Origin of the sequence: Williamsia sp. 1138 (assembly GCF_002095435.2) — a bacterium.
Lineage (GTDB): Bacteria > Actinomycetota > Actinomycetes > Mycobacteriales > Mycobacteriaceae > Williamsia.
The window spans coordinates 1-115,343 of record NZ_MJEJ02000052.1; the positions used below are offsets into that span (position 1 = coordinate 1).

89 protein-coding genes, 2 rRNA genes and 1 pseudogene (1 of these 92 running past the window's edge) are annotated in these 115,343 nt (G+C 63.3%); 52 read left to right on the plus strand and 40 right to left on the minus strand.

Annotated features, from left to right (window positions below; translation table 11 throughout):
* The 5 genes from BH683_RS23580 to BH683_RS23600 all read left to right on the plus strand — a co-directional run bounded on the left by BH683_RS23580 (nt 1) and on the right by BH683_RS23600 (nt 8,921).
* Nucleotides 1–3,140, plus strand: a 23S ribosomal RNA gene (locus BH683_RS23580).
* A 118-nt stretch (nt 3,141–3,258) separates the two neighbouring features.
* A 5S ribosomal RNA gene (gene rrf / locus BH683_RS23585) occupies nt 3,259–3,375 on the plus strand.
* A 161-nt stretch (nt 3,376–3,536) separates the two neighbouring features.
* Nucleotides 3,537–4,997 carry an MFS transporter gene (locus BH683_RS23590; RefSeq protein ID WP_084838736.1) on the plus strand — a complete coding sequence of 487 codons (1,461 nt, stop codon included), beginning with the start codon at nt 3,537–3,539 and terminating at the stop codon, nt 4,995–4,997.
* Nucleotides 4,998–5,074: 77 nt separating this feature from the next.
* Nucleotides 5,075–5,494 carry a hypothetical protein gene (locus BH683_RS23595; RefSeq protein WP_084838737.1) on the plus strand — a complete coding sequence of 140 codons (420 nt, stop codon included), beginning with the start codon at nt 5,075–5,077 and terminating at the stop codon, nt 5,492–5,494.
* Between the two features lie 67 nt (nt 5,495–5,561).
* On the plus strand, nt 5,562–8,921 hold the full coding sequence (locus BH683_RS23600; protein WP_084838738.1) for a DEAD/DEAH box helicase: 3,360 nt from the start codon (nt 5,562–5,564) through the stop codon (nt 8,919–8,921).
* Between the two features lie 9 nt (nt 8,922–8,930).
* Here BH683_RS23600 and BH683_RS23605 read toward each other — a convergent pair whose 3' ends face one another.
* Genes BH683_RS23605 through BH683_RS23625 form a run of 5 tightly spaced genes read right to left on the minus strand, consistent with a single transcriptional unit; the run spans nt 8,931 to nt 17,414 of the window.
* Nucleotides 8,931–9,674 carry a TetR/AcrR family transcriptional regulator gene (locus tag BH683_RS23605; protein ID WP_084838969.1) on the minus strand — a complete coding sequence of 248 codons (744 nt, stop codon included), beginning with the start codon at nt 9,672–9,674 and terminating at the stop codon, nt 8,931–8,933.
* A 19-nt stretch (nt 9,675–9,693) separates the two neighbouring features.
* The gene (locus tag BH683_RS23610; protein WP_084838739.1) at nt 9,694–11,265 is read right to left on the minus strand and encodes an FAD-dependent monooxygenase; all 1,572 of its coding nucleotides are present in this window, start codon (nt 11,263–11,265) and stop codon (nt 9,694–9,696) included.
* 16 nt (nt 11,266–11,281) lie between these two features.
* Complete coding sequence (locus tag BH683_RS23615) at nt 11,282–12,955, minus strand: AMP-binding protein (RefSeq protein WP_084838740.1); 1,674 nt, start codon at nt 12,953–12,955, stop codon at nt 11,282–11,284.
* Nucleotides 12,952–15,273 (minus strand): hydantoinase B/oxoprolinase family protein, encoded by a 2,322-nt coding sequence (locus BH683_RS23620; protein WP_084838741.1) that lies wholly within the window; start codon nt 15,271–15,273, stop codon nt 12,952–12,954. Before BH683_RS23620 ends, BH683_RS23615 begins: the two co-directional genes overlap by 4 nt.
* A 32-nt stretch (nt 15,274–15,305) precedes the next feature.
* Entirely contained in the window at nt 15,306–17,414 is a 2,109-nt protein-coding gene (locus BH683_RS23625; protein WP_084838970.1) for a hydantoinase/oxoprolinase family protein, read from the minus strand.
* 253 nt (nt 17,415–17,667) lie between these two features.
* Between BH683_RS23625 and BH683_RS23630 the strand changes: the two genes are divergently transcribed.
* Genes BH683_RS23630 through BH683_RS23645 form a run of 4 tightly spaced genes read left to right on the plus strand, consistent with a single transcriptional unit; the run spans nt 17,668 to nt 20,591 of the window.
* Entirely contained in the window at nt 17,668–18,423 is a 756-nt protein-coding gene (locus BH683_RS23630) for a maleate cis-trans isomerase (RefSeq protein ID WP_084838742.1), read from the plus strand.
* 25 nt (nt 18,424–18,448) lie between these two features.
* Nucleotides 18,449–19,108: a VOC family protein gene (locus tag BH683_RS23635; protein WP_084838743.1), complete on the plus strand. Its 660-nt coding sequence runs from the start codon at nt 18,449–18,451 to the stop codon at nt 19,106–19,108.
* Nucleotides 19,105–19,350, plus strand: a complete 246-nt coding sequence (locus BH683_RS23640) for a hypothetical protein (protein WP_084838744.1) — start codon at nt 19,105–19,107, stop codon at nt 19,348–19,350. Before BH683_RS23635 ends, BH683_RS23640 begins: the two co-directional genes overlap by 4 nt.
* Nucleotides 19,347–20,591 (plus strand): alpha/beta hydrolase, encoded by a 1,245-nt coding sequence (locus tag BH683_RS23645; RefSeq protein WP_084838745.1) that lies wholly within the window; start codon nt 19,347–19,349, stop codon nt 20,589–20,591. Before BH683_RS23640 ends, BH683_RS23645 begins: the two co-directional genes overlap by 4 nt.
* Before the next feature lie 103 nt (nt 20,592–20,694).
* Here BH683_RS23645 and BH683_RS23650 read toward each other — a convergent pair whose 3' ends face one another.
* Entirely contained in the window at nt 20,695–21,339 is a 645-nt protein-coding gene (locus BH683_RS23650; RefSeq protein ID WP_084838746.1) for a class I SAM-dependent methyltransferase, read from the minus strand.
* 109 nt (nt 21,340–21,448) lie between these two features.
* On the opposite strand from BH683_RS23650, the gene BH683_RS23655 reads away from it, so the two are divergent.
* Nucleotides 21,449–22,051: an XRE family transcriptional regulator gene (locus tag BH683_RS23655; protein WP_084838747.1), complete on the plus strand. Its 603-nt coding sequence runs from the start codon at nt 21,449–21,451 to the stop codon at nt 22,049–22,051.
* A 12-nt stretch (nt 22,052–22,063) separates the two neighbouring features.
* On the opposite strand, the gene BH683_RS23660 is transcribed toward BH683_RS23655, so the two are convergent.
* Together BH683_RS23660 and BH683_RS23665 are read right to left on the minus strand one after the other, a co-directional pair.
* Nucleotides 22,064–22,579 carry an SRPBCC family protein gene (locus BH683_RS23660; protein ID WP_084838748.1) on the minus strand — a complete coding sequence of 172 codons (516 nt, stop codon included), beginning with the start codon at nt 22,577–22,579 and terminating at the stop codon, nt 22,064–22,066.
* The gene (locus tag BH683_RS23665; protein WP_084838749.1) at nt 22,576–22,980 is read right to left on the minus strand and encodes a metalloregulator ArsR/SmtB family transcription factor; all 405 of its coding nucleotides are present in this window, start codon (nt 22,978–22,980) and stop codon (nt 22,576–22,578) included. Before BH683_RS23665 ends, BH683_RS23660 begins: the two co-directional genes overlap by 4 nt.
* Before the next feature lie 117 nt (nt 22,981–23,097).
* Here BH683_RS23665 and BH683_RS23670 point away from each other — a divergent pair, with 117 nt between their 5' ends.
* Complete coding sequence (locus tag BH683_RS23670; RefSeq protein WP_143696118.1) at nt 23,098–24,396, plus strand: hypothetical protein; 1,299 nt, start codon at nt 23,098–23,100, stop codon at nt 24,394–24,396.
* 651 nt (nt 24,397–25,047) lie between these two features.
* Here BH683_RS23670 and istA read toward each other — a convergent pair.
* A pseudogene (istA, locus tag BH683_RS23675) lies at nt 25,048–25,957 on the minus strand (IS21 family transposase); the annotation flags it as partial.
* Nucleotides 25,958–26,262: 305 nt separating this feature from the next.
* Here istA and BH683_RS23680 point away from each other — a divergent pair.
* Genes BH683_RS23680 through BH683_RS23690 form a run of 3 tightly spaced genes read left to right on the plus strand, consistent with a single transcriptional unit; the run spans nt 26,263 to nt 33,853 of the window.
* Nucleotides 26,263–29,358 carry a helicase-related protein gene (locus BH683_RS23680; protein WP_084838751.1) on the plus strand — a complete coding sequence of 1,032 codons (3,096 nt, stop codon included), beginning with the start codon at nt 26,263–26,265 and terminating at the stop codon, nt 29,356–29,358.
* Nucleotides 29,355–32,729, plus strand: a complete 3,375-nt coding sequence (locus tag BH683_RS23685) for a type ISP restriction/modification enzyme (protein ID WP_084838752.1) — start codon at nt 29,355–29,357, stop codon at nt 32,727–32,729. Before BH683_RS23680 ends, BH683_RS23685 begins: the two co-directional genes overlap by 4 nt.
* Nucleotides 32,726–33,853: a Swt1 family HEPN domain-containing protein gene (locus tag BH683_RS23690; protein WP_084838753.1), complete on the plus strand. Its 1,128-nt coding sequence runs from the start codon at nt 32,726–32,728 to the stop codon at nt 33,851–33,853. Before BH683_RS23685 ends, BH683_RS23690 begins: the two co-directional genes overlap by 4 nt.
* Nucleotides 33,854–34,255: 402 nt before the next feature.
* On the opposite strand, the gene BH683_RS23695 is transcribed toward BH683_RS23690, so the two are convergent.
* Both BH683_RS23695 and BH683_RS23700 read right to left on the minus strand, forming a co-directional pair.
* Nucleotides 34,256–35,182 (minus strand): hypothetical protein, encoded by a 927-nt coding sequence (locus tag BH683_RS23695; RefSeq protein WP_084838754.1) that lies wholly within the window; start codon nt 35,180–35,182, stop codon nt 34,256–34,258.
* 8 nt (nt 35,183–35,190) lie between these two features.
* Complete coding sequence (locus tag BH683_RS23700) at nt 35,191–36,048, minus strand: hypothetical protein (protein WP_084838755.1); 858 nt, start codon at nt 36,046–36,048, stop codon at nt 35,191–35,193.
* Nucleotides 36,049–36,454: 406 nt separating this feature from the next.
* On the opposite strand from BH683_RS23700, the gene BH683_RS23705 reads away from it, so the two are divergent.
* Both BH683_RS23705 and BH683_RS23710 read left to right on the plus strand, forming a co-directional pair.
* The gene (locus BH683_RS23705; protein WP_246833554.1) at nt 36,455–39,097 is read left to right on the plus strand and encodes a PD-(D/E)XK nuclease family protein; all 2,643 of its coding nucleotides are present in this window, start codon (nt 36,455–36,457) and stop codon (nt 39,095–39,097) included.
* A complete protein-coding gene (locus BH683_RS23710) occupies nt 39,097–42,336 on the plus strand; it encodes a UvrD-helicase domain-containing protein (protein WP_084838757.1) in 3,240 nt (1,079 codons plus the stop codon). The genes BH683_RS23705 and BH683_RS23710 overlap by 1 nt, the downstream gene beginning before the upstream one ends.
* Before the next feature lie 207 nt (nt 42,337–42,543).
* Here BH683_RS23710 and BH683_RS23715 read toward each other — a convergent pair whose 3' ends face one another.
* Entirely contained in the window at nt 42,544–44,427 is a 1,884-nt protein-coding gene (locus BH683_RS23715) for a DUF262 domain-containing protein (RefSeq protein ID WP_246833555.1), read from the minus strand.
* Between the two features lie 148 nt (nt 44,428–44,575).
* Nucleotides 44,576–47,650: a DUF3427 domain-containing protein gene (locus BH683_RS23720; RefSeq protein WP_084838759.1), complete on the minus strand. Its 3,075-nt coding sequence runs from the start codon at nt 47,648–47,650 to the stop codon at nt 44,576–44,578.
* A 119-nt stretch (nt 47,651–47,769) separates the two neighbouring features.
* On the opposite strand from BH683_RS23720, the gene BH683_RS23725 reads away from it, so the two are divergent.
* From BH683_RS23725 to BH683_RS23740, 3 genes are all read left to right on the plus strand, one after another.
* Nucleotides 47,770–50,220, plus strand: a complete 2,451-nt coding sequence (locus BH683_RS23725; RefSeq protein ID WP_084838760.1) for an AAA family ATPase — start codon at nt 47,770–47,772, stop codon at nt 50,218–50,220.
* A gap of 561 nt (nt 50,221–50,781) precedes the next feature.
* Nucleotides 50,782–51,240, plus strand: coding sequence for a hypothetical protein (locus BH683_RS23735; RefSeq protein ID WP_143696119.1), 459 nt, complete (start codon nt 50,782–50,784; stop codon nt 51,238–51,240).
* A gap of 125 nt (nt 51,241–51,365) precedes the next feature.
* Complete coding sequence (locus tag BH683_RS23740) at nt 51,366–52,844, plus strand: SIR2 family protein (RefSeq protein ID WP_143696120.1); 1,479 nt, start codon at nt 51,366–51,368, stop codon at nt 52,842–52,844.
* 39 nt (nt 52,845–52,883) lie between these two features.
* Here BH683_RS23740 and BH683_RS23745 read toward each other — a convergent pair whose 3' ends face one another.
* A complete protein-coding gene (locus tag BH683_RS23745; RefSeq protein ID WP_084838762.1) occupies nt 52,884–53,501 on the minus strand; it encodes a uracil-DNA glycosylase in 618 nt (205 codons plus the stop codon).
* A gap of 42 nt (nt 53,502–53,543) precedes the next feature.
* Nucleotides 53,544–54,848, minus strand: a complete 1,305-nt coding sequence (locus tag BH683_RS23750; RefSeq protein WP_084838763.1) for a hypothetical protein — start codon at nt 54,846–54,848, stop codon at nt 53,544–53,546.
* Nucleotides 54,849–55,076: 228 nt separating this feature from the next.
* On the opposite strand from BH683_RS23750, the gene BH683_RS23755 reads away from it, so the two are divergent.
* Entirely contained in the window at nt 55,077–55,667 is a 591-nt protein-coding gene (locus tag BH683_RS23755; protein ID WP_084838764.1) for a GIY-YIG nuclease family protein, read from the plus strand.
* 45 nt (nt 55,668–55,712) lie between these two features.
* Here BH683_RS23755 and BH683_RS23760 read toward each other — a convergent pair whose 3' ends face one another.
* Entirely contained in the window at nt 55,713–56,159 is a 447-nt protein-coding gene (locus tag BH683_RS23760; protein ID WP_084838973.1) for a PASTA domain-containing protein, read from the minus strand.
* Nucleotides 56,160–56,550: 391 nt separating this feature from the next.
* On the opposite strand from BH683_RS23760, the gene BH683_RS23765 reads away from it, so the two are divergent.
* Both BH683_RS23765 and BH683_RS23770 read left to right on the plus strand, forming a co-directional pair.
* Nucleotides 56,551–58,272 (plus strand): VWA domain-containing protein, encoded by a 1,722-nt coding sequence (locus tag BH683_RS23765; protein WP_143696121.1) that lies wholly within the window; start codon nt 56,551–56,553, stop codon nt 58,270–58,272.
* Between the two features lie 17 nt (nt 58,273–58,289).
* On the plus strand, nt 58,290–59,081 hold the full coding sequence (locus tag BH683_RS23770; RefSeq protein ID WP_084838766.1) for a hypothetical protein: 792 nt from the start codon (nt 58,290–58,292) through the stop codon (nt 59,079–59,081).
* 27 nt (nt 59,082–59,108) lie between these two features.
* Here the strand turns inward: BH683_RS23770 and BH683_RS23775 are convergent, their stop codons facing one another.
* Nucleotides 59,109–60,266 carry a hypothetical protein gene (locus tag BH683_RS23775; RefSeq protein ID WP_084838767.1) on the minus strand — a complete coding sequence of 386 codons (1,158 nt, stop codon included), beginning with the start codon at nt 60,264–60,266 and terminating at the stop codon, nt 59,109–59,111.
* Between the two features lie 220 nt (nt 60,267–60,486).
* Here BH683_RS23775 and BH683_RS23780 point away from each other — a divergent pair, with 220 nt between their 5' ends.
* From BH683_RS23780 to BH683_RS23795, 4 genes are all read left to right on the plus strand, one after another.
* Nucleotides 60,487–60,744: a LuxR C-terminal-related transcriptional regulator gene (locus tag BH683_RS23780; RefSeq protein ID WP_084838768.1), complete on the plus strand. Its 258-nt coding sequence runs from the start codon at nt 60,487–60,489 to the stop codon at nt 60,742–60,744.
* Nucleotides 60,734–61,612, plus strand: a complete 879-nt coding sequence (locus BH683_RS23785) for a hypothetical protein (RefSeq protein WP_168187109.1) — start codon at nt 60,734–60,736, stop codon at nt 61,610–61,612. The genes BH683_RS23780 and BH683_RS23785 overlap by 11 nt, the downstream gene beginning before the upstream one ends.
* Before the next feature lie 49 nt (nt 61,613–61,661).
* A complete protein-coding gene (locus BH683_RS28855) occupies nt 61,662–62,159 on the plus strand; it encodes a hypothetical protein (protein WP_094647714.1) in 498 nt (165 codons plus the stop codon).
* 88 nt (nt 62,160–62,247) lie between these two features.
* Complete coding sequence (locus tag BH683_RS23795; RefSeq protein WP_084838770.1) at nt 62,248–63,180, plus strand: hypothetical protein; 933 nt, start codon at nt 62,248–62,250, stop codon at nt 63,178–63,180.
* A 38-nt stretch (nt 63,181–63,218) separates the two neighbouring features.
* Here the strand turns inward: BH683_RS23795 and BH683_RS29090 are convergent, their stop codons facing one another.
* Nucleotides 63,219–65,342, minus strand: a complete 2,124-nt coding sequence (locus BH683_RS29090; RefSeq protein WP_084838771.1) for a DUF4190 domain-containing protein — start codon at nt 65,340–65,342, stop codon at nt 63,219–63,221.
* A gap of 379 nt (nt 65,343–65,721) precedes the next feature.
* Here BH683_RS29090 and BH683_RS23805 point away from each other — a divergent pair, with 379 nt between their 5' ends.
* The 4 genes from BH683_RS23805 (at nt 65,722) to BH683_RS23820 (ending at nt 68,994) form a co-directional block, all read left to right on the plus strand.
* Nucleotides 65,722–66,375, plus strand: a complete 654-nt coding sequence (locus tag BH683_RS23805) for a response regulator transcription factor (protein WP_084838772.1) — start codon at nt 65,722–65,724, stop codon at nt 66,373–66,375.
* Nucleotides 66,342–67,553 carry an ATP-binding protein gene (locus tag BH683_RS23810; RefSeq protein WP_084838773.1) on the plus strand — a complete coding sequence of 404 codons (1,212 nt, stop codon included), beginning with the start codon at nt 66,342–66,344 and terminating at the stop codon, nt 67,551–67,553. Before BH683_RS23805 ends, BH683_RS23810 begins: the two co-directional genes overlap by 34 nt.
* The gene (locus BH683_RS23815; protein WP_084838774.1) at nt 67,550–68,584 is read left to right on the plus strand and encodes a hypothetical protein; all 1,035 of its coding nucleotides are present in this window, start codon (nt 67,550–67,552) and stop codon (nt 68,582–68,584) included. The genes BH683_RS23810 and BH683_RS23815 overlap by 4 nt, the downstream gene beginning before the upstream one ends.
* A 155-nt stretch (nt 68,585–68,739) precedes the next feature.
* Nucleotides 68,740–68,994, plus strand: a complete 255-nt coding sequence (locus BH683_RS23820; RefSeq protein ID WP_084838775.1) for a LuxR C-terminal-related transcriptional regulator — start codon at nt 68,740–68,742, stop codon at nt 68,992–68,994.
* A gap of 87 nt (nt 68,995–69,081) precedes the next feature.
* On the opposite strand, the gene BH683_RS23825 is transcribed toward BH683_RS23820, so the two are convergent.
* A complete protein-coding gene (locus BH683_RS23825; RefSeq protein WP_168187110.1) occupies nt 69,082–69,888 on the minus strand; it encodes an AraC family transcriptional regulator in 807 nt (268 codons plus the stop codon).
* A gap of 121 nt (nt 69,889–70,009) precedes the next feature.
* Between BH683_RS23825 and BH683_RS23830 the strand changes: the two genes are divergently transcribed.
* On the plus strand, nt 70,010–71,044 hold the full coding sequence (locus BH683_RS23830; protein WP_084838777.1) for an ABC transporter substrate-binding protein: 1,035 nt from the start codon (nt 70,010–70,012) through the stop codon (nt 71,042–71,044).
* A 173-nt stretch (nt 71,045–71,217) separates the two neighbouring features.
* Here BH683_RS23830 and BH683_RS23835 read toward each other — a convergent pair whose 3' ends face one another.
* Nucleotides 71,218–72,342, minus strand: a complete 1,125-nt coding sequence (locus tag BH683_RS23835; protein WP_084838778.1) for a DUF1524 domain-containing protein — start codon at nt 72,340–72,342, stop codon at nt 71,218–71,220.
* 137 nt (nt 72,343–72,479) lie between these two features.
* Here BH683_RS23835 and BH683_RS23840 point away from each other — a divergent pair, with 137 nt between their 5' ends.
* Nucleotides 72,480–73,508, plus strand: a complete 1,029-nt coding sequence (locus BH683_RS23840; RefSeq protein ID WP_084838779.1) for a hypothetical protein — start codon at nt 72,480–72,482, stop codon at nt 73,506–73,508.
* Here BH683_RS23840 and BH683_RS23845 read toward each other — a convergent pair.
* Nucleotides 73,505–74,401 carry an ATP-binding protein gene (locus BH683_RS23845; RefSeq protein WP_246833556.1) on the minus strand — a complete coding sequence of 299 codons (897 nt, stop codon included), beginning with the start codon at nt 74,399–74,401 and terminating at the stop codon, nt 73,505–73,507. The genes BH683_RS23840 and BH683_RS23845 overlap by 4 nt on opposite strands.
* 125 nt (nt 74,402–74,526) lie before the next feature.
* On the opposite strand from BH683_RS23845, the gene BH683_RS23850 reads away from it, so the two are divergent.
* On the plus strand, nt 74,527–75,723 hold the full coding sequence (locus tag BH683_RS23850; RefSeq protein WP_084838780.1) for a DUF6745 domain-containing protein: 1,197 nt from the start codon (nt 74,527–74,529) through the stop codon (nt 75,721–75,723).
* Nucleotides 75,724–75,764: 41 nt separating this feature from the next.
* Complete coding sequence (locus BH683_RS23855; RefSeq protein WP_084838781.1) at nt 75,765–76,250, plus strand: hypothetical protein; 486 nt, start codon at nt 75,765–75,767, stop codon at nt 76,248–76,250.
* Nucleotides 76,251–76,409: 159 nt separating this feature from the next.
* Here the strand turns inward: BH683_RS23855 and BH683_RS23860 are convergent, their stop codons facing one another.
* From BH683_RS23860 to BH683_RS23870, 3 genes are all read right to left on the minus strand, one after another.
* Nucleotides 76,410–77,042, minus strand: a complete 633-nt coding sequence (locus BH683_RS23860; protein WP_246833557.1) for a PadR family transcriptional regulator — start codon at nt 77,040–77,042, stop codon at nt 76,410–76,412.
* A 137-nt stretch (nt 77,043–77,179) separates the two neighbouring features.
* Nucleotides 77,180–78,529, minus strand: a complete 1,350-nt coding sequence (locus tag BH683_RS23865; protein ID WP_246833558.1) for a serine hydrolase domain-containing protein — start codon at nt 78,527–78,529, stop codon at nt 77,180–77,182.
* 56 nt (nt 78,530–78,585) lie between these two features.
* Nucleotides 78,586–80,163, minus strand: a complete 1,578-nt coding sequence (locus tag BH683_RS23870) for a serine hydrolase (RefSeq protein WP_246833559.1) — start codon at nt 80,161–80,163, stop codon at nt 78,586–78,588.
* A 291-nt stretch (nt 80,164–80,454) separates the two neighbouring features.
* Here BH683_RS23870 and BH683_RS23875 point away from each other — a divergent pair, with 291 nt between their 5' ends.
* A complete protein-coding gene (locus BH683_RS23875) occupies nt 80,455–82,068 on the plus strand; it encodes a D-alanyl-D-alanine carboxypeptidase (RefSeq protein ID WP_084838785.1) in 1,614 nt (537 codons plus the stop codon).
* 105 nt (nt 82,069–82,173) lie between these two features.
* On the opposite strand, the gene BH683_RS23880 is transcribed toward BH683_RS23875, so the two are convergent.
* Both BH683_RS23880 and BH683_RS23885 read right to left on the minus strand, forming a co-directional pair.
* Nucleotides 82,174–82,566 carry a type II toxin-antitoxin system VapC family toxin gene (locus tag BH683_RS23880; RefSeq protein WP_246833560.1) on the minus strand — a complete coding sequence of 131 codons (393 nt, stop codon included), beginning with the start codon at nt 82,564–82,566 and terminating at the stop codon, nt 82,174–82,176.
* A complete protein-coding gene (locus BH683_RS23885) occupies nt 82,551–82,799 on the minus strand; it encodes a type II toxin-antitoxin system prevent-host-death family antitoxin (RefSeq protein WP_084838786.1) in 249 nt (82 codons plus the stop codon). Before BH683_RS23885 ends, BH683_RS23880 begins: the two co-directional genes overlap by 16 nt.
* A gap of 142 nt (nt 82,800–82,941) precedes the next feature.
* Here BH683_RS23885 and BH683_RS23890 point away from each other — a divergent pair, with 142 nt between their 5' ends.
* Both BH683_RS23890 and BH683_RS29180 read left to right on the plus strand, forming a co-directional pair.
* The gene (locus BH683_RS23890) at nt 82,942–83,601 is read left to right on the plus strand and encodes a hypothetical protein (RefSeq protein ID WP_084838787.1); all 660 of its coding nucleotides are present in this window, start codon (nt 82,942–82,944) and stop codon (nt 83,599–83,601) included.
* Between the two features lie 28 nt (nt 83,602–83,629).
* Complete coding sequence (locus BH683_RS29180; protein ID WP_084838788.1) at nt 83,630–85,402, plus strand: GMC family oxidoreductase N-terminal domain-containing protein; 1,773 nt, start codon at nt 83,630–83,632, stop codon at nt 85,400–85,402.
* Between the two features lie 9 nt (nt 85,403–85,411).
* Here the strand turns inward: BH683_RS29180 and BH683_RS23900 are convergent, their stop codons facing one another.
* Complete coding sequence (locus BH683_RS23900) at nt 85,412–86,365, minus strand: DUF808 domain-containing protein (RefSeq protein ID WP_084838789.1); 954 nt, start codon at nt 86,363–86,365, stop codon at nt 85,412–85,414.
* A 171-nt stretch (nt 86,366–86,536) separates the two neighbouring features.
* On the opposite strand from BH683_RS23900, the gene BH683_RS23905 reads away from it, so the two are divergent.
* Nucleotides 86,537–87,175 carry a TetR/AcrR family transcriptional regulator gene (locus BH683_RS23905; protein ID WP_246833561.1) on the plus strand — a complete coding sequence of 213 codons (639 nt, stop codon included), beginning with the start codon at nt 86,537–86,539 and terminating at the stop codon, nt 87,173–87,175.
* Here BH683_RS23905 and BH683_RS23910 read toward each other — a convergent pair.
* The 4 genes from BH683_RS23910 to BH683_RS23925 form a co-directional block, all read right to left on the minus strand.
* A complete protein-coding gene (locus BH683_RS23910) occupies nt 87,164–88,522 on the minus strand; it encodes an NAD(P)/FAD-dependent oxidoreductase (protein ID WP_084838790.1) in 1,359 nt (452 codons plus the stop codon). The two genes, BH683_RS23905 and BH683_RS23910, sit on opposite strands and share 12 nt — an antisense overlap.
* A gap of 56 nt (nt 88,523–88,578) precedes the next feature.
* On the minus strand, nt 88,579–90,033 hold the full coding sequence (locus BH683_RS23915) for an APC family permease (RefSeq protein ID WP_084838791.1): 1,455 nt from the start codon (nt 90,031–90,033) through the stop codon (nt 88,579–88,581).
* A 27-nt stretch (nt 90,034–90,060) separates the two neighbouring features.
* Nucleotides 90,061–91,515: an aldehyde dehydrogenase family protein gene (locus BH683_RS23920; RefSeq protein ID WP_084838792.1), complete on the minus strand. Its 1,455-nt coding sequence runs from the start codon at nt 91,513–91,515 to the stop codon at nt 90,061–90,063.
* Between the two features lie 173 nt (nt 91,516–91,688).
* Entirely contained in the window at nt 91,689–93,230 is a 1,542-nt protein-coding gene (locus BH683_RS23925; RefSeq protein WP_246833562.1) for a PAS domain-containing sensor histidine kinase, read from the minus strand.
* Nucleotides 93,231–93,385: 155 nt separating this feature from the next.
* Between BH683_RS23925 and BH683_RS23930 the strand changes: the two genes are divergently transcribed.
* From BH683_RS23930 to BH683_RS23940, 3 genes are read left to right on the plus strand one after another with little or no spacing between them, the layout of a single operon-like run.
* On the plus strand, nt 93,386–94,555 hold the full coding sequence (locus tag BH683_RS23930; RefSeq protein WP_168187111.1) for an acyl-CoA dehydrogenase family protein: 1,170 nt from the start codon (nt 93,386–93,388) through the stop codon (nt 94,553–94,555).
* Between the two features lie 42 nt (nt 94,556–94,597).
* On the plus strand, nt 94,598–94,960 hold the full coding sequence (locus tag BH683_RS23935; protein WP_084838795.1) for a hypothetical protein: 363 nt from the start codon (nt 94,598–94,600) through the stop codon (nt 94,958–94,960).
* Nucleotides 94,960–95,718, plus strand: coding sequence for an SDR family oxidoreductase (locus tag BH683_RS23940; RefSeq protein ID WP_084838796.1), 759 nt, complete (start codon nt 94,960–94,962; stop codon nt 95,716–95,718). Before BH683_RS23935 ends, BH683_RS23940 begins: the two co-directional genes overlap by 1 nt.
* Before the next feature lie 11 nt (nt 95,719–95,729).
* Here the strand turns inward: BH683_RS23940 and BH683_RS23945 are convergent, their stop codons facing one another.
* Both BH683_RS23945 and BH683_RS23950 read right to left on the minus strand, forming a co-directional pair.
* Nucleotides 95,730–96,386, minus strand: a complete 657-nt coding sequence (locus BH683_RS23945; RefSeq protein WP_084838797.1) for a response regulator — start codon at nt 96,384–96,386, stop codon at nt 95,730–95,732.
* A 68-nt stretch (nt 96,387–96,454) separates the two neighbouring features.
* Nucleotides 96,455–97,783 (minus strand): amidase, encoded by a 1,329-nt coding sequence (locus BH683_RS23950; protein WP_084838798.1) that lies wholly within the window; start codon nt 97,781–97,783, stop codon nt 96,455–96,457.
* 87 nt (nt 97,784–97,870) lie between these two features.
* Between BH683_RS23950 and BH683_RS23955 the strand changes: the two genes are divergently transcribed.
* Together BH683_RS23955 and BH683_RS23960 are read left to right on the plus strand one after the other, a co-directional pair.
* Nucleotides 97,871–99,061, plus strand: coding sequence for a flavin reductase family protein (locus BH683_RS23955; protein ID WP_084838799.1), 1,191 nt, complete (start codon nt 97,871–97,873; stop codon nt 99,059–99,061).
* Between the two features lie 8 nt (nt 99,062–99,069).
* Complete coding sequence (locus tag BH683_RS23960; RefSeq protein ID WP_094647732.1) at nt 99,070–99,621, plus strand: nuclear transport factor 2 family protein; 552 nt, start codon at nt 99,070–99,072, stop codon at nt 99,619–99,621.
* 44 nt (nt 99,622–99,665) lie between these two features.
* Here BH683_RS23960 and BH683_RS23965 read toward each other — a convergent pair whose 3' ends face one another.
* A complete protein-coding gene (locus BH683_RS23965; RefSeq protein WP_084838977.1) occupies nt 99,666–99,956 on the minus strand; it encodes a hypothetical protein in 291 nt (96 codons plus the stop codon).
* Nucleotides 99,957–100,277: 321 nt separating this feature from the next.
* Here BH683_RS23965 and BH683_RS23970 point away from each other — a divergent pair, with 321 nt between their 5' ends.
* From BH683_RS23970 to BH683_RS23980, 3 genes are read left to right on the plus strand one after another with little or no spacing between them, the layout of a single operon-like run.
* A complete protein-coding gene (locus BH683_RS23970; RefSeq protein ID WP_084838801.1) occupies nt 100,278–101,576 on the plus strand; it encodes an aromatic ring-hydroxylating dioxygenase subunit alpha in 1,299 nt (432 codons plus the stop codon).
* Nucleotides 101,569–102,153 (plus strand): aromatic-ring-hydroxylating dioxygenase subunit beta, encoded by a 585-nt coding sequence (locus BH683_RS23975; RefSeq protein WP_084838802.1) that lies wholly within the window; start codon nt 101,569–101,571, stop codon nt 102,151–102,153. Before BH683_RS23970 ends, BH683_RS23975 begins: the two co-directional genes overlap by 8 nt.
* Nucleotides 102,150–103,103, plus strand: coding sequence for a PDR/VanB family oxidoreductase (locus BH683_RS23980; protein WP_084838803.1), 954 nt, complete (start codon nt 102,150–102,152; stop codon nt 103,101–103,103). The genes BH683_RS23975 and BH683_RS23980 overlap by 4 nt, the downstream gene beginning before the upstream one ends.
* A 171-nt stretch (nt 103,104–103,274) precedes the next feature.
* On the opposite strand, the gene BH683_RS23985 is transcribed toward BH683_RS23980, so the two are convergent.
* The 5 genes from BH683_RS23985 to BH683_RS24005 form a co-directional block, all read right to left on the minus strand.
* Nucleotides 103,275–104,822, minus strand: coding sequence for a cation acetate symporter (locus BH683_RS23985; RefSeq protein WP_084838804.1), 1,548 nt, complete (start codon nt 104,820–104,822; stop codon nt 103,275–103,277).
* The gene (locus BH683_RS23990) at nt 104,819–105,115 is read right to left on the minus strand and encodes a DUF485 domain-containing protein (protein ID WP_084838805.1); all 297 of its coding nucleotides are present in this window, start codon (nt 105,113–105,115) and stop codon (nt 104,819–104,821) included. Before BH683_RS23990 ends, BH683_RS23985 begins: the two co-directional genes overlap by 4 nt.
* 221 nt (nt 105,116–105,336) lie before the next feature.
* On the minus strand, nt 105,337–106,182 hold the full coding sequence (locus BH683_RS23995) for a class I SAM-dependent methyltransferase (protein ID WP_084838806.1): 846 nt from the start codon (nt 106,180–106,182) through the stop codon (nt 105,337–105,339).
* 105 nt (nt 106,183–106,287) lie between these two features.
* Complete coding sequence (locus BH683_RS24000) at nt 106,288–108,297, minus strand: oligopeptide transporter, OPT family (protein ID WP_084838807.1); 2,010 nt, start codon at nt 108,295–108,297, stop codon at nt 106,288–106,290.
* A gap of 176 nt (nt 108,298–108,473) precedes the next feature.
* Nucleotides 108,474–108,701 carry a hypothetical protein gene (locus BH683_RS24005; protein WP_084838808.1) on the minus strand — a complete coding sequence of 76 codons (228 nt, stop codon included), beginning with the start codon at nt 108,699–108,701 and terminating at the stop codon, nt 108,474–108,476.
* Between the two features lie 173 nt (nt 108,702–108,874).
* Between BH683_RS24005 and BH683_RS24010 the strand changes: the two genes are divergently transcribed.
* The 6 genes from BH683_RS24010 to BH683_RS24035 all read left to right on the plus strand — a co-directional run bounded on the left by BH683_RS24010 (nt 108,875) and on the right by BH683_RS24035 (nt 113,972).
* A complete protein-coding gene (locus BH683_RS24010) occupies nt 108,875–109,495 on the plus strand; it encodes a TetR family transcriptional regulator (RefSeq protein ID WP_084838809.1) in 621 nt (206 codons plus the stop codon).
* Nucleotides 109,492–111,099 carry a carboxylesterase family protein gene (locus BH683_RS24015; protein WP_084838810.1) on the plus strand — a complete coding sequence of 536 codons (1,608 nt, stop codon included), beginning with the start codon at nt 109,492–109,494 and terminating at the stop codon, nt 111,097–111,099. The genes BH683_RS24010 and BH683_RS24015 overlap by 4 nt, the downstream gene beginning before the upstream one ends.
* 52 nt (nt 111,100–111,151) lie before the next feature.
* The gene (locus tag BH683_RS24020) at nt 111,152–111,493 is read left to right on the plus strand and encodes a DUF4190 domain-containing protein (RefSeq protein ID WP_168187112.1); all 342 of its coding nucleotides are present in this window, start codon (nt 111,152–111,154) and stop codon (nt 111,491–111,493) included.
* 54 nt (nt 111,494–111,547) lie between these two features.
* Nucleotides 111,548–112,255, plus strand: a complete 708-nt coding sequence (locus BH683_RS24025) for a hypothetical protein (RefSeq protein WP_084838812.1) — start codon at nt 111,548–111,550, stop codon at nt 112,253–112,255.
* Between the two features lie 161 nt (nt 112,256–112,416).
* Nucleotides 112,417–113,541 carry a CapA family protein gene (locus BH683_RS24030; protein WP_246833563.1) on the plus strand — a complete coding sequence of 375 codons (1,125 nt, stop codon included), beginning with the start codon at nt 112,417–112,419 and terminating at the stop codon, nt 113,539–113,541.
* A gap of 167 nt (nt 113,542–113,708) precedes the next feature.
* The gene (locus BH683_RS24035) at nt 113,709–113,972 is read left to right on the plus strand and encodes a LuxR C-terminal-related transcriptional regulator (RefSeq protein WP_084838814.1); all 264 of its coding nucleotides are present in this window, start codon (nt 113,709–113,711) and stop codon (nt 113,970–113,972) included.
* A 4-nt stretch (nt 113,973–113,976) separates the two neighbouring features.
* On the opposite strand, the gene BH683_RS24040 is transcribed toward BH683_RS24035, so the two are convergent.
* Nucleotides 113,977–115,343 carry the 3' portion of a glycosyltransferase family 39 protein gene (locus BH683_RS24040; protein WP_143696123.1) on the minus strand. The gene runs 88 nt beyond the window's last position, so only the last 1,367 of its 1,455 coding nucleotides appear in the window; its start codon lies off the right edge, out of view; its stop codon occupies nt 113,977–113,979.

Sequence of the window (115,343 nt, forward strand, 5' to 3'; positions counted from 1 at the left end):
TTGTAAGTGTGTAAGAGCGTACGGTGGATGCCTTGGCACCAGGAGCCGATGAAGGACGTAGGAGGCTGCGATAAGCCTCGGGGAGCTGTCAACCGAGCTGTGATCCGAGGGTGTCCGAATGGGGAAACCCAGCACGAGTGATGTCGTGTTACCCACCTGTGAATATATAGCGGGTGTGGAGGGAACGTGGGGAAGTGAAACATCTCAGTACCTACAGGAAGAGAAAACAATAGTGATTCCGTGAGTAGTGGCGAGCGAAAGCGGATGAGGCTAAACCATGCATATGTGATACCCGGCAGGGGTTGTGTGTGTGGGGTTGTGGGATCTATTTTGTCCATTCTGCCGGATGGGCCGACAGTGAGAAATCAGTGTGTTAGTCGAAGTGGTCTGGAACGGCCTGTCGTAGAGGGTGAGAGTCCCGTAGACGAAAACATGTTGACTGTTGTAGTAGACACCCAAGTAGCAGCGGGCCCGTGAAATCTGCTGTGAATCTGTCGGGACCACCCGATAAGCCTGAATACTCCCTGGTGACCGATAGCGGACTAGTACCGTGAGGGAAAGGTGAAAAGTACCCCGGGAGGGGAGTGAAATAGTACCTGAAACCGTGCGCTTACAATCCGTCAAAGCCTGCGAGCCATTTGGTTGGCTGTGGGTGATGGCGTGCCTTTTGAAGAATGAGCCTGCGAGTTAGTGCTCGGTGGCGAGGTTAACCCGTGTGGGGTAGCCGTAGCGAAAGCGAGTCCGAATAGGGCGGTGGAGTCGCCGGGTCTAGACCCGAAGCGGAGTGATCTACCCATGGCCAGGTTGAAGCGACGGTAAGACGTCGTGGAGGACCGAACCCACTTCAGTTGAAAATGGAGGGGATGAGCTGTGGGTAGGGGTGAAAGGCCAATCAAACTCCGTGATAGCTGGTTCTCCCCGAAATGCATTTAGGTGCAGCGTCGCATGTTTCTCACTGGAGGTAGAGCTACTGGATGGCCGATGGGCCCTACAAGGTTACTGACGTCAGCCAAACTCCGAATGCCGGTGAGTGAGAGTGCGGCAGTGAGACTGCGGGCGATAAGGTTCGTAGTCGAGAGGGAAACAGCCCAGATCGCCGGCTAAGGCCCCTAAGCGTGTACTAAGTGGAAAAGGATGTGGGGTCGCGAAGACAACCAGGAGGTTGGCTTAGAAGCAGCCACCCTTGAAAGAGTGCGTAATAGCTCACTGGTCAAGTGATCCTGCGCCGACAATGTAGCGGGGCTCAAGTACACCGCCGAAGCCGCGGCACTCACACAAGACATTCTCTTCATCCTGCGGGGTGTTGAGCAGTGGTGTGGGTGGGTAGGGGAGCGTCCTGCATCCCTGGAAGCCACAGAGTGATCTAGTGGTGGAGGGTGTGGGAGTGAGAATGCAGGCATGAGTAGCGAAAGAACAGTGAGAAACTGTTCCGCCGAATGACCAAGGGTTCCTGGGCCAGGCTAATCCGCCCAGGGTGAGTCGGGACCTAAGGCGAGGCCGACAGGCGTAGTCGATGGACAACGGGTTGATATTCCCGTACCCGTGTAGTCGCGCCCGTGATGAATCAGCTGTACTAACCGCCCTGAATGTTCCTTAGCCGCCTTCGGGTGGCCCTGGGACTGGATGCGCGGGACCTTGGTTGGTAGTAGTCAAGCGATGGGGTGACGCAGGAAGGTAGTGGGGCCAGTCAGTGGTTGTACTGGTGTAAGCCTGTAGGGCGTGTTCTAGGCAAATCCGGAACACATATAAGCCTGAGAGGTGATGCGTAGCCGAATGAGGCGAATTCCATGATCCTATGCTGCCGAGAAAAGCCTCTAGCGAGTGGCGACACGGCCCGTACCCCAAACCAACACAGGTGGTCAGGTAGAGAATACTAAGGCGATCGAGAGAACTGTGGTTAAGGAACTCGGCAAAATGCCCCCGTAACTTCGGGAGAAGGGGGACCACGTCTGGTGATCCGATTTACTCGGTGAGCTGGGTGTGGTCGCAGAGACCAGAGAGAAGCGACTGTTTACTAAAAACACAGGTCCGTGCGAAGTCGTAAGACGATGTATACGGACTGACGCCTGCCCGGTGCTGGAAGGTTAAGAGGACCGGTTAACACCTTTGGGTGTGAAGCTGAGAATTTAAGCCCCAGTAAACGGCGGTGGTAACTATAACCATCCTAAGGTAGCGAAATTCCTTGTCGGGTAAGTTCCGACCTGCACGAATGGCGTAACGACTTCTCTGCTGTCTCAACCACAGACTCGGCGAAATTGCAGTACGAGTAAAGATGCTCGTTACGCGCGGCAGGACGAAAAGACCCCGGGACCTTCACTATAGCTTGGTATTGGTGTTCGGTTCGGTTTGTGTAGGATAGGTGGGAGACTGTGAAGCATGCACGCCAGTGTGTGTGGAGTCGTTGTTGAAATACCACTCTGATCGTATTGGATATCTAACCTCGGACCATGATCTGGTTCAGGGACAGTGCCTGGTGGGTAGTTTAACTGGGGCGGTTGCCTCCTAAAATGTAACGGAGGCGCCCAAAGGTTCCCTCAGCCTGGTTGGCAATCAGGTGTTGAGTGTAAGTGCACAAGGGAGCTTGACTGTGAGACGTACATGTCGAGCAGGGACGAAAGTCGGGACTAGTGATCCGGCACCGGCAAGTGGAAGCGGTGTCGCTCAACGGATAAAAGGTACCCCGGGGATAACAGGCTGATCTTCCCCAAGAGTCCATATCGACGGGATGGTTTGGCACCTCGATGTCGGCTCGTCGCATCCTGGGGCTGGAGTAGGTCCCAAGGGTTGGGCTGTTCGCCCATTAAAGCGGCACGCGAGCTGGGTTTAGAACGTCGTGAGACAGTTCGGTCTCTATCCGCCGCGCGCGTAAGAAACTTGAGGAAACCTGTCCCTAGTACGAGAGGACCGGGACGGACGAACCTCTGGTGTGCCAGTTGTCCTACCAAGGGCACTGCTGGTTAGCTACGTTCGGAAGGGATAACCGCTGAAAGCATCTAAGCGGGAAGCCTGTTCCAAGATGAGGTTTCTCACCACCTTCGCGTGGTTAAGGCCCCCCACAGACCATGGGGTAGATAGGCCAGAACTGGAAGTCGGGTAACCGATGCAGGTGACTGGTACTAATCGGCCGAGGACTTACAACCAAAACAAGTAATGAAACTTTTGTTTCGCATCCACTGTGCAATATCTGAAACAACACACAAACAACACAATGATCAGCACTAATCACTTGTGGTTTGTGTGATGGTTGTTTCATAGAGTTACGGCGGCTATAGCGGTGGGGAAACGCCCGGTCCCATTCCGAACCCGGAAGCTAAGCCCACCAGCGCCAATGGTACTGCACCCTAATCAGTGTGGGAGAGTAGGACACCGCCGAACACAATTTGCGAATACCCCGTATCCGGAGTCTCACGACTTCGAATACGGGGTATTTTGCTATGTGTCTGTCGCTGCTGACAGCCCGCGACAGCTCATGGCAGATCTATGTAAGGCCCCACTCCTAGCGTCAGAGACATCAACGCGAGCTAGGAGTCCTCGATATGTCCATGACCAAGACTGCGACCGCTACACCGTCGCGCACCTATACCTCCCTCGCTGCGGCGTGGATCCCACTTGCCGCGCTGTGTCTGGCGTTCTTCGTCGAGATGGTCGACAACACACTCCTGTCGATCGCGCTGCCGACCATCGGCCGCGACCTCGGCAGCGGCACCACGGCCCTGCAATGGGTTACCGGTGCCTATTCACTCACCTTCGGTGGCCTGCTGCTGACCGCCGGCTCGATCGCTGACAGATTCGGTCGCCGACGGGTACTGCTGATCGGGTTGGGAGTGTTCGGCACCCTGAGCCTGCTCGTGGTGGCCGTGACCACGACCGGCGAACTCATCGCCTTGCGCGCTGCACTCGGAGTCGCCGCTGCAGCCATGGCCCCGATCACGAACTCACTGGTATTTCGGCTTTTCGATGACAAGACCCTGCGCATGCGAGCCATGACGTTGATGATCGTCGTCGGGATGTCTGGATTCGTCCTCGGCCCGGTGCTCGGTGGCACGGTTCTGACCCATGTGAGCTGGGAATGGCTGCTGGTCGTCAACGCGCCCATCGCCCTGATTGCCGGCGTCGGGGTCTGGTTCGGTGTCTCGCCCGACCGACGCGACGGCCTCACCAACGACCGTCTCGACCTGCCCGGCGCATTCCTGAGCATCAGTGCCATTGGCCTGGCCTGCTGGTCGCTGACCAGTGGTGTCCTGCACGGCTGGCTCTCCCCAGTGACGGTGGCATCTATCGTCGGCGCCCTCGCTGCCGGCGCTGCGTTCATCTGGCACGAACGTCGCAGCGCTGCACCCATGCTCGACCTTCGCCTGTTCTCCGTCGGCACGGTCAGAGGCGCCACCATTGCCCAGATCGGGACGTCGATCGCGATGGCGAGCGTGATGTTCGGGTTGATCCTGCACTTCCAGTACGCCTACGGCTGGAGCCCGATGAAGGCCGGTCTGGCCAACCTGCCCATCATCGTCACCATGATCGCGGCGACCCCGCTCTCGGAGTGGCTGGGAGCCCGGTTCGGCCATCGGATCGCCTGCCTGGTCGGCGCGGCCTGCCTCGGTGGTTCCTTGCTCGGTCTGTCGTGGGGCGTCGAGCACGGATACCTGGCAATCGCGATCTGCCTGGTGGTGATGACGATCGGCCTGCGCACCGTCATGACGATCTGTGCGGTGGCACTTGTCGAGGCGATGCCGGCCAACCGCACGTCGATCGGAACAGCCCTGAACGACACCGCACAGGAAGTCGGCACCAGCGTCGGTACCGCGGTGGTCGGCACTCTCATCGCGGCACTGGTGACCACCCAGCTACCCGTTGGCGCCTGGAGCAGCAGCCTGATCGATTCGTTCTTCCAGGGCGAACGCATCACCTACGCGATCCTCGGGGTCGTCGTCGGACTGGTCGCCGCCGCCGGCGCGCTCATGCTCACCAACTCGCGCACTACGGAGGAGGCCCACTGACGTCTGATACCACCGGTCTGCACCTAACCGTTTCGCGGTGTGGTCTAGTACTTGTGCACCGACAGTGGGGGATACGAATGCAGATGCGTACGAGGTTCTTGGTCGTGATGGTTGCGGTCCTGGCCCCTTTGATCGTCACCGGGCCGGGTACCGCCGCAGCGGAACCCGTCCGCGCCGCCGAGGGGTACGGGTTCCGTCTCGATCCCTTGACCACCAAACTGTTCGCCACCGACCCAGCGCGTGCTCTCGCCGATCTGGCGCACAGCCGATCGCTGTCTGCGCCGTACGGGCTCGAAGGCCAGAACTTCTGGCTCGCGACCGAATTGGCACAGCGGGCGGCGCGTCATCCTCAGGGTTGTGTGGAGTTCCACGTGCGCACCTCCGCCGACCGATCCACGTGGTCCGCCGTCGGGAGGCCGCTCAACCCCTGCCCTTGGGTCGTGCCGTCCATGTGGCGGGAAGCACCTACGCCGATCGGCGGCTGGAGCCGGGGATAGTCCCCGCTTGTCCCCGCCGACAACCACCATCGGCAGAGTGAACTTCGCAAGCAGATAGGCTCGGTCAGTGTTTTCCAGCTGGGCCCATTCGATCACCGCGGAGCGGCTCGCACCTACGTTCGGTGCCAACGTCGTCACGCGGGGCGAGGAGTGGCTCCGCGACGGGTCGGTCACCGACCTCGCCTGGGAAGGCGGATCGGTCCAGGAACTCAGCGGAACCTGCGTGGGGCCGGACGGAGACAGAAACGACGTCACGATCTCGTTTGCCTCGGTAGGCGAGAGGTGGTCCATTGGGCGCGCCATCTGCACCTGCCCGGTCAGGATGTGGTGTAAGCACGGCGCGGCCCTGCTGCTCACCGCCGCGCAACCGGCGGATGAGGATCGGACGAGTTCTCCGTCGTGGGAGTCGGTTGCGACATCGATCATTTCCGAGTCCGCCCCCGGACAGTCCGGGAAAGCGCTGGCTCTGCTGGTCAGCGTCGACCAACCCGCCCCTCGTTCCGACGACGGCCCGTCGATACGCCTGCTGCCGGTCACGGTCGATGACGACGGCATGTGGGTGCGGACTGGTATCTCGTGGCGGGTAGTCGGTGGCCCGGACGTTCACGGCGAGTTCGATGCCGGCCAATTCCGGGCTTTGCAGCGCTTGGCTCAGACCGACGACGGGTTACTCGGCTCCAGCCCTCACAGTCATCTCGACCTGACCAAAGCTCCCGCGGCGATCTGGTCTGCGCTCGAGGATGTGCTGGCTGCGGGCATCCCGCTGATCGCTGATACGTCGTCCCTCGCCGACCACGTCGCGATCGCTAAGCGTGCTGTGCTCGGCCTGGACATCGGGCCGAGTGAGACCCCCGCGTCGGCGTCGCTCAAGGCGCACATGATCGTCGACGACGAAGCCTGGAACCTCGCCGACACCCATCTGTTCGGCGCTCCGACCGCTCATGGGGTGTTCCGGGTGGTCGACCGCGTGCTGACCCTGGCCCCGTTCGATCCGGTGCCCCCCAACTCCCTGCTGCAGATGGCCAGGAGCAAGCTGACATCCCAGATTCCCGTCGCCGACGCCGACCACTTCATGAACGACGTGCTGCCGCGGTTGCAGGCATCGGTCCCGGTACGGGTGGCCCCCGGTCTGTTCGAACCGCCGGACATCAGCGGTCCGACACCGGTGCTGATCGTGACAACCTCGGACGAGGGGGCGCGGGTGCACTGGTCCGTCCGCTACAGCGTCAACGGTGAACCCCGGGACTCCGATCCGTCGAAGCGGATACCGTCGGGCAGCCACCGCAGCAAGAGCGCCGAAGGTGCTGTGTGGCAACAGATCGACGACGTGCTGCGTGCCGTGGTCGCCTCCTCCGACACCTGGCCGCAGCAGGCGCGCGACGCCCTTGACGCGGTCCCGACGGCGTCGATGACACAGCCCATGATCAAGGAGTTCCACGCCCTACGTGCTGCCGAAGGCGTCGACGAGGCCTTGGCAGCCGCGTCGCTGCGCACACTGTGGGCGGGCGTGACGCTCTCGGAGGTGGAGGCCGCCCGCTTCTACGTCGAGGTGTTGCCGCAGATCGTCGAACGCGACGACATCATCGTCGAGCTGTCCGAGGAGCTCGCCGGATATCGCCGGGCGGATTCCGCTGCGCAACTGCAGTTCTCGGCCCCCGACGCACAGACCGTGGGCAACGACTGGTTCGATCTGCGGATCACCGTCACCGTCGACGGCGAGCAGGTTCCGCTGGCAGCGTTGATCAGAGAGCTGACCGCCGGCGCGACGTACATGCTCCTTCCGTCCGGAACCTACTTCGCCCTCGACACCCCGGAGTTGACCCGGCTTGTCGAACTCCTGGCGGAGGGGCGGGCCCTCGGCGAGTTGGACGGGGACCAGGCCAAGGCGAGCTCGTTCAACGTCCCACTCTGGGAGGAGCTACTCGAACTCGGCATCGTCGACGATCAAACACGGGCGTGGCAGCAGAATCTGGCCCGATTGCGGTCCGCGCGGCCTCCCGTCGCGGTCGAGCCGCCGGAGATGTTGCACGCCGAGGTGCGTCCGTATCAGCTCGACGGACTCAACTGGCTGACCTTTCTGTGGGACAACGGCTTGGGCGGCATCCTCGCCGACGACATGGGCCTGGGGAAGACCCTGCAGACGCTGGCTCTCATCGGACGGATCCGCGAGGCCGGCGAGTCGACCAAGCCCTTCCTGGTGGTCGCGCCCACCAGCGTCATCGCCAACTGGCTGGCCGAGTGCGAGAAGTTCACCCCGGATCTGACGGCGGTCGCGGTGACGGCGTCCGAGGCGAAGAGCCGCGGGTCGCTGCAGGAGCGGATCGCCGGTGCTGACATAGTCATCACGTCGTATACGTTGCTGCGCATCGATTTCCCCGTGTTCGACGATGTCGAGTGGGGTGGGTTGATCCTTGACGAGGCGCAGTTCGTCAAGAACCACAAGGCGAAAGCGCACCAATGTGCCCGGCGGTTGTCGACGCCGTTCAAGCTGGCGATCACCGGTACTCCGATGGAGAACAACCTGATGGAACTGTGGTCGCTGCTGTCGATCACAGCGCCGGGGCTGTTCGCCAAGCCCAAGCAGTTCACCGAATTCTTCCGGCGACCGATCGAGAGCGGCGCCCACCCCGAACGGTTGGCGACGCTTCGCCGTCGTATCAAGCCGGTGATGCTGCGGCGCACCAAGGATCAGGTCGCCACCGACCTACCGCCGAAGCAGGAACAGGTGGTCCCGGTGACGTTGATCGACAAGCACCAGAAGATCTACGACACCCGACTGGCCCGCGAGCGTCAGAAAGTCCTTGGTCTGTTGGGGGATTGGGAGCGCAACCGCTTCGAGATCTTCCGTTCGCTGACGATGCTGCGGCAGTTGAGCCTGCACGCCGGACTGGTGGATCCGACGAAGCGGGATGTGCCGTCCGCCAAGGTCGAGTTCCTCGAGGAGCATCTGCCGGAGTTGATTGCCGAGGGACACAGTGCACTGGTCTTCAGCCAGTTCACCGGTTTCCTGGCGATCATCCGTGAACACCTGGACGCGGCGCAGATCCCCTACAGCTACCTCGACGGGTCGATGACCGCGCGCCAGCGCACCGAGGCCATCATGGCGTTCTCGGCCGGCACCACGAAGGTATTCCTGATCAGCCTCAAGGCCGGCGGCTTCGGTCTCAACCTGACCGAGGCCGACTACGTGTACGTCTGCGATCCCTGGTGGAACCCAGCCGCCGAAGCCCAGGCCGTCGACCGCGCCCATCGCATCGGCCAGACCCGGCCTGTCACCGTGTACCGGCTGGTGTCGGCGGGAACCATCGAGGAGAAAGTCGTTGCGTTGCAGGATCGTAAACGTGAACTGTTCTCGGCCGTCATGGACGAGGGCGAGATGTTCGGCAGTGCGATCGGTGTCGATGACATCCGCGAGTTGCTCGGGTAGTTTCCAGGGTCAATCCGGGCGAATCTGGTCGTCAGACCCCAACGACTGTTCGAGATAGTCCAGTTGCTGCCGCATCTGCGCGATGATCCGGCCGGGCCCGGGTTCGGCACCGTCGGCGCGCGGATCGGCCACAGCACTGACGGCCATGTCTGCCAGTTGCTGGGCAACCTCGCGATCGTTGTCGGAGTCACCGGGGTGATGCCACCACGCGATCCAGTTCAGCATGCCGATGATGCCGAGAGCGGCGACCCGCGGATCGGCAGGGCGGAAGACCCCGGCCGCGATGCCCTCGTTCATCGCTGTGGTGAACTCCTTCAGCACCCGGCGCCGGCTCTGCCGGTAGGTCTCGGCCAGGGCTTCCGGTAGCTCCGCCTCGGAGCGGATGAGTAGCCGGAAACGGTCCTGCGTCTGGGTTTGGTGCAGGGCGATCGAGGTCGCCATCTCCCGGATCTTCGCCTCGGGGTCGAGGTCCGTGCGCTGGTTGATCTCATGCAGCAGCACCGCCGGCTCCTCGGCGATCTCACTGACCAGCCGCGCGAACAGCTCGTCCTTGTTCTTGACGTAGTGGTACATCGCCGGACGCGTCAGACCGGTGGCGTCGGCGATGTCCTGCAATGTGGTGCTGGCCAGCCCCTTTTCGGCAAACAGCCGGGTGGCCTGCTCCATGATCTCGCGTTCCACCAGCTCACGGCGCGGGTTGGTGCGGGCAGCCTTGGTGGTCGACGGTGTCTCGTCCGACGTCGACTTGGTCATGAGCGAACAATAGTGGGCATCACACCGTTGCCGTGCGAGCATCGTCGCGTGCGCCGCCGATCACCGCGTCGTCGACGATGCTCACCAGGTCTGTCCGCAGGCTGGCCAGCCCCGCGCTCAGGTCGCTGCGGTACGTCTCCGGAGCTTCCACCACGACGACGCGACCGGCGTGGCGGACCCGCTCGCCGAAGTCCAGGCGGGTGAGCACCGCGTCGCGATGCGGCGCACCCGTCAGCCACACGAGGGTCTCGGTGGGCAGGGCGGCGAGCAAGGCGTCGGCGGGCTCACCCCAGGCCGACTCCAGGTCGACGTCGACGACCGCAGCCTCCATCCGCAGAGCGTCGTCAGCCATCCGGGTCGCAGCAGTGAGGCCCTCGCGATGCAGTGGACGACTCAGCACCCACTCGTTGATGTCGTGATCGGGTACGTCGTCGGGGCGTACATCTGCGTAGTCGGCGAGTCCGCGCCGCGCGACGTCGGGCGCCGACTCCGCAAACCGCTTGAGGCTCACCTTCCCGGCCCGGGTCATGTACGCGACCATCAGCTGGTCGACGGGGATGTCCGTGCGTTGCGGGAACGATTCCCACCACAACTCGCTGCGCGTGGCAATCGACTGCAGGTACTCGACGCCCGGCCGGCGCGCGGCCTCGTAGGCCGGCAGTGCATCCTCCAACGACGACGCGTCGCGCACTTCGCGGTCCAGAGCGATGGCATCTTCCATCGCCAGTTTGGTGCCCGATCCGATCGAGTAGTGCGCGGTGTGTGCCGCATCGCCGAGCAGGACGACGTTGCCCGCGTGCCAGCGTTCGCAGGTGACCGTCCGGAACCGCAGCCACCGGGTGCGATTGCCGATCAGAGGGTGGCCACCGAGGGTGTCGACGAACGCATCCTGGAGGTACTTCAGTGACACCTCGTCGCTGTCGGACGGGGCGGTGTTGTCGGTGGTGACATCGAAACCGGCATTGCGCCAGGTGGTCTCGTCGGTTTCGATGAGGAAGGTGCTGCGGTCCGCGGCGTAGGGATACGCGTGAGCGACAAAAGTGCCGTGCTCGGTGGCGACCGGGGTGAAGATGGCGCTCGGAAGCGCGAAATCTGTGGCGCACCAGAGGTACAGGCCCTTGCCGGTACTGATATGGGGGCGGAACTCGTCGGCCAGCTCGGTGCGGGTCGCGCTACCCACGCCGTCGGCGGCGATGATCAGGTCGGCGTCGATGTCGGCGACGGACCGTCGCCGTCCGAACTCGAGGGTGACCCCGGCAGCGTTCGCGTGCTGCTGCAACACCTCCAAGAGGGTGGTGCGGGCGATGGCCAACAGATCGCCGTGCGAGAGTCGCGCGACGGCATCGCCGACCTGCATTGACATCTCATGGTGATACGCGGCGTCCACGATCGCGTCGAGCGAGGCGGGGTCGGCCTCGCGCAGATTGCGTTGCGTTCGTGATGCCAGCCCGACACCGAACCCGAATGTGGTGTCGGGGGAGCCCTGTTCGTACACGGTGACGTCGGCGTCGGGATGGCTGCGTTTGAGGAGCCGGGCGGCGTAGAGGCCGCCGGGGCCTCCACCGAGCACAGCGATGCGCTGCAGTTTCATCGAATTGTCCTCACTGTCAGGAAGTGGAATCGGCGAGCTTGGCGGCGACGTCGGCGCGCAGCTGCTTCTTGTCGATCTTTCCCACGTTGGTTTGCGGTAGGGCCGCGAGCCATTCGAGGCGCTCGGGCCACTTGAACTTCGCGACGCCGAGGCCGTCGAGATGCGCCTGTACGTCCGCCATCGACACCGGATTGCCATCGGCCGCAATGACGTACGCGCAGGTCTTCTCGCCCAGCCGAGGATCGGGCATCGCCACCACCGCGGCGTTCGCGATGTTCGGATGCTGGACGAGCAGCAGCTCGATCTCCTCGGCGTTGATCTTCTCGCCTCCGCGGTTGATCAGGTCCTTGATCCGGCCTTCGATCGACAAGTATCGGACGCCGTCGATCACGGCGATCTTCGCGAGATCGCCGGTGCGGTAGAACCCGTCGGACGTGAATGCGGTCCGGTTGTGTTCGGGCGCATCGAAGTAGCCGGGGATCGTATACGGCCCGCGACAGGACAATTCACCCACCGATCCGTCGGCGAGCTCGGACTCTCCACCGGGCTCGAGGATGCGGATCTCGTCGTCGGCGGCCACGGGTGTACCGACCGTCGTCGCCCGGGCCTCGGCCGGGGCGTCGAGCGGGGTGACCGTGAACAGCCCTTCGGACATCCCGAACAGCTGACCAGCCCGACGGCCGTCATCGGCCCGAGCGAACAGCTCCGGGCTCGGCTTCGCCCCGGACAGCACCACATTTCTCAGGAACTCACTCGGTGCGTCGAAGTCCGGTCCCGTCACCGCGCCGTAGTGCCCATGCCCGATCAGCACGTCGGTGGCCCGCTCCCGAGCCATCAACGCGAAAGCGCTGGGCGCGTCCGGAGTTGCGAGTACCAGGCACGCACCCACGGCGTGGGAGGCGTGCAGGGCACAGGAGACGCCGGCGTTGTGGATCAGCGGGATCAGGTGCGCTACGCGGGTCTCCTCGCTCCAGTCGAGGCGTTCGGCATAGAGCCGGGCGTTGTCCCAGTACTCGACGTGTCGGCGCGGAATCACCTTCGGCACACCAGTGGTCCCGCCCGACAGCTGGAACGTGCACACATCGAGCGGGTCGATCGCGGCTTGGATCTGCTCGACCAGCTCCCACGCGGTGCCCGCAGGAATGTCGGCCCCGAGTGTCTCGATCGCATTCGGACCACTGCCGACACCGACCGTCAGCACGGTTCGCATCGTCGGATGCCCCTCGGCCTGCTGCCGGGCGAACGACACCAGGTCGAACGAGAGCCCCGCCTCGACGACGTGCCCGACCGCACCCACTGCCCGACTGATGTGACCGATCTCGTGGCCTCGGTGGGCGGCAAGCGTCGCGACCGGCACGAGGCCGGCCTTGAGGCAGCCGTACCAGGCAAGCACCGTCTCGATGCGGTTCGTCACCTGGAACAACACCGGGTCTCCGGGTTCGAGACCGAGATCGGCCAGCCCGGCGGCGATCTGGTCGGTCCGCCGACCGAGCTCGGCGTAGGTCAGTGAGCTGGTGTCGGTCACGACCGCAACCCGGTCGGGGAAATGATTGACGGTGTCCTGGAACCGATCTGCGATCGGGCGGTCGGTCCAGGCCCCGGACCGCCGGTACTGGGCGGCCCGGTCCTCGGGGTAGTCGACCAGCCGGGCTCCCCAGCGGGAGCGGCCGGACGTCGTCGCGACGGTCACGTGCCTGCCACCGCCGGGAGCAGTTGGGTCAACTCCGCGACATGGTCGGGGTGGTCGGCCGGAACGATGCCCGAGTAGATCGCGGTCCAGCAACCGGGGCAGCACTGCTGCCGGAACACGACCGGTGTGTCGACGTATTCGGCGGGATCGGACGTGACCTGCGGTCCTGCGGCGCTCGTCGGACCCTCATACCGGGCCAGGGAGAGCTTCCCGGACTTGGTGTCGCCGAGGAGACGCCCGCAGTGAGCGCAGCCGACGACGCGAGCGTCGCCGATGTTCACTTCGACCAGATTGTCGTCCAGGCGGCGAGCCTGTGTCAGATCGAGAGTTGCCTCTTGGCTGGCCGGGACCTCTGACCTTGTTCGTCGCTCGTCTTTCGCAGCAGTGCGGCGCTCTTCGGTGGCTGCGACATCGACGTCGCCATCCTTCACGACTACTCCGTAATTGGTGGCCGCGCCGTCGAGGGTGACCTTGCCGTTGCGGACATCGAGCGCGACGGACTCGGGGTCGCGGCGCAGGGGATCGCCGTACCCGCCGCCGCCCTGCCAGTGCATGTACAGCACTTCGCCTGGTGCGAGGTAACTTTCGGCGTAACAGGCGCCGATCTCCTTGTTCTCGCCGAGGTCGTCGAGGGACCCGGGAATGGTTCCGCCGGCCAGCAGTTCTTCGATGCCTGAGTTGCGGGCCAGGATCTCCAGACCGGTGTTGCCCGGTTGTCCGCCGGCCAGTCCGGAGTTCTGCGCCACGGCTTTACCCGCGGACGCGAAGATCAGACCCATCGGCAGACTCGTTCCGTACGGGGTGACGGCCAGCGATGCACTGACGCCGCCGCGATGGCGCCCGGGGCCGCCCGAGTCCGGTTCTTCCTTGCGCCACAACGTGAGCAGGGGATAGAGGAACTCGGTCATCTCGGTGTCGGGGATGCGGCCCATGGGAATACAGAACAGCCCGCCGGTGTCCATGCCGTCGGCGACCGGCCGGCCGCCATAACCGCCGCTCATGGGTTCCATCATGATGTTGAGGAACGGCACGGGCTGTTCGCCGCGCTCGTCGAGTCCGGCAACGACGGCTGTGTCCCAGGTGCCGCAGCACGACGCCATGACGTTCTTGCCGAGTTCGATGTGCCGGTCCAGCATCTGGGCCAGACATTCGGCGACCAGGTTGCCGGTCAGCCATGCCGGCCCGATCGGACCGCGACTCACTGCGGCGGGGAAGGTGGCGTTGTTGATCGTCCCCTCTTCGGCGATGAGATCGAAGCAGCGCATCAAACCACCGGCCGACCAGGGGATGTCGCCCGCGAGGATCGGCAGGATCGCCAACATCACCCCGCCGCGCATGCCGGCGTACGTGCAGTTGATGACGCCGGTCTGTGGGTCGGTGCCGGTGAAGTCGAACGTCAGGTGGTTGTCCTGCTTGGTCATGGCCAGGGTGATCTTGTGGATCTCTCGGTCGCCGACGCTGGACTGGTCCTGGTAGCCGGTGGCGTGCCAGGTGCCGTCGGGTAGGTCGGTCAGCATGGCGCGCAAGCGGCTTTCGGCGTCGGTCATCATGCGCTTCATGACGGCTTTGACGGTGTCGGCGCCGTACTGTTCGATGACCGCGAGCATCCGGTCGCGGCCGACGCTGTTGGCGCCGATCTTGGCGCGCAGGTCCAGGCCCACGAGCATGGGGACGCGGGAGCGGCGGACCCAGACATCGGCGACGTCGCGCTGCAGCTGAAAATCCCGGACCACTTTGATCGGTGGTGTCGGAAGAGATTCAGAGAAGACGTCTTTCGCAGCCGGATCAAACGACCCGAGCCCGGAACCGCCGAGGTCGGGTTCGTGGCAGATGGCGCTGGTCCACGCGAACAGCTTGCCGTCGTGGAACACCGGCTGGTAGACGATGACGTCGCTCTGATGCAGTCCGCCGCCGACCCAGGGGTCGTTGCACAGAAACATGTCGCCCTCGGAGATGCCGGGGTTGTCCGAGCGGTGCTGCAGGGTCCAGTAGATCGCCAGGTCGACGGCACCGACCAGCATCGTGTTGTAAAGCCCGACCTGAACTTCCTGTCCGAGTTCGTCACTCACGGCGAAGTCGAAGTCGTTGGCATCGGTGACGATCGGCGAGCCGGACATCCGTTTGAGGGCGTCGCCCATCTCGTCGGTGACCGACCACAGGCGGTGGCGGATGACCTCGTAGGTCAGGGGATCGAGATTGTCGATCTGCTCCTGGGTGACGGTGTGGATCGGCAGGGACGGTGGAAGCGATCGGGCGAGGGCGTCGACGTCGACGGGTCGGCTGGAGAAGACTTCCGAGCCGGGGATCGGTGCGGTCATGTGAAATGCTCCTGTGACTTCGGGCTGTGGGGCTAGGTCGGGTCGACGGTGATGGTGAGGTTGCCGAGGCGATCGATCTCGCCCGTGGTGCCGTGCGGCACAACAACCGTGGTGGTGGGGACCTCGATGATCGCCGGCCCCTTCAACATGTGTCCGGCGCGCAGACCCGAGTAGTCGTAGATGTCGGTGTCGACGTAGCCCTGGCGGCCATCGAGGCACACTTTGCGGACGCCGACGTGGGCGGCGCTTGCGTCCTTCGACGCGGCGACTTCCAGTTCGGGCAGCTCGGGCGTGAACGGCAGGACGCCGGTGCCGCGGACGCGGTAGGTGATCGCCTGGATGCCGGCCTCGCGGAAGCCGCTGCCCTGGCCGTACAGCTCGGCGTAGCGGTTCTCGAATGTCTCTGCTGCTGCAGCGACTTCGGTCGACGTCAGCGAACCCGACGGGAAAGGCGTCGCCACCTCGGCCAGCTGCATGGCGTACCGCATGTCGATCTCCCGCTCGAGGACAACTGAGCTGAACGTGAGGCCCTGCCGGTCGAGCTGTTCGCGAACCTGCTCTTCGAGCACCTTGAAGTTCTGCTCCACCCGCGCCGGGTCGAGCGGCAGCGCCGCCGGATCCGAGAGCTCTTTGGCGAGCACGATGTCGGACGACGCGAGGCCGTACGCGGAGAACGCTGATGCGACCTGACCGAGGGGGACGACGACCTGCGAGACACCGATCTCCTGGGCGTAGGCGCCGCAGTGCGCGGGACCGGAACCGCCGAAGGCGTAGACGATGAAGTTGCGGGGGTCGTGTCCCGCCTCGACGACCGTCTTGCGCAGCAGGTCACCGGTCTGGGCGTTCTGCACCGCGTAGATCGCCGCAGCCGCATCTTCGATCGACAGTCCGAGGGGTTCGGCGATCTTGGTGCGGATGGCTTCTCGCGCGAGTTGAAGGTCGAGTGCTTTGCGGCCACCGAGGAGTCCACGTTCGGGGAGGATGCCGAGGACGAGGTTGGCGTCGGTGTTGGTCGGCTCGGTGCCGCCCTGGCCGTAGCACGCGGGACCGGGGACGGCCTGCGCACTGTGCGGACCGATCTGCAGATTGCCGCCGGCGTCGATCCAGGCGATGGCACCGCCGCCCGCGCCGATCGCGTGGACTTCCAGCGTCGGCACGTTGATCGGGTGGTGGTTGATGACGGTGCTCGAAGAACGGACCGGTTCGCCGTCGACGATCATGCCGACGAGGAAGGTGGTGCCGCCGGCGTCGGTGGCGATGATGTTGCTGTGCCCCAGCTGGCGGCCCAGGGACACCGACCCGACCACGCCGCCGGTGAGCACCGACCCGACCGTGGAGATCGCGTTGCCCGGAGCTTCCGATGCCGCGACCGCGCCACCGTTGCTCTGCATGACCAGCAGCGGGCCGGCGAGTTTGTGCTCGCGCAGGGTGCCTTCGAGTTGGCCGAGGTAGTCACGCAGACCGGGGCCGATCTGAGTGCTCATGATTGTTGTTGCGTTGCGGGCGAACTCGCGGATGCGGGGGCTGACCTCGCTGGAGAGGGCGACGAAGACGGTCGGGTCGATCTCGTGGACTAGGTCGCGGATGCGTTGTTCATGCGCGGGATTGCGGAACGACCAAAGCAACGACACGGCGATGGCGGTGATGCCGTCGGCGAGCAGGGTCTTGACGGTGGCGCGCACCTCGTCCTCGTCGAGCGCGACGACGACCCGGCCGTCGCGGTCGACGCGCTCGGTGACCTCGAGCGCGTGGCGCTTGTGTACCAGGCCGTGAGACTTGCTCTGCGCCATGACGTTCTGCAACTGCTCCGGCGAGCGGCCCAGGTATCGGCCCTCGACGTTCATGATGTAGATCGAGTCGCGGTGGCCCTTGGTGGTCAAGAATCCGACGTCGGGAACGTTGCCCATCACGAGCGCGTTGAGCGACGACGTGGTGCCGTGCGCGATGTGGTGGGTGTTTGCCAGCATTTCGTCGAGCGGCTGGCCCAACTGGTCTGCCAGCACCTGGAGGACGTCCATGACGCCCTGCGAATAGTCGGGCGGTGTCGACGGTGACTTACCGCCGATCAGCAGGCCGTCCCCATCGTCGAGGACGGCATCGGTGAACGTCCCGCCGACGTCCACTCCGATCACGTATGCCATGGCCACATTCTCCTTCGGTTACCGCGCAAGCTCTCATTTACGTCGATGTTGAGTATTCGACGCTAATGGTGGCATGTCAAGCGGATTTTGTGAGCCGCACCACTGACCATCGTGCCTGCGGCGACATTTGTCCAGCTCAGCGCGCTGCCACGCGCAGCTTGACGAATCACCATTCACGTCGAATAATCATCGTCAATGTAAAAAAGCGTTGCCTGGTGTCCGTTTGGGCACCAGAAACTGGAAGGACGGCCAGATGAGTGTTCACCGAATCGGCCTCGTGGTGCCGAGCTCGAACGTCACCGTCGAGACGGAGATGCCTGCGTTGCTGGGGCGGCATCCGACCTCGGAGTTCTCGTTCCACTCGACGCGGATGCGAATGGCCAAGGTGTCGCCGGAGGAGCTCGCTGCGATGAACGCCCAGCGTGAGCGGTGCGTGATGGAAATCGCGGACGCTGGACCCGAGGCGATCCTCTACGCATGCCTCGTTGCGTTGATGGTCGGCGGACCGGGCGAGCACCAGCGGGTAGAAAGCGCTGTCGCCGAACAGTTGGCGACCGGAGGATCCGACGCGATCATCCGCTCCAGCGCGGGTGCACTCGTCGAGGGGTTACGCGCTCTCGATGCCAAGCGCATCGCCATCGTCACGCCCTACGTGAAGCCGCTCGCTGAGAAGGTCGTCGAATATCTCGAGGCCGAAGACTTCGAGGTCGCCGACTGGCGCGCATTGGAAGTCGCCGACAACTTCGAGGTCGGCTGCATCCCCGGCGACCGGGTGATGGAGGCGGCCCGGTCGCTCGACCTCACCGGCGTCGACGCGGTGGTGCTCTCATGCTGCGTGCAGATGCCGTCCCTCGACCTGATCGACGACGCCGAGCGTGAGTTCGGCATTCCGGTGTTGTCCGCGGCGACCGCAGGCGCCTACAGCCTGCTCCGCGGACTCGGTCTCCCCGTGGCTATCGACGGCGCGGGCAGCCTGTTGCGCGCCGACGTGGCGTCCGTACCCGCTTGACCTGCTCAACGAAAAGGAACTACCCATGAGCGAGCTCGACCACACAGTCCGCGGCGTCGACCACGTCGCCTATCCCACCTTCGACCCAGCGGGCACCGTCCGCTTCTACCGCGATGTTCTCGGTTTCCCTGTCGTGCATTCGATTTGCGCGGCCGGCTGGGGTCCGGACAAGCATCCCGACTTCATCCACTTCTTCTTCGACATCGGCAACGACGACCGGCTGGCCTTCTTCTACTACTTCGGTCTCGAGCCGTTCGAGGGTGGACCGCAAGGCGACTCGTACTCCCGCTTCGCCGAAGACGTGCCGATCTTCTTCATCCGATCCCGGCATCTGGCCATTCACGTCGACAACGAGGAGGACCTGCTCGAATACCGGCGGCGCCTCGACGGCAGCGACTGGCCGGTGGAGATGCAGATCCAGCACGAGACCATCGAGTCGATCTACACGCATGATCCGAACGGCTACATGATCGAGATCACCAGAGCGATGCGCGCGGTGACGCCGCAGGAGGATCTCGACGCGAACCTGACCATCGATGCGCTGATTGATGTGGTGTCGCAGCCCAATCCGAACATGGGAGCGTTGCTAGCGCGCAAGGCCGAGATGATCGTTGAGCGGGCTGCGCGTTGGCAGGAGGACCATGACGCTGAGTCGGCTCGGGACGTGGCGGAGGTCGGCCGATGACTACACTGTTCATCCTGGACGTCCCCGAGAACAAGCCGGTCGCAGCGGTCGCCGGCGAAGATCCTGATGTCACCGTCGATCATGTGGGTCCCTACTTTCGCGTCGTCGCCGAGGGGCCCATCGTGGTCGATCGACGAGCGACCGGAAGTCGGCACGCGGTCTGGTACAGCAGCGTCTCCGGGCTGCTGGATTCTCGAATCACGCAGTGGGACAAAGACGCGCTGAAGGTGGAACCGCTGTGAGTGTTGCTGACGCCGGCGAGCGACTGGGCGCCGGCCGCTACATCGAGTCCGCGGAGCAGCCGTCCGACACCGTGACGTCGGTGCATGAGCTGACCACAGCTGATGGTGCGAAGGTCTCCGGCGTGCTGCGGACGGTCCCGTCTGCCCGGACCGTGGTCGCTTTGATGCACCCTCGTCAGGATCTGACCCATCATGTGCTGGTGCCAGAGCTGCTGGCCCGCGGGTTCGCGGTGTGGACGCAGGGCACGAGGTCGATGAACAACGACCTGAGTCTGGTGCACGAGCAGGCGCTGCTCGATGTCGCAGCAGGGCAGGTGTTTCTGCGAGACAACGATTTCGACTCGGTCATCACGCTGGGCCACTCCGGCGGTGGAACACTGTTTGCGTTCTACCACGAGCAGGCAGGTCTGGCGCCTGGTGAGCGGCTGTCTGTCACGCCCGCGGGCCGACCTGTGGACCTGGCCAGTGCCGACATGCCGGTGCCCGACGGTGCGCTGTTCATGGCGCCGCATCCCGGGCAGGGTGAATTGCTGCTGAGGCTCATCGATCCGTCGGTGGTCGACGAGAACGATCCGCTGAGTGTGGACCCGGCGTTGAACGCGTTCGACCCTGTCAACGGGTTCGTCGATGCGCCGGGTGCGTCGTCGTATGCGCCGGAGTTCATCGAAAAGTATCGGGCGGCGCAGCGGGCCCGGATGGAGCGGCTTGACGCTGTCGCGCGCGAGTATGTCGCTGAGAGTGCTGATGCGCGTGCTCGTTTCAAGAATTCCGGCGACCCGTCGGATCGTCGAGCGGTGTTGGCGCCCCGGGTGTTGACGGTGTATCGGACCGATGCGGATCTGCGTTTTGTAGACCTCTCGCTGAGCCCTAACGATCGGCCCTACGGCTCGCTCTTCGGACGTCGACCTGATCTCACCAACTATGGCCTGGTCGGCTTCGGGCGGCTCTCGACTCCGGATGCCTGGTTGTCGACGTGGTCGGGACTGTCTAGCAACGCCGCGTTCGTGCGGTGCGCTCCTGGGGTGAAGGTACCGACCCTGTTCGTCGAATTGACCGGCGACCAAGCCTGTTTCCCGGAAGATGCTGCCGAAATAGTGGCTTCGTTCGGGTCCGACGACGTCACGCATGTGCGTGTCGAGGGGACCCACTTCGGTGGTCCCATCCGGGAAGGCGCACCCACCGGCGCGAGTTTGGCCGCTGCCGAGATCGGTGGGTGGCTGGGGGAACGGTTCGAGTCTTGACCTTCCGCACTTCGCTCACAGAACTTCGCCCCGCTCGCGATATACAACGCGAGCAAGGCGAAGTTTCCCGAGCGAAGTGAGCCGGTATGACGTACCGAATCGCTCAGGCCCTCCGGATGGCCTTCACGACGACATCGTCGATCGGGGTCTCGCGACCATCGGGTCCGGACATGGTGCGGTGTGACTCGCTGGCCGTCGCGACCTCCCAGACGGTCGGATCCAGGCGTGCGGTGATGCTCGCAGCTGTCTCCGAGGCCTCGGCCGGCGGATGCTCGTGACCGTGCCCGTGTTCGCCTGCTGCTCCGTGGTTGTCGTGATGGAGGTGGCCGACGATGAACAGGGTGCCACCAGCTGCGACCCACGACGCGATGCGGTCGTAGAACTCGAGTTGAGGCATGGCCGGATGGGCGTAATGGGTTGTGACGAGGTCGAACTGACGGTTGGGCTCCCACGTGGACAGGTCGGCCTCGACCCACTGCACCTGACCGGAGACCTCACTCGCGGCGGCGCGTTCGGAGGCGCGAGCCAGGGCGTCGGCGGCAATGTCCGCAGCGGTGACCTGCCAGCCACGGCTGGCGAGCCAGATCGCCTCGGTGCCTGCGCCGCAGCCTGCTTCGAGGGCGGTACCCGGTGTCAGGTCGGCGATTTCGCGCACGAGGTGAGGGTTGGGCTCCCCGGCGGCCATCGCTACGGCTCGATCGCCCTGCCAGATGTTGTCCCAGTAGTTCTTGTCGAACGAGTGCGTCATTCCGGGTCCTCCGTGTTGGTCTGTGACAGGGGCGCTGACACCTGTCCCTCGAGAATGGCCAGCGTCGATCGCAAACGCAAACTTTGTTGCCAAATGGCAAACTGACCCCATGGACTCCGAACGCGCACGTGAGTTGACCGATCGCACACTCGACGCCGTGGGACCGCGGCTCAAGCAACTTCGGCAGCGACGTGAGATCACTCTGATCGATCTCGCTGCGGAGACGGGGATTTCGACGAGCACCTTGTCCAGGCTCGAAGCCGGCTTACGACGCCCCACCCTTGAACAGTTGCTGCCTCTGGCCCGCGCGTACGGCGTCACCTTGGACGAGCTCGTCGATGCGCCGCCGACCGGCGATCCGCGCATCAACATGCGTCCGCTGCCCACCAAAGACGGGTCGACCGTTGTGCCGCTGAGCCGGCGTCCCGGAGGTATCCAGGCCTACAAGTTCGTGTTGCCCGTCGGCCGCGATGACGCCACACCAGTCCTGCGCACGCACGAAGGTTTCGATTGGGCCTTCGTTCTCAACGGCAGGCTCCGACTGGTACTCGGCGAACTCGATCTCATTCTCGAACCCGGCGAGGCCGCCGAGTTCGACACCCGCACTCCGCACTGGTTCGGGGCGACCAGCTCCGGACCCGTCGAGTTTCTCAGCCTCGTCGGCAAACAAGGCGAACGCGCGCACGTTCGCACCGCACCCGGACAAGACTGAGCGAGCCGGTTGCTACTTACCGCCGGTCAGCTTCTCCTGAATGGCCAGGTAATACTCCTTCTGGGCCGGGTAGTAGTCGTCGAAGTCGATGGCAGCCGGGTCGGCGTCGGTCAGCGCTGCGACCAGGCGGTCGAGGTAGTACTCCCAGCCAGGTCCGGTGTTTTCGATGGTGTTGGGGTCGTCGATGATCTGGCTCAGCGTCAGCGTCGTGACGCCGTCGGTTTCGACCAATTCGACGATAAGGTCCCACGTTCCGAAGTCGTCGGTGGTGTGCACCTGCAGGGCTCGGGGTGGTTCGCAGCGTCGGATGTCGTAGCGGGCGGGCGTGACATCGTCCCCTTCGGCATTCATGGTGAAGTCGACGTGGCCCTGCTCGGGATCGCCTGTGAAGAAGCCGATCCAGCGGGCCAGCCGGTCGGATTCGGTGACGGCTGCCCACACGTCGTCGATCGGGGCGTCGAAGGTGCGGACGAACGACACCGCGTCGCCCTCTTCGCGTGGGCCGAACAGGCCGGTCGGTGTGGTCATGCGGTCTCCTCGTGATCGGTGGTGGACGTGTGTGGGGCCGGCTCGCGGCGTCGCTGCCGGACGGTGCGGCGAACTTCGGTATCGAGTGCGTCGAGCGCCGATTCGGGTATCGGCGGACGCCGGTTGCCCGGCGCGGCGTCTGCCGTCAGGTCCGCGATGAATCGGCGAACCTCGTCGATGGGCCGCGACTCCAGGCGGTAGTGCCGTTCGCGTCCTTTGTCCTCGGCGACAACCAATCCCGCTTCGGCGAGCACCCGCAGGTGGCGGCTCACCGCCGGTCGCGAGATCGGTTGTGCGTCAGACAGATGAGAGCAAAGGTCGACCACCCGGGTGGGGCCGTCGACCAGGGTGAGCAAGATCCGACGCCGCACTGGGTCGGCAATGGCCTCGAAGACGCTCACGGGACAAATGGTAGCCGATCAGTTACCAATTGCGCCAGAGGGGCGCGACCCGCGTTTGCGGATGGTCGGCTGGATGCGAAGTACCACTGCTCCCCGGGTGTACTCGCCAGCGAGCGTTTGGCGAAACTCGAAACGCTTGGTGGGGAACTGCGTCCAGTTGCCGGCGATGGAGGACTCGGCGTCATTAGTGCATCGTCTCGGACCAAGCGGGTGTATGCCGCTCCGGGCGAGGACTCTATTCCATATCTTCGTCCCTACGACGTGTTCGATTACCTGCCGCAGCCCGCCGATTTCCTCTCAAGGAGCGGCAGCACTGATCTTGAACGCCTCGTTCCGCAGGTTGGGACGATCCTCCAGACATGTTCTGGTCGCAACTTGGGCCCACTCGCATACGCCGACGCCTATATCAATCGATTCGTTGTCAGTGATGACATGCTGCGTTTGCAGATCGACGACGAGATCGCACGTTTCTACACCCTCGCGTTTCTAAGTACACCGACCGGCCAATCGCTTCTAACTCGCAGTAAGACGGGGAATGTCATCGACCACCTTTCGGGCGATGACTTGGCGTCTGTCCTCGTCCCGTTTATTGACGAGGCGTTGACGTCCGATATCGCGGCAGTCATGTCGGAAGCAGTCCGGATGCGCGAAAGTGCTCGCGTTGAACTCGATCGACTCGTACAAGCGTTCTCCGGATCGCTTCCGGAGATCGCCACCACTAACCCGCTTCGTGAGGGCTGGACGGTGCGTGCCACCGACCTTAAGCGCCGTTTCGATGCGGCCTACAATGACCCGCGGCTCAATAAGGTTCGTTCCGATATGGCGAGACTTGGAGGAGGGACTGTCGCCGACGTAGCTCGAACAGCGATGCCGAATCGATACAAGCGAAATTATGTGGAGGCCGCACATGGTCGGCCGATCCTATCCGGCCGACAACTGCTTCAATTGAAGCCAGTCAACCTACAGTACATCGCCACTAGCGTTCTTGACACGGCGGAGTACGAGCTCGGCGTTGGGACTCTTGTATTCGGTGCTCGTGGACGCGCCGAAGAGCGTGTTTCGCTTCCTGCTCTCATTGTTGAAGATCGCGCAGACTGGCTCGCAAGCCACAATGTAATGCGCGTACACCCCCGAGAGGGTATTAGTGCTGGATGGCTCTATCTATGCTTTGCGATCGAGCATGTGCAACTCCAGGTCAGGGGGAGCGCATTCGGCTCAGTCGTTGATGTGGTCGACGCTCCGAACCTCGACCGCGTTGTTCTTCCGCCAGTTGACAACGATCTGGGAGATGCCGCACTCCAATGCTGGCGTGACATGTCCTCAGCCAGCACGCTTGAAGCCACGGCAATCGATCGACTCGAAGACGTGATCGTCAATGTAGGTGGCAGCGTAGGCCGTACATCGCTGAAACGCTGAGATCTCATCGCAACCCGGCCGCCGTCGACCTAGACCCACGGCGGTTCACAATTTCAGGCACGAAATCATTAATTTCCTGCAACCGGCCGCGGCACTCCCGGCACGGTACACGGTACTTACCGAGATCGGGCCGGTTAAGATCGAGGTGCCACGCGACACCGACTCGTCATTCGGCCCGCAGATTGTCAAGAATCGCGAACGCCGCCTTAAGGATATCAACGTTGTAGTATCAGCGGGTTGGCCGAGCAGTTGATCTCCGTCTTCAGGACCCGTCGAGAAGTCAGCTGACCGGCGACGCACGGATCCGTCGTGGAAGCGGCTCGACGCGTTGGTCGCGTCCGCCGTCGGAAAGCAGGCGGCTAAAGAGGACCCGGACGTCACTCGCTTAGGGTCGATTCTCTCTTAAATAGGACCGAAACTCATCTCGAACTTGATAGAGGTCGACCGTCTGATTCAGAAGCGCTCAGGGCTAGAAACACCCCTGGACCTTCTCCTCGGAACGCCCGTAGTTGGTCGCAGAGTGACACCGAGAAGGACGCCGAGATGATTCTTACAGTCGCGATAGAAATAGATAAGTTGATTGACGACCTTCGTTCCAAGCTTGCTATCGCCAATTTCGCACGCGAGCAAGCGCGAGCGTTGAATGATCAGCTCGCGGCCCAGCCTCGTTGTCGTCGAGGTGCCGGTCGCCGGCACGATCGGCGGCAAGGCAGCCATGGCCTGGCGATCGATCAGCAGGTCCTCGGCCGGTCACCTCTTGGTGGTGCGGTGGACACGAGTGTTTGCTCCGGTCAGCCATCGCTGGATCTAGGTGTTGAAGTCCGCCGGCGAGGTGGAGGTTCGGCCGGGCAGAAACGATGTCTCGGGATAACCGTTGGCCCGTTCGACCACTCCTTTGGTTTCCGGATCGTATGGGCGGGCCTGGATCATTCGGGTACCTAGTGTGCCGCAGAACCCGGATACGCCGGTAGCCAGATTGCGGCGATGACCGATACCTGATTCGTTGTCCCACAGTAATGTTCGTGGAACCGCACCGATCTGTTCGGCAAGTAGCATCCACATGCCGGCCAACAGATCGCCAGTGATCCGCGAGGGAATCATCACCGCAGTGATGAACCGTGAATAGGCGGCGACCATCACCAACACCGGGAACGGCCGCAGCACCCCGGTCTGGTCGGGCACCAGCTGGCCGGGGAACCACAAATCGCACTGCATTTGCTCACCCGGGCGGTGCACTAGGCGGTCACACGGATCGGCCGGGGCATATTCCGGGCGGATCCGGGTGACGTTCTCAGCGAACAAGGACCGCCACCGGACCAGCCGACCCGTTCGGCGATCACCGTGGCCGGCATCGTCGGAACCGGGTCAAGAGCTCGCGGACCGCGGGCTCGACCTGCGCCCACCCTGACGAGGGCGGCCGTGGCCGTTCATACCGCGGTTGCGCGTCTGAACGCACCGCTTTGGCCACCGTGTTGCGTGATAACCCCAAATGCCGGGCGATCGCCGCTTGCGACAACCCCTCCGACCGATGCAACTGACGAATCAACGCCCAGTCCTCCACAGTGATCACTCTCCAATCATTGGATGATGCTCACTTTTCGACCGGATCTACCTGCTCACTTTTGGACCGGAGCCGACAAGTTGTTCATATTCGAGACTGCCACGCCGGAGAGGTTTGTGTGGACTAGCCGGCCGCCGCGCGGCACCTTACGTCGCTCGCGAGGATCGGGCGCCATGGTGCTGCCGATGAACGTCCCCGATCGGCGTGTCCTCGGATGCTGCTTGCTGAGTTTGTCAGCTCGTGATGGGAGGATTGGTCAGAAGCTGTTGTCCAGAGTGGTTCGTGACCGAGGAGGTTCTGTGTAGATGGCAAGTTTGCAAGAAGTGGCGGCATCTGAGCAGTTCATCGTTGACAACACCACTGAGGATTGGAAAGCGCTTCAATACGTCCGTGAGTGGTGCGACATCAGCTCGGCCATCGACATCGCCACCGGGCATTTCGAGATCGGAGCTTTTCTTGCTCTCGACGGCGCCTGGCAAAAGGTCGACAAGATCCGACTCCTCATTGGTGGTGAGACGAGCCGCACCACCGCAGACGCTATCGCTGCCGCCCTCGACACGTCTATCGCGGTGGAACGGCAGACCGGTGACACCTTCCTGACCGGAATTGAGGGTGTGGTCGACGGCATCCGCAGCGGAAGTATCGAGATTCGCGTGTACAAACCGAAGAAGTTTCACGCCAAGGCGTACATCACCCACAGCAAGCTGAAGATCGTCGGTTCCGCTGCCTTGGTCGGTTCCTCGAATTTCACTCGTCCTGGACTGACCCAGAACGTCGAACTCAATGTGCGATTTCAAGGGCCGGAGGTCGTCGAACTCCAGGAATGGTACGAACAGCACTGGGATCGGGCCACGCCGGTGAACCAGGAACTGCTATCAGTACTCGAGCACAACGCCCGTGAGTTCACCCCTTTCGAGGTGTACGCCAAAGCCCTGCACTCGCTGACCGCCGACGTCGATCCGACAGACAAGAGCTGGGAGGAGTCTGAGTCCGACATCTATCCCATGCTCGCCCCATATCAGCAGGAGGCGTTCCACGCCCTGGTCGTGATGTCACGTCGCTGGAATGGCGGGTTTCTCACCGACGGTGTGGGTCTAGGAAAAACGTTCGTCGGACTAATGCTCACTGAGTATTACGCCGTCCGGCACCGAAAGAATGTACTCATCATGGCGACGAAGACTGGGCAAGACGCGGTCTGGAATCCGGAGTTGCAAGAGAAACTTCCCGATCTGTTCGGCCAGTTCTCGAACGTCGTGGTGCGTGCGCACACCGATCTCACGACCAAGCGTCGTGCAGAGGAACTTGAGCACCTAGCTAAACGTGCTGACATCATCATCATCGACGAGGCCCACAACTTCCGGAACCACGGCAAGGCGCCAACTGAGGAAAACCCATGGGGGTCCCGGTGGTGGCGCATGCAGAAAATCTGCGCGGGAAAGAAAGTCTTCTTGCTGACTGCCACACCGATAAACAACACGTTCTTCGACCTGGTCCACCAGGCCGAACTCTTTACCGGGCTCGAGGCAGACGACTACTTCGCCAGTATCGGCATCAGCAGTCTCCGCAAGTACACAGTCGAACTGGAGAAACCGTTCAAGAGCGGCACTCCCGATTATGCCGCCATCGCTGCGATAATGGCCAAAGACAGGCTCTTTCAATCAATCATCCACCAGAACAGTCGGCGCTACGCCATCGAAAGTGCCAAGGTGGCCGGCGGTGCGCGAGTAGTCTTCCCGGAGACACAAGTGCCTCGAGTAGTTTCTTACGAATTTGGGACCCTTTACGCCCCCCTGTTCGCCGAGCTTCAAACGGCATTTAGCCGAGCCACCCCGCTGTTTATCCTGCCGATGTACTACCCCCTAGCATTCTCAACCAACAAGGACATCGACACCGTTGCCGAGAACCGTCAACGCCAAGTGGTCGCATTGATTCGGACAATTTTTCTCAAAAGGTTCGAATCAAGCCTCGCGGCGTTCGCGGGCTCGTGCCTTGATCTGTCGGTAAAGGTGCTTCGCTGGCTCGAAGTCAACACGAAGATTGATTCCAACGAAGAGAGTCGTCTCTCGACATGGCGGCAAACGAACGAGCCTATCCTGAAGGCGATCCACGATAGGTACCGTTCAACCCTCGAAGAAGGCTGGCACGAAGAGGATCTCACCGAGGAGGAGCTCAGCGAGCTCGACTACAACCTCGTCGGTGGAGACTACCGACTGCAGGAAATGATCGATGCCGCGTTCGAAGATCTTGATCAGCTCACACGCTTCATGGACCTCGTTCTCGCCGGCGCTGGCGTTGACGACAAGTATTTGCGCCTACGTGACTTGCTGAGCGAGCCGTCGAAGAAGAGAAAACTCGACAAGGACGTATTCACTCCTGAGTTCCGTACTCAACAAGTCATCGTCTTCACCGAGTTCGCTGACACCGCCCGCTATCTCGAAGAAGAACTCAACAAATCTGGACTGTCCGACGTTGACCGAATCGACGGCACTCGAGGAAACGATCGCTACGCAATGATCAAACGGTTCGCTCCCTTCTACAATAAGGTCGCTGCTCGCGACAGGAGCAAGCTCGCGCCGCTGCGCATCCTGATCTCAACCGACGTGCTGAGCGAAGGCGTAAATCTACAAGACGGAACGCTGCTCGTCAACTACGACATTCACTGGAACCCAGTTCGCCTGATGCAACGCATCGGTCGCGTCGACCGCCGAATGAACCCCACCATCGAGGCGACACTGATCAAGGAGAAGCCGTCCGCGAAGAAGTCCCGCGGTCACATCCAAGTTCGCAACTTCCTGCCACCTGCCGAGATCGAGACGCTCCTCACCCTCTACAACAGAGTGCAGAACAAGACCCTGATGATCTCCACCACCCTGGGCATCCCTGGAGGAAAACTCTTTGACGAGACCGACATCTTCGATGACGTCAAAGTGTTCCAATCGTTTAAGGACGAATACAACGGCGACATCGCACCCATCGAGGAACTGCGCCTCAAGTGGCTGCAACTAGTGAACGAGAACCCCGGCCTAGACGAACTTGTCGAGCGGCTACCGGAGGGAATTTCCACCGCTAAGACCGGGGATCCGGCTGGAATCTTCGTCTGCCGCCGTACCCCGGTACTCACGAAGGCGCACGACGAAGCCGATCCCGAGTGGAGCATCGACCCCGGACAAGTGGAATGGGCCCTGCGCACACCTGATGGTGTCGAACGCGCACTGCACACCGTTGACACTGCCATTGCCGCCGAACCACGCGGCGCCTCAGAGAAGTTCAGTGAGCGGGCCGCGCTTCAATCGACGCTACGTGACTTCGAGAGAGGCGAGACTAAGCGCTTGCGCAAGGAAACGCAGTTGCCGCTCGACGCGCCGGCACCCAAAACGATCTGCTGGATGGAGGTTCAATGAGTGTCGTGGAAAGCCGGCTCCGCGCGCTCCTGCGTGCCGCCCCGAGGTCAGCAGATAATCTGTTCGACCTGTTGATGAACGGTCTCGACTGGCCGATCCCCGACGGACTGTCGTGGAGTGACATTCAGCTCGAATGGGAGCTGGACGAACTGCACCTCGACCCTGAGAAGGTGGCACGACTCAAGCAGATTTCACAGATACCACCGCTGACTAAGGATCAGAGGTTCGGCGTCTTCGTCCTCGACTTCGAGGGCGGGCGGCTCCCGATTGGTGCTGTGCGGAGGATCGTTCAGCGTCTCGTTCGGAACGAACGGTCACGCACGGATACCGGTAGAACCCCTCAGTTCGAACTCAATGACCTACTCTTCTTCTGCCTCTCAGAACGCAGCCATGACGTCCTCCACGTCGTTGGATTCCGAGACTCCGGCGGCAAACGGGTACTGAAGGTACTGAGTTGGGACGGCGGCGTCGCCGAAGCGAAGCTCGACCTCATCATCAATCGTGCTGTGCCTGACCTGCGCTGGATCGGAGAGGGCCCTTCTATCGCCGCCGACCTAGATTCGGCTCAAGGATTCGGTGGCTACAGAGCGCCGATCCGCAACGCCGAAGCGCTCTCGTCCCGGATGGCGGAGGTTGCGCAAGACCTCAAGTCGGAAGTCCTCGCACTGTACGAGGTCGAAACTGACGAAGGGCCACTAAAAACGCTCTACGAGGATTTTCGGACCGAACTTGTCGCCGACCTCACGACCGAGAAGTTCGCCGACGTCTACGCGCAAACCATGGTTTACGGGTTGTTCACGGCCCGGGTGGCGCACCCGGAAGCCTTCCGGGACGGCGACGTGGCGTCCTTGGTCCAGTTCGAGAATCCACTTCTCAACGAGATCTACACGCGTTTCCGCGAGGAAACCGACGGTGAGATCGACGTCGACGAGCTCGGGCTCGCCGATCTCTCGGCCCAGCTGGCCGTCACCGATGTCGAATCGGTGGTCGCAGACTTTGGTGCCAAGAACAAGCGAGAAGATCCGGTCGTTCACTTCTACGAGGCTTTCCTTGCGAAGTATGACCCGCGGGCACGAATCTCGGCCGGCGCCTTCTACACACCACTCCCGGTCGTGCGGTTCATCGTTCGCGCGGTGGACCATGTGCTGAAGGCTTCGTTCGGGCTTCCCATGGGAGTTGCGGATCCTGGAACCTGGGGACAGGTGTGTACCCACCTAGGAATTTCCGTTCCACCGAGCATCAACCCCAAAGCACGTTTTGTTTCGATGCTTGACCCGGCAACAGGTACCGGAACCTTTCTCGTCGAGTGGATCCGCCAGGCTGAGGTGTCGTTCAAGGCGGTGAACCCACGGGGAGATTGGCCTGCGCATCTGCAGGGCACTGTGTTCCCCAGCATGCACGCGTTCGAGTACATGCTTGCGCCCTACGCCGTAGCGCACCTTCGAATTGCACTGGCGGCCAAAGAGTATGGCGTCCAAACGCCAAGCATGACGATACTGCTGGCCGACTCCCTGGACCATCCCTCAGAACAAATGATGTTCGCGGAGTACGCAGACCCCGTTGCAGCTGAGGGCGAACGGGCTGCTCAACTCAAACGCGACTCCCGATTCACCGTTGTTGTCGGCAACCCGCCGTACGAACGGGAACAGAGAGGTGTGGGCGATACCCGTAAACGTAAAGGTGGCGTCGTTCGCTACGGTACGCCCGGCGTCGCACCGCTCCTTGATGACGTAATCAAGCCCATGCGCGACGCAGGCCTGGGGAAGCACGTCAAGAATCTGTACAACGACTACATCTACTTCTGGCGCTACGGTACCTGGCGCGCAACTGAGCGACCAAAGGGACCGGGGATCGTCGCCTTTATCACCGCCTCATCCTTCTTAGATGGAGTCTCGATCGGAGGACTTCGTCATCACCTTCGCGAGGCGTTCGACGTGCTGCACGTCGTCGACCTTGGTGGAGAGGGGCGTGGCGCTCGCACCGAGGAGAATGTCTTCGACATCTTGACCCCTGTCGCTATCGCAGTCGGCGTTCGCCTCTCAGGTAGTAGCGAGTGCGCAGTCGACTACACAAGGGTGACCGGGTCGCGCGTCGAGAAGTTCAATTGGCTCGATGCGCACGACCTGAACACCTCTGGTTCCACGAGAGTCCCCGGTGTCGGCCTTGCGGTCCTTACTCGGGTGACCGCCAACGACTATCAGTCGTGGCCGGAAATTGCGGATCTCTATCCCTGGATCCACAGCGGAAGCCAGCTGAAGCGGACCTGGCCCATCGGACCGACGAAACAGGTCCTTGAGCACAGATGGAGCACCCTTCTCAACCTCCGAGAGGAAGACCAAGATGAGGCTTTCCGCGACACAGTATTCCGCGGAATGAGTGTCGAGACGACAGCTCTCATGGGTAGAGCGCGGCTGAAATCGATCCGTTCAGAGGGCTTAGCAGCTCGGCCCGAGGCGGTATCCCGTTACGGGTATCGAAGTTTCGACCGGCAATGGATTCTAGCTGATTCTCGGTTGGGGGATCGTATGAGGCCAGATCTCTGGCGAACGGTAGGCGCCGACCAGCTCTTCCTTACCACGCTCACCTCGACCAAGCTCGGTCATGGGCCGGTTGTTACTGCGACACCGTATGTTCCGGATCTAGACCACTTCAGCGGTCGAGGTGCGAAGAACGTGATCCCGATGTGGCGGGACTCTACGGCAAAGGTGCCCAACCTGACACCACGCTTACTCGATACGCTTGAAGGTGTGCTCGGCGGGGAGATCACCACAGAAGACTTCGCCGCCTATATTTACGCGCTGACAGGGACCGGAGCGTTCGCCGACCTCTTCTCCGTGGAGCTGGGCGAGCAGGCGGGCCCGGTGCACATCCCCATTTCCAAGGATCCCGCAGTCTTCGCCCGTGTAGCTGCTTTCGGACGAGACCTTCTCTGGTGGCACACCTGGGGAGAAAGGTTCGGTGAAGCTGGTGCCGTCTCCGGTGCAGCCGAAGAAATCACCAAAGTCGTCGGTATGCCCTCGACCTTCAGCTACGACCTGGATCGAAGTGTTCTGCACGTCGGATCCGGTTCTTTCGGTCCGGTCAACCCGGAGGTATGGGAGTTCGACGTTTCAGGTCTCAAGGTCCTACAGTCGTGGCTCAACAACAGAATGGCTGAGAGGAAAGGCAAAAAATCGAGTCCCCTCGACACCATTAGGCCGACGACATGGACCTTCAGCAACGAAATACTCCTCCTGCTGCATACCCTTGAATACACGGTCCAGGTGACACCAACCGCGGCCAGATTGCTCGAAGCCGTTGTCTCGGGCCCTGTCTTTCTCTCCTCGGAACTACCCATGCCTACCGATGCGGAGAGGAAGGCGCCGAAGTGAGTTTCAAGCCGAACCTGTCAGTCAAAGAAGGCCTCGACCACCTAGCGAGACGACTCGATCCGATCATCGCAGGTCGGCTAGGAGGCGACCTCGGGAATCATTCGTGGACCGTCGTTCTGGAGATTCTTGACGAGAAGAAGGGTTACGCCACAGGTCGTAAGTACTGGGTCCACGATCTCCAGGCGCAGCTTCGAATGCTGACCGAGAGGCTAGGAGACTTTGGATACCCGTTCGACGATAAGCAACGCACCGTCAGCACACTCGGGAACGAGCTCCGGATCGTTCGCAACCAGCTGGCCCACATGCACGACTTCTCTGTCGCTGAAGCGTTCCGCGCGAACGATTTCAGTGTTCGGCTCCTGGAGCACTTCCACGACGAGGGACAGGACACGGCGAAGTACATCCGGCACGAGGCGCTGGTTGCACTCGCTTTGGAGGAAGGGGTCACCGAACAGGCAGCCGCTGAGGAAGCAACCGCAATCCCCGCCGTGGCTGATGTCTCTGAAGAAGAAAGTTCAGATGCGCTCGACGGTCAGGACGAGTCCAAATTGGAGGTCATTGCACCCGATCCCGCCGTCCTGGTCCAGGCCCCCAGCGTCATCGGTGGCCAGCGACTCGGGTTCGAACCATGGACCGTCGTGCAGGTCGGAGGCATCGACGTGCTCGACGATCTCCCCAAGAAGGTCGCTAAAGAAAAGGTCCGTGCCGCCGCGGTCGAAATCGCGACATACGAGGGACCGATTCACCTTGATCGCCTCGTGCAGATGACGGCCCAATCCTTCGGTCTGCAGCGGGTTCGATCCTCACGGGAGAAGAAACTGGCCTACCAGATCCAGCGGGCAGGACTGCTCGTGGATGCTGACAAGTTTGTTTGGCCTGGGGAAATCGACCCCGGAGCGTGGCACGAGTTCCGCCCCAATGACAGCACGGCAGACCGGCCTTTCGTACACATCAGCGCAGTCGAAATCGCAAATGCTGCCCGCTTCATCCAGGCCCATCAGCCCGACCTAAGTGAAGACGAGATCGCCGTCGCGGTACTGCAAACATTTGGCCGGCGACGTCGCACCAAGCAAATAGCGTCGCACCTTGCACACGCCCTATCCCGGCTTGCTGCAGAGCAATGACCGAACACAACCTCGTCTGCTGAGCGCAGAAGTTCACCTAGAGGACCATTCAGCCAGCGGCACAGAACCCGGGGGCATTTGCGGTCTTCACGGGGGAGCGCGCCCTCATAACGAGACGTCACTGACCGCGGACCTTCACGCCGCGCAACCCCCCCCGCTGTCCTGCGGGAATTCCGACCCTCGATCGACTACTAACGCCGTTGGTTTCCGTCTGCGATCCAAGTCACACGGTCACGGGCGTGAACACCGGCGGCGAATCCAAGGCTTGCGGCTCGAACGTTTTATTGCTCGGCCTGGAGCCGTTCGGAGGGGTTGTATTCACAATAGCCGTCTTGACCGAGTGTTCTAGAGGCGCTTTTGTAAGCGACGGTAGCGTCTAAGAGACGTTTTAGGCCTAGGACGTTACTCCAAAGCGAGCTGGGGGGTGGCGGCTGGCGTGAGGTCGTTCGCTTCCATGAATGTGATGAGGTTCTGTGCGAGGTCACGCTCCGAAATTAACGCTGAAAGCGACCGGGACTTACTGTCGCTAATCGCTTCCACCGTATTTGTTTGGGCCGACAGCTCTGCGGCGGCCGCAGATGCTTTCAACCAGATCGCGTCGTCGAACTCGTGCCCGAAGCTCTTCTGCGCGAAGGCGACTGCCGTCGCCAACAGCAGTTGCCCGGAGTTCAATTGGCCTCTTTCACCTCGTCCGCCAACAGCGGCGGCGGTGGTGATGGCAGCGCCTGTGCTAGCGATACCGCCGATCGCAGCAAGTCCGCCGACCATTCCACCTGGCCCAAGCGCCGCCAACCCGCCCGTCAACGCTGCGGCGCCCGCCGCGCCTGCTGGCGCTAGTGCAATGAGGCTGTAGGGCGCTATCGCGATTACCGCGACTCCGGCAGCTGCAAATGCGATGCGTCCCCAGTTGGCCCCAGGTTTGGTCATCTTTGTAATCGACTCATTGAACACGCGAACGATCGATCGGAGTTCGGGACCGAACGACGTCGATTGCCCCGCCTTTTCGCTGATTATGGGCAGAGCCTTGAAAGCTGCATCGTCAATATCAATTTCGAACGGTGCGATCAAGTCGCTGAGAGCGAGAATGGTGAGCTGTTCGATCAGCCCAGCGACCGTCCAGTGATCGGGGATCTTGGGCGTGTCGCCTTCAGCGAGCTTATGGAGTTCTCGCGGGAGCGGAATGCCGTTTGCGTCGGCGTCCCAGATTTGGGCTACTAGATCAGCCCGCTTAATGCGGATGGCCTCCGAGTATCGTGCGCTAACCTTCTTGTCGTTAATCGAGTCACGCACTGCATACCGGAAGTGCAACTCGAGGATCAGCGCAGCCACGTCGTCGGTCAGCGCTGTGGTGACTCGCGTTGTGCGGCGAGGTGCCCTGGACGATTGGTGAAACGCCGTTCCGACAGCCCGAGCGACGGCTGTGTTTCGAGGTAGGACTTCGAGCGGTGCCCAGCCGCCCCGATGTCGACGCGAAAGTCTTGAACGTCTGCAAACACGCCGGCGAGTCCACGAGCGCGGGTCACCGGGTCTCGTGGACTAAGAAAGTTCAGCCATGAGTCGGTTGACTTATAGGGGAAGTTCCCGATGAGCTCCCTACGTGATGCCGCGAAGAGGGCGGTGTTGGCTGGACTGCCGATGGTGACAACACGTCGAACGACGATGTCTTTCGGAAGCCGAGTGATGAGGTCGACTGTTACTACGCTCCCCAGGCTGTGACCGACGATGACGATCTCCCCCCGCTCAGGGAGCTGAGACAGCACACGTTGCAGAACAGCTCCGCGCATGCCCTTCTGGTACACATAGGCTTCAATCTGATGGATCTCGTTCGCAAAAAGCTTGTTGGGTAGCGCTTTCGCCAATCCGCCTAGTGCTGCATGTGACGGGTCTAGGTCCAGTAGTGGAAACCCGATACTTTGCACAGAGGGGTCCGCGCCGACTGCCCTGGCGGCGTCGATCTGTCGATTCAAGAACTTTGCACGCTCAGACGAGACGTCAGCTTTCTCGCCTTGCGCGGTCGGCTTCGGAACCGCGGCGTTTGCATCCGGTGACGACAAGATGTCGGAATAGTTGGGTGCGATAACGTCGGCTTTGTCGACTGCGGTGAGCCCTTGGGCTACGAGGCTGTCATTCAGTGCACTGAGCCATCCGTGGTCGCCATCGCCATCACCGACCCCGTGTAAGTAGACGAGCTTCATCCAAAATGCCTTTCCGTCTCTGAAATCTTCGCCGTCGGGGCGCCGCTCAGCTTAGCGACTTCGTCCGATACACCGCCGCGGCCAACGGCAGTCCATCTGAGACCGCGCCGGATCAAACTCGTCTGCCCCAATTTATAAGTACGGTTGTATCGCAGATACTTAGACCGTGACATTGGTTCGTGAGATCAGCCCGGGTTCGCGACGATCGGACCGCCATGATTGTCGGACTGGTAGGGGAGGATCGTCAATTGTGAGTAGTCCATCGGCAACTGATCTCGTCGCAGCGGTCTCCGCCTCGAAGGCTGGCGACCCCCTGCGGTTGGTGACTGTTATCGTCCCCGGTTCGGGTGCTCGTCGGGACGTCACATGCGCGCTTGCGCGACACGGCGGGTCGGCGAATACACGCGTGCTGACGCTCGACGATGCGGTCGACCTGCTGGCAGCACCTGCGCTGGCGCCGAGAGTTCTGCTGCCGTATCCGCTCCTCGAGGCGTCGATCGAGCAGATTCTCGACGAAGCGCCCGGGCTCTTCGCTGACGTAGCAGATCAAGCGATGACCGCTCAGGCGTTGGCCGGCGCTTCGTTTGAGCTGACGAGCTACCGCAATCCGGCTGTTGAGGCGCCGACGAAGCTGGTCGGGGAGATGCTGCGCATTCATCGGATCGCAACCGTAATTCACGCCGAGAACCACTACCTGCGCCACGAGGCTTACGCGGTGGCGCTCGCGCAGCTCGAGCGACTGGGCGAGATCATCGTGTACCTGCCCACACCTGCCGACACAGCATCCGCACGTTTGCTGGCAGCCATGCAGGAACGCGGGACCACCGTCGACAACACCGATGTGACGTTCGGGTCGTTAGTCATACACGCCTCCGACGCCGACGACGAGGCCCGAGCAGTTTCTCGGGTGGTCAGAGCACACATCGCGGACGGGATCCCTGGGCACCGAATCGGCATCTTCTACGGCTCCCGGGAGCCCTACCTACGCCTCCTGCACGAACACCTGGCCGCCGGCGACATCGCGTTCGCCGCCCCGGAGTGCCACGGGCTCGCCGATCGCCCAGTAGCACGGTCGCTGATCGCGCTTCTCACCCTGAATCCGGCCGAACTGTCCCGTCGGGATCTGCTCGCCGCACTCGCAGAGCGCGCGCTGAAGCGACCTGAGCTCAACAGCGAGCCCATCTCGCAATCGAGGCTCGAACGTCTGACACGCGAAGAGGTACCGCTTGTCGGCGGCACCGACTGGGATCGGCTCGCATCGGTTTCTGTCGACAAGAAATATCATAGGCAGGCACTCGCGACCCACGCCTTCGTCGTGTCACTCCGATCGGCACTCTTAGCAATCGCCGCAACCACCAGCTGGTATGACACCTCCGTCGCGATCGCCGATCTGATCGCAGACCACTTTGTTCCGCCGAAGGGCGAGCAGTCGACCGCAGACCACAAGGCGTTGGCCTCGATCGTCAGCGCGCTGGCGGACCTCGATGGCGTGGCGCCATCGCCGTCAATCACCCGAATCGCGGATGCCCTCGTCGCCCGCTTCCAATCCACCACTCGGTATGTCGGGGAGAGCTCGGCGGCAGTCAGCGTGGGGCCGCTGTCGGAAGGCGCCGGCCGCGATCTCGAGGTGTCCATCCTCGTGGGCGCTGCCGAAGGCATCATCCCTGATCGACGCCGAGCAGATCCGCTGCTTCCCGTCGAGCTCACCGGGCGCACCCCCGCCGACGATATCGACCACGACCACCGCCTCTGGAACCTCACCCTGGCTGCCGGACAGTCGCATCGCATCATTTCCTTCCCCCGTGGCAGCCTGCGCGGTGGTGCTGAAAAGGTGCCGTCGCGCTGGCTCCTGCCGACAATGGAACACCTCGCAGGCCATCCCGTCGGCGTCGTCGACTGGCAGAAGGACACGGCCACCACGCCGCTGATCGTCACCATCGAATCGTTCGACTCCGCAATCCAGAAGGTGGACAGCCGAATCGGAACCAGCGCAGCATCGGCGACCGAATGGCGCCAGCGTGCACTCGCCGCCGTACCTGCCCGACGTCGTCAAGATGTGTTGCCGGACCCGGTGATCACCAACGGTATGGAACTGCGCAGCGATCGTCTCAACGGACGGTTCAGCCGTTTCAACGGCAACGTGTCGTCCGTGCGAAATCTGCTGCGCTACTTCGATGATGCCGTATCACCGACTCCTCTTGAGAGCTGGGTTGCGAGCCCTTATAAGTTCTTTTTCGAACACATCCTGCGGGTCCGCGTCCTCATCGACCCGGATGCGGCAGCCGAGATCAACGCACTCGCCAAGGGGACGATCATCCACTCGATCCTGGAGAACTACATCCAGACCGTCATCGACGGAGAGGAGCCGTCACTTGACCGCCTACTGACCGTCGCCGACCGGGAGCTGCTCACGGCGCATGCGAGCGCGCCCGGGTGGCTGCCGCAGCTCTGGGACAAGGATCGTGCTGCAATCCGTGACGACCTGGTGGTCTGGTTCCAGCACGACGCTGCCGACCAGGCCGACGGCTGGGCGCCGGCGCTGGTAGAGCGGAAGTTTGGCGACGACGAAGCAACTATCACGATCGCCGGGGGAGTGGTGAAGTTCCGAGGATCGATCGACCGCGTCGACATCAACTGCGACGGTCGCGTCCGCGTCACCGACTACAAGTCGGGCCAATCCAAGTCCTACGCGGACCTGACGCTCGATTCGCCCACCGACGGGGGCCTCAAGTTCCAGCTCCCCGTCTACGGGCTCTTCGCACGCACCCTGGGAACCGACGTCACGTCGCGATATTGGTTCATCACCAGCAAAGGCGGCTTTGACCAAGTCGGATATCCATTGACGGACACTGTGGTCGATGTGCTTATCGACGACATCTCACTGATCCACGCTGCGATCACCGGGGGATACTTTCCGCCGCGAACGCCTGATACGCATTGGTCGGATGACCTGCTGGAACTCGTCGGCACCCGAGGACTGGAGCGGGCCTGGGCGAACCTCGAGAACGTTCCCGAACTTGATGCCTACCTGCAGAAGTACGAGCGCTGATGACCTCCACATCGAAGAACCTGGTCGATACCGCGGAACGCACCAGGATCGAAAACGACACCGCAACAACACTGTTTGTCGAAGCCGGCGCTGGCAGTGGCAAGACGCACTCACTCGTTCAACGAATCTGTCATCTCGTTCTTGCGGATGGCATCGAACTCGACCGCGTTGCTGCGATCACGTTCACCGAGAAGGCTGCTGCCGAACTGCGCGAGCGAGTTCGCGTCGAATTAGCCAAACACACTGGTCCGCTTGCCGACCGGGCGCTTCTGCAGGTGGATACGGCCGCCATCGGCACCCTGCACGCATTTGCCGCGCGCATCGTGAGCGAGCACCCGTTGGAGGCGGGCGTGCCACCGCGACTGCAGGTGGTCGATGCGATGGGGTCGCAACTGTCGTTCGAGCGTCGGTGGCGTCGGATCCAGGCGCACCTGTTCGGAGATTCGACTTCCACCCCGCCCGAGCTCTCCGATGCGATGAAGGTGATCGTAGCGTCGGGAGCCTCTCTCATCACGGCGCGCACGTTTGCTGACGCGCTGGATCGGCACTGGGATCGTCTGCGCGTTGCTGACCGCGTCCCTGTCCTAGCGGTCCCCGATATCGACGAATTGCTTCGGCAGGCCGACGTCATCGGTGACCGTGCGGCGGACTGTACCGACCACACCGACGCGCTCTTTGCCCATCTCGGCAAGGTCGCTGCGTGGCGCAACGACATGGCCGAAACAAGAAATAGCGCATCGTGGCTCCCGGTCGCGCTGCTGTGCCCCGGGCCGGGCAACGGCGGCAAAGCCGCGAACTGGGTGGGTGGCGCCAAAGCAGTGAAGGAATCCATCAAGGAACTGAAAGCAGCTGCCGCCGAGGTTCGCACCCGGTACGTGTCAAGTGCGATCCAGATCCTGATCCATCACCTTTCGGCCGTGATCGTCGATGAAGCAGCCCAGCGTCGTCGCGAGGGACGACTCGAGTTCCACGACCTCCTGGTCTACGCGCGCGACGTCCTTCGAGTCCCGGAGGTGCAAGCGGCCGTCCACGATTCTTATCAACGCGTCATGCTCGATGAGTTCCAGGACATCGACCCGCTGCAACTCGAACTGGCCCGGCTAATCGTCGAAGGCGATGACCTGGGCGGCCGGTTGTTCACTGTCGGCGACCCCAAGCAGTCGATCTACCGCTTCCGACGAGCCGACATCGCCGCCTACATGGCGGCACGAGACCTCGCCGGCGCCGATGGCATCGCGACGTTGACGACCAACTTCCGTTCGACCATTCCCGTTCTCGAGTGGGTCAACGATGTATTCGGGCGAGTCATCGTTCCCGAACACCACGTCCAGCCCGAATACACACCACTCGATCCCGCACCCGGACGCCCGGCGTGGACATCGACGACTGGGTGGGGGCCAGCGCCGTTCGTGTTCATCGACCCAGCGACACCGGTGTACGACGAGCTGTCGCTGTCGAAGGCGGAAGTGCTACGAGCGCGGGAAGCGCGCGACGTCGCGAAGGTGATCTACACCGCCACCACCCTTGGCTGGCAGAAAGAGACCGGGGGTTTCGAGAAATACAACCACGAGCCGATCTCGTTGCGCGACATCTGCATCCTCATCCCGTCGCGTGGAATCCTTCCGTTCCTAGAGAAGTCCCTTGACGCCGCCGGCATCGAGTTCCGTTCTGAGGCATCGTCGCTGGTGTACTCGACGCAGGAGGTCCACGATCTGCTGCTGACGTGTCGAGCGCTGGCCAACACTGCGGATGAGGCGGCGCTGGTCGCAGCGTTGCGCACGCCGCTGTTCGGGTGTGGTGATGACGACCTGTTGCGATGGAAGAGCAGCGAGGGCCGATGGAATTGGTTTGGTCTTCCGCCGGCTGGTCTGGAGGAGTCGCCGGTTGCGACGGCACTGGCCTACCTGAAGTCGGCGTGGTTCGAGCTCGGTGATCTGAATCCTGGAGCCTTGTTGAGCCGCTTGGCAACTGGCCGGCGCGTGTTCGAGGTGTCGATGGATTCGCCCCGCCACCGCGACGTGTGGCGTCGGCTGAGATTTGTCATCGACCAGGCGCACGCCTGGTATGACGACGACCGTGGCGATCTGCGTGACTACCTTGACTGGGCAGCAACCCAGAGCGAGGAGAACGCACGCGTTGCCGAAGCGGTTCTTCCTGAGATTGGCGTGAACGCGGTGCGGATCATGACGATGCACGCGGCTAAAGGATTGCAATTCCCGATGGTGATTGTGGCCGGAATGAGCGGTGGCTTTCGATCGGGGAGTGATCCGGCGATCTGGGATGATTCGGGCGAGTTACACGCGTCGGTGGCTGCTGGCACCCGCACCCGTGGGTACGCGGATGCTGAGGTGGTGGAGAAGACCTACACCGCTGCTGAGCGCGTCCGACTCCTGTACGTGGCGTGCACGCGCGCGGAGAGTTTCCTTGCCGTGTCCGGCTATATGCCGGAGAAGGGTTCGTGCTGGGGCAAGGTTCTTGCTGCGGCGCTCGCAGAGGTCCCGAACGACCCGCCGGAGCTGCTCGATGTGGTGCGGCTCGAGGACGAGGGGAATTCGATTGGGTCGCAAGTTGAGACGTGGGAGGAGTGGCAGGCCACAACCGCACGGGTGGCTGCCACATCGTCTATCGTAGCGTCGATGTCGCCGACGACCATCGCACACGCGGACACGGATATGACCCGTGCGGTCCTGGCCGGTTACCGAAATCACGCTTTCACGGTTCGCACTTCTGCTGAGATTGTCCCTCCGTCCGTTGGCGCCATTGACCACGGGAAAGATCTCGGGGTTGCGCTGCATGCGCTGATGGAGATCGTCGATCTCACTGCTGCGTTGGATGATGCGTTCGAGGCGCAAGCGCGCGTAGCGGCCGACATCTCGAACCTTCAGGATCCAGACCGATTCGTGCTGCTGGCCCAGTCTGCGCTGGAGTCTGATCCGGTACGTCGAGCCGCGGCCACTGAACACTGGAGGGAGATGCCGCTCGTGGGAGTCGGCCCCGATGGCGAGACCGTCGTCGACGGTATCGCCGATCTCGTCTACCGCGACGATGCAGGTGATCTCGTCATCGCGGATTACAAGACGGATATTGGGGTCAGTTCCGAAACCGTCGAGGAGTACTGGATCCAGCTAGCGATCTACGCGTCGCTGCTCGAAGGTGCTACAGGACAGACGGTCTGTCGTCTTCAATTGATCTTCTGCAGGCCGGGTGGGGCTACTGTTCTCGATCGACGCCGAGGGTGACCCGCCTGTGAACGAGCAACCCTGGCTATCCGGCCGAGCAAGTCATCCGAAATCCCGCTATCGGCTATCGGCCGGAACTTCTTCGGTGGCGGGGAATCCGTGCAACGGGGGCGGGTGAATATCAGTCCGCCCGCGCTGGATTAACTTCGCACCTTCATGTACACAAACGGCGAGCGCGATGACAGCTGCTGAACATGGATTTCTGCGTCATGCGTCGTCGTCGTCAACGACAAAATCCTCGGACGGCAAATCCGTATCTGGGTAGATGACGGATTTGCCCGTTGCTTTCTCAATCAGCTTTGCAAGCCGCCTCTGGCGGTCTTCCATAAATCCGTCAAAGTCGTCGGCCCAAAGTAGGTCAGGATCTAAAGCGTGGCTGGATAAGCGCTCTCGAAGTCGTTCCCTTTGCTGCTCGCCCTGGGGGGTGACCTCGGCGAGTAAACGACTAAGGTAAGCGCTCGGCGCATCGCCCCCGATCTTTCGATTGGTCCGAGCGCTGAGCGGCGATTTATTAAGGATCGAGTCGTACCTCGCGGGGGCTATAGCCTGCTTCTTGCACCACGCTTTCGGGAAGATGTGGTGTATGTCGACGTTTTCTTCGAAGAAAATTGTGTTGCTGAAGTCTTGGCCCTTCCGGAAGTCCTGTGCACCGATGTCCATAAGCAGTGCGTTGACGCCCTTATACGCCGCCGACTGGCGGGTACGCATGCTGAGTAGTCGATCGGCGCGCACGGTGGCGTCGTGGACTGTGGTGGGCTCGGGACCGCCGCGTGCCCACGCGAGTACCTGCAGAAAGTCTCGCGCAATGCGGCTTTCGGTGGTCGAGCCATACAATTCACCGAAAACCCCGCACCAGTACCATTCGGAGACCTTTTTCGCGATGGAAGGGTTCTCAAAGTCGTCCTGGAGGTCTGCCAGGATCGCCGCCAGCGGGACGACTTGACTCTGGTATGGCAAATCCGCCACGCGGTAGATTCGGTGATTTACTAGGAATTTCGCCGCTCGCGTGAACCCGTCCTCTACGAGCTTTTCGTATTTTAGGTAAGCCGCGAGAGGCAAGTTGAGAAGCGTGCTACGTGTCACCGAGACCTGCGGGAGATCCTTGCCGCTGGCGCCCTGGGACTCCGCGCTCTTTCTAAGATCTTGAGTATGGAAGAGGGAAACAGCCTGGAAGAAGTCGGTGTTGCTGACGCCTGCTAAAACACCGCGCGGGCTGGATGGCATTTTGAAGATGTTCTCAAGTCTGTTTTGGCGGCCGGGTTGTTTATCGGCGCCAATCCAATCTTTGCGCAGTTCGTAACCCTCGGCGGCGTACATGGCGGTGATCAACTCGAAAGCATCTAGAGCCTTTCCGCCAGTATTAACTTTTTCGAATACTGTGCAGACGGCTTCCTTCGAAGTGGCTTTGTCGAGGGCGATGACGGGGACGAGATAGCCAATAAAACTCTGTACGACTTGGTCGTGGAATCGCGTCAATTCAGCAAAACGCTCGGCGAAATCTTCTTTTCCGGTGTGTTTCTGAATGAATGCGGTCTGCCAAGTGTTCCATGACAAGAGTTCGCTGGCGGGAAACATCATGTTCTCGATCTCGTAGTCCTGGGAGGACAGATCAAGTTCAGTTGTCTTGCCAAAATTGGACGTTATCTTCTTGGATTCGGGAACAATTACGATTGCCTCGTCCCGATCGCGTTTGGGGTCGAGCGCCGTGGGGATGTCGATGTAGAACCATCGGGTGACGCGCTGCTTACGTGGGGTTACGGTTCGGATAGCTTTCCCTCTCACGAGGACCTGGTACAGGGACGTAAGTCGCTGCTGGCCGTCTAGAAGCAGGGACGACGGAGGATCGACCGTCGGTGGAGCCCCCTCAAGTACTCTTGGCTTAAATGAGACCGACCCTCCGGTACCGAGCGTCATCACAGCTCCTACCGGGAATCCCCGAGAAATCGACGCTAACAAGCTGCGTATGCGCTCCTCGTCCCAGACCCAGCTTCGCTGGAAGTCAGGAAGTTGAAGTTGTCCTTCGGCGGCGTCTTCCAGCAACTTCGTCAATTTCACCGAACCAGCAGTGAACATCGATCCGTTGTCACTCATTCATTCCCCATCGGTAGAACCGTTGATTGCAAGCGAGAGTCCTCTAGACGACCCTACCGACCCCATTGGATCGCATTGGCGCGTTGGCTGGCACACGACGCCGTCAGTCGCAGACTGGAGGCCTGGTGCGCGTTTCAGTAGCAGGAAGTTAACTCGCGATGACCGACCCACTCGCAAACACATCCGCCGGCATCGGCCGTTGCAGATTCCAGGTGATCGAGATCGGCCGCTCACCTTGGTGGCTGACGAGATCCACCTTGCCCAGGAAGATGAACGGCTCAGCACCGATGTCACCGTTGGGCCGGTCGCGAACGAACAGCAAGACCTTGCGATCCTCGCAGCTCGTCCCGAGGAGCCGTCGGCCAAGCTTGGAATCAACTGTGGTGTTGTTCGGAGACTCCCAGTGAAACGTCTCGCGCGATATCGGGAAGTCGCGGTACATCGTGGTGGGACTGAACTGACCTTCGTCCTTGTGAAGGTTGACGAACAACGCGCCAGTGGCACCGTCATCCGTCCAGACGACACCCGTTGCCTGTCCGTACGCCTTGCGCGTCAACGACGCCCACCCGATGGCAGCCAGGACCTCTTCGCGTCGATAGTGCACGTGGGTGAATAGTGGGAGATCGTCGGCATCCATTGGTTTTGGAACATGCCGGATCTGGTCAGTAGTGACGTCGAGGATCTGACCTATCTCCTCGCAGATGGCGGGGTTGGCCTGCAGATGCCGGAGACCGGCGTCGTAATCAGCGTGGTCGCCGCGGTCTGGCCACACTAGGAAGAACAGCATGCGGGCGTATGCCTGTTCACGGGGTGACAGCTCGTCGTAGCGAGGGCCGCCCTGTTGGGCGATCTTTCGGTACACGCCTGCTCGCTCGAGATCGTCCACGTGCGTCATGATCCGAATCCGTCGGAGCAGAGCTTCCTCGCCGGGGCCCGGTTCAGGCGTCGCGATGTGGGCGTCGCGAGCCAGTGCAGTCCAGGATTTGCCGGCGGTGCCCCCGTAGACGTCGACGAGGTCGTGGCCGGATTCGGTGAGGTACTCCTGCAGCGTGCGCGGCTTGTGCGAGGCGATGCTGGCAACGAGGTCAGCCCGCCGGTTGAGGCGGATCGTTTGCTTGATGCTCTCGGTGATGATGTCCTGGGCAACCTTGTCGAGGACCAAGCGGCTACCGCCGGGGAGAAACGGGAAGTCTTCGCTGATCTCGTTCAGGAGTCGTCCACGGCTGGATCCAGTGAGTGCGCGAAACTTGTTTTCGAACCGGAACTCTCGACGTTGTTGTCCGATAAAGTCGAGGACGGTCAGCACTGCTTTGGTCTTCGTGCGCCGAAGTCCGCGACCCAGCTGCTGAAGGAAGATCGTCGCACTCTGCGTGGGCCGCAGTAGCAGGATGGTGTCGACGTCTGGGATGTCGAGACCCTCGTTGAACACGTCCACGCCGAACAGACATTGCACCTCGCCGGCCCGCAGGTTGGCGAACGCTGCGGCGCGTTCGACGGGACTGGTGTCGGCCGACACGGCCACTGACGTCACCCCGTGCTGGGTGAACCGCTGAGCCATGTACTCCGCGTGCGCAATCGACACGCAGAAGCCGAGCGCACGCATCCTGGTGGGATCGCTGACTTTGTCACGCAGAGCTTGCAGGACCAGCCGGGTGCGGGCGTCGTTGCCGGTGTACAGGTTCGACAAATCGGTGATGCGGTAGTCGCCGCGCGACCAGGTGATCGATCGCAGGTCGGTGTTATCGGCGACGCCGTAGTAATGGAACGGACACAGCAGATCCTGCTCGAGCGCATCCCACAGCCGCAGCTCGTAAGCGATGCGGCCGTCGAACCAAGCAAAAACGTCGCGGCCATCGGTGCGTTCTGGGGTTGCGGTCAGACCGAGAAGCTCCGCTGGCCGGACATGGTTCAACAGCCGTTTGTAGGTCGCTGCTTCGGCGTGATGGAACTCGTCGACGACGACCACATCGAACTGGGCTGGATCGATGCTGTCGAGTGCTGCCGCATTCAGAGATTGGATGCTCGCGAAGACGTGCTTCCACTCAGTAGGTCGGGCGCCACCCACGAAGAGTTCGCCGAAGTTGGCGTCAGCGAGGACTTCTCGATACATCCGGAGCGACTGCTCGAGAATTTCTTTGCGATGCGCCACGAAGAGCAGCGGAAGCCGTCGACCCGCTCGATCGCACAAACCTCGGTAGTCCAGTGCAGCGACGACGGTCTTTCCGGTGCCCGTGGCCGCGACGACGAGGTTGCGGTGACGGTCGTGCACCTGTCGTTCGACGTCGAGAGCTTCGAGAATGCGCTCCTGATGCGGGTACGGCCTCACGTCGAGACCGGAGACGGTGAGAGTCTGCCGTCCCTGGGTGCTGCCGCCGGCCTCGGCGAGCGCGCGGTCGAGGAGGCCGGCATCGGTTGATGGGTCGTAGTCCTTGAACGCTGGATCGTTCCAGTAGGTATCGAAGGTGGCTCCGAACTTCCTCACCAGGGAGGGAGTGCTGACACCTGATATCCGTACGTTCCACTCCAGCCCGTCGACCATCGCGGACCTCGAGAGGTTCGAGCTACCGACGTATCCGGTATCAAAGCCGCTACGGCGACGGAACAACCACGCTTTGGCGTGCAAACGGGTGGAGGCAGTCTCGTAACGAATCTTGACGTGTGCGCCGTACTTGGTGACCAGGGTGTCGAGGGCACGGCGCTCGGTAGCGCCGCGGTACGTCGTCGTCAGGACGCGCGGACGGATGCCGCGTTCGTGCAGTGCAGCGAGCTGCTGGCCGAGCACTGAGATCCCCGCGAACCGGATGAAGGCGCACAGAAGATCAACCTGGTCGGCACTGGCGAGTTCATGCGCGATCTCGCCGGCCATGTTCGGCTCACCCTTGGTGTTGGTGAGCAGGGCGACTTCCGAGAGTGGAGTTGCTGGCCGCAACAGCTTCGGTTCGTGGACGCCGCGGAGTGCCACCAGCAGTTCGGGTCGAAGCACCTCGTCGTCGACTTCGCCGAGGTGACCCAGAAGCTCGTTGGCTCGTACAAGCTGTTCCGCCGGCTTGAGTGCGCTGAGATGTCGAACAAGCGCGTCGGCAAGATGCCGGCTCAGCACGGTCGGGGCATCACCGTCGGCGATGTCGGCAAAGTCGGGAACCAGCCGTTGATCCTGCACATCCGCGTCGACTCGTCGCGTATGGAGCGATTCGTAAATACCGCGGGGGAGTGGTTCGTTCACCCTTGGAGTAGATCACGGGGTGCCGACGCGGTGTGACGTTCCACCCGCGAAACCGTAACGACTGATTCTGTCGGATCGATCTGCGAGAGTGGCAGTTCGGATAACGCTAAGGAGCGGCGATGACGGAGAGCGGCCCAACGGTTGAGCAGTCTCTGACCGAGGTGGTCTGGGACCTGCTCGATGCGGATTCCGGACTCGACGAGCACGCGAAGTATGCGGTGATCGCGGCCCTCGAGAGCGGCGAAGCATTGCGAGAGCAGATCGACGGCACTGCCGCTCCGGTGGAACGCCCGTCGGCTGACGATGCTGAGGTCGTCGAGCCGCTGGGGGCGTATCTGAAGTCGATCACGGTCGCCGGCTTTCGAGGGATCGGCCCGCGGGCAACTCTCGAGGTGTCGCCCTACCCGGGTATCACAGTGATCAGCGGCCGGAACGGTTCGGGTAAGTCGAGCTTTGCGGAGGGTCTGGAGTTCGCTCTCACTGGCCAAAGCTATCGGTGGCGTAACAAGCGAGCAAAGATGTGGGCCGACAGCTGGCGAAACCTGCATCAGGGCAACCCGTGTGAGGTACGAGTCGAGTTTGCCGTACCGGGCGCGAAGGTCACCACTGCCGGCGTTGACTGGGCCGACGGTGCTGACCTGGTGGGCAGCGATACCTGGACTCAGGTTGCGGGCGCAAAACGGCAACCGGGCACGGACAGTCTGGGCTGGTCGAATGCACTGGACATCTACCGACCGCTGCTGACTTACGACGAGATCGGGGGCTTGCTCGACCAGGAGCCGTCCAAGCTCTACGACGCGCTCGCAACACTGCTGGGGCTCGAGGAGATCCAAGACGCCGAGAAGCGCCTCGCGGACCTGTTGAGCGAACGCAAACAGCCCCGAGCGGTTGCGACCAATGCTCTGCGCGACCTCAAAGTCACTCTGCAGGGTGCCGGCGACGCACGTGCTGTGGACGCCGCAAAGCTGTTGAAGAAGCGGCCGCCAGATCTCGACGCGGTGACCGCTCTGGTGAGTGGCGCCGATTCCCCGCAGACGATCCTAGTGGCGAAGCTACGTGCAATCGCGGAGATCTCAGTGCCAGATCTCGACGATGTTGTGTCGGCGACATCGCTCCTGCGACAGAAGGAATCGAAGGCTCTGGCGCTTGCCGATCAAGCCCTCGACGCGGCTGAGCATAGGTCGACGTTGCTTCGGCAGGCGTTGAAATATCGCGACACGGTCGACGACGAGCAGTGCCCGGTGTGCGGCATGGGCGTGCTCGACGACGGGTGGAAGCAACACACACGAGATTTCCTGGCCATCGAAGACCAGCGGCTGAGTGACTACCGCACCGCGCAGACTGAGCTGAAGCAGGCGCGCGCCGCCGCCGAAGCGCTGTTTTCTGGGTTGGTCGCTGTCGCGCCGATCGACGGGGTCCAGCTGCCGTCCCTCGAGGCTTACTCGGCAGCGGTCGCCGATGCCCGTGCTCGGCCTAGCGATGTCGCTCTTGCTGACCACGCCGACCAGGTAATGCCGATGGTTGCCGAAGCTTTGGCTGAGCTACAGGCGGAGGCGACCGCCGCTGCTGCATCGTTAGAGGATGCGTGGGCGCCCATAGCAGTGAAGATCAACGGCTGGCTCAGCCTCGAGCACACCGCCCGGAGCAGCGACGACGTCGTCGCACGACTGGACGCCGCCAAGAAGTGGGTGACCGCTAACGCCAATGTGCTTCGCAATCAACGCATGCAGCCCATCGCCGATCGAGCGCGCGAGATCTGGTCACAGCTCCGCCAAGAGAGCAACGTCGATATCAGCTCGATCACCCTGCAGGGGGCGCGAACCCATCGGAAGGCCGTGCTCCAGGGCAGCGTAGACGGTCAGCCCGCAGCGGCGCTGACAGTCATGAGCCAGGGAGAACTGCATGCCCTGGCCCTCGCGTTGTTCATCCCGCGGGCGACCGCGCAAGCGAGCCCGTTCCGCTTCATCGTCCTGGACGATCCCATCCAGGCCATGGACCCAGCGAAGATCGATGGATTCATCAGTGTGCTGCGCACACTCGCCGAGAACCGGCAGGTCATCGTCTTTTCGCACGACGATCGCCTAGCAGCGTCGATCCGCCAGCTCGGCGTCCCCGCCCAACTCCTGGAGGTGACCCGCGAGACCGGGTCATCGATCACAGTCAAGACTGCAGAGAACCCGGCCAAGCGATACGCCAACGACGCCTTCGCGTTGGTCGCGGATGACAGCGTGGGCGACGACATCAAGCGGCGCGCCGCTCCCGGACTGTTTCGATTGGCACTGGAATCAGCTGCGCAGCAGGTTTTCTACGCGAAGCGTGCAGCAGCGGGCCAACCGCACGACGAGTCCGAGGTGGAGTGGGAACTCCACAAGAAGACGAATCAGCGCGTGGCACTAGCTGTCCACGGAGACGCGAAGGCTGACATCGCGGCATGGCGGTCGTATCGCCAACACCGGTTCCCGGCCCTCTCGATCAGTAACAAGGGCTCCCACGGTGACATCGCGAGTCTGTCGAAAGACGACGTCGGGGACCTGCACAAGACAGTCAACGACATTCTGGCGGAGCTGTGACGGGGTCTTCGGTTGCGCAGTTGTTGCGAGAGTCGGAACGGATCCTGAACGGCGCTACCGGGCCAGGTTCCGGCAACTCAGCGCGACTAGCCGCCTTTGTCGCCCGTCAGGCGGTGGAGGCACTCGTCGATGAGCGGCTGAAAGTTGTTGGTGCCGAGTGTGCGGGCGCTTCGATGAGGACGCGGCTTGCCATACTGCGGTCGCTCGACGGGGCAGAGCGGACAGCGAAGGTCGAGTTTGCGTGGAATCAGCTCAGCGCGTGTTGTCACCATCACGCGTATGAGTTAGCGCCCACGGTGGGAGAGGTACGCGTGCTGTGTGAGCGTGTGGTGGAGCTGGCAACACCAGCGGGATCTTCGCAGCCGGGTGCGAAGGTGTGAATCAGTGGAGCTCATTGCATGTTGTCGCGACTTCGGACTGTGGCGCCGTCAGTGCTCTGCGGATTGCTCACAATGCGTGGGAGATTCACACCCAAAGGATGAACTATCTACGACAACCCGTGCGACCTCAGCTGTCATAGTTGAATGCTAATTTCTAACCACCGAACGAAAGGTGGTGCCTTTGAGTCAGCGGCAAGAGCCGGTTGGGTGTGTCACAGTATTCGCGTGGTTGTACGTCATCGGGTTGGTGTTCTTCCTTGGTAAAGCGTTGTTGTGGGCAATGTTTGGACAGTATGGTGCAGGTTCCGCCGTTGCTGCATGGTGCGGGGTTGCAGGTCTGATCGGTGTGCGCTGGGTGTGGGTTCGTGCGCGTGCTGAGGAGAAGAACGAGTCACGTCCGGCCCGGCCTAGAAAGGCTGAACTGGAGTTAGACGAATTGTCTCTCGACGGAATGCGAGAAGAGTTAGACAGAGAACTGCGTCGATTGGCCTCAGTCGAAAAAGAGATTGCGAAGCTGGAGAAGCTCCGCTTCAGAACTGATTTCGAATCGAGCGAGCTCCGCAGGCTTCAGGAGAAGCGCCTCGTACACGACAGTCAGATCGAACAAATTGAAGACACAATTGAGGATCGCACCGAGTGATGCCCGCCACCACGCGTCACCAGCTGGGTGTGGTGACTAGGGCGACGTCATCTCAGCCGGTGGCGGATCCGTGAGTTCGAAGGGTGTTCTGAGACAACGTTCGGTGAGCACGGTAGTTTCGTCCAGTGACTGCGAGTACTGGCCATCTGTTCGTCGTTCTAGGACGCCTCGAAGCTATCGCTCACGATGTGGCGATCATTCCGACCGACACTGCCTTCCATGTGACCTCTGCGTGGGAAGGGATCGTCGGTGAGTCGGCGGAGCCGGCACGGCCCAAAGAGTGGCCGGGCCGTGGGTTCGAACCGAGTGCCAACAACGGCAAGGTCTGGTTCATCGATGTCGGCGACATCGCGTCTGGTGAGCAGGGCCTGTTGACCACCCGTGTGGCGGCGGCGTTGTCCGCAATCGCGGAGTCCGACCCGGTGATTGGCAAGGGACGCAAACGGCTCCGCGTCACTGTTCCGGTGCTTGCGACCAGCGGTGGGGGAATGGATTCCAGCAAAGGCGACGTCCTGGCGCAACTCATCGAGACGCTGACCGTGAATGCGGCCGAGCTCAGCATCGACGTCGTGCTGGTGACACCTGATCGCGCGATGTTCAGTGCAGCCCAACACCACCGACGAGAGCAGTACCGCTGGCCTTTGAATGATGCCGAGGTGCAGGACGCGGTCAAGCTAGGCAGGCTGGCGCAGCAGGGCCACCTCGCGTTGTTCCTGGGCGCCGGTGTGAGCATCGGGGCGGGTCTACCCGGGTGGGGTGAGTTGCTCAATGAGCTCGCAGAGCGTTCGACGGTCGAGGTTCCGGACTTGGCGAACTTCCCCGCGCTCGATCAGGCGCAATTGCTGGAGAAGCTGATGCCTGACCTTGGAGTGAAGGTCGCAGACATCGTTTCGAAAGTCACAACGCCGTCGTTGGCGCACGCGCTGCTGGCCGGGCTGGGATGCACGGAGGTCGTCACGACCAACTACGACCAGCTCTACGAAAAGGCGGTGCAAGCGGCAGGGAACGGGCCGATCAGCATTCTACCACGGGAAAAGGCTGCGCCGGAACGATCGTGGATTCTGAAGATGCATGGAGACGTCAAACGGCCCGAGTCGATTGTGCTTACTCGCCGACGGTTCGTGACCTTCGACGCGACCGCCAAGCCGGCCGGTTCGCTCTTGCAATCGATGCTTCTGACAAAGCACCTGCTCGTCGTTGGCGCATCGCTGACCGACGACAATGTGTCCCGCCTGACTTTGGAGGTTGATGAGTTCCGCAAGGCCAACAATTTGGCGGGCGAGTTCGGAACATTCTTGGATGTCTCCGACGACCCGACCCGCAAGCTGCTTTGGAGTAGTCAGTTGGACTGGATCAGTTGCCAGGGATCGGACACCGCCGACCGTGTCCGGCAGATGGAGATTTTCTTGGACGCGGTGGCCGCGCATGCGTCCACGGACGCTTCATGGCTTCTCGACGAGCGGTTCGACGGCCTGCTCGGACAAGATGCTCAAGCGGTCGCCGCTGCAGCGCGGGAGTTGTTGATCGCTGCTGGGAACGTTAGGGATTCGACGATGAAGCCGCTCGTGAACGCGCTCAAGGACCTCGGCGTAGGCGTTCGCTAGATTCTAAGGTCGTCAACACCGCCTCGTTACGCAGTAGCGCTAGTCGTTGAGCAGCGTTGATGCCTGCGCGACAGCCGATTCGAATCTTTCCCGTCCGCCAGCGGAATTGAGCCCACGATCTGAGCAGTGGGGGATCTTCCCGGGAAGAACGAGAATGTCGCGATCGATCGTGGCGCGGTCCCATCCGTCCCGTGCAGCGACCCCAAGCAGCAAGACGAACTCGACGCGAGGACACAGATCCACAAACTGCTCAGTCCACTGCGCGGCTTGAGAGCGCTCCGCAGGCGTCGACCCGCCATTCTTAGCTCCAGCGACAGGGAAGGGGACCACGTTCCAGTGAACTACGTCAGACCACGACACGTTGTGCCGCGCGTATGCCTCGCGGCAGTTGCGGGCGGTTCGATCGTTGTTATCGAGGCTCAGTAGACCGGAGCCGGTTCCGGCCTCTGCTTTCGTCGATGGATTGTCGAGGAGAACCAGTAACCGCGCTTTCACTCCGCCCTGGTCGGGGTCGACGTAGGGGACGTGACCTCGTGGAAGCCCCTGCGAGTCGGCAATGTTGTCGGCAAGACGGTTCAGCGGTGCGACGTGTGCGTCACGAATACGCGACATCTTGTCAGCGACGACCGCGGGATCGGCATTGCGACCGTTGGCCATCCTCGCTCCTATGCATTGGGGTTGGTTCGGTGTGAACGACTTTCATGCTGCAAGCGCAGGGAAGACGACAACCGATCCGTCCAGTTCGCGGACGATCTCGATCGCGACGTCCGGCTGAAGGCTGGCTGCGGTAACGGCCGGTTCCAAGTCGCGCAGCAGAAAGCTGGCGCGGAGCAGCGCGTCGACGTCGCCCGCGGTGAACATGAAGTCGCGCACGCCGTGGGAGCGATCTAGTTTGAGCTGGGACAGACCCGTCAGCACTGCCGCAATCCTCGATTCCAGTTCATTGACCCGTTTTTGGTCGCTCGCGAGTGATCGGACGAAGTTGTTGAAAGGATTGCCGGGGTCCGCCTGCGCGTGCTCAACGGCCTGAAGAACGATCACTCGCCTCTTGAGTGCAATGGCGAGCTCGGCGAGCTCGAGGTGAGCGCGGAACTCACCTCCCTCCTCATCGATTCCACTGAACGCTTTGCGCAACGGATTCAGCTCTGCCCGTCCGTTCTGCAGTCCGGCTAGACCCTTCTCCCAGTTCTTCAAGCGCGCTTCTGCATCGGCCAGCCCGATGCTGATGGCGTGCACGGCCGAATCCAGTCCAATAGAAACTCCAACCCGTCCCTGGTCGAGCAAGATGCCGGTCGCCTTGTCGATGGCGTCGCGGCAACCGTTGAGGACGCTCCGCTCACGTTGAAGCGCATCGTCGTGAAGTTTCTCGAGCAGGACGGTGATCTTCTCGAGTGCCTGTTGACGCCTGTGGTCGGCGTGCGCACTGACACCGACAGCAACGGCCATGAATACCAGCGGAGCCGCCACAGTCAGCGCACCGGCACTCGCAACGGTAACCCCCGCGGTGGCCGCTGACCCACCTGCGGCGCCGGCGGCCGCAGCTTGGCCAGCGACGGGAACGAAGGCCGCCTGCCCTGCAATGCCGGTCGAACCCATCAAGGCGCTGTGTACACCACCGGCAACTGTTTTTGAGGCCATGGGATTGACTACCCCGGCACCAACCTTGGCTGCGAACTTCGCGGGAACGACCATCTTGTAGAGGACTTCGCCGCCGATGTCGGCGGTTGCGGAGCTGGCCTTCGACGTCTGACCAATCAGCTGCGTGAGGTGCGTGGCCAACGGGCTCGCGCTGTCCAAGTGGATGCCCAGGCTTCGGTCAACCTTCGGAGGGAGCGGATGTGCCTCCAAGGTGGCGACTGGTGAATCGGCCATCGCCGCGAGGACAGTTCGCAACTCGTTGAGGCGCTCGGGGGTCATAGATAGGTCGGCCACGAGCGTAGGCACCGTGACGTCCTGGGTGGCCAGGGTCCAAACCGGAACTATGTTTTCGTCGCTGTCGACCATCGTGTGCCTTTCTCGCATCGATCACTTGCGCTGAGGTTATTCGAGCACGGTGACACCGCGCATCGCCGGCCGGTCGCAACGACGATCGTTTGCAAAAGTATCGATTCCGGCGACGCGTGGTTGCCTGCACAATTGAGGGCTCATGGCGACGCGATGCACGGCCCGGCACCTTTATGAGGTTCCTCGAACCGCATCATTCATCGGTCCTGGCCGATACGGTGAGAACGCATGAACCAGCAGGACTATCTCGAGCACTACCTCGCGGCCCGCACCTATCGCCGCGAGGAAGTACTCGTGAAACCGTATCCCGTTCCACCTCAGCCGGGCGTCTACGGCTGGTGGTTCAAGACCTTGCCCGCAGACATCGACGTCTCGAACTGCATCCACCGTGACGACGGACTCGTGCTGCTTTATGCCGGGATCAGTCCGAGCAAACCGTCTTCGGCCGGGGTAGCCAACAAACAGAATATCCGTCGGCGGATCAAACTGCACTACGCAGGGGACGCCTCGGTCTCCACACTGCGAAAGTCACTGGGATGCTTGATGTCCGAAGAGTTGGGTTTACACCTCAGACGATTCGGCCCCAGAGAACGAATGAAGTTCGGTGACGGCGAAGCTCGGCTGTCGGAGTGGATGGCCCACAACGCATTTGTTTCGTGGATCATCCACCCCGAGCCTTGGCTCCTGGAGGACCAGCTGATCGAGACCGTCGATCTACCGCTGAACATCGATGGCGCGAGCAGCCCCTTCCGGCCAACCCTGCGAGCTACCCGCAGCGCGGCCGTCGCCAAGGCAAGAGAGCTACCGGTTATCGCTTAGTGAGGCCGGAGACCAGCTATGCAGGCCGAGTCGGCACCGTCCCGATCAGCACGCGCTCGTCTCACCGATCTTCACGACGGACAACACCGCGTCACCTTCGGTGATCGCGACACCCGGTTCTGGAGACTGGCTCACAACGACCCAGTTGCTGTCGTTCACCTGCATGCGTCCCTCGCCGGTAGCGTCTTCGCTTCGGGAATAGAAGACTCCGTTGTCCTGGATGAGGTTCTGTGCGGCCTGAAGATTCATGCACACCACCGCCGGCATGATGCCGCCCGCAGGTGCTGCGGTTGTCGTTGTCGGTGCGACCGGCGCCGGTGCTGCTGTCTCGGCGTTGGTCGTTGTCGTCGGCTGAACCGTCACGGTGCTCGGCGCGACGGTGACCGTCGAGGCCGATGACGTGGTCGTGGTGGTGGCTTCCTTGTCGTCTGAGCAGCCGGCCACTCCGGCGACCCCGAGCAGTAGGACGGCCGCGCCAATACCGCTGACCATCCACGACCGCCTGGTCTTCCGGTGCGGTCGCCGAGTCGGCTGATCAGCATTCGAATCGTGCGACGGTGACGGTGACGGTCGTGTGTTCATGGGGCAACTCTCTGTCGAGGAAAAGCTGAGGGGGTGCACACGCCCCGCGGTACGGCTCGTTGGACGGGGTGCGCCGAGACATGTTGGTGGGAAACCTTGTCGCGGATCGCGATTCGATGCCTGAAAGGTATAGCACGCGAGAGTGGCAGCGCCGTGGCATAGCCAAGCGCAGACGCGCTTCCATCGCTGACCTGATGTTCAGCGCGAAGACGTCGTAGATCGAACTGCGCCAGATAATTCTAGGGTCCGCTCGTACGATCAGACGATATCGGTGGGCTGGTCAGGTTGTTAGCGTCGGCTAGTGATTACGCGTCCGCTGCTGCCCGTGCGCCCGAAACGCGTGATGTGGTTGACGCTTGCGGCGATCGTCATCCTGCTGTTGTCGGCATGCACGTCCGCAGATCCTGGCCAAGCGGTGCCTGATCAGTCGAACGTGGCACCGAAGATCACCGCCGACATCCCGCCGACCGCGCTGGTGATCGATGCTTCCGACTCGATGCTGACCGACGATGCACCTGGATTGCGGATAGATGCCGCGAAGCGGGCGGCGAACACTCTGGTTGATGCCCTGCCTGCCGATTCCGAGTTGGCGATCCTCACCTACGGGACCGGCACCGGGAACAGCCCGGCCGAGTACGGTGCCGGCTGCCTCGATGTGACGGAGATTGTCCCGCTGGGTGCGCTTGATGTGGCGGGTTCACACGCCGCGATCAATGAGCTTGTGCCACGTGGCTATACCCCGATCGCCGAATCACTGCGACGGGCAGCGGCCGTGCTGCCGACCGACACAGCAGCAGCGATCGTGCTGATTTCCGACGGCGAGGACATCTGCGCTGACCCTCCGTGTGAGGTCGCACGTCAACTAAAATTCGACCATCCCGAGCTGGAGATCTCGACGGTCGGGTTCAAAACGCAGGGACAGGCCTCGGCGGACCTGAAGTGCATCGCTGACGCCACCGGCGGTGTGTTTGTGACCGCCGCGAACCCGGCTCAGCTCGAGGCACGTCTGCTCGCCACCCAGAACTCCGACGCCTCGGCAAGCGCACTCAACGGTGACACCCTGCAGGGCATCACTTTGGGCCAGACTTTGGCGGATATCAGGTCCCTGCACAACGACTTCCCGGCCGGTGGGACTCGGCGCGGCGATCAGACGATCATCGTCTGGGCCGACTGCGAATGGATCTTTGGTCCCGACGGCTCACTGCAGGAGATCAACCCGGGGGACACCGCGCGGACCATCGATGGCTTGACGCTGGGTGACACCGTCGCTGACGCCATCAACCTCTACGGCGACCCTGTCACCGACACGACCGACGGCTCCGGCCGCAGCCTCGTGTTCGCGGCTCAACCGGACAGCGACATCGGGTACCGCATCGGGGCCAACGGTGCCGGCAGCACGGCAATCATCACCTCGATGGTGGTGTGCCGCTGCGTGCCGGGATCTGGTCGCACGGGAGCGACCGCGTCGACGATCGAACGGCCGTTCACCCGATCGGGAGGAACGGCGCCAGGGTGGCTCAAAGACACCACCCGCAACAGTTACGGCTACTTCGGCTGCGACGCCGCGAGCGTCCCCGGCGTCGTCGATGACGGGATCTATTGGTGCTCAGGTTCGTCCGGAGACGGGCAAGGACCGTGCGCTCCGACCGTGGGGTCGAACTACGTCCTGTGTGTCACCGACCCGTTCACCAAAACGCTGAGCCTGGTGGCTCCGACAAAGCCACTGCCCGGAGCGAAACCCGTGGCCACATCACCCGAAGTCCCACTGGGACTGGTCCTCGCTGACGGCACCCAGTGCCGTTACGTCAAGAACCGGGGCGTCGCGCCCGGAGGCGGCCGGCCGGGGTGGTCAGCGCCCTACAGCTGCGGTGCCCCGCGAGACCAGGTCTTCGTGTGGGCGGCGCAAGGCGCGGATCCGATCGAACGCACCGGTTCAGGGTGGGTCGTGCAGGTCGGGGGACCTGATGCCAACGTCCGCCCGGTGTCGGTGACCGAAGCCGTCTACATCGGATTTGCCCCATGACAGGAGTTGTTCGACTCATGACACATCGCTTGCTCCCGGTCCTCGCCGCTGCTGCATTCTGCCTGGCCATCACCGGATGCACGCAGAGCGTGGACGGTTCCGCCGGAACGGTGGTTGCCGGCGACGCAGGCCCCAGTGCCGGCGGATCCGTGACCGCCGACGCCGCTCCGCCGATTGATCCGTGCGAGGGGACGACGGGATGTCAGTATGTCGCCGATGTGGACGTCGATGGTGATGGTGCCACTGATCAGGTCGGGATTGCGTATGGCCCCGGCGGTGTTCAGGTCATCGCGGGTATCAACGGTGAGCGGTACGAGTGGGTCCAGCCGGCGTCGTCCGGTAGCCAGGTGTATACCGATCCGGCCGAGATCTACCGTGGCGCTTTCGCTCTGAGTCGCGCGCAGGGTGCGGATATCGCGGTCCACTTGGTTCAAGGTGGCGGCAACGCCGAACAATTCGCGGTCGTCAGCTGGGATGGAAATGAGTTGGTGGCTCTGCCCCAGCCACCTACCGCCGACCGCACCGGTCTGAAGACAGAGGGCATCTGGTACCTGGGGTCATCTCACGGCCGCCAGGACTCGATCGCATGCCGCGCGCCCGGTGAACTCACGGTGAACCGGCTGACCGCCGCCACACAGGAAGGGTCGCCGGTACCGGGTGGAGGTCGCAGGGAAGAGAACTACTACCTGTTCAGCGGTGGTCAGTGGCAACCGAACGGGTCGGATAATGTCCCTGATACGACCTTCAGCTACAGCTGGGACGCACACGCCAACGCGTTCTCCTGCGACGATTTGGGAGTGGCACCCTGACCACGATGTGGCGAGCGTCGAAGCGTCCTACCTGACCTCATCGAGCCGACTCGTCAGCACCACCAACCGCAACGCCTCCCGGAGGCTCTTGACCGTCGCCGACCACGCCTTCTCCTCGTGCTCGCAAGCAGCCGCCTCTTCTTCGTCTTCGCGAACGAGCGCGTCGTAGATAGAACTGCGCCAGGACAATTCCTGCTCCTCGCTCACCCGCAGGTACTGGAGGATGTCGTCCCGATCGAAGTTGCAGATGGTCGCGATCTCGTGGGGCGACAGGGGACCGTGGTCGGTGTCGTCGAGCTGCAAGATCACCATCAAACCGGCCGGCAACCCTCCGTCGGTCACCTCGACGTCCGGGGTGGCCTGAGCGACGACCTTCGCGACCTCACTCGACCCAGCGGTGAGGAAATTGAACCACTTGATCAGCGTCGACCGCAGCACCGCATCGGTGAAGACCGTCGCGTCCATCCGGATCGACACCCGGACGTGGTTCTCGCGCAGAACGAACCTGATGTCTGGCCACTTACACGAGTAGGCCATCAGGGCTTCGCTCACCGTCGCCGAGTCCTGCACGTCGACAGCGAGATTGGCGAACATCTCGATCACCGGATCCTCGGCATCGACGCACAGCCACGACGTCTCCTCGTTGACGGTGAAGATGATGTCCCCGCCGTCGTCCTTGTTGGGCGCGGACCCGGTCATCCGCTCGACCGCGTCGTTGACGAGCGCCCGTAAATGCGCCTGGCCGGTCGGCTGAACAGCGAGGATAGGCGTGGACGGGGGTGTCTCGTGGACCGTGAGCAGGAATGCCGGGTGCACCACCTGCCACAGCTCCTGCATCACTACGGTGGCCGCGTTCACCACCACCTCGATCTCGTCGCGCGGCCGCTCGACCTCGCACTCGTCCTCGCAGATCGAGTCCCACTCGAGCTCCATCAGCAGGGAGAGTTCGGCGTCGTCGATCTCGCGTTCCAGTCCGAGCAGGGTCGGACCGAGTACGCACCGCACCTCATCGTCGTCGGTGACTGTGAAGAGGACAGCAGGCCCGCTGCCATCCAGGGCGGCGTTCGGCGCACTCACCCGTACCGTGTCGGAGGCCTGCAGTCCGGTCAGCCGGGTCGTCAGCTCATCACGGAATGCTGCCCATCCATCGGCGGCGGAAGCGTCGAAGTCGAAGATGTTGGACATCAGGCACCTCCCTCTCTGTTGTCGGTGGGGAAAGGGTAGCGAGGGGGTCTGACATTGATGGGCCATCAACCGCACCGCTCGACCATGCGTTCGAAAAGACATGCGTGTAAGTATAATCACCAGTCGCGCAACGGATTTCATTGTCAGACCCCCTCGCTAGGTTCGCCTCGTTGCTGACGGCCGCTTCCCGGCTGTCGACGAAGAAGAGATCGGATCCGTGATGTACACAATGGACGAGACAGCCCGGGCCACCAGGCCGACGTTGAGCGAGCGCGAGGTCGAGGTCCTGCGGACCTGGTTGATCTGCGATACCAAAGAGGAGGCCGGCCGCGCGCTGTTCATCGGTGCCGCGACGGTCAGCACCCACATTGCCCGTATCCGCGGCAAGTACGACGCCGCGGGTCGTCCGGCCAACACCAAGGCCGCGCTGCTGGCGCGGGCTCTGCAAGACGGCCTCATCACCGTTGATGAGCTCTGACCCGGTGGGCGATCGGTACGAGTACTACGCCGTCGGCGCCCCGCGGCCGCGGAATCGGCCGGTGCTCACGGTCGTGTCGAGTCCGGGTGCGGCCGGCGTTGTGGCGGCCGTGTGCGTGGCTGCCGCGGTGGTAGCGGCTTCGATGCTGCACCTCGGCTTCCTGCTCGCCGGGGCATTCCTCGCGATGATCGTCCTTGCCGCCGGCGCGTGGCTTCGTGAAGGCCTGGAGAATGAACACGCCTCCGACAAAAGGCTTCTGGTGGAGTCGGGGTATCTCGTTACCTCTGCAGAAGTCTCGGAGTGTGACAAAAAGGACCGCAAGCTCGTCGAGAAAGCACGGTCGGCGGTCTCGGTGATCACCTCGTCGGAAGCAGCAACCGGCGGGTGGCTCGGCGACGTCGACTTCACCGCCGATCTGTTCTGGATCGCGTCATCCGCGGTCGAGGCCAGCGCGATGCAGGAGCTGATCACCAAGCTGAAGCCGTCCCGGCGAGCGTCGGACCAACAAGCTGTGTCAGATGGCAGAGTGTGGCTGGACGCCCGCCGGAAGAAGCTCGACGAACGGGTCAAGATACTCGAAGATGCTGCCAAACATGCACGCGCTGTGGATGAAAGACTCAGGCGGCAACAGGAGACCTCGGCTCGTCTAGCGCTGCGTGACGAGGAATCCGCGCGCATGGCCAGTCTCCGGACTCGGTTGGTGGGGAGTGAGCGTCCGAACTTGGTCGAGCCGGGCAACGAGGCGGTGGAGGCGATTCGTGCCAGGGCTGAGGCGTTCTACGATGTCGACGCGATCAATCGGCGCGTGGCCGGTGACGACGTCGTCGACGCCGGCGGCGTCCTCGGTTGGCTTCGCCGACTACTGTGATCCGATCGTATGATAGGCCGCGGACCTGCGGCGCTTTACGCTCAGACACATGCGATTTCAGCTCAAACCGCAGCACGTTGCGGGAGCTCTGGCAGGGCTGTTCATCCTTCCTGTGCTCTACATCTTCATGGTTCAAGGTGTGGAGTCGTCGACGGAGTATTCGATCAGCTACTCGACGGGGGAGACAAGCACTGACTCTTCGAGCAATCTGAGCAGTCAGATCGGTAAAGCCCTCCCATGGTTGATCTTTGCGTTGATCTTCGGTGCCATCGAACTCTGGGCTCGCAAGACCAATGCAGGTTGGCCACCGGCGTTGACAAGCGCTCTGGCCGGATTGCGTCAGCCGGCCACGAATCCTTCTCCCGGCGGCGCCATGCGATTCAACCCACCACCGAACTGGCCTCCCGCTCCTGCCGGCTGGACACCCGCGCCGGGGTGGCAGCCGGACGCGCACTGGCCTCCCGCTCCGGCCGGCTGGCCGTTGTGGGTCCCGGAACCCGAGACCGGTGATCCAATGGCGCCGCCGTCGTTCCCGCCTCGTGGCTGACGCCCGGCACCGCAGCAAAGTTCGCACCGTCGCAGTTGACCAGGCTACCGGGCGAAGCGTGTTACGGCCGGTTGATTCGACAGTTCCGGTGAACGGCACGCATTCACGCACAGCGGCGCTGAGCATCCTCGTGCTGGCGATCGCCGCTGTGCTGGTGGCGGGATGTGGGAGCACCGGGTCGGGAGGGTTCCGCGGTCTCGGGTTCGACGGCGTCCGAGGTGCTTTCGTCGGTGGTGGCTGCGCGACCTATGACGGGCCGAACCCGTCCGTCGAGGAGTTCACGGCCACCCGCATCGAGTTCGCGAACAAACAATTCGACCTGACCGAGAAGTACGAATCCGACTCCACCGGCACGTCGCGCGAGGATTTCGTCGATCTGATGGTTGCCGAGGACTATGCGGATGTCATCGCCCGAGTTCCCAGCGGCGGCTTCGCGGAGTACACAGAATTGCTGTGTGACATGGCGAAGTCTCAGGAAGGGTTGACCACTGACGTTCAAGCCGCTGCCCTGGAAAACCTCGAGGCCCTCAAGTCGAATCCCGAGTACGCCGACGTCGACTTCGAGGCGCTGGGCAGGGACGTAGGCGCACTGTTCAACAGATACCCGATTGTCTCCGTGGTGAATCCGCTGATGCTCTGCGATCTGACCCAGCAGAGCGGCTCGACGATGACCGAGGTCCTCGAAGACATGGCGGTCAGTCAACCGGAGATGGCAGAACTCAACGCCAAGAGCCTGCAGATCATCTGCCCAGATCTGGTCGGTGACATCGATACCGACTACTCCTCCGAGTCCGGCGCGTGCGTGGCAGAAGTCGATGGGGTGACCGGACGAGTGACGATCACCGGCGGCGACATCGACTGCGCCTTCGCGAAAGCGATGATCGCCGAACGAGACGGCGACATCGGGTACTTCAAGGGTCCGAACGGGCAATCCTGGGCATGCGGCAGCGGCGACATCCTCGCCGACTACGAGTGCTACTCAACGGCAGGCCCAGAGCGGTTCAAGTGGGAGTCCAGCTGATTTCCACCACGTGGGCCAGGATCTGCTAACAGTTCGAGCTACCAGCCGCCTTGGAGAAGGCATAGCACCACCACGGAACTGCCACTGCCCGTTCGGATCCATTGCCCCGCGCACGTTGACGGATCGTCGGTGATACTCGAGACCTTGTTGGTGGCGTAACTGGTCGAACACGTGGCCGTTGTCGCCTTGAGTGCGCGCGAGCCGTCTGTGTTCGTCGTTCCGAGATACTCAACGTGCAAACAATCTCCGACCTCGGCATTCCGGATCACCCCAGAGGTACCGACTGCTGTCGTCAGCGGCGGGGTGTACACCGTCGTCGTGGGAGTTGACGTCTCGTAGTCGGCGCTCGCGATGCTGTCGTTGGTCGAATTGAACGCTGCGATGAGAACGATCCAGGTCGCCACCGCAATCGCGGTCAGTGTGTACCCGATGACCAACCCGCTGACGGCGAGTCCACGACCGCGCTGACCGGTCCTCGCGATCTGATGGATTGCGAGGTGGCCGAACACGACACCGAGTGGTGCGAACACGAAGCTGCTGAACAGCGCCGAGATGGCCAGCGGGTTGTTTCCTTCTGAGTGTGGAGCCTGGGGATACAGGCCGCCGGCGCCGGGCGGGCCTGAAGCTGCGAGTTGCCCAGGGCCGGAGTAACTGTGGGGCGGCGTCGGGAAGTATCCGCCGGTCTGGAAGGCCGCGTCAGGTCGCGAGCGGGTGCTCGCATCGAGAATCCAGGCGAGCAGGATTCCCATCATCACCGGCCAGAGATCAGAGATGGCGAAACCCCACCAGTGCCGAAGCATCGGATATGCCCAGTCGTTGCCCTCGTCTGAAATCCAGATGATCCAGGTCCACAGGGCAGATGCGCCCGTCGAGAGCGGAACGGCCAACAACCAGAGCGCGCCCCGGCGTCGAGCGATGCCCCACGCGGTTACCGCACCTACGGGTGGTACGACTGCCATCGCGTACAGCCACACGTCGTATCCGATTGACGAGAGGTCCGCGAAAGTGACGAGATAGTTCATCCCGATCATGAGCGCCAGGGTGAGAACCGCGATGAGGGTGGCAGCGAGTCGACGCCCTGGTCGGGCTCGTACAAGAACAGCGACGACCAGCACCAAGGTCGGGAGCGACCAGAGCAGTGGCCCGAATACGTCTTGTGCAGTCCCTGCCAGATGCTGCGACGCAGTGTCGTTGATCCAGTACACGCCTATGACAGGGAGCAGAAACGCGGCACTGGCGAGTGCCCCGAGAATGCCATTCGGATTGGCGGTGGACCCAGGAGGCTGTTGTTGCCAACCGGTGGGCGGCTGCGATGGCCAGATCGGTGGCGGCGGTGCCTGGTGAAACGGGATCGGGGCCTGGCCGGGCGGGTTGTTCGGTGCCTCGTGCACTGGCGACGCCGACTCTGCGCGCGGCGGCGCGCCACCCTCGACGGGTGTCCTCGGCTGCGGTATCGGAGGAACCACCATTGTGCGGGTGGGCGATTCGGCCGCGCGGGTCTGCGGGGCAACTGGTTGAGCCGGTTGTGCGGCAGGAGATGATTGTGGCGGTGACGACTTCAGCAGGCTGAACGGCGCTGGATCGCCGCCTGGGCTCGCTGGAGGCGGTGCGGCCGGAGGTGGCGCGAATGAGCCAGGCGGACTCGGTGCCGGGGCGTGGTGCTGCAGCGGGCCCGGCGGAGGGAAATATGGCGAGCCCGGCGGCGCCGGCGCGAACGCGACGGTGCTCGACATCCGGATTACGAATCGTGCCATCACGACAGTGATGAATCCGTACGCGGCAACGAGTGCCACGAAGATGAGCAGTTGCAGTGCGAGGACGCCGGGACTTTCGAGGTGCTCACCGGTCCATCTCTTAGCGGCTTGGTCAGTGGACAGTCGTGCGATTGACCCCCAGACGCCACCCAGGGACATCAGCGTGGCCACCAACGCGATACCCCACGTCGCGAAGTTGTGGGCGAGTTTGGTTCCGAGAGCGATGAAGACGTAACCCAGCAGGGTCCACAGACCATAGAGGATCAAGGTGATCGCGAACGAGGACGTCGTGAGATTGAGGATGACGCTCACCACGAAGACCGCGGCATAGGAGAAGTAGACGAAGATGTCGGCCTGGGTGGCCCGCAGGTGCGCGAAACCCGGCCCCCGGATCAGATCACCGCCCATGCCTCGAAACATCAATCGTTCGACACCACGACCCGGATTCATCGCACCTACCTGAGCTGAGCCACAATCCGGCACGGCGCCGGTGGTTGCATGGTCTCAGAGAAGGTCACGGCTATTCGTACTCCGAACGTATGGCTTTGTGTAGTACGAACATACGAATGATCCGGCGTGACTGAATTCGGCCCCCGAGCACCTGAGTACCGGGCTTCGAGTTCCATATGTTCGCATTACACAACACAGCGAGAGATCGTGCGAGCCTGTAATAGTCCCTCCGGTGCAGGTGAAAACCTGGACAGTGAACGCTATTGCGGCCAAATAGCGCGTTTTCTGTGGCTGTAGGTCAGAATGTGCAGATGCATTGTGGTGGGCGGCCTGCTCGGTGAGCGGTCGTGGAATTCTTCGGGTGGGTGTGATCGACGACCATGAGTCGGTCGTCGAGGGGTTGCGCACGATCATCGAGGAGGGCGACAACATGACCTTCGTCGGGGGTGCGGAGACGGTGGAGCAGTTGTTGCAGAAGGTCGATCGCATGGATCTGGCGGTACTGGACCTGAGGTTGGCGGATGGATCGTCGCCGCATTCCAATGTGACGCGTCTACGGAAGGCGCGGATCGAGTCCCTGGTGTACACGTCGGGCGATGAGCCCTTTCTGGTACGCGAAGCCGCGGCGGCGGGTGTACTCGGGGTCATCCGGAAATCGGCTCGCAAGGCCGAGATCCAGGAAGCGATCCGGGTCGCCGGGTCCGGACGGCAAGTGGCGTCAGTGGATTGGGCCGCCGCGCTGGATTCCGATCCGGGATTCGTCGATCTGTCGCCGCGGCTACGTCAGGTGCTGGAGTTGTACGCATCAGGCGAACCGACCGCACGGGTGGCGAAAGAAACAGGCTTATCGGCAGACACCGTCAGCGATTACGTCGACCGCATCCGCCGCAAGTACCGCGATGCCGGACGGCCGGCACCGACAAAGACAGATCTGTACAAACGAGCGATTGAGGACGGATGGTTACCGCTTCCGCGTCGTTTCCGTCGGTAGTCGAGACCGGCGACGATGCGCAGCCGGCCGGACACCGCATTCTTCAGCTGTTCTCGCTCTTCGTCGGCGGCGGCTACCTGTTCTATCTCGTGCTGGTCGTCGGCAACATCGGCCAGTCGCTGGATGTCATGGCCGCCTGGTGGACGATCACTGCGCTCATCCTGATCTTCGGGACGGGCCTGGCCATGGGGGCGTTCGCCCTCCGGAGCAGCACCGCGGTCCTGCGGAGAACGGCGGCGATCGCAGCGATCGGATACGTGATCGCGTTGGCGTTGTGGCCGCTGGCTTGGAATGGCGGACTGATCGCCAGCGAGCGGGGCATGTGGTTCTCCCAGTTCAGTGGACTGCCGGCAATCGTCGCGGCGGCCGCGTGGCGGGCGCGGTGGGCGTTCGCCTATCTCGCGGGCGTCACCGTCGTCGTTCAGCTGATCAACCACGAGGTGCGGGCGCCGGAGTTGAATGGCCCGGTGTTGCCGGAGATCGCCTGGTCTTTCGCCTTCTGCATGATCCCGTTCGCCGCGGCGGTGATGGGTATCCGTACTGCGGGGATCCTCGACGCCACCAGGGAATCGGCCTACGCCGCGGCAGCCCAGGCGGCGGCGACGCAGGCGAGGGCGTTGGAGCGAACACGGTTCGATGCCCTCACCCACGACGGCGTGATGTCGACGTTGCTCGGCGCCTCACGCCAGGGCGCCTCCGCGCGACTGGCGCAGCAAGCCGAACGCACCATGGCCGACATGGACAACTACGACGGCCAACCGTCTGGGGAGGATGCCCCGTCGGCGAATGCGACGGTCGCTCAGTTGCGTGGTGCGGTCGTTGACGCCGATCCGACTGTGACCCTGGACGTCACCCGCTCCGACGACGCGGAGTCGTATCCGCTGGAGGTGGTTCTCACGATCGCGGCGGCCACCTCAGAAGCGGTCCGCAACAGTGTCCACCACGCCGGCGACAACGCCGGCCGAGTGGTCATGGCCGTTCTCGAGGCCGACTCGCTTCGCGTCGACGTCATCGACGACGGCGTCGGGTTCGACCCCCGCAGCGTGCCCCCACAGCGCCTGGGAATTGCCGTGAGCATCCGGGGGCGGCTCGCCGTACTCGACGGGGGAAGCGCGACGGTCGACTCCCACCCCGGACGCGGAACCCGGATAGGCATCTCCTGGACGCGGCCCCGATGACCACCACCAGTCGCGAGGCGCCTCGCGACATCACGGCGATCCTGGGCATGCACACCCCGGCAGCCAAAGGTGTTGTCGCGGTCTATATCGTCGCCATCACGATCGTGGCTTTCGAAACACGGCAGGGGATAACGACGTTCTGGCCGATCGCGCTTGGGCTCGTCGTACTGGCAGCCGGCACCATCGGACTCATCACCGTCCCCGGCGATCCGCTGCCCGTACCCGCAACGATCTGCATGGCCTCGGCCGGTGCGATCGCCTCGGCCCTGATGCTGTGGGTGATGCCCGTGCCGCTCGAGGTTCCGCTGCAGGCGTGGACCCACGGAGCCGGCACCACGATCCTGTGCTTCATGTCAGTGCGGGGACGGTGGATCAGCGCGTGGTGGGGGCTGCTGGCCATGGCAATGGTCTACGGGCTGTGGGGCGCTTTGACAGACCAGGGTTTCGTGTTCGGCGCAGTCATGGTCGCCATCGATGGCGGGCCGCTGGCAATGGCCACGCTGCTCTCATTCACGTTGCGGCCCAGCGGAAAAGCGGTCTTTGCGCTGCGTGACGCGGCCACCGCACGCATTTCGGCTCTGTCGGCGGCCCAAGCGGCAGCAGAGGAGCGCGACGCTCGGCTGCGGCAACTCGACGAAGTTGCGCGTCCACTGCTGGAACGCATCGCAACCGCCGAACAGTTCACCGCCGAGGAGTCCGAGGCCTTTGAATTGGTGGAGGCCAACCTCCGTGACCGGCTGCGGGCGCCCGCGCTGACCACCCCGGACATCGATGTCGCAGCCCGCGTCGCGAGAACCCGCGGGGTCGAGGTCATCCTCATCGATGACCGCGGCATGGACGCGACGCCGGAGGAAGTCAAGGGCGCGGTTCGTGCCAGAATCGCTGAGACTCTCAGCGCCGCAGAGAACGGCGACGTCTGTGTCCGAGTGCTTCCACCGGGCCGCGCGGCACTGGCGTCGATCTACATCCACGACAGCATCGGAACGCGTCGCATCACTTTCGATCACGATGGTGCCGAAGTGCAGAACTAGCCGCTTCTTGTTTCCGCGGCTAACGGTGCCCCCATCTCTAGTGGCCCCCGAGTGCCCGTCTATCGGATGCCGGCAAATGGCAATAACTTCGAGGTCAGACCGACAGTCGATCTGGCGGCTGTCGACCACAACGATCGGACCCCACCGTGCACACGATGAACGACACTGTTGCCGACCCCGCGACGGTACCCACGCTGAGCGCCAGGGAAGTCGAAGTGCTCCGCACCTGGTTGATCTGCGACTCAAAGGAAGCCACTGCGCGGACCCTGTTCATCAGCGGGGCAACGGTCAGCACACACATCACCCGGATACGTGACAAATACGATGCAGTCGGACGTCCGGCGGCCACCAAGGCGTCGCTTCTTGCCAGGGCACTACAGGATGGGCTGATCGGGGTCGACGAGCTCTGATCGGACTGGACAAGCCCCAGATCCAAATCCCCTCGTCGGCTGTTCGGCCGAGCTCTCGGCCTCTTGTTCCCGCGGGAGACGACGCGCTCACACCAAGAACCGCCGCCGATACGCCGCCGGTGTCAGCCCGAAGTTATTGCGGAACGTCTCGATGAACGAACTCGTCGTCCGATACCCGACACCGGCTGCGACGTCTTCGACAGTGTGACCCTGCTTCAACAGCGTGAGCGAATGGTTGAGCCGGGCTCTGTTGCGCCACTTGCCCAGTGACGCACCTGTCTCGTTGATGAAGATCCGGGCGAGGGTCCTGGGACTGATCTGCACGAACTCCGCGAGTTCGACGAGCGTGCGCTGATCGGCGGGATCGGCGAGAAGCGCATCCGCGACTGTGGCGGCCCGACGGTCCCGGGGGAGGGCGAGGGTGTCTTCGCGGACATCGGACGTCGCGATGATCTCGGTCAACAACTCGCGGGTTTTCCGTCGCTCCGCCCGCGGACGGTCCAGATCGCGAAGGTGATGGACCAGGGTGCCCATCAGTGGGCTGGCAGCGACCACGTGCGGCTGGTCCCATCGATCACCGGTCGGCCGGAGCCGAGTGTCCGCGAACAAGCACATCAGCTCGCCGTCGCCGAGCAGGGTTGCCTCGTGCGTCACCTGCGCGGGGATCCAGGCCATGTGCCCGTGATGCAGACTCAGATTGCGCCCGCCGAACCGCACGTCGAGCCGTCCCTCGCGGGCCCACATGAGCTCGTCGGTGTCGTGGCGATGTGGCTCGAAGTGCAGCCCGTCGTTGGACACGTCGCGCGTGACGAAAAAATCTTCACTTGACTCGTTTGCCGTATCGGGTGCGGCGGTCGCGGTATTCGCGGCCAAACGATACGGATTTTCGGTCATCGAGGTGTCCATTTACCCATCTCCACGGCCGGATTGCCGTATTTCTCTGCAGCGGAAGTTAGGTTAGCCTCATCCCCTGAGCCGGGCAACAGAACCGCCTCGAAACGATGAGGAGTCACCAGTGTTCAGCACCCGGAGAAGGCCCTACTACGTGTTCGCAGCGCTCATTGTCGCTGTCGTGATGGCGCTGGTGGGATGCAGTTCATCCAGCGACGACGATGGCGGTCCGTCGGGGGCGAGCGATGGCACCTTCCCTGTGGTTGTCGAGCACTCTCTCGGTGAGACGGCCATTCCGCAGCGCCCGGAGCGGATCGTCGCTCTCGGAGCCGGCACCGCCGGCGAGATCCTGTACGCGCTCGGTGTCGAACCTGTCGGGCTCGAGGTGTTTCCCGGCTTCGGCGCGGCCAATGAGGACGGCGTGCAGCCGTGGGTCGAGCCGCTGCTCGACACCGACGTCACCACCCTGCTGCCGTCCGGAGCCAAAGGCATTGAACAGGTGGCGGCGCTCGAACCGGATCTGATCCTGCTCACCTACGGCGAGCTCGACGAGGCCACCTACAAGCAACTCAGCCAGATCGCACCGACGGTTGCATCCCCGCAGGGGCAGTGGGAACTGGATTGGCGGCTCGAGCTCGAAACCATCGCTCGCGCAATCGGTATGACCGACGAAGCGGTCGCCCTGGAGGCGAAATTGACCGATGGCATCGAGCAGGTCAAGGCCGATCATCCGGAGCTCGCGGGGGTGAACTACACCTTCGTCGAGGTTCACGACGCGGGGCTGTGGCCGTACCTGACCGCCGATCCTCGCAACCAGCTGATTCAGGAGCTCGGGTTGGTGTCCTCGCCGGGTGTCGTGGCACTGGACAAGAGCACCGACGGCGCCTTTGTCGGCGACATCTCCCTCGAACGCGCCGGCGACATCGATGCCAACGTCATCATCGCCTACCCGTCGGCGGGTGACGCTCAGTCCCTCTACTCGGTACCGGTCTTCAAGGACCTCAATGCCGTGCGCCGCGGATCGGTTGCCTTCTACGGCCAAGAGCAGGACATCGTCTTCCTGGCCTCGCTGCAACCGTCACCGTTGACCATTCCGATCTCGCTCGAGCGGGTGGCGACCGACGTGTCGGCCGCGCTCAGCTCGGCGTCGAATCAATAGGGTTCAGCCAGAGCTGATTGTCCGCAATTAATCCGCTCCGGAAATTGCCGACCACCGTGTGGAACCCGTTGCCCGCCCCCGACGTCCTAGTTGTCGGAGGTGGGCAGTGGGAGGTGATTCGGTTGTCAGGCGGTGCAACTTGGTCGGGCGCTGAGTGTGGCCTCAACGCCGGTCTACGTTTCGCAGGCCACCCCGTCGCCATCGCGATCTAGTTTGCTGCTGTACCCGGGTTGGCCCGCGTAAATAGGCGCTGCACCCGCAGCGCGGACGGCGGAACAGTTGGCATACGAAACCGACGGAGCATCCACGACGGCCGGCGGGGTGTAGACCGGCTCGGGCGGCGGGGTGTAGGCGGGCGCCGGGGGAGGCGTGTTCGCTGGACGAACCGGTGCCGGAGTCGACGTTCTCGGAATCGGGGTGGCGGTCTCGGTTGTGGCCACGGCAGGTGTTTCGGGCATCGTCGCACCGCAGGAGCTGAGAACGCGTGCGATGGCGTCCTTCTCGGCCTGCGTGACCCACAGCTGGTACGCGGACTTCACGTCGACCTGCCGGGCCACGTACGTGCAGCGGTACGACTTGCTCGGCGGCAACCACGTCGCGGCGTCGCCGTCGCTCTTCTGCTGATTGGTCGGTCCGTCGGTGGCCTGCAGGTTGCGGGGGTCGTTGGCGAAGTCGATCCGCTTAGCGGGCGTCAGCTGTTGGGCACCCTTCTGCCAGGCGTCCGACAGCGCGACGACGTGGTCGATCTGTACAGCGCTGGACGTGTCTTGGCCGCGGAGGAAGTCGATCGACGTGCCGGTATACGGGTCAGCGAGGACGCCGGTCTGCACCGCGCACCCCTGCGATCCCGCCTTGAAGGCGATCTGTGTCAGGTCGCGGCGCAGGATGTCGTTGCGGGTGTCGCACCCGTTGCGTCCACCTTCGACGGAGACGGCGTCGGTCCAGGCTTCGCCGAATTGGGCGCGGTCGTACCCGGTCTTCGGGGCGCGGCCTTTGACCTCCAACGCATTCAGCTTGGTCATCGCGGCGTTGGCGCCGGGAGCAGCGGTCACCTGCGCGACGGGAGTGGCCACCGGGAGCGCCTTCTCGGTCGTTGTCGCCGGTGCGGTGACCGTCATCGTGGTTGTGCTGGGTGGAGCAGGCGCCGTGTCGGCGACCGTGGCCGGCTTCTCGTCCTCTGTCACCGCGCCGATTGCACCGAACGCCAACACGACTGCGACCAACCCTCCGGCCACCCACGGCCACCTGCGCTTCTTCGGGGGCTGCGGGGCCGGTGGACGGTCCCAATTGGTGGGCATGGCAAATGGATCAGACATGGCGGAGGGGGCGGCCTTTCGGGTGGGAGCCGCGAGGGGGAGTTGCGGCACTCAGCCGGATATAGCCGTCCGGGCACGGAGCGTTACCAAAGTCCATCGTTCGATGGACAATCGAACTCATGACGCACCCAGAGACGATGTCCGGCGGCGGGCAGTACAACGAGAACTCGACGGCGCAGTTGAGCGCCGCGGCCCGTGCCTTCCCGCTGCTCCGCCAGGCAGCCGCAGTGGCGCCACCGACCTCTGGCGGACTACTGACGATCGCCGACTACGGATGCTCGGAGGGACGAAACTCTCTGGCCCCCATGCGCGCCGCGATCGAGGAAATGCGCCGTGTCCACTCGGCCGATACGCCGATCAGTGTGGTCCACACCGACCTCCCACAGAACGACTTCAGCTCGCTGTTCGCCACCGTCGCAGACGATCCCGGCACCTATACCGGACCCGGTGTCTACACCAGCGCGGTCGGGGAATCGTTCTACCAACACATTCTTCCGCCGCACTCGGTCTCGCTCGGGTGGAGCTCGATTGCCCTGCACTGGCTCAGCGCAGCTCCGGGGCCGCTCGACGGCATCTGGTACACCGGCGGGTCGCAATCCCAGCGTGACCACTGGGCTCAGCAGGCGGCCGACGACTGGGCCCGGTTCCTCGACGCGAGGGGCCGTGAGTTGGTGCCGGGAGCGCAGCTGATCATCGTGGTCGGGTCAGCTGATTCGGCCGGCAACAGCGGGGCCGAGAGTGTGATGACGACCCTGCGGCGCGTCGCCGGCGACATGGTTGAGGCCGGTCGTCTGCCCGCGACATTGCTCACCCCCATCCCGGCGTGGTACCGCACGGCCGCCGAGTGGCAGGCACCGTTTCCGCACGCCGACTTCACACTTGACCACCTCGACGAAGTTGTCCTAGGCGATCCGATCGCCAAGCAGAACGTGGATGGCGACCGTGCGCAGTACGCCCGCGACGTCGCTGAAGCCATCCGGGTGTCGTTCGGTCCGTCCCTGCTTGCTGTCATCCCGCGAGAAGACCGCGCGGAGACCGAGCACGAACTGTTCACCGAACGACTGACTGCCGCCATCGCAGAGGACACCGCAATCGGCTTCAACTGGCGGCTGGCAATCATGATGCTCCGCAGGAGCGCCGCCGACTAACGGTCCGCCGAGAACCGCACCGCCGCCCGAATCTGCGCGGCCACCGACCGTCCGGCCCCGAGCGGCCACCGATGCATCACGTACTCCGCCGCTTGATCGACGCTGAGCTGGCGGCTCGAATTGCCGGTGCGCAACCAGAACTCGGTCGTCGCGTTCTTCGTCGCCGGCTTCAGATACACCGGCCGCGGCGACGGGGAACAAGTGACCCGGCAGACTTGCCGGTCCCCGTCATCGGTGGGCACAGCCTCGATCGCGACTCCGACGATGGCCGCGGTGCTCTGCCCCAGCGTCGTGGTCAACAGGTCGCGGAGCCAGAGCTCGAAGCGGTCGGCGTCGGGGTGCCGCAGGGTGCCGAAGTCGGGGTCGAGACCAAGAGGGTTGCCCTCGTCGTCGACGCCGATGAGCAGGTTGCCGCCGTCGCCGTTGAGGAACGCCGAGACGGTCTTGACGATGACCTGCTCCATCTTGGCGTCGCGCTCGCCGGTGTGGAGGTTGACCCTGGCTGTCGATTTGAACTCCACCTGAGCGGACTCGCCGGCTGCGAGCAGCGAGCTGACGGTCGCGTGTTCCGGCCTCTGGAAGTGCGCCGCAACGGCGGCGTACACCGTGACGCTGAGAATCGACGACACCAGCGCGAGCACCACGGTGAGCACGCTCCACACCTTCAGATCCGGATCGATCGCGCCGGCGATGAACAGGCCGACCGCCGAGCCGAGAATTGACAGGAACATCCCGGTGGTGGCGTTCAACCGGGCCCGATGCCGCACCAGCCAGCGGGCCACGGAACTGAAACCCCACGCCAGCACCAACACGATCACCAACGCCGCCGCGGTAGCCCACACAGGGGTGGCGATGTGGAGCGTGGTGTCGATCGGAGCATTGGACTGGTGCACGGTGGACAGTATCCCTGAGTCGCGCCGGAGTGCAGCGAAGACACTCGTACCCTCTTGCGATCTCGGCCCGCGCCTGTCACTCTGGGAAACATGACTACAGGAAAGGCGGATTCCGCCACGCATCCGTGAGCGCCGCATTCGGGTCTCCGACTCTTGGGGACCATGAGCATGTCGAGTTCGATTCCGATCACCACCGCACCATCGCTGCCGTGCACGCGGAGTGGCTGGCCGCTGCGTTGGCCACCGGGCCGAGTGATCGGACCACAGCGGAAGCCGCTGTCTCCCAGCTGTATCGGCTGGCCGGACACCCACAACCCGAGTTCGCATGGGTACCGTCCCCGCCTTCGGCGTCGGAATTGATCTCGACCAGCGGACTCTCCGAGGGCGGCCCCTTCTTCACCGGCGATCGACAATCGGCACACGCCGGCATCGCGGCCGTCGTCAACGCGTCGAAGCGACGCATGGAAGCTCGAGTCAGCCCTCCACGACCCCCACGACGACACGGATGGTGGCAACCGCCGCCGCCTCCTGAAGAGGAGTCCGAACCGAGAGCGCAAGCACGCCAACAGATCCGCGACCCGTTGAAGACCACGGTGAACGACGCAATCGCGGTAGGAATCCGCAAGATCACCCCGTCGATCTCCGGCTACGTCACCTGGTATGGCCAACACGAGGCACCCTGGATCGCACATTGCGACGCTGGCCGCCGACTCGGTCTGGCGCGGTACTCTCCCGAAGACGTGGAAGTGCTCGATATCCACTGTGCCATAGCGAAAGCCACCGGTTGGTGGTGGCCGTTCGACCAAGTCTGCGTGATGGCCGAGCGACCGATCGCGCTGCACACAGAACCCACTCCGGACGCTCGGTTCGGCCAGCGTCGGCTGCACCACCGAAATGACCCGGCGATCGCATTCGCCGACGGGCACGAGGTGTATGCGGTCAGCGGCACCATCATTCCGAAATGGGTGATCACGGACCCAACCGTCGAGCGCATCAATCGCGAACGCAACGTCGAGATACGACGGACCGCCATCGAGCGGATCGGCTGGGAAACCTACATTTCCGAGTCCAACCTCGAACTGATCGACCGCGCCGACGATCCCGGGAACGACGCGGGCACGTTAGCGCTGTATGCAACCCCGCCCAGGGTGCGACCGCACGGACGAATACTGCTCGTCCTGAACGGATCCCGAGAACGCGACGGCACCCGCCGGCGCTACGGGCTGCCGGTACCCGACGGTGCGTCCTCCGCGCTCGACGCCGCCGGCTGGACCTACGGCATCAGCGGGTCCGACTACGCGCGGCTGGTGCGCCGCACATGAGCCACAACCATTTTCCGACAACACAACCCAAGGTGACCACAATGAACTCCACCATGACCCTGTCCGATCTCACTGCCTACACCGGCCTCGACGTCTTCGACTACCTGGACAAAGAAGTGTCGATCTCGGTGGTCGACGGTCTGCAAGCCCAAGGCGACCTCATCGTCGTCCCCGCAGACCTTCTCCCGATGGTCGCGGCGTTCACTGACGCTCGACCCGAGCAGGTGCCGCGATCAGGAGTCGAGTTGCTCCGCAGCGCAGCTGGTGGCAATCCCCACAGCCTCGTTGCCGACGAGGGCCGCTGCACGTGGACGTCAAAACTCTACGATCCTCGACGTCTGGCGCTCGGCATCGTCGACACCGAGGTGGTCGCGTACCTGATCCACCCCGAGCACGGCGCCACCGGATTGGCACCCGGGCGCTACGTGATCGGACGGCAGCGCGAGTTCGACATGAGCATCCCGCAGACGAGGTATCGCGCGATTGCCGACCTTTCCACGTCGGGTGCGCGCTACGTCGCGGATTAGCGACACCTGCGCCAGGCCGCGGAGTCCCGCACGGTCTGGCGCACCGCGCACCGGAGTGAACCGATGCGCGAGGCACCGGACGGTGCGCGACGACGGCACGGTGACGCCTGGGTTCGCCGATGGGTTCGTCTATGGGTTCGCGACGGGGCGGGGGACCGATCACTCCTGCGCCGGGCCGCTGTCCCCGTACTCCTCGATGATTCCGTCGAGGATGGCTTGGATGCGGTCGGCGTGGGTCTCGACGGGGGTGACGGTGTCGGGCCAGTCCTCGACTTCGGTGAGCATCCAGTCGACCCACGAGATGATGTGGGTGAAGTGCCCGACCATGAACTTCGCCGACATCGCCAGTACGTGCTGGCGTCCGGGGAAGGACCCGGCGCCGGGTGTCTTGATCAGCCGGGCGTTGGCGACGAACACCTGGCGTTTCATCTCGGCCTGCGCTCGGATCGTGCGCAGCGTGTTCCGGAGGTCGTCGACGGATCCCAGGTCCGCGACACAGACCCGCAGCAGGCCTTCGAACTCCATGGTCGAGGCCTTGGTCTCGGTCGCCATCCACTCGGTGATGGCGGCGCGGCCTTCCGGGGTGATTGAGTAGATGGTCCTGCTGCGTTTTGTCCCCGTGGGCTCGGTGCGGGCTGTCACCAGGCCGCGTTCCACCAGCTTCTTGGGGGCGTTGTAGCGCTGGCGGTCGGCCCGGGGGACGATTTCGGACATGCCTCGGCCGATTTGTTCGGCCACTTCGTATGCCGACCAGTCCCGGGCCGCCAAGATGCCCAGAATGGCGTACGACATCGTGTTGAGGTCGCCTTGTGGCACAGCAACCTCTCTTCCTAACACTGCGACAACATGAATGCGGCCGACAGTTTAGCAACGGTGATGATGGGTGCCGACAGGGTGTCGGGCACCCACCATCACCGGTCGAACGAGTGCTATCCGCCGCTGGTGTCCTCGGCGACTTCGTCGACGTCACTCGCGGTGTCTGGGGCCGGAACGTTGTATACGAACGGCACGAGCTTCGAGGCGACCGCGGCAGCGGCGGCGTTGCCGTCGATGGTGGGCGCGAGGTTTGCCCACACCACCATCGTCACGTCGTTGACGGGGTCGTAACCCATGAACGAGTTGTAGCCGGGCATCTCGCCGATGTGTCCGTACATCGGACCCATCTGCGCGATCCCGTAGCCATAGCCGGCGCCATCCGGCTTGGTCGGATCAGTCGGTTGCACACTGTCGAGCCGCAGCTTCTGCGTCGCCTCGTTGAGCAGTTCGCCGTCACCCATGGCCTTGACCCAGGTGGCGAGATCGTTGGCGGTGGCGATGCCCTGGCCGGCCGACCACGTCCACGACGGGTTGTCGTTCGTGGTCACCCGCGGCTTCACCGTCCCGGCCTCGATGGCCGCGATCCGCTCCGGGGACAGCGCCGGTTCGTCGAGTGTCTCGACGTTGCCGCTGTAGGAGTAGCCGCTGGCATACGGCGCCGGGATGGACGTGTCGGTGTTGGCGGGGAACGAGCTGCCCGTCATGTTCAGCTTGCTGAAGAACCGGTCCTGGAAGATCTGGGCGATCGGTTTGCCGTCGAGCTGTTCGGCGATGAGTCCGAGCAAGACCGTGTTGGTGTTGGAGTAGTGGTAGCCGCCGCCCGGTGGGAAGTACGGGGGATTGGCGAATGCCAGTCCGAGCAATTGCTCTGGCGTCCAGACCTTCTGGGGATCGTTGTCGAGGGCCTCGTTGAGCGTGACGGTCTCGGTGTAGTTGTACAACCCGCTGCGCATATCGAGGAGCTGACCGATGGTGATGTTCGCGCCGTTGGGGACGTCGGGGCGGTACTTGCTGACCGGGTCGTCGATGGAGATCTTGCCTTCCTGCACCAACTGCATGATGGCGGTGCCGGTCCAGGTCTTCGTGTTCGAGCCGATGCGCACCTTGGTGTCGAGATTGGGCGCGTCTTTGGAATCGCTGGAGACGGTGCCGAACGACTTGACGTACTCGCCCTGCGGGGTGCGGATCAGCACCATCATTCCGATCTCACGGAACTCCGTCGCCATGTCGTCGACGAGCTTGTCCATGGCGGCGGTGTCGAAGGGGACGAGAGCGCTGGACGAGGATGCCCCTGAACTCGGCGAACCACTCGCTGTCGACGAACTCGCCGAATCCGACGAATCATCGGACGAGCAGGCGGTGGCGACCAGCGCCGCCGACAGCATCACGGCCAGCGCTGCCGACCGAACGCCACGTGGCGTGCGCCGACGTCCGGCTCGGGGGACTGCTCCACCTGGTGACATGGCATTTCTCCTTGACAATGGTTGTGCTGCATCTTCTGACATGGCAATTTCCGACATCATTGGGGCGCCCGGGTGAACGTGCCGAGGCCATCTCGGTCGAAGTATTCGATGGTCATCGTCGACGCCGGACCGTCGGTCACCGTGAACTCGGCACCGGTTGGGCCTGCGGCGTTTTCACCCTCTGGTTCGAACCAGTAGGTGTCGCCCTGGTAGTGGGTGAGCGGGTAGCTCTGCTGCAGATCTTTGCCGATCTTGAGGACCAGGTTGTTGCCCTCGGCGACCACCTCGGCCGAACCGTAGAACGGGCTGGTGTATCTGCCGATGTAGTCGCCGGCCGCTCGGGCAGGGGGCGCATCGGCGGGCGGATTGGCGTAATCGACCTCGGAACGTCCGGCGTTGATGACCATCTCGAACTGGCCGGCGATGAACGGGGCCCAATCGACCGTCAGCTTGCCATTGCTCACGTAGTCCAGGAACTGGGCCGTGATGGTTTCGGCGACCCCGACGGGCGCGGTGTTGGCCAGGACGACGATGCCGAGCTGTTCGCTGGGCAGCATCTTGACGTCGGTGCTGGCGCCGAGCGCAAAAGCGCCGGCGTGCCCGATCTGTACCCGGCCATGGGCATCGGTGTCGACGTTGAATCCGATCCCGTAGAAACCATCTCGAGCACCGGGCGTTGTGGACGGGTGAGCGAACGAGTGGGCCTGGTGCGTGAACTGCAGCTCCTCGGCGTCGACGACCTGCTGCCCGTTGAACATGCCGTCGGCCAGTTCCATCTGGACCCACGTGGCCATATCGTCGACCGACGACATCGCGCCGCCCGCAGGAGCCTGCTCCGCGGGATTGCTGACGTACTCCGCCGCCCAGGTCTTGGCGTCGGCGTCGGCGAGCTGATGGTTGTACGCGCGGTTGGGGGAGTTCAGCCACTCGTCGTACCGGGACGTGGTGTTCTCCATCCCGAGAGGGTCGTAGATTGCCTGCTCCGACAGATCCGCCCACGACATCCCTGAGGCGTTGGCCGCAGCATTGCCCGCAATCGAGAATCCGTAGTTGGTGTAGTCGTAGTGGTCGCGGAAGGGGTAGAGCGGAAACTGGTTGAGTCGGCTGATCGTTTCGGGGTACGAATAGCCCAGATCCTCGAGCAGGTCGCCGGCATGGTCGGGCAGGCCCGAGCGGTGCGACATCAGGTCGGTGTAGGTCGCATTGGCGGTCACGTACGGATCTGCGACGGCAAATCCTGGCTCATACGTCTTCACCGGGTCGTCCCAGTTGATCTTCCCGTCGCCGACGACCGTTGCCACCACACTCGAGGCCAGCGGCTTCGACACCGACGCCAGCTGGAACATGGTGCTGGTGTCGACCTTGCCTGATTCGCCGACCTTCTTGACTCCGAACCCCTTGGCGTAGAGAACTTCACCTTCGTAGACCACCGCGACCGCTACTCCGGGCGCTCCGGTGTCGGTCATGATCTTCTCGACGTAGCCGTCGAGCTGATCGATGGCCGAGTCGACGCCGGCGCGGTCGATCTGCGGGGCCGGCACGCTCGGTGGAACCTCGGCCAACGAGGTCGACGACGAGTCGTCAGACGATGAGCACCCCGAGAACACCAGTGCGACTGCCGTGCCGACAGCCACTGCAGTCGTGGCGTATGTACGTGCTCGCCGCCTTGGTCGGGAGGTGGTGCGCGGTGAGACCATGACGCTCCGTCTGAGCTGATCCAGAGGCTGACCGGCGTTCGGACTTTGCCCGGCGCTTGTCGATCCTTTGGTGAAGGATTAGTGAAACGATAGTAGCGCTTCTGAATGCAAAGTACAGTATGCAAGTTGCACCAAGCCTTTCGGGTAGATTGCTGTGGTGCCGACATGCCCGCCGGGGGCCCGGCAAGCGCGGCGCGGCAGAGCGCCGAACACTCGAAGGTGGTTCTCATGCCCAAGCGACATCTGCAGACACGCGCAGTCAAGACGCTCATCGCGGTTGCAACGGTCTCCGGGCTGCTGCTGGCCGCCGGCTGCTCCGGTGACTCGTCGGACGACTCGGACTCCAAAAAGACGCAGGGACAGCAGATCCCGGCCGAGGCCACCGCGATCATGGAGACCGATCCGTACACGGCAGCGCGGTGGTCGTACCTGGTGGTCGACCCCGAGACCGACGAGGTCATCTACAGCAATCAGGCCGACTCGTTCATGTTCCTGGCTTCGCAGACCAAGCACTTCACCGTCGGAACGGTGTTCAACGATCTGGGAGTGGACCGTAAGGTCACCACTCCCGTCTACGCGACGGCAGCGCCCGCGAACGGGACCCTCACCGGCGATCTGGTGCTCGTCGGATCGGGCGATCTGGCGCTCGGCGGTCGCAACGCAGATCAAGGCAAGTTCGTCTTCGCCACCGACGGCATCGACCACGTCTACGCCGACGCCCTGCCCGGCGCGGTGCTGGCACCCGGCAATCCCCTGGCCGGACTCGACGCGATGGCCGAACAGGTCGCCGCCTCCGGAGTCACCCGCGTCGACGGCGACGTCCTCGTCGACCCGCGGCTGTGGGAAACCTACGACACCGTCGAGGGACTGGTGCCGTCGATCTTCGTCAACGACAACCTCGTCGACATCCAGGCATCACCGGGCGAGCCCGGACAGCCGGCCACGATCCAGATGCTGCCGGGCAACGGACTGTTCACCATCGACAACCAGGTGACCACTGGCGCCGCCGACAGCGACTCCACCCTGAAAGTGGCTGCCGACGAAGCCAATCCGACGCTGCTGCACGTCACCGGCTCAGTCCCGGCGGGTAAGACCTCGCTGACCGTCTACCGCATCACAGACGCGTCGAGCTGGGCTCGCCAGCTGTTCATCGAAGCACTGCAGCGCAAAGGCATCACGGTGGCCTCGACGTCGAAGGCGAACAATGACGCCGCGCTGCCGGCCACCGGCAGCTATCAGGACAACCTGCGGCTGGCATCCCTCGAGTCGGCGCCACTCGGCGAATCCGGCGGCATGATCCTCGCGACCAGCTACAACACCGGCGCCAACACGTTCGTCTGCCTGCTGGCCGTCGAGGCGGGTTCTGACCAGTGCGAGGACGGCCTGCCCGCAATCCGCGATCTGGCTGCCGAAGCGGGCGTCCCGGCGTCGGACTTCGTGATCATGGACGGCCAGGGCGGCGATCCCTCCTCGGCGACACCCACCGCAGTGGCGACCTGGCTCAAGTGGGTCAGCGACCAGCCGTGGGCCGACACCTTCTGGAGCGGCCAGCCCATCCTCGGCGAGCGCGGGTCGCTGTCCGGGGTCGGTGTCGACAGCCCGGCGAAGGGCAAGGTGATCGGTAAGACGTCGACCTCCGCCGATGTCGAACCGGGCACCGAACGGCTCATCATCACCACCCAGGGCCTGTCGGGTTACCTGGACGTCGGCGACGGCAAGCGACTCCTGTTCGTGACCGCAGTCAGCAACGCGGTGTTCCCAGATCTGCCGCGCGGAGTGTTCCAGGTCGGCGACGACGTTGGCATGGTGGCTGCGGCGTTCCAGCAGGCGCAGGAGAAGTAGCCGTCTCTGCAAACCCACCCGTTCCGGTCAAACCCACGAGGCGCAAACCCTTGGGTTTGACCGGAACGAGTGGGTTTGCGGGAAGGAACACCCGCGGAAGTCACTTCAGACTGCGACGACCTCGAGTAGGTCATCGAGCCCCGCGAAATTCGAGGGATTGCGAGTGAAGAGGCGCGCATCGTGCGCATGGGCGGTGGCGGCGATGAATAGATCCATGGATCGCGCGCGCGGCTTGCGTCCCGCGTCGACCACTGCGGCGGCGATCTGTCCATAGCTGGCGGCCACTGCTGCGTCCACAGAGAGCGCCGTGAACGTCTTCTGAATGAACAGAAGTCGTCGCAACCTCTCGGCACGGGCTGAATGGGACTTTGCGACGAGGACTCCGAAGTGCAGCTCCGCCAGCGTGATCGAGCTCAAGGCCAGTTGGCCGGGTAAGGGCTCGACATCGGACGCCAGCACCACGCTCGTGTCGAGGATTCCCCTCACGTGCGGCTCCACGGATCGATGATGTGGTCATCGATCTCGGCACGGTCGGCGTCCCAGTCGGAGTCTGCGGGTCCGGCAAACAGTTCCTGCACCTCGACCCATGAGCGCCAGGTGTTCGGCGACGCAGGCACGAGTCGCGCGCTGGGACGACCGGACACCGTGATCGTGATCTCCTCGCCGGCTTCCACTCGTCGAACCAGATCTGACGCATCCTGGCGTAGTTCCCGCAGACCCACACTCTCCATGCAGCGAGTGTAGCGCTTGTGCTACCGCGTCACCTTTCCCAAAGATAGGAGTATTGCTGCAACCCCTCGACATCATCTTTGTTATGGTTCGGTCATATAGGACAGTCCAGGCCCGCGCTGTCGAGGTTTCTCCACTCGGGGGATGGGTGTGTTCGATCGTCGTCGATTTCTGACCGGGCTGGCTGCTGTCGGGGCCGGGTTCACTGCGCTCACCGTGGTGCCGAGTGTGTTCACCGGCGCGCGCACGTACGCCAACTCTTTGCCGCCCGTGCGTGAGACCGTCTGTGGGGTACTGGCGTTCGTCGTCCCCGGCAATGATCGCTACTCGCGGGCACAAGGTATGGCCACCGGTCGTGCGGGCGGTGTCACGCCCGGCACCGCAGATTCGTTGACCCGTACGCTCGACCGGGCGGTGCCGTTCCCGGTACTCGGCCCGGCATTCGGAATCACCCTGCCTGGCGCCGCCGCGATCGCGGCGCTGCTGAACGTGATTGCACTGTCCGTCGAACCGAACTCGGTGCGCGGCCCGTTCTCTGCGCCGTTCGCCAACCTATCGCATGCGCGTAAGGCCCAGGTGTTCGACGTTCTCGATACCCACCCGTTGATCCCGGGTCTGCCGATCAAGTTCGCTGTCAACGCAATTCCGACCCTTGCCGCCTTCGCGGCGTACTCCGAGACCTCTGCCTTCGACCCCCGGACACGTACGCTCACCGGCCGCCCTGTCGGCTGGGAGCTGAGCAGATACGACGGCGTCAGCGACGGGTGGGACGAGTTCCGCGGCTACTACCGAGGGGTCCAGTAGTGACGTTGCGACAGAACAGGAGTCAGCCATGACCGACGTCATCGTGATCGGCGCCGGCGGCGGCGGACCCGTCGCGGCCAAGGAACTCGCAGCCCGCGGACTCGACGTACTGGTGATCGAATCCGGCCCCCGGTTCGGCGACCCGGAGAACGAATGGACTCATTTCGAGGACGACGCCAACAATCCCATCACCGGCTTTCTGCGCGTCGGTCCAGGTGACCGCAGCCGCGGACCCTGGTTGCGTGATCTGCCGCAGAGTTCGTTCATCTGGCAGGTCAACGGCGTCGGCGGCACCACGCTGCACTACTTCGGCAACTGCCCGCGGCCGGCACCCGGAGTGTTCAACGACTACACCGGCGCGGACCGCGCCATGTACGACACCGCGCACCTGTTCCCGCTCGGATACGAAGATCTGCGGCCCTACTTCGAGTGGTGCGAGGCGACACTGCCGATCATGGCCGCCCCGATGGGAGCCAAGGAAGAAGTGTTTCTGCGCGGTGCAGCGGCGATGGGCCTGCCCCACCAGACCTCTCTCGACACCACAGGCCCTGCCCATCGCGCCCAGCAAAACGCCATCCTCCAGCCCGGCGGAACCGCCGGCAGAACGAGCGATCCGGCGCGGCTGCGTCACCCAGAAGCGCAGGGCTGCACCATGTGCGGGCACTGCTATCAGGGGTGCTACCTGCCCAAAGGTGCGCCGCGCAACCTCAAGGCCAAGCGGTCGACGGACAACTCGTACGTCCCGATGATGCTCACCGCAGACGCCTGGTCACCGGGTGGGCGCGCAGCCAGGCTCGTCACCGACGCCACGGTCACCCGCATTCTCGCTGCCGAACGCGGGGGTGAGATGACCGCGTACGGAGTGCAATTCCGAAGTTCCGACGGCGCGATGCACGAGGAGACCGCGAAGGTCGTCGTCCTCGCAGCGGGGTGCATCGAGTCCCCGAGGTTGTGGTTGCAGTCGTTGCTGCCCAACCCGAATGGTTGGGTGGGCAGGGGCCTGACCGACCACCACATGGACGTCGTGTTCGGAGTGTTCGACGAGTACACCGGCCAAACGAAGGGCGCCGGGTCCAACGCGCGCGTCGACCTCCCCGGCTACGGCGGCATCGAACAGGTCTGCCTGCCGCCGGCCCTGCAGGCCTACGCGATGAACTTCAGCGACTCCGGCTTCCAGGGCTATGGCCGCGCCGGCGGCGTGGTGGGCTCGGCAGGCGCGGACACCTACGGCCGCCTCGTCGGACGTGACCTGCTGACCACCCTCGACGATGCCGACAAGACGCTGGCCGCCTTGGTCATCACCGATGACGACGTCGAGTACGGCAACTCCGTGACAGTGCCGGGCATCTTGCCCCCGGACGAGCACGGGCTGGCGCCGCGGGTGACCATGCAGCACCGCAACCGATCGGCGCGCACCCGCCGGAACCGTGAATACTGCAGCCGCAAGGCTGTCGAACTCATGCGGGCCGCCGGTGCGCGGACCGTACATCGGTCGGATTGGCCGCCGCTCATCCTGCATTCGCAGTCGAGCATGCGGATGGGCGAGCAGGAGTCGAACTCGGTGCTGGACGCCAACGCCGAAGCACGGTGGGTCAACAACCTGTTCATCACCGACAACTCGGCGTTGGCGAACTCGCTCGGTGGGCCCAATCCGACCCTGACAACGCAGGCGATCGCCACTCGCACCGCCGAAGTGATCTTCTCCAAGTACTTCGGCGGCGATCCCTGGGTCGGGCGCGAGAACCCGGTGTCGTCGATCGACGATCGGGTCACCGAGGCTGTGGTGCGGCGAGGGTTATAGCCCGGGGCGTCAGTGTGCGGTGGCGGCGGTCTTCTTCTTGCGCTTCGGGATCACGTGCATGATCGCCACGATGATCGCGCCCAGGATCAGGCCGACGACCGCGGAGGCGGTGGTGCCGAGAATCCAGGAGAGCACTCCGCCGAACCAGCCGTGGACGAGTTCTTTGCCCCAGTGCTCCAGATGGTGGAGTTGATCGGCGGGCCAGTGGAAGCCCGCCTCGCCGAGGTTGACGAGCAGAATGTGGCCGCCCACCCACAGCATCGCCGCGATACCGACGATGGTGAGGACGTTCATCAGTTTCGGCATCGCCGAGACCAGTCCGCGACCGATCTTCTGGCTCACGGCCGAATCGCGTTTCGCGAGTGCGAGACCGATGTCGTCCATCTTGACGATCAACGCGACCACGCCGTAGACGAGCGCGGTGATGAGAAACGCCACGGCAATGAGTACCAGCAGGCGGGTGACAAACGGTTCTTCTTCGACCGACGACAGCGAGATGATCATGATCTCCGCCGACAGGATCAGGTCGGTGCGGATGGCGCCGCTGACCATCGTCTTCTCGAACTCAGGCCCACGCTCGGTGGGCTCCTCCGAGGCAGCGTGCCCGCCGCCGAGTGCTTCGTAGACCTTTTCGGCGCCCTCGTAGCAGAGGAACGCGCCGCCCACGATCAGCAGGTACGGCAGTGCCCCCGGCAGGAACTGGCTCAGCAGCATGGCCACCGGAAGGATGATCAGCAGTTTGTTGCGGATCGATCCGAGTGCGATCTTCCAGATGATCGGGAGTTCGCGGTCGGGGGAGAAGCCGTGGACGTAGCGGGGAGTGACCGCGGCGTCGTCGACCACCACGCCCGTCGCCTTCACGCTCGCCTTACCTGCAGCGGCTGCGACGTCGTCGAGGGTTGCCGCGGCAGCCCTCGTGATCGCGGCGACATCGTCGAGTAGTGCGACGAGACCTCCAGCCATGGCGACGCTCCCTCAGATCGGCGGGTGTGTGTTCCTTGGAACTGTACTTCGTGGTGGTGGGGGTGTCGGGGCTAAGTGGTGTCCCGGGCCATGTGCGGCCAGATAGGAGGATCCACATAGTGGCCGGGCGCCCGACCGTCGGTACCGTCACGAATTGGCAGGGAGGCGTGGTTGATACAGTCGCGCGAGATCGCCAAGGGGCAGGAGACGGTCATTCCGAGACTGGTCAATCATGACGAGCGTCGCCACGCCATCATCGCGGCGGCCTGGCGAATCATCGCTGCGCGCGGAATCGACGGCATCAACATGCGCGACCTCGCGGCGGAGGCCGGCTACACCAATGGCGCACTGAGCCACTACTTCGCGGGCAAGGACGAGATCTTGCGGACCTCGTTCGAACATGTGCTGGACACGACCAACGTCCGCATCGACCGCTCGGTGGGAAAAGCCACCGGAGTGAAGGCATTACGAAAGATGTGTGCCGAAATCATGCCGCTGACCGAGGAGGCACGGCTCGAAGCCCGTATCGCGGTGTCGTTGTGGCAACGCGCGTTGACGGACCGGGCCATGGAGTCGGTGAACAACGAAGCCGTCGCGGCATGGAAGTCACGATTGCGGCAGTACTGGCATGAGGCCATCGACAACGATGAACTTCCGCCGAACGACGTGGCGACCGGAGTCGAGGCGTTGATGACCATGATGATCGGTCTCCAGGTCACTGCGGCGCTGGATCCGGCCGCGACCTCGCGCCGTGCCCAGCTGGCGATGCTCGATGCGGTCTTGACGCCTGTGGAGAGCTCAGACCGCTGACCTCGCGACGAACTCGTTGATCAACGCGCGGGCGGTGACGATGCCTGACTCGATGGCGCCGTCGACAACGACACCGTTCCACCCGCGGGCGTAGTCGGCGCCGGCGAATCGGAGCCGCGAGTCGGTCGAGAGAAAGTTGCTCCATCCGTCGAAGAACTGACCAGACCTCAGGGTTGCCCAGGTCTGACCGGACCACTTGTCGGCGACCCAGTCGTGCCCGCCGCAGTCCAGCACTGTCAGATCATCACTCCAGACGTTGATCGCCTTCTGTGCCGAGGCCACATCCTGGAGGTCCATGGCGTTGTGGTCGGATCCGAAACCCACCAGGATGGTGGCGTCCTCATCGTCGAGGAAGTACTCGCTGCGCAGAAGCGAAATCGGGTTGTCTCCGGGGGCGCCTGCGATGATCGAATGTCGGCCGGACACCTTCACCCAGATTTTGAAGCCGGTCGAGTTGGTGCCCTCTGAAATGACCTTCTGCTGACCGTCGGCCAACGGGGGTTCGAAATGGATCTGGGAGAGCGCGCCGATGGGTGCGGTGACGATGACTGCGTCTGCTGACACGATGGTGCCGTCGGCCAGCTCGACCTCGACCGCGGACGGCGAGTGGTTGATGCGGACCACCGGGGTGTCGAGTGAGATGTCGGCCCGTAGGTCTCCAGCGATCGACTCGTACAACCCGCGCATGCCGTCGACCAGCTTGAAGCGCAGCGTTTGTTCGTCCATCAGCGAGCTCCGGTGATCGCTGAGGGCCGCCCAATGCTTCGCCATCAGTGGCGAGGCGGTGGCCGTCGACCCCTGGTAACCGGCGGACCAGTAGGAATCCGCAAGGTCGATGTCCATCTGGCTGAACTCACCCTCGCGCAGGCAGTCGAGCACGCTGCCGGTGTCCGCACGGAGAAATCGTTCGCGCAACGACGGATCGGTGTCGGCATCGCTCAGAAGGGCAAGTGGGTCATGCGGATTCGGGAAGAACTCACGCGAACCTTCGAAGATCTTCTCTTGCACCCGGGAGAGCGCGACGTCGAGATCGTGCTCGGTGCCACGATGTACGATCCCGCCGCTCACCCAATACGCGTCGTCGATGTCGGGGCTGGGGTAGATCTTCTGTCCGTAGCGCGTGATCTCGGTCCAAACGAACGGTTGCATCCAGTGCACCCACGTCGCGCCCATCTCCAGCGTGTGTCCTCCCAGCCGTTCGTCGGTCCAGGCGCGTCCACCGATGCGGTCTCGGGCTTCGACGATCCGGACGTCGAAGCCGGCGAATTCGAGTTCTCGCGCTGCGATCAGACCGGAGAATCCCGCTCCGACGATGACCACTGACGGTCTGGTTGTGCTGTCGGACATAAGTCCTCCTGTCGTTTGGGGTTTGCACGTGGTGGTGTGAAAGGCCGGCCGCCGGGTCAGGGATGTGGCGAACCCGACGTCTGGTCCATGGCAGTACCGCGTCGTGAACGGACCACGAAATGTCCCACTGCCCAACCGATCACGAATGTGCACACGATGATTGCGAGAAAGATGTTCGCGAGAGTCCGGGAACCGCCGATGAGTGTCGTGAAGTTGGCGATGACCAGTGCCGTGATGCCGGCAAGGCCGAGGCCGCCGAGTATTGGCGCGATCTTGGTGTGCCACAGCCGAGTGTCGGCGCCGGAGCGGGTGAAGTAGACAACGATGGCGACACTGGTGAGCACCATCACGACCAGGATCGACACGGTCGCGACGCCCGCCATCCAGGTGAACAGTTCGAGCACGGGATCAGCGCCCGCCAGCGCGAAGATTCCGACCAGAACAAATGCGGTCACGGTCTGGAACAAGGAACCGAGATGTGGTGAACCGTGGCGAGGGTGCACGGCCATCAGGGAGCGAGGAGCGAAACCACCGCGCGAGAGTACGTGGGTATATCGGGCAATGGCGTTGTGGAATGCGAGCAGAGCAGCGAACAGGCTCGTGACCAGCATGACCATCAAAACGTCGGAGGAGACGCCTCCGAGGTACTCGTCTGCGGCGATGAAGGTCAGGTCTGCGGTGTGCTCTGTTGCGATGGCTTGAACGTCGTCGGCCCCGAAGGCGAGAACGATTGCCCAGCTGGCAACCGCGTACAACACACCGATGATGATCACAGCGACGTAGGTGGCGATCGGTACCGTTCGACGCGGGTTCTTCGTCTCCTCGCCGTAGATGGCCGTCGCTTCGAATCCGATGAACGATCCGACCGCGAACATCAGGGCGATGCCGGGCGAGCCCGACATGAAAGTCGATGGGCTGAAGGACGATACCTCGATGCCCTGCGCACCGCCCTGTCCGAGAATGGATACCGACAGGACCACGATCAAGAGCATCTCTGCGACCAGCAGGACGCCGAGAACCTTCGCTCCCACGTTGATGCTGCGGTAGCCCAGCACGGCCACCAACGCCATCAACGCAAATGCCCACACCCACCACGGCAGATCCGGTCCGCCGAACCGCACCACGACGCTACCCAGGGTCGAGGCGGCGAGACCGTAGATCGCGGCCTGCACCGTCGTGTAGGCGAGAAGTGCGAGTGATGCCGCACCGAGGCCGGGTCCCCTCCCCAATCCTTTGGTGACATAGGCATAGAACGCGCCTGACTCGGTGACATGACCACTCATCGTCGCGTAGCCGACACTGAAGACCAGCAGGACGGCGGCGACGACTATGTAGGTCAGAGGCGCGCCCGCCCCGTTGCCCAGTGCGATCATCACCGGCAGTGAGCCGGCAACGGCGGTGAGAGGCGCGGCGGCCGCGATCACCAGGAAAACGATACCGGGGACACCGATGGATCCGCGGAGCCTGTGTTCGGATCCCGAAGTTGTTGAAGAGAATGTTTTTTCGACCATGATCGACCTTTTCTTTCCGTGCTCAGGTCACAGGATGACGGTGATCGTCTTGGGTTCTGTGTAGGAGAGGATTCCTTCGTATCCGAGTTCGCGACCCACTCCGCTGGCTTTGACGCCGCCCCACGGCAGTTGGGGGGCGAGCGGCGACCAGCCGTTGACGCCGATCGCACCGGCGTCGATGCGTGCCGAGATGCCATGCGCGCGGCTCACATCGGTGGTCCAGATCGTCGCCGACAATCCGTACTGGTTGTCGTTGGCCAGTTCGACGGCCTCGTCGTCGGAATCGAACGGGATCACGACGCCGACAGGGCCGAAGATCTCCTCACGGGACACCACCATGTCGTTGCGACCGGCCAGGACAGTCGGATTGACGAAGAAGCCGGGGCCGTCCGGCGCGTTTCCGCCCGCAATGACATCGGCGCCTTCATCGGCGCCCTTGCGCAGGTAGCCGACCACACGGTCCCGCTGCCGTGCGTTGACCAGCGGCCCCATGGTGGTGGCAGGGTCGAACGGGTCGCCCACGATCTGGGCCTCGGCGGCGGCCTTGAGCCCCTCGAGTACGGCCTCATACACTTTGCGGTGGGCAAGGATTCGCGTACCCGCAGCGCATACCTCTCCCTGGTTGAAGAACAGTCCCATTGCCGAACCCTGGATCGCGGCGTCGAGGTCGGCATCGTCGAAGATGACCTGTGGCGCCTTGCCTCCCAGTTCGAGGGCGGTGCGCTTGAAGTTGACGGCGGAGTTGCGCACGATACTGCGCCCGACCTCGGTGGAACCGGTGAAGGAGATCTTGTGGATTCCGGGGTGCAAGGCCAGTGCCTCACCCGCAACCTTTCCCACTCCGGTGAGCACGTTCACCGTTCCCGGTGGAAAGCCGGCTTCATCGACGAGTTCGGCCAGCCGAAGGATCGACAACGAGGCGTCTTCCGAAGGTTTGACGATCACCGCATTGCCACACGCGAGCGCGGGGGCCAGCTTCCAGCCGAGAATCATCAGCGGCGCATTCCACGGCACAATGGCGGCCACCACGCCGATCGGATCGCGACGTGTGTAGGCGTGGGTGGGCACCGGCCCACCGAGGTAACCGTCGTTGGCGATCAATTCGCCATTGATCTTGTCGGCCCAGCCCGCGTAGTACCGGAGCGTGCCGATGAGATTGGGAATCATCATGGCCGCGCCCATGCCGACAGGGCGGCCCATGTCGATCGATTCCAGCGCCGCCAGCTGCTCCAGGTCGCGCTCGACGAGATCGGCCAGACGGTGAAGCAGAGCGCCCCGACGTGACGGGGCCAGCGCACCCCAGTCGCCGCGGTACGCCGACGTCGCCGCGGTGACCGCGGCGTCGACGTCGGCAGACCCGGCGGCTGCGAGTTCGGCCAACGGTTGGCCGGTTGCGGGATTGAGGGTGGTGAAGGTTTCGCCGGCGTCGCGCCATCCACCGCCGATGAACAGGCCGGTGTGCAAGTTCGAGATGTCGATCATGGTCCAGTTGCTCCTGAGGCTGAGCTGTGATTCTACGTCTGTAGAACCATCGGGTGTGGCGTACGTTACACCTCAACGGTTCGCGCCGGAAGATGCCCAGCGTGAAGAAACCTTTACCCGAGGACTGCCGTCAGAATGCCCTGTGCAAAAACAGGACTCGCGCGAGAATGTCGCTACTGTGCGCTGAGGGGGAGGGTGAACTCGAACACGGCCCCGCGTGGTGTGTTCTCCCGGGCGGTGAGCGTGCCGCCTTGGCGACTGATGATGCGATAACTCAATGCCAGGCCGATACCGTTGCCTGCGGCCTTGTCCGTGAACGCCCCGTAGAATACCTGGTCGGATGGCATGTGGGAGATACCTTTTCCGCAGTCGGTGACCGTGACGACGCCGTATCCGCCGTCGTATCCGACCGAGACCGATACCGGCTGCCGGACATCAGGCTGCCCCGCCAATTCTTCGATGGCGTTGAAGCACAGATTCAGCAACACCTGACCGGTGAGTACCTTCTCGCACACGACGGTGACGGGTTCGTCGGCAAGCACATACTCCACCGACACGCCGCTCTGCTGTGCGCGCAGATCGACGAAGTACGAACACTCTTCGACGATCTCGTTGAGGTCCGCGTGCTGCTGAGAATCCTCGAGTGTCGTCACGTACTCGCGCAAACTCCGCACGATGTGGTTGGCACGGTCCAATTGCCGGCGGGCGCTCTCCAGACCGCGCTGGATGTCGTCGTATCCGGCCGGCGGTTCGGTGGGTTGATCGGATGCCTGGGCCCGGTCTTGGGTTCCGGCGAGCCGGCTCTGCGTCCCGGCCAGGTAATTCGTGGCCGCCGCCAGCGGCTGGGCGAGTTCGTGAGCGATGGCCATTGCCATGTCACCCATCGCGTTGTACCGCGCCAGATAGTTCAGGTACTGCACATCGCGGCGATGCGCCTGCTCGGTCAGTACATGATCGGTGACGTCGTGACACAGCAGCAGTGACCCGCTGAGATCGTTTTCGATCTCGATGTGCTGGCAACTACCTGCATGCCAACGTACCCGGCCACTGGGCAGCTTGATCTCGTACCGCAGCCCTTCTGACCCGCCGTGTTCGGCAGTACGCTCGAGGGCCGCGACAACGTTGGAGCGAGACTGACCGGGCGTGCACAAATCCGTGAACCGGATGCCGGGCAGGCGATCGAGCGGTGAATCGAGCAGCGCGGCCGCCGCTTCGGTGGCGTATGTGATGCGGCCGGTCTCGTCGAGGACCAGAATCCCCTCACTCATGTTGTCCAGGAACGCCGACAGCCGCGCCTCGGTGCGGTTGAGGTCTGCCTCGGTACGCAGGAGGTCCCGCCGGACCAGGGCCTCGCGTTCGATGTCGCGGAACTGCACCATGACCACCTGGCGCGCGGCCAGCTCGACCCTGATCGCGATGGCCTCGGTGAGGATGACCCGGCCACTCTTGGCCCGATATGCCCACTCGGTCACCGCAACACCATTGTCCACCGCGTTCTGCAACCACTGCCGCCCCACGGACCTGCGGTATCGCTGCTCCTGGGCGCTCATCTGGTGCGCTTTGAGGGGGCGCAGCTCCTCGACGCTGAACTCCAGGAGATCTGCCGCAGCCTGATTTGCCCAGAGGATGTCTTTCGACGCGGCGTCATGAATCAGGACGCAGTACCGCAGTGCCTGAACCAGCTGCTCGTAGTCGTCGTCGGCGAGATAGGGCACGGACGCCTCCTTCTGACTGAAGACTGCACCGCCTGGGTGCGGGCCGCAAGTAAGGAATTGCTTAGTCGCGACGCGGGAAGTCCCGATACCGGCGGCCCGCCCACAGTCCATAGCGTCATCGTCGAAGCTTTCGATGAAATGCGAATGGAGACGTGATGACGACGGAGAGCATGACCAGGGTGTCCGCCGAACCAGCGGGGCCGGCTCGCGCAGCGGCGTTCGAAGACGCCCTGGACGTGCTCCGGGAACGCCGAGACGAGTTCAGTGCCCAACGCTTCGTTCCACGCGACTTCGTTGCACTTCTCAAGCGGGCCGGCATGTACCGGGCATCGACGCCCGCCGCATTCGGTGGCGAGCCCATGGCCCCCTCTGACTTCATGAAGCTGGTCGAGCGGTTGTCTGCTGTCGACCCGGCCACCGGATGGGTTGCGAGTTTCGGCTCGTCGCTGGTCTATTTCGCGGCATTGCCGGTCGCATCGCAACAGCAGATCTACGCGGACGGCCCCGATGTCGCCTACGCCGGTGGTCTGTTTCCCATGCAGGAGGCCCAGCGTGTCGCCGGTGGATATTTGTGCACCGGCACTTGGCAATTCGCCAGTGGATGCCGCGGCGCCGACATCATCGGAATAGGGTTGGTCGGCGGGCCGGAGACGAACGGTAAGCCCCTCACCGCGCTGGTGAATCCCGACGACGTCGAGATCGTCGACAACTGGGGTGTCGCCGGGATGAAGGCGACGGGATCACATGCCGTGCGTGCCGATCGGCTGTTCGTGCCGGAGGAGATGACGTTCGTCCGAGGCGGCGAGCCTCAGATCGACGAGCCGTTGAATCGGTACCCGGCGCTGTCGTATGCCGCTCAGGTGTTGGCGGTGGTGACCCTCGGTGCAGCTCGTGGCGCCCTCGACCACGTGATCGAGGTCGGCGCGGCGAAGGCATCGATCACCGGGGGCGCGGCCAAGGGCAACCGGCCTGCCTACAAGACGGGGCTGGCGCAGGCGGAGGCGGAGTTGCGTGCGGCGAGGGCGTTCTTCTATCAGACCACTGACGACGTGTGGGCCAAAGCCTTTGACGGCGAGGCGATCACCACTGAAGACCAAGCGATACTCCGCCTCAGCGCCACGCATGCGGCCCACGCCGGTCGCTCCGTGGTGCTCAGGGCCTTCGATCTCGCCGGAACCGGCGCAATCTACGAGAATCACCCGTTGCAACGGTACGTCCAGGACGCTCTGGTGCCCGCCCAGCACGCGATGTTGCAGACCCATACCTACGAGGCGGTCGGAGCGCTGCTGCTCGGCCTCGACGCCGGCATCCCGAGCTTTCCCTGAGCTGAAAAATCAAGACCTGCAACTACTCACGAGGAGAATCATATGGCCAACGAACCGCTGCGCACGCTGTTCTGCATCGGCAACAATCAGAACTTCTTCGACCTCCCCAAGGCTGACATCGGTCCCGTCTGGGTGGGGATCCAAGAGATGCTGTCGAACCTCAAGAACATGGACGGTGTCGACGTGATCGGGACGTTCGATGACGACGCCCACATGGTCGGGCCGTCCGACGGCTGGCCGTGGACGTGCTACGTCCTCGCCGACGTCCGAGATCAGCCGACTGTGAAAGCGGCGTGCAATCTTCTGCGAACAACGATGATCGGTGAGTTCGCCCTGTGGAAGTACTTCAAGATGGAAGCCCGCATGGGCCGCGAGCTCGCGATCCGCGACGACGTCAAACTCTGATGGCGAACGCGCAGCAGAGTCAGGGCGTGGCAGTGGTCACCGGTGCGGCAGGCGGGATGGGCAGCCATATCGCGCGGGCATTGCACGCCGACGGAGCGCACGTGCTGCTGGCCGATATCGCACTCGACGCCGCGCAGGAGCTGGCATCCGAGCTGTCGCCCGACGGATCAAGCGCGCGGGCGGTTGCGCTCGACGTGGCACACCGCGAGCCCTTTGTGCAGGCCCTGGACGTCTGCCGACAGACCTGGGGAAGACCGACGATCCTGGTCAACAACGCGGCGGTGACCCAGGGCGCCGAGCTGATGGACATCGGTGAAGAGGATTTCACCCGGGTCCTCAACACGAACGTGAACAGCATCTTCTTCGGTTGTCAGGTCTTCGGGGCGGCGATGGCCGACGCAGGCTACGGCCGCATCATCAACATGGCATCCCTTGCGGGCCAAAACGGCGGGACGGCCACCGGCGGCCACTACGCGTCCTCGAAGGGTGCGATCCTCACGGCGACAAAGGTCTTCGCTCGCGAGCTCGCTCCGCATGGGGTCACCGTCAACGCCATCGCCCCCGGCCCTCACGACCTCCCGGTCGTCCACGCGACCGTGCCGCCCGAGAAACTCGGTGCCGTGGTCGCGAACATTCCGGTGGGCACGCTCGGGGATCCGTCATTCATCGGGGATGTGGTGTCTCTACTGGCTTCGCCGAAGGCCGGGTTCGTCACCGGAGCCTGCTGGGACGTCAACGGCGGTCTGTACCTCCGCTGACCCCGCCGGCATCAGCCCTCTGAATCGGCGACGGGCACCTCGGCATCAAACCGGAGGATGTCGCGGACCAGGGTGCTGATGCTGTCGGCGTCGGTCTTGCTCTTGATCCGCGCACGGTGAACGTCGACCGTCTTGACACTCATGCCGAGCCTGCGCGCGATGTTCTGGCTGGGCATGCCCTCGACCACCAGGGCGAGGATCTGTCGTTCCCGTGGAGTCAGCGACGAGACCTTGGACTGCACGGCCTGTTTGAGGCGATACTGACGGAATCGGATCTCTGCCTGCTCGACGCCGCTCTGTACCGCATCCAGAAGGCGCTGCGGTTCATACGGCTTCTCCAGGAAGTCGAGCGCGCCCGCCTGTAGCGCCGACACCGACATCCGGATGTCCCCGTGCGCGGATACGAAGATGATCCCGACAAACGGCGCAAATGTGTTGAGGCGCTCCTGCAACCGGGTGCCGCTGAGATGCGGCATTCGCACATCCAGGACCAGACACGCGGCATGGTCACCCTGATACATCTCGAGGAACTCGTCCGCGCTGTGGCAGATCCGTGGTCTGATACCGATGCTCTCGAGAAGCCACTCCACCGATTCGCAGACCTCGGGGTCGTCGTCGATGACGTACACCGTGGCCGGTGCACTGTCCTCACTCAGCTGTTCGGACATGTCTCCTCGCGTATCGTGGCCCCCGATCACGAAGAGTCTACGCGCCGAGGGGAGTACACAGCCGGACTTCAGTTCACTCGCCCTACGACCGGGCCCTTGACCGGCGGCATCGCACGCAGCGTGGATTCGAGTTTCTTCGCGACGGCGAACAGGGTGCTTTCACATCCGGGTTGTCCGATGAGCTGCAGACCCAGTGGTAGTCCATCGACATCTTCGGCGCCGGGGACCACCACGACGGGTGCGCCGAGCAATTGCCACGGCCTGCTCAGGACAGGTGATCCGGTAGCGGACAGGCCCGCGGGCGCCGGGCCCAGTGCGGCGGGGCCGACCACCACGGCCTCACCGGCAAGCAACGCCTCGAAGTGTGCACGCCGCTGATCCCGCCGCTCCAATGCCGCCGCTCTGTCGCCCGCCGACACCTCAGAACCTTCAAGCACCAGCTCACGCAACGGCGGACTCAACCGTTCCCCGTGCTCAGCGACGACATCCCGCAGTGTCTCTGCTGCCTCGTGAGCCATGACCGTGCGGTGGTCGTCGGCGAGGGCGCGAATGTCCTGGTCCCAGTGCAGGCCGGCGCTGCTGATGCCGCGATCGGCGAGGATGCCGGGGACCGCATCGAGAAGCGCAACCATCGCCGGATCCAGGCTGTCCAGCTCACTACCCGACCACACCAACACCTTCGGTGTGATCGGGGCAGACTCGGCAGACCGGCCGGTGAACGCGTTGAAGACGTACTCGAGATCTGCGATGGTGCGAGTCAGCACACCCAATGAATCGAGTGACTCGCTGAGTCCACAGACGCCGTCCAGGCTCACAGTTCCCTGGGCCAGAACCATTCCAGCGGTCCCGCAGAACGATGCCGGCCGGGTCAGAGAGCCTGCCGTCTGAGTCCCCAGGGCCACAGCAATGGTCCCCGCACCCACCGCTGCCGCCGACCCGCTGGATGAGCCTCCCGGAGTGCGGTCTGGTGCCTTGGGGTTTCGGGTCGGACCGGGGGAGAAGTAGCCGAATTCGGTGGTGACGGTCTTTCCTTGGACCACGGCCCCGAGATCACGAAAACGGGCGACGCATGCGGCGTCCCGGGTGGCCGGGGCCTGCTCGGTGACCGATGATCCTGCCCGGGTCGGCAGGCCCGCGACGTCGATCAGATCCTTGACGGCGAGCGAGATCCCCCGAAGCGGTGCATCGGTGACCTGGTGGTCCTGACTGCGCGCCTCGTCGATCACGCGAGGGTTCAACTCGACCCATGCCGACAACATGCTCTCCGCGGCGTCGATGTCACCACGGACTCCACGGGTGAGTCGTACCGCCGTGTCCGCTCCGGAGTTGATGGCGGCTACTTGGTCCGGAATCGGACGGTGCCACCCTGCGGATCCCGCGAGGTCTCTTTCGATCATGGATCGAGTGTGCGGCTTCTCGCTCGCGAACGACAGTAAAGATTTCTCTGCTACCGCCGTAGGACGATACGAAATAGTTTCGCAGACATGGCTATCACCGCAACTGCCCAGTTCGAAGCATCCGTATTTCGGGAAGTGATGGGCCACTATCCTACGGGCGTCGTGGTGGTCACCGGTCGCGACCGCGATGGCGACGTGTTGGCGATGGTCGTCGGCACGTTCAATTCGGTGTCGCTGGACCCGCCGCTGGTGTCGTTCATGCCGATGAAGACGTCCCGGACCTTCGCGAAGATGTTGGAGTGTGACTCACTGTGCATCAACATCCTCGGTGGTGAGCAAGAGGACGTCGTGCTGACCATCGCGCAGCGCTGGGAGAACAAGCTCGACGGTATCGAATGGTTCGCCTCACCCAGCGGTAATCCGGTGCTGGCGGACTCGGTCGCGTGGATCGACAGCACGATCTACAACACTGTGGAGGCCGGCGACCACTGGATCGTGCTCTGCGCGGTCACGGACCTGGCCGTCACGAACCCGGTCTCGCCCCTCATCTTCTTCCAAGGTGGCTACGGCAGCTTCGTCACCACCTCGTTGATGGCACGGATGGATCACGAGATACTCCCTGCCATCCATGCTGCGCATGGTGCTCGCAGCAGAATCGAGGAGTTGGCAAATGCGATCGGTTGTGAGGTAACAGTTTTCACCGCCGTCAGTTGCGATGAGATGGCGACTGTGTTGTCCGCGACATCGCCCGGAGTCGCCAGGGAAGGCGGGCTGGCGTTGCGGGTGCCGATGGTGCCGCCGATCGGGGACTCGTATGTGTTCGCCCGCTCGAGTGACGAGCAGAAGCGGTGGATCGGCAGGCTTCGCGGCGCGTCGGATGAGGTAAAAGCAGTGCATCTCGAGCGTCTGGATTTCGTCCGAGAACACGGGTACCTGATCGCCTTCCTGCCACCGCAGACCGCCGATGCCTATGCTGAGATGCGTGACGCGGCTGAGCGTTACGGACGTGGTCGACTGACTCCAGCCCAGGAACGAAGCATCCGGGAGTCGATCGGACGGTCTCCTGTCGACTATCGGGTCCAGCACGTCGAGGACTCGTCCACCTATGACGTGGGATCGCTGGTGCTGCCCGTCCGAGACCCGGGTGGTGGCTACTCGTTGACGTTGCGGTTGGCGCAGCTGCCTCCGCAGGCATCGGGTGCGACGATCCGCGGATGGCTCCGCCAGGCGCGTGAGGTCGTCGCCGCCCTCGAGAACAACCGAGAGGTGCAGCCGTGACCGAGGCCATGGAAGACACCGTTGCAGGGTTGGTTGCCCGAATCGAGACGTTGGAGGCCGAGGCCGACATCCGTCGGCTGCAGGCCCGCTATATGTTCCTCTGCGACACACCGTGTCCCGAATTCGGCGTACGCGACGATCAGCACCGGATCGACCTGATCGTCGGGCTCTACTCGGACGACGCGGTGTGGGAGGGCGTCGGCGAATACTACGACGGTCAGTTCGGGCGTGCGCAGGGTCATGCGGAGATCCGGGCGCACTTCGAGCGGTTCTGGGGGACCAAGCGTGATCCGGAGCTGTTGCTCAACGCCCACTATCTGACGTCTGAGCAGATCCACGTGGCGGGCTCCGGCGCCTCAGGGCAGTGGATTCACATGCAGCCCTGGCTCTTTGCGGACGGTAGTGGACTCTTGCGGTCGAGTCGCCTGAACAATGAGTTCCGAAAGGTCGACGGGGTCTGGAAGATCACCCGGACGAGAACCGAGAATGTGTTCATAGCCCCTCTGCCCACGCGTTTCGCAAGCGACCACCCGCGCGCATCGGTACTCATGCGGCCGTAGTCCGGCGCGTGCAGTCAACAAGCCGACCCGCGCGCCACGGTCGGTCAGTCGTCGCTCCAAGCGGCATCTGCCTCCCAGTAGTCCATACCAGCGGCGCTGACCCGGTGCCGCCACGGCGACGTTCGGCGAAGTGTCGGCTCGATGCGTGCAGTGGCCTCGTCGGCCACCTCCGGGCCGTCACCGGTGACGGTCCAGTGCACCCAGTTCACTTCGTTGCCCGCACTGTCGTGGGTGAACAGGTCCACATGCCGCCACCCGTAGCCGAAGGTGTCGGTGTAGCAGGTCAGTGTCATCCGCCGGTCATCGGTGACCGAGGCGCTTGAATCAGGGGTCATTTCGAATCCGTATGTCGGTGGCATGATTTCGGAGCGGTGGTGTCGCGGACACGATGGGTCGGCGCGACGAGATCTGCGGTCACCGTCTCGCCATGATGTTACCGCTGCCGAGGCACCCAGGTTGTGTTCTACGGGTAAGGAAATTACCTATCAGGCGGTGTACCTTCTCTGATTCTCAGCGGCCGCGCATATCCGTACCGTGAGGGTCGACAGTGCTGAACGAGCAAGTCCGGGCGCCACAGCCCTGGCGGCCGGGACCCGGTTTCGATTGTCCCGGTTGACCTTGCGATTCACATCACCTATGTATCTGGAGCCATCACGATGACCGTCGACTTCAACGCAGAGAAGGTCTACGACCTCCCACCCTCCGACCTGGTGCGCCCCGATCGCGTTGCGGGGCGGATGTACACAGACCCTGACATCTTCGAACTCGAGATGTCGCGCATCTTCGAGCGCGCCTGGGTCTGGGTTGCTCACGAGAGTGAGTTGCCGAAGGCCGGCAGTTTCAAGTCGACACACGTCGGGCACCAGCCGGTGATCGTCACACGTGATCGCAAAGGCAACATCAACACTCTGCTGAACAGGTGCCGGCACCGTGGGGCGAGCGTGTGCGAGCAGCGCGCCGGTAACGCCAATGGGTTCACGTGCCCGTACCACGCGTGGTCATACGGTCTCGACGGCACCTTGCGAGGGATCCCGTACCCCGATGGCTACGAGGATGTCATGGGCAAAGAGGGAATGGGCCTGAAGAAGGCGCGCACCGAATCATACGGCGGCATGATCTTTGCGACGTTCAACCCTGACGCTGAGCCACTCGACGAGTTCTTGGGCGACACCAAACTCTGGATCGATCGATTCTTCAAGCAGGGCGGCGGATATCCCGTCAAAGTGCTCGGCACGCACCGGTTCAAGTTCCGCGGCAACTGGAAGATCCAGCTGGAGAACACCACTGACGGCTACCACTTCCCGATCGTGCACCGGTCCTGGATGGCGTCGGTGGACGCCGAGACCTCCGACATGATGAGTTTCATGACAGATCCGTCCGCGATCACCCATGACCTCGGTAACGGACACTCGGTGATGCAGATGGTCCCCGAACATTCAGACCTCGATGCCGACGACGGCAGCGAGCCGCTGCAGCCACGCTTCGACGGTCTGGTCGCGGAACTGACCGAGGCCGGGTTGGATGAGCCCGCCGTCCGCAAGCTGGTACGCGCTGTCCATGGCACGGGGTTCAATCTCAACCTGTTCCCGAACGTGTCGATGTCCATCTCGTTCTTCCGGGTACTGCGTCCGATCTCGGTCAACGAGACGTGGATCGAGCACGTTGCCCTGGGGTCGGACGGACCGGAGGACATCGTCGGACCGGTCAATCGGGAACGGTTGCGGGCTCACGAACACTTCCAGGGCCCCTTCGGTTTCGGCACACCTGATGATGCCGAGGGCTGGGACCGCGTGCAGAGGGGCGCCGTGGGTGGACCTGAACTGCCCATCATGGTCAATCGTGGCCTGGGCCGTGAGGCTCGCTCGGCGCAGGGATGGCCCACTTCTCACGTCACAGATGAAACGGGTATGCGCGCTGCATACGGAAAATGGAAGGAGATGATGAGCGATGACTGACACCGTCCAGGCTCGCAAACCGAAACCAGGTGCATGGGCGGCGGAAGCCGTTGCCCGTGAGCTGCCGGTGTCGTTTGTACCCACCACCGACACCCGGGTGGTGCGAGCCATCGATCTCATCAGTCGTGAGGCCGAGTTGCTCGACAACAAAGACTACGAAGCATGGCAGCAGCTCTACTCCGAAGACGCAAAGTACATCATCCCGATCGATCCTGATTGCGAAGACTTCGCCAACACCCTGAACATGGTGTACGACGACGCTCACATGCGTGGTCTGCGGGTCACCCGGATGACCGAGGGATATGCGATCGCCGCGGTCGACTCAGCAAAGACGCTCCGAACCATCGGACGGTTCGTCCCTGCCGACGTGGTCGATCGTGACCACGGTGCCACTGTCAAGATCCGCGCGGCACAGACGCTGATCGCCTACAAGCGCGGACACCACGATATCTGGGCTGCAAACGTCGACTACACGATTGATCTGGGCGCCACTGCTGCCGACGACCGCCTATCCCTCAAAGTCATTCGACTCATCGACGGCCGGGACGAGGTACCTGCGGCGGGGTTCCTGCTGTGACGCTCCAGGTGCAGGTTGCCGAGGTCGTCTCCGAGACACCGGCTATACGTACGCTAAGGCTGGTGCGTGAAGACGGCGCGCAGTTCACCCCCTATGATGCGGGTGCACACATCGACGTCGTCGGCCCGACCGGTGTGCTCCGGCAATACTCGCTGTGTAGTCCACCCCGCGACCCGTCGTCCCTCCTGATCGCGGTGAAACGCGAGGAGGACTCGCGTGGAGGTTCAGCTGCGCTGCACGAGGTGCAACCGGGCGACCGTGTGACGATCTCGCCACCGCGTAACCTCCTGACCCTCGCCGAGGATGCCGACCGGCACGTGCTGATCGCAGGTGGTATCGGAGTGACCCCGCTGCTCAGCTTGGCGTATGAAATGAGCTCGCGAGCAGTCGACTTCGAACTCCACTACTTCGTGCGTAGTCGGGACCAGGCGGCCTTCATCGACCTGTTGGAGAACCGCGTGGAGTTCGCTGACCGGGTTCATCTCTATTTCGGTACTCCACGTAGCGATCTGGCCGGCATCCTCGAGGAGCTGGCGGGCCGGGCAGACAAAGCCTCCCATGTCTACACCTGTGGGCCGGTCGGATTCATGGACCTGGTGGCGGCCACCTTCGCACCCGCGGTGGGTGCCGATCAGGTCCACAGCGAGCATTTTGTCGCAACGACCGTCGACACCAGTGCGGACTCCGCCTTCGAGATCGAACTCGACACCGGCGAGGAGTTCACTGTCCCGGCCGACCAGTCGATCCTGGAAGTCCTGGAAGAGAACGGGATCGAGGTCTTCAAGTCCTGCGAGGAAGGGATCTGCGGGTCGTGCATCTCGGGTGTGCTGGAAGGCACACCGGACCACCGCGACAACTGCCTGTCGAACGCTGACAAAGCGGCCGGCAACCAGATGGCTCTATGCGTGAGCCGGGCACAGTCATCCAAGCTGGTCATCGAACTGTACTGAGCGCCAACGCCGGATCACGGGCATCGACATCGCTGAAGCGGTGGCGGTGCCCGTTTTCTTGTAGGCCCCTGTCGGCACAAGTGCGCACATGAGCACAGCAGAAAGCGCCTCCCGGGCACCGAACGTGGTGTTCGATGCCCGGGAGGCGCCGGGTATTCGTCAGTTGCTGCCTCAGCTGCGAGTGGCAGCACCACCGACTTTCTCCGCGGCCCGGCCGGTCAGCGCGGTGATGCGCATCGCGTCGAACGTCTCCTCGGCCTCGGCGGCGGCACCGCCGCGCGGCGATGTCATCAAGGCGACCACGATCGAGATGAGTAGGGCCACAGGGGCAGCGACGAGCGCGGGATTCGAGAAGCCCAGTGGCGCATCATCACCGTGTATGGCGGGGCTCGCGAGAATGATCGCGAGGGACAGCGTGAGGCCGGCAACGATCCCGGCGATCACAGCCTGCGCGGTCATCCGGCGCCAGTACATGGTCAGCAACAGCGACGGCAGGTTGGCGCACGCGGCAATGGACATGCCGAGTGAGGCCAGGAACGCCACGTTCTGCTTTTCTGCCGCCAGGGCGATGACCACACCGATCGCACAGGTCAGCACGGTCGCGACGCGGGCGGCGCGATGCTGTCCAACCTCCGATACCTTCCCCTTTCGAAACACCTGACCGTAGAGGTCGTGTGCGATAGCGCCGGACGTCGCGATGACCAGGCCCGACAACGCGGCCAGGATGGTCACGAAGGCAACCGCCGCCACGAAGGCCAACAGCAAAGAGCCACCCAAGGATTCGGCAAGTTGGGCCACCGCAAGGTTTCCGCCCTTGTTCTCCTGTGCGATCTCCTTCTGTCCGACGATGTACGCAGCTCCGTAACCCAGGACCGGGATCATGAGGTAGAAGCCGAAAAACACCCAGATGGCTGTGTATGCCGACGACCGGGCCTGCTTGGAGTCGGGAACCGTCAGGAAGCGGATCATGACGTGCGGCAACCCCAGCACACCGAACACCAGCCCGACGATCTGCGACAGCTGATCGAAGGAGGCAAGGTCCGAGGTGCGGTTCGGCCCGACGAAGGACTCACCGAACTCAGAGAGGGCAGTGGAGAACGGCCCGAAGAGATTGAAGTCGTATTTGATGAGCACAAGGACGAAGAGGACCACCGCACAGACGATCAGCAGCACGGTCTTGATGATCTGGATCCAGCTGGTGGCCAGCATTCCACCGACCATTGTGTAGGTGGTGGTCAGCACGCCGATGATCAGTACCGCCACCCAGTATTTGAGGTCGAACAGGAGCGAGACGATCAGCGCGGCCCCGACGAGTTGGGCTACCAGGTATACAACGCTGATGACGACGGTGCTGGTGGCCATCGCGGTTCGCACCGGCGAGCCGGTGAAACGTGTTGCCAGCACATCGGCGAGAGTGAACCGTCCCAGGTTACGAAGTGGTTCGGCGACGATCAGCATGGCGAGCAGGAACGCAATGGGTACGAAGACCGCAAGGTAGAAGCCGTTGAACCCGGTCAGGGCGATGGCGCCGGTGACACCGAGAAACGATGCCGCCGAGATGAAGTCGCCCGCGATCGCGACGCCGTTCTGACGGCCGGTCAGTCGCCCTCCGGCAACGTAGTGGTCGGCGGCCGTCTTGTTTTTCTTGGCCGCCCACCACGTGATGAAGAGCGTGACCACGACAAGCGATGCGAACAGGATTGCTGAGGAAAGAGTCATCGGTCGCGTCCCCCTGTGACCACAGCGTCCAGCCGACGGTCGAAGTCACTGGCCCAAGTCGAATACCAGCGCGCACCCGCGATGGCGACGACAAACTGGGCGAAGGCGTACACCCACGCCACGGTGACGCCCTGGAAGAGGACTCCGTCGAGCAATGAGGTGAAGCCACCGAGGATCGGTAACGGTAAAAAGAAGGCGAGCACGGCGGCGCTCATGCCGAGCGTCAGTCTCGTTCGCTCGCGGCTGAGAGCATAGAGAGCAGTGACGTCCGGTCCTTCGTTGAGTGCGGTCATCGGCGTACCCCCGTTTCGGGTACTTGTGGTCTCGTGGCGTCGGCTGCAGGCATGGACTACTCCAAAGGTTGGTACGCAGGGCGTACAGGCAAATCGGGCTGCGTACACCATCGTTGAACCTCTGGATCGGCAGGACAATCGGGAATTCCCTTACCGACGCAGTTCTGACTGTCGGGGCGCGACAATTCGCCCCGCCGACTACCCTCTGATTCGGCGCTCGGTCAGGCCTGGGCGCTGAACAGCCAGCACGCGGCGGGGTAGCGCGCGTCGGGTCCGTCGGCGAACGCCGTGAGAGTCTTTGACACCTGGTCGAGCACGCGCGATCGGGTCGTCTCGTCGAGCAGTGGCAGCTGAACTCCCACTCGACCGAACGTCGTGATGTATCGCAGCATGTCGTCGGTGGGCAGGCTGAGTTCGACGTCGAGCGGTTCGACGGTGATGTCCCGCCAGCCGCCTGCTTCGAGGATGGGCGTGACGAGTTCAGGGTCGGCGAAGGCGAACTGACCAGGTGTCGTGGGAACACTCGGCGGCCGCGGCGGTAGGTCCGGCAACAGAGACGCAGTCGCGCGTTCGGCGGCCACCATTACGTCGCTGGCGCCGGGTGTGCGCCACACGATCATTCGCAGGTGTGCGCTCCTCGCGCAGGCCTGATGCAGGTTGCGGAACGCCGCGACCGGATCGCTGAAGAACATCACCCCGAAACGGGAGATGACGGTGTCGAACTGCGCATCTGAGAACTGATGGGTCTGGACGTCGGCGGCGACGAAGTTCGCAGACACACCTTCGGCGGCTGCACGGGCACGCGCCACGGCGATCATCGGTTCGGAGATGTCGACGCCGACCGCTGTGCCGGTGGCGGCCCGGCTCACCGCCAAGGTCGTGCTGCCCGTGCCACATCCGACGTCAAGAACCCGGCTTCCGGACACGTCGGTCACATAGCCGACCAGCAGATCCTCGAACGGCCGATACAAGCGATCGAGCAGATCCTGATTCTCGATCCACGCCCGCCCCGACGGACCGTTCCAGCGCGTCGCCTGCTCGGCGGCGATCTGCTCGCTCTGATCCATAGGCACTTCCTGTGGTCGAATCTGCTCCACTTCTGGCAATCCGCTCCACGTTCAGTGTGCTGGAAGCGGAGCAGATTCCTGGAAGTGGAGCAGATTGAGGCTCAGCTACGACTTGGTCAGGTCCGCCGGTTCGTCCTCGACCGGCCGGCTCGCGATCTGCTGGGTCTTCTTGTACAGCCAAGCGACAAGGAGGACGAAGAGGATGACGCCCAGATATTCGGAGGTCTTCAAGAAGTTGTCGCCGACGATCGCCAGCGGACTGTCGTCGCTGGTCGCCGCGACAATGCCGGCGAACACCACCCCGAACAAGCTCTCGCCGACGATCAAACCGGTCGCGAGCAGGACGCCCATGCGTTTCTTGCGTTCGACATCGCCGCCGGACTTGTCGGCCCACTTGTTGTAGGCCAGGCCCACGACCGAGCCGATGGCGATCATCAAAACCAGGGAGATCGGCAGATACATACCCATTCCGACAGCTAACGGGGGTAGCCGGAACTTGCCTGTGCGGGTGAGTATCTCGTCGATCACGATGACCGCGACACCGATCAGGGCGCCGATCCCGATGAGGTTCCAGTCGAGGTCGCCGCCGAAGACACCTTTGGCCAGCGATGAGATCAGGGCTGCCTGAGGTGCGGCCAACGCGTCGTCGGTGGCGCCGGGGGCTCCGACGAAGCCGAAGGCGGTCTGCATGAGCTGCAGGATCGGCGGGATGACCGCGGACCCGAAGATGACGCCGATGATCAACGCCACCTGCTGTTTCCACGGTGTGGCGCCGACGAGTTGGCCGGTCTTGAGGTCTTGCAGGTTGTCGTTGGAGATGGTCGCGACACCGAAGATCACTGCGGACACGAACAGTGTGAATGCGATCAGGGCGGTGTTCTGGGCGTCGTCGGCGTCGCCGTAGACCATCTTGATCAGCAGCGCGGCGATGATGACCACGAGGATGCCAACACCGGAGATCGGGCTGTTGGACGAACCGATGAGGCCGGCCATGTAGCCACAGACCGCCGCGACGACCAGGCCGATCACGAACACCAGGATGATGCTGACGGCGATGATGCCGGTCGCTGTGCCGTGCAACGCGGTGTCGTGGACGAAGTCCCAGAGCAGTAGGCCGATGGGGATGAGTGCGACAACGATCACGAGGCCGACGTACTGGATCGGGATGTCCTGCTCGGTGATGTCGACCGATTTCCCGCCCTTACGCGCACGGGCGGACACCATGGCGTTCTTGATGCCCTTGATGATCGGGCCGATGATCTTGAGAAGGGTCCAGATCGCCGCGACAGCGATCGCACCGGCGCCGACGAAGCGGACATCGGAGGAGAAGATGCTGCTGACCCCGTCGAGGAGGTCTTCTCCGGCGGGCAACGCACCGTTGGTCTGGATGGGCAGGATGATGCCGTACGAGATGATCAGGCCGACGAACATCGCGATACCGACCGTGATGCCGACCAGGTGTCCGACACCGATCAGCGCCATCGACAGGCTCGCGCCCCACATCGTTCCGCCCGCACCGACCTTGATGGCACCGGCGAGCGAGTTGCTGATCACCTTCAGGGCCGCGAGCAGTGAGTAGGCCGCGGCGACGACGGAGCCGATCAAGATGATCCGCAGGCCGCCCTTGTTCTCGTTGGCGCCTGCGGTCGTGTCGCCGACGCGCAGGACCTCTGCGGCCGCGACACCTTCGGGGTAGGGCAGATCAGATCCCGTCACCAGCGCTCGGCGCAGGGGGATCGAGTACATGACGCCGAGGATGCCGCCGATGGCGCAGACGGCGACGGTGATCCAGTAGGGGAAACCGGTCCACCAGCCGACCATGATCAGGCCGGGGAGCACGAAGATGATGGCCGAGAGCGTGCCTGCCGCGGACGCGATGGTCTGGACGATGTTGTTCTCGACGATCGAGTGGTTCTTGAAGTACCGCAGGATGCTCATCGAGATGACCGCAGCGGGAATGGCGGTGGCGAACGTCAGACCGACTTTGAGGCCGAGGTACACGTTTGCTGCGGTGAAGACCAGGGTTATCAACCCGCCGAGGATGACCCCTCGCACGGTCAGCTCCCGCAGACCGGGTGCCCTCTTCTCCACCTTGACCGAGCCGTCTGTAGTCATTGCGGTAACCCCTCACCCCGAACGGGACTCGTGCCTGGCGCCGTCGGGATCCGGCGGTTGTTGACTTCGATTACTTTAGGACCGACCCGTCACACCGCGCATCAATTCGACCCGCTGGCCGTGTCGAAGCAGGTGAAATCGGACATTTCTGTGTGCGAAGCCAACTTACGGCGGGATCAATGCGGATTGTGGGTGCTGCTCAAGATCGCGACGACCACCCCGGCGATGACCAAGACCGTGACGAGCACAGCCATGATGACGGCCAGGCGGCGTCGGTGCTTGGCCGCGGCATTGATGCCCACGCCGATACCTACCAGGATCGCCGCGGAATACAGCGAGATCCCGAGGGTGAGCGCCTCCGGCGAGATGTCCAGGCCGGCAGCGAGAGGCGTGGGTGTGGTCATGAGGCCAGTAGATCATTGTGGCCGTTGTGGGCCGGAGCACGCTGTATCCGGCCCCAGATCGGTCCGACGACTACTCGTTGCTTGCGCCGACCTCGCTGCGGGAACCGGCTACTAACGTCCCGAATTTCTGACACCCCTGGGAAATTTTAGTCGCAGTTGCTAAACTGTTCTGCATGCCCAGTGCGAAAGCCTCGCGGCCCACCCCCACATTCATTCAGACTGCCCGGCGCGCGCAGTTGATCGAGTGCGCGATCGAGGTCATTGCCGAGGTGGGCGTCGAGAAGGCGAGTTTGGTCGCCATCGCTGAGCGTGCCGGAATCAGCAGAGGCGTGATCTCCTACCATTTCGACTCCCGCGCAGCGCTTCTGGACAGCATCGTCGCCGAGGTGTACCAACTGGGCGCCACGGCCATGGCGGACCGTGTGGCCGACGCACCGTCGCCACGGGCCGCGCTGGCGGCGTTCATCACCGGGAGTGTGCAGTTCTACGCGGCCTACCCACGCCAGATGGCCGCGTTGTCAGCAATTTTCGCGTCGGGACACGTGCCTGAGGCGCTCGCACGCGACAGCCGGGTGGAGCACGCGGCAGAGATGCTGGAGGTCGACACCATCTTGGCTGATGGACAGGCCCGAAGCGACTTCCGCGAGTTCGACACCCGCGTCATGACGATGACCATTCGAGCCGCACTCGACGCAGCGTTGCAACGTATCCGCGCCGGAGACGACCCGAAGCAGTTGGGCTCGGAATTGGCGACCACGTTCGACATCGCAACCCGGGCGGGAGGCCCATCATGACCGTTCGCAGCCCGATCACCCCATTCACATTGCTGGTGGCGGCGCTGGCGCTGATCGTGACCGGATGTGGCACGTCGCAGGTCGACAACTCCGACGCCCCGCTCGAGGTGGGCACCACGTCCGGCGAGCTGCAGGGTTCGGCGACCGAGACCACCCGCGAGTTTCTCGGTGTCCGCTACGCGCAACCGCCGACGGGCGACCGCAGATGGACGTTGCCGCAACCTGTTTCAACGCCAGACGAGCAGGTGGACGCAACGAAGGTCGGATCCCGGTGCGCGCAGCAGGCCGTTCAGCCCGGCGCTGCGTCGTCGACGGAGGAAGATTGCCTGTTCCTCAATGTCACCACCCCACGCGCGCACTCCGAGAAGCCACTGCCGGTGCTGGTCTGGTGGCACGGCGGCGGATTCACCCACGACGCGGGCTCGGACTACGACCCGACCAGGATCGCTGCCGAGGGCAACGTCATCGTGGTGACGGTGAACTACCGGCTCGGCATGTTCGGCTACCTCGGTCTGCCGGGCCTGGAGGGGTCGGGAAACTTCGGATTTGCCGACCAAATCGCTTCCCTGCGTTGGGTCGATGACAACGCCGCAGCATTCGGCGGTGACCCCGACAACGTGACCGTCTTCGGTCAATCTGCCGGCGGAATGTCCACGTGTGCTGTGCTCAGCTCACCTGCGGCGACTGGACTCGTCGACAAAGCCGCGATCATGTCGGGAGCCTGTGGGCTGCGCTGGCCGAACGGTGTCCTCTTCCCGGGTGTCCCGGAGCAAACCCCGTACACATCTCTCGCCGCCAGCGAGAATAACGGCGCCGACGTCGCGACCGGATTGGGTTGCGTCGGTGCAGATCAGATCGATTGCCTGCGTAGGCTTCCCGCTGATCGGCTGGTGCCGCTGGGGGAGAACTTCTCGAATGTGCTTGCGTACGGAACCGATCTGTTGCCCACAGATCCGGACAAGGCAGCCCGCGACGGTGACACGACGCCGATTCCGGTGATGATCGGGTCGACCCGTGTTGAGCAGCGATCATTCGTGGGAGCAGCGATGCTGGTCGATCCTGCGTCTGTCACCGCCGACTCCTATCCGACGTTGCTGTCCGACGCGTTCGGTCCCTCCGCGACGCGAATCGCCGAACGATATCCGTTGGTGGATTACCCCTCTGCAGGCGTCGCCTGGTCCACGGTGACCACCGATGCCGCTTGGTCCTGTCCCACCGCCCGCACCGCACGAGAGCTGGCGAAGACCGCGCCGGTGTACACATACGAGTTTGCCGACCCGACTGCCCCGAACGTCAACGGGATCACACTGCCCGACCTTCCGCAGGAGGCCGCGCACGCCACCGACCTGCCGTACCTGTTCAATCTGAACGGCCAGGACCTGCTCCGCACACCTGCACAGCACCAGTTGTCGAGCACGATGATCGACTATCTCGCAGGTTTCGCCCGGACCGGCACGCCGTCGAGTGATGGTTCGCCGACGTGGCAGGAGACCACCGGCACCGAGACTCCGGTGATGCGATTCGAAGAGAGCGGTGCACGCGTCGCCGGCTCAGGCAGCGACCACCACTGCGACCTGTGGGACGCGGTCGCGATGGTGAGATAGGCGGGGCGTTCGACAACAGTCCGCGGCGGCCATGCTGGCTATCGTGGATGACATGAACCCACCATCGAACGACCCCGGACAGCGTGGTCGGGGTCCACAGCGCCCGGAAACGGGGCCGATGAGCGGGCTGACGCTCTCTGCGATGGTCGCGAGCATCATCTTCGGGCCACTGGGCATCGTTCTCGGACACATGGCCCTGCGGCAGATCAAGAAGACCGGCGAAGAGGGGCGCGGAGTGGCACTGGCCGCGACGGTGATCGGTTACATCATGACTGCCGCGGGCATTCTCAGCATCGTGGTCGCACTCACGTTCTGGAACTCGCTCGACGATTACGACGCCCCGGCGAACGGGTCGACTCCGGCGTCAGAGTCCTGTGTCGGAGGCGCGCGCTAGCCTCCTGCGTGAGTTGCCCATGGGGAGTGGGCGGCCAACTTCATAGGGGGAAACATGTCAGCAGGGGTGGACGTACGGGTCGACGCGCTGGGGAGCGCCTTGCACTCGGACTTGGGGGATCATGCACTCTGGTTCAGGCCGCGCCGTTATCCGGATTCATTGGCACTGAGCATCATCGACGCGATCTTCTCGACCGGCGCGCGGTATGCGACTGTCGAGAACATCCTCGATCGATACATTGCCTACCGCGACGGGCAGGGTGGTGACGTCGCCGTCGATGGCGCACCCGAACTGCTCACCACGTTCGCGGAGGTGGGAAGTCCGGGGGCCTGGGCGCAGGACATCGGCAATCGCCGGCCTACGTCCACCACACCCGGTGCGCCGCTCAAGGCGGAAGCTGTCAAAGAAGCCGCGACCAGACTGCTCGCGGCGGGTATCTCGACGGCGGAAGACTTTCGGAGTGCAGCAGATTCGGACGCGCTCCAGGTGGTGCGGTCCGTGTGGCGGGAAGTGCCCGGCCAGCGGTCGGGCTTCACGTGGGCCTACCTTCAGCTGCTGGTCGGCATTCCGGCGTTGAGGGTGGACGGTGTCGTCGCGACGTACATCGCGCGGGTCCTTGATGTTTCGGTGGACGACGTCGACGGAGATCTGGTGTCGGGGTTGATCGCGGAGGTAGCGCGCCGTAACGAGTGGGACGAGCGAGAGATTCCGATGGCGATCTGGCGAGCCGAGCAAAGGGCCAGGAGTAGCGGTAGTCGCTGAGCCCGGGCTTCATCTCGCCGAGAGAGGGGTGACTGGCCGGGCGTCCTCGACGTCATAGAGATGCCCGGCCGGTGTCTCGGTAAAACCTGCGCTCGTCGTACAAAGATATGAACCTTCAAATCGAATGGGCATCAACGTCATTCCTGGCCCACAATGTCGAGGTGCCTACGACGTCCAAGAAACCTGATTCGGCGAGAAGACTGTTCGTCACCGTGATCGCCATCGCAGGCGTGGCAGTCACAGCGTCCTGTGGTGGCGCGGCCGCTGAGAATCCTGCCGCGTCGAGTTCTCGCGAAGTACCCTCGACCCCGGCGGTTCCCGTGCCGCAGGAGATCGTGCTCACGTTCGTCGGTGACAACATCCTCGGCACCGACGCCAACTTCGGGGCGGCGACGAGTCTGCCGACGCTGTGGGCCGAGAGTGGCAACGACCCCGCCTACTTCTTCCAGAACACCAAGAGTCTGTTCGCCTCCGACGATCTGACGGTCGCGAACCTCGAGGTCGCGTTCACGACGTCGTCGGACAAGATCGACAAGGGGCCGGGGGAGGTCTACCACTTCAAAGGTGATCCGGCCTTGGTGGGCACCCTCACCGCCGGCGACATCGAAGCTGTGACGGTGAGCAACAACCACACCGGCGACTTCGGGCAGCAAGGCTTCGACGACACCATCGCCACGTTGGAGGGCGCCGACATCGACTATTTCGGAGAAGGTTTCACATACCTCACGACGCTGAAGGGGCTCACGATCGGCTTCGTCGGCTACCAGGCCTGGACGGATTCGGATGAATTGCGCGCCGAGATCGCACAGGACTTCGCCGACCTCCGCGCGCAGGGCGCTGACGCGATCGTCCCGTACTTTCACTGGGGCATCGAATCGACGCCCGAACCCTACGATGTGCAAACCGCGCTGGCGCACTTCGCCATCGACTCCGGCGCAGCAATGGTCATCGGCAGCCACCCGCACGTCATCCAATCCATGGAGGTCTACAACGGAAAGCTGATCGCGTACTCGCTGGCGAACTTCGCGTTCGGCGGGAACAGCAACCCGACCGACAAGCGCACCTTCATCTTGCAGACGCGGTTGCACACCCTAGGTAACCAGGTGAACAGCGTCGATTTCAGAGCGATACCGACCCGGATATCGCGCGCAGAGAGCTTCAATGACTACGTCCCCACGCCGTACCTGTCGCCCGAAAAGGAAGAGGTGCTCGGCTACCTGAACAGCCTGTCCCCGACCTTTGGCGGTCGTATCGCGACCGAGTTCGGCCCGGTCGCCGGAGGGTGATCGTCGAGCAAAACCGTTGCTTCGCAGGATATTCGGTTGCTAGTGCTAACGATGACCCCAGTGCTGGTGGCTTTGCGCGTTTCAGTTGGTGAGTGTCCGATTCCGCCGTTAAAGTTCCTTTGACGGGCAGTTAGCAGAAACTGCCGGCGAATGTAGATCGGACCCGCATGTACACCATGAACCCGGCCCCTGTTGTTGTCGCACCTGTTCCGACCCTGAGTGCCCGCGAAATCGAAGTTCTCCGAGCCTGGTTCACCTGTGACTCGAAAAACGAAGCGGCCCGGGCATTGTTCATCACTGCTGCGACGGTCAACACGCACATTGCGCGAATCCGTGACAAGTACGACGCTGTAGGCCGGCCAGGCGCCACGAAGTCGGCGCTGCTGGCCCGCGCACTGCAAGACGGGCTCATCACCGTAGAGGAGCTGTAGTCCGTCAGCGGACGGACTTGTTGAGCTGGCTGTAGTTGAACTGCCACCGCTCGACGATTCGGAAGCCCAGAGCGCTGGGCACCCCGAACGCGGGCGATGCGGCGAACTGTGCACCGGGGTCGAGGGCGGATCCCCGCTCGTGGTCCGGGACAGCGGGATTCTTGCCCGCAATCGTCCACAGCACATCGCAGTCGGCGATCCGATCGACCACGCGGTCCGGTGGCAGGCTGCGGTCCCACAGGAAGTTGGGGACGGTGGCGGGTTCGCGGAGCCCGACGTCGACGAGGTTCTCGAACGCCTCAGGTCGGGACGCCGGCAGCGCACGAATCGGCCGCGGCCGCCACCGGACGGTCTCGTCGAGCAGGAAGCAGTCGCCAGGGGACGACTGTGCGGCGATGGTGTCGGCGACCTGGCTGTAGTCCGCGCCGAACTTGGCGTAGTCGCCGCGCTGGTGGACGTAGTTCGGTAGGACCGCGACGGCGAAGACAATCAGCACCACCTCGATGCGAACAAGCGACCGGGCGGCGACCTGAACGGTGCACACCCCGAGCAGCAAAGCCATCGCCGGAGCAGTGAACGTCAGGTACCGGTCGACGTAAATCACTTTGACGAACACCGAATACAGCAGCATCCCCGCGGTCGGGACGATGATCCATGCTGCAGCGACGGCGACGGTCCGCCAGAAACCGGTGATGGCGGGCTTGCGGAGCAAGAGGACGACGATCACGCCGGCGATCACTGCGACGGCGCAACCCACCGCCCACACCGCGGTCTCGAAGTACTGGCCCTGGACAACGGTGAAGAGCACTCGCTTGTCGAGCGGCCGGATCCAGTTGATCTGGTCGGCCTTCGACCTCATGAACTGGATGTACGGCAGTAGCACGGCCAGCGCCGCACCGGTTGCCAGAGCCCACGACAGGACAACCGGGCGCGGCGCGCGGATGATGCCGATCACGCACAGGTAGACGCACACCATCAGGAGCAGGTGGATGTTGACCAGAATCGCGAGCATCACGCCGACCGCGTACAGCGCCCAGAACCCGACTTTCCGCCGCTCGACCGCCACGAGCAGTGCGACGGTCGCCCACACCGCGACCGCGGCGGCCAGCGCGTATGGCCGCGCCTCGATTGCTGCCCACGTGACTCTGGGAAGGGCGGCGAAGAACAGTCCGGCGGTGATCCCAACCGCACGGGACGAGAGTTTCTTTCCGAGCACCACGACGCCGGCCGCACCCACACCGACCGCGAGCAGGCTCGGGACACGAGCCCAGAACTCGGTGGACGGGAAGATCGAGAACCAGCCGTGCATGAGCAGGTAGTAGAGGGAGTGGGCGGAGTCGTGCTGCGACACCAGCTCGAAGAGTTCGCGGG

Coding starts and splice junctions, on each gene's coding strand:
- BH683_RS23655 (WP_084838747.1), top strand. CDS start 21,449: ATGGACTCCGAACGCGCACGTGAGTTGACCGATCGCACACTCGACGCC.
- BH683_RS23995 (WP_084838806.1), bottom strand. CDS start 106,182: ATGGATCAGAGCGAGCAGATCGCCGCCGAGCAGGCGACGCGCTGGAAC.
- BH683_RS23965 (WP_084838977.1), bottom strand. CDS start 99,956: ATGACCCCTGATTCAAGCGCCTCGGTCACCGATGACCGGCGGATGACA.
- BH683_RS23960 (WP_094647732.1), top strand. CDS start 99,070: ATGGAAGACACCGTTGCAGGGTTGGTTGCCCGAATCGAGACGTTGGAG.
- BH683_RS24035 (WP_084838814.1), top strand. CDS start 113,709: ATGTACACCATGAACCCGGCCCCTGTTGTTGTCGCACCTGTTCCGACC.
- BH683_RS23920 (WP_084838792.1), bottom strand. CDS start 91,515: ATGATCGACATCTCGAACTTGCACACCGGCCTGTTCATCGGCGGTGGA.
- BH683_RS23840 (WP_084838779.1), top strand. CDS start 72,480: ATGACGCACCCAGAGACGATGTCCGGCGGCGGGCAGTACAACGAGAAC.
- BH683_RS23885 (WP_084838786.1), bottom strand. CDS start 82,799: ATGGAGAGTGTGGGTCTGCGGGAACTACGCCAGGATGCGTCAGATCTG.
- BH683_RS23975 (WP_084838802.1), top strand. CDS start 101,569: ATGACTGACACCGTCCAGGCTCGCAAACCGAAACCAGGTGCATGGGCG.
- BH683_RS23755 (WP_084838764.1), top strand. CDS start 55,077: ATGAACCAGCAGGACTATCTCGAGCACTACCTCGCGGCCCGCACCTAT.
- BH683_RS23745 (WP_084838762.1), bottom strand. CDS start 53,501: ATGGCCAACGGTCGCAATGCCGATCCCGCGGTCGTCGCTGACAAGATG.
- BH683_RS23985 (WP_084838804.1), bottom strand. CDS start 104,822: ATGACTCTTTCCTCAGCAATCCTGTTCGCATCGCTTGTCGTGGTCACG.
- BH683_RS29180 (WP_084838788.1), top strand. CDS start 83,630: ATGACCGACGTCATCGTGATCGGCGCCGGCGGCGGCGGACCCGTCGCG.
- BH683_RS23620 (WP_084838741.1), bottom strand. CDS start 15,273: ATGACCGCACCGATCCCCGGCTCGGAAGTCTTCTCCAGCCGACCCGTC.
- BH683_RS24015 (WP_084838810.1), top strand. CDS start 109,492: ATGACCGTTCGCAGCCCGATCACCCCATTCACATTGCTGGTGGCGGCG.
- BH683_RS23900 (WP_084838789.1), bottom strand. CDS start 86,365: ATGGCTGGAGGTCTCGTCGCACTACTCGACGATGTCGCCGCGATCACG.
- BH683_RS23910 (WP_084838790.1), bottom strand. CDS start 88,522: ATGTCCGACAGCACAACCAGACCGTCAGTGGTCATCGTCGGAGCGGGA.
- BH683_RS23940 (WP_084838796.1), top strand. CDS start 94,960: ATGGCGAACGCGCAGCAGAGTCAGGGCGTGGCAGTGGTCACCGGTGCG.
- BH683_RS23855 (WP_084838781.1), top strand. CDS start 75,765: ATGAACTCCACCATGACCCTGTCCGATCTCACTGCCTACACCGGCCTC.
- BH683_RS23660 (WP_084838748.1), bottom strand. CDS start 22,579: ATGACCACACCGACCGGCCTGTTCGGCCCACGCGAAGAGGGCGACGCG.
- BH683_RS23915 (WP_084838791.1), bottom strand. CDS start 90,033: ATGGTCGAAAAAACATTCTCTTCAACAACTTCGGGATCCGAACACAGG.
- BH683_RS23825 (WP_168187110.1), bottom strand. CDS start 69,888: ATGACCGAAAATCCGTATCGTTTGGCCGCGAATACCGCGACCGCCGCA.
- BH683_RS23595 (WP_084838737.1), top strand. CDS start 5,075: ATGCAGATGCGTACGAGGTTCTTGGTCGTGATGGTTGCGGTCCTGGCC.
- BH683_RS23760 (WP_084838973.1), bottom strand. CDS start 56,159: ATGGTCAGCGGTATTGGCGCGGCCGTCCTACTGCTCGGGGTCGCCGGA.
- BH683_RS23610 (WP_084838739.1), bottom strand. CDS start 11,265: ATGAAACTGCAGCGCATCGCTGTGCTCGGTGGAGGCCCCGGCGGCCTC.
- BH683_RS24020 (WP_168187112.1), top strand. CDS start 111,152: ATGAACCCACCATCGAACGACCCCGGACAGCGTGGTCGGGGTCCACAG.
- BH683_RS24025 (WP_084838812.1), top strand. CDS start 111,548: ATGTCAGCAGGGGTGGACGTACGGGTCGACGCGCTGGGGAGCGCCTTG.
- BH683_RS29090 (WP_084838771.1), bottom strand. CDS start 65,342: ATGGGCGGTGATCTGATCCGGGGGCCGGGTTTCGCGCACCTGCGGGCC.
- BH683_RS23770 (WP_084838766.1), top strand. CDS start 58,290: ATGACACATCGCTTGCTCCCGGTCCTCGCCGCTGCTGCATTCTGCCTG.
- BH683_RS23780 (WP_084838768.1), top strand. CDS start 60,487: ATGTACACAATGGACGAGACAGCCCGGGCCACCAGGCCGACGTTGAGC.
- BH683_RS23605 (WP_084838969.1), bottom strand. CDS start 9,674: ATGACCAAGTCGACGTCGGACGAGACACCGTCGACCACCAAGGCTGCC.
- BH683_RS23785 (WP_168187109.1), top strand. CDS start 60,734: ATGAGCTCTGACCCGGTGGGCGATCGGTACGAGTACTACGCCGTCGGC.
- BH683_RS23635 (WP_084838743.1), top strand. CDS start 18,449: ATGAGCGAGCTCGACCACACAGTCCGCGGCGTCGACCACGTCGCCTAT.
- BH683_RS23950 (WP_084838798.1), bottom strand. CDS start 97,783: ATGATCGAAAGAGACCTCGCGGGATCCGCAGGGTGGCACCGTCCGATT.
- BH683_RS24010 (WP_084838809.1), top strand. CDS start 108,875: ATGCCCAGTGCGAAAGCCTCGCGGCCCACCCCCACATTCATTCAGACT.
- BH683_RS23685 (WP_084838752.1), top strand. CDS start 29,355: ATGAGTGTCGTGGAAAGCCGGCTCCGCGCGCTCCTGCGTGCCGCCCCG.
- BH683_RS23630 (WP_084838742.1), top strand. CDS start 17,668: ATGAGTGTTCACCGAATCGGCCTCGTGGTGCCGAGCTCGAACGTCACC.
- BH683_RS23775 (WP_084838767.1), bottom strand. CDS start 60,266: ATGTCCAACATCTTCGACTTCGACGCTTCCGCCGCCGATGGATGGGCA.
- BH683_RS23650 (WP_084838746.1), bottom strand. CDS start 21,339: ATGACGCACTCGTTCGACAAGAACTACTGGGACAACATCTGGCAGGGC.
- BH683_RS23640 (WP_084838744.1), top strand. CDS start 19,105: ATGACTACACTGTTCATCCTGGACGTCCCCGAGAACAAGCCGGTCGCA.
- BH683_RS23700 (WP_084838755.1), bottom strand. CDS start 36,048: ATGAAGCTCGTCTACTTACACGGGGTCGGTGATGGCGATGGCGACCAC.
- BH683_RS23680 (WP_084838751.1), top strand. CDS start 26,263: ATGGCAAGTTTGCAAGAAGTGGCGGCATCTGAGCAGTTCATCGTTGAC.
- BH683_RS23865 (WP_246833558.1), bottom strand. CDS start 78,529: ATGTCACCAGGTGGAGCAGTCCCCCGAGCCGGACGTCGGCGCACGCCA.
- BH683_RS23930 (WP_168187111.1), top strand. CDS start 93,386: ATGACGACGGAGAGCATGACCAGGGTGTCCGCCGAACCAGCGGGGCCG.
- BH683_RS23835 (WP_084838778.1), bottom strand. CDS start 72,342: ATGCCCACCAATTGGGACCGTCCACCGGCCCCGCAGCCCCCGAAGAAG.
- BH683_RS28855 (WP_094647714.1), top strand. CDS start 61,662: ATGCGATTTCAGCTCAAACCGCAGCACGTTGCGGGAGCTCTGGCAGGG.
- BH683_RS23945 (WP_084838797.1), bottom strand. CDS start 96,386: ATGTCCGAACAGCTGAGTGAGGACAGTGCACCGGCCACGGTGTACGTC.
- BH683_RS23590 (WP_084838736.1), top strand. CDS start 3,537: ATGTCCATGACCAAGACTGCGACCGCTACACCGTCGCGCACCTATACC.
- BH683_RS24000 (WP_084838807.1), bottom strand. CDS start 108,297: ATGACTACAGACGGCTCGGTCAAGGTGGAGAAGAGGGCACCCGGTCTG.
- BH683_RS23715 (WP_246833555.1), bottom strand. CDS start 44,427: ATGAGTGACAACGGATCGATGTTCACTGCTGGTTCGGTGAAATTGACG.
- BH683_RS23820 (WP_084838775.1), top strand. CDS start 68,740: ATGAACGACACTGTTGCCGACCCCGCGACGGTACCCACGCTGAGCGCC.
- BH683_RS23970 (WP_084838801.1), top strand. CDS start 100,278: ATGACCGTCGACTTCAACGCAGAGAAGGTCTACGACCTCCCACCCTCC.
- BH683_RS24005 (WP_084838808.1), bottom strand. CDS start 108,701: ATGACCACACCCACGCCTCTCGCTGCCGGCCTGGACATCTCGCCGGAG.
- BH683_RS23955 (WP_084838799.1), top strand. CDS start 97,871: ATGGCTATCACCGCAACTGCCCAGTTCGAAGCATCCGTATTTCGGGAA.
- BH683_RS23990 (WP_084838805.1), bottom strand. CDS start 105,115: ATGACCGCACTCAACGAAGGACCGGACGTCACTGCTCTCTATGCTCTC.
- BH683_RS23935 (WP_084838795.1), top strand. CDS start 94,598: ATGGCCAACGAACCGCTGCGCACGCTGTTCTGCATCGGCAACAATCAG.
- BH683_RS23875 (WP_084838785.1), top strand. CDS start 80,455: ATGCCCAAGCGACATCTGCAGACACGCGCAGTCAAGACGCTCATCGCG.
- BH683_RS23860 (WP_246833557.1), bottom strand. CDS start 77,042: ATGTCGTACGCCATTCTGGGCATCTTGGCGGCCCGGGACTGGTCGGCA.
- BH683_RS23625 (WP_084838970.1), bottom strand. CDS start 17,414: ATGGCATACGTGATCGGAGTGGACGTCGGCGGGACGTTCACCGATGCC.
- BH683_RS23725 (WP_084838760.1), top strand. CDS start 47,770: ATGACGGAGAGCGGCCCAACGGTTGAGCAGTCTCTGACCGAGGTGGTC.
- BH683_RS23750 (WP_084838763.1), bottom strand. CDS start 54,848: ATGGTCGACAGCGACGAAAACATAGTTCCGGTTTGGACCCTGGCCACC.
- BH683_RS23810 (WP_084838773.1), top strand. CDS start 66,342: ATGGTTACCGCTTCCGCGTCGTTTCCGTCGGTAGTCGAGACCGGCGAC.
- BH683_RS23815 (WP_084838774.1), top strand. CDS start 67,550: ATGACCACCACCAGTCGCGAGGCGCCTCGCGACATCACGGCGATCCTG.
- BH683_RS23710 (WP_084838757.1), top strand. CDS start 39,097: ATGACCTCCACATCGAAGAACCTGGTCGATACCGCGGAACGCACCAGG.
- BH683_RS23890 (WP_084838787.1), top strand. CDS start 82,942: ATGGGTGTGTTCGATCGTCGTCGATTTCTGACCGGGCTGGCTGCTGTC.